The organism is Nonomuraea sp. NPDC051191 (assembly GCF_044455665.1).
Taxonomy (GTDB): domain Bacteria; phylum Actinomycetota; class Actinomycetes; order Streptosporangiales; family Streptosporangiaceae; genus Nonomuraea.
In genome coordinates, this window is sequence record NZ_JBITEZ010000024.1 from 1 (window position 1) to 113,781 (window position 113,781).

Sequence of the window (113,781 nt, forward strand, 5' to 3'; positions counted from 1 at the left end):
GCCGGGCCGGGCTCGCCCAGCCGGTCGCCGACCCGGATCTCCGGCACCCCCCGGACCGTGGCGATGTCCCCCCCCCCCCCCCCCCCCCCCCCCGACCCCCCCCCCGCCCCCCCCCCCGGCCCCCCCCCCGAGGCCGGGGCCCCCCCCCCCCCCGCCCCCCCGGCGCGCGCCCCCCCCCCCCCCCCCGGCCGGGGGGGGGGGGGGGGGGGGGGGGCCGGGGGGGGGGGGGGGGGCGGGGGGCCCCCCCCCCCCACCTCCCGTGGAGTCGCCGAAGTCTCGGCGCTCTCCCTCACACACGCAGCTGCTCGAACCTCTCGTTCGCGGCGAGCTCCGCGGTGAACCATTCGATCGTGCGCCGCAGCCCCTCCTTCGCGGGCACCTCCGCCCGCCAGCCCAGCCGCTCGGCGGCCAGCGTGGTGTCGGGCCGGCGCACCTTCGGGTCGTCGGCGGGCCGGTCGATGAACTCGATCTCCGAGCTGGACCCGGTCAGGTCGCGGACGAGGGCGGCCAGCTCCAGCATGGTCAGCTCGTCCGGGTTGCCGATGTTGACCGGGCCGGGGAAGTCGCTGCGGGCCATGGCCAGGATGCCCGCGACGGTGTCGTCCACGTAGCAGATCGACCTGGTCTGGGAGCCGTCGCCGGTGATGGTCAGCGGCTCGCCCTTCAGCGACTGCCGGATGAACGTCGGGATCGCCCGGCCGTCGAACGGGCGCATGCGCGGGCCGTAGGTGTTGAAGATGCGCACGATCCCGGTGTCGGTGCCGCGCGACTGCCGGTAGGCGGTGGTCAGCGACTCGGCGAAGCGTTTCGCCTCGTCGTACACGCTGCGCGGGCCGACCGGGTTGACGTTGCCCCAGTACGTCTCCCTCTGCGGGTGTTCCAGCGGGTCGCCGTACACCTCGCTGGTGGACGCCAGGACGAACCGGGCGCCCTTCTCCCTGGCCAGCCCGAGCGCGTGCAGGGTGCCCACGCTGCCCACCCGCAACGTCTCGATCGGGTAGCGCAGGTAGTCGGCCGGCGAGGCGGCCGAGGCGAAGTGCAGCACGAGGTTCACCTGGCCCGGGACGTGCACGTACCCGGTCAGGTCGCTCTCGATGAGCCGGAAGGCCGGATTGTCCAGCAGGTGCTCGACGTTGCGCGGGCCGCCGGTCAGGAAGCTGTCCATGCAGATGACCTCGGCGCCCTCGGCCAGCAGGCGTTCGCACAGATAGGAACCGAGAAAGCCGGCTCCGCCGGTGACCAGAGCCCTCATGACGTGACCTCCAGAGCTGCGTCGACGACTTCGGACACCTCGATCTTCAGCAGACCGGGGTCCGGGCGCTGGCCGTGCGGGTCGCCCTTGCGGCCGGCCCACAGGGCCACGTGTCGCCAGCCGGGCGGTGGCCCCCACTCCGACGGCGGGACCGGGCCGAACAGCACCACCGACGGCACGCAGAACGCCGTCGCCAGGTGCGCGACCCCGGTGTCGCCGCAGACCACCAGCCTGGCCCGGCTGACCAGGTCGATCAGGTCGGCCAGCCGGGTACGGCCGGCCAGCATGCGCTCCTCCGGCAACCCGGCCAGCTCGGCGACCCTCCTGGCGATCGGCACCTCGTCGGCGTTGCCGGTGACGACCACGTCGTCCAGCGCGGCCGCGACCTCGCCGAACCGCTCGGGCGGCCAGCGCCGCGCCGGGTAGGCGGCGCCCGGATGCACGATCACGGGCCCCGTCCGGTCGGAGACGCCGAGCGTCAGATCCTGCGGGTCGGCGGGGATGCCGTGCCATTCCAGCAGGCCGCACCACCGCCGCACCTCGTGCACGCCGTCCTGCCACTGCGGGCCGACGCCGAAGCTGATCAGCCGGGCCGGGTCGGTGGCACGCAGCGCCTCGATGCTCTGCGGCCCCTTGCCGTGCAGGTTGACCGCGATGTCGGGCCGCTCGAAAGGCACCGGGCCCGGCCCGGCGACGTCCACCTGGGCGTCCACCGCGCCGATCAGCGGCAGCAGGGCCTCCAGGGACCTCGGCGCGGCCAGCGTGATCCGGTGCCGGGGAAAGGACTGCCGCAGCGCCCGCAGCGCGGGGACGGCCGTGAGCAGGTCGCCCAGGCCGAGCCCGCGCAGCGCCAGCAGCTCTAGGGCCATGACGTCTCCGTCGAGGGGCAGACGACCAGCTCTCTGACCTCGCACCCGGCCGGCTGCCGGAGCGCGAACACGACGGTCTGGGCGACGTCGGCGGGGTCGTTCAGGCCCGCCTCGGGGCCCGGCTTGTACTGCTCGGGACGCCCGTCGAAGAAGCCCGTCCGCATGCCGCCCGGGATCAGCAGGGTCACCCCCACCTCGCCGCGCAGCTCGACCGCCAGCCCCCTGGTGAAGCCGACGACGCCGAACTTCGAGGCCGAGTACGCCGAGGCGTCGCTCAGCGGGCGCAGCCCGAGCGTCGAGGCGCAGGTCACCACCTTGCCGCGGGTCCGCTTCAGGTACGGCAGCGCCGCCCGTACGACGGCGGCCGTCCCGAGCAGGTTGACCTGGATCACCCGCTCCCAGTCGTCGGCGGGCACGTCCTCCAGGCGCCCGCAGGCGTCGATGCCGGCCGCGGTCACCACGCCGTCCAGGCCGCCGGCCCGCTCGGCCAGCTCGTGCACGGCCCGCTCGGCCTGCCCGCGGTCGGCCAGGTCGGCGGTGACGTGGTCGAAGCGCTGGTCCGGCTCGCGCACGTCGACGACGAGCGCCCGCCAGCCCTCCTTCTCGACCGCTTCGGCGGTGGCCAGGCCGAGCCCGGAGGCGCCCCCGGTGATCAAAATATTCACTGGATCTCCCTGATCAGATTGCTGGTCGAACGTCCCGGCAGCGTGCTCAGCGCGACGAACTCGGCGCCGAGCCGCTCCAGGACCTTTGACTCGGGCAGGACCTCCCCCTCGTAGTCCCCGCCCTTCACCCACACGTCGGGCCGCAGCAGCTCGATGGACTCGGCCGGGGTGTCCTCCTCGAACACCAGGACCGCGTCCACGCAGCTCAGCGCCCGCAGCACCTCGACCCGGTCACGCGCGCCGACGATGGGCCTGGACGGGCCCTTCAGCCGGCGCACCGAGTCGTCGGAGTTGACGCAGACGACGAGAGCGTCGCCCAGCGCCCTGGCCCGCCGCAGGAGGCTCACGTGCCCCGCGTGCAACAGGTCGAAGCAGCCGCCCGTGGCGATCAGCCGGCCGCCCTGCGCGCGGGTGAGCCTGGCCACCTCCAGTGCGGTGCGCGGCCGGTCGCCGAGCCGTTGCTCATGCGTCCGGACGGTGGCGGCCCCGCCGCGCTCGACGAAGCGCGAGGCCTCGCCGACGCCGATGGTGACCGCCTCCACGACGTCCGCGCCGTCGCGCAGCGCGAGCGCCGCGGCGCCGGCCAGCCGGTCGCCGGCGCCGCACGCGTCCCGCCCGGACGCCGTCACCGGCGCCGGCACGCGCGTCAGCGGACCGCCCTGGACGGCCAGCGTGGCCCCGTCGCCGCCGGTGGTGACCGCCACGGCCCCGGCGCGCAGCTCCCGCACCAGGCGGCGGGCCGCGTGGTCGGGGCCGCGGTAGCCGTCCGGGCACAACATCCTGGCCTCGGCCTCGCTCGGCGTCAGCAGCGCGCAGCCCGGCATCGGCGGCCCGCTCCGGGGATGCGGGTCCCACACGACCGGTACGCGCACCTCGCGCAGCAGCTCCCCGGCCGACGCGGCCACGCCCCTGCCGTAGTCGGAGACCAGCACGGCGCCCGCGCGGGCCACCGCGGCCGTGATCTCCTCGGGGATCTCGCCGAGCGGGTCGGACCGGGCGACGCCGTCGCCGGTGTCGAGCCTGAGCATGGTCTGGCCCCTCGACCTGACCCTGGTCTTGCGCACGGTCCCGCCGTTCAGCGGCAGGCGTACCAGCTCGACCTCCTCCGACAGCAGGGCGCACAGGCGGTGCCCGTCGGGGTCGTCGCCGATCGCGGTGATCAGGACCACGTCCGCGCCGTCCCGCGCGGCCAGCAGCGCGGCCAGGCCCGCGCCGCCGGGGCGGGCGTGCTCGGCCGAGATGTCGACCACCGGGACCGGCGCGTCCGGGCACAGCCGCTCGCTGTCGCCCTCGACGTCCACGTCGAGCAGTGTGTCGCCGACGACGACAAGGGGGCCCATCAGACGGCCTCCTCGATGGCGTCGCAGAGCAGGTGGATCATGGCGAGGTGCACCTCCTGGACGGTGGCCGTCTCCTCGGCGGGCACGGCCACCGCCTCGTCGCACAGCTCGGCCAGCGGGTTCGGCGCGGGTCCGGTCAGGGCCCAGGCGGCGATGCCGACCTCCTGCGCCGCCCTGGCCGCGGCCAGCACGTTCGGGCTGCCGCCGCTGGTCGACAGGCACACCAGCACGTCCCCGGGACGGCCGTGCGCCCGCACCTGGCGGGCGTAGACCTCCTCGTGGCCGAAGTCGTTGGCGATCGCGGTCATCGAGGAGCTGTCGCCGTGCAGCGGGATCGCCGCGTACGGCGGCCGGTCGGCCCTGAAGCGGCCCACCAGCTCGGCCGTCAGGTGCTGGGCCTCGGCCGCCGACCCCCCGTTGCCGCAGGCCAGCAGCCGGCCGCCGGCCGACAGCACGCCGGCCAGCTTCCCGCCCCACGCGCGGATGGTGACCGCGTGGCCGTCGACCTGCTCCAGCGTGTTCCAGAGCTTTTCCAGATGTCTGTCCATGATCAACCCCCCAGAGCCGCGAGGCGGCCGAGCTTGCCGTCGATGACCTGCGTGTACACCGCCTCCGTCTGCTCGGCGATGCGGGACCAGCCGTACCGTTCGCGGGCCCGCCGGGCTCCGGCGGCGCCCAGCGCCTCGCGCCTGCGCCCGTCGGCGAGCACGTCGCGCAGCGCCCTGGCCAGCGCCCGGGGGCGGCGCGGCGGGACCAGCACGCCGCAGCCGGCGACCGTGTCCAGGTGGCCGCCGACCGCCGAGGCCACGACGGGCACGCCGCAGGCCATCGCCTCGATCGGGACCATCCCGAAGGGCTCGTACCAGGGGACGGTCACCACGACGTCGGCCGAGCGCATCAGCGCGGGCACGTGCGTGCGCGGGACACTGCCGATCAGGTGCACCCGCTCCCGCAGCCCGTAGGCCGCGGCCAGGTCGCGCAGCCGCTCGGTCTCCCCGCCGTCGTCCGGGCCGCCGCCGGCGATCACCAGGTCGGCGTCCGGGATCTGGCGCAGTGCGGCGATCATGGTGTCCACGCCCTTGCGCGGCACCATCCGGCCGATGCTGAGCACCACCTTGGCGCCCGCGCGCGGCGCGACCGGCCCGTCCGGGCAGAACGCCGTCAGGTCCACCCCGCAGGGCACCACCGTGACGCGCCGCTCGGGGACGCCCATCGCGCACAGCTCGCTCACCTCGTCGCTGCAGGTGGCCAGCACCGCGTCGGCCCGCTTGCCGATCTCGCGCTCGGTGTCGATCCGGTGCGCCGGGCTGGTGTCGGCCTCGCCCTGCCAGCGCCGCTTCACGGTCCCGAGCGCGTGGAAGGTCTGCACCACCGGCACGCCATGGGCGGCCCGCAGGGCCGCCTGGCCGCTCATCCAGAAGTGCGCGTGGGCCACGTCCGGCGGGTTCGCCGCCCACCGCTCGGCCAGGCGTTCGGTGAACTCCGGCATGTACGGCGGCAGCTCGTCCTTCGGCACGACCGCGGCCGGGCCGGCCGTGACGTACTCGACCGTGACGCCGGGCGCCATGGCCACCGCGCCGGGCTGCGACCGCGACGAGCGTCTGGTGTGGACGACGACCGTGTGACCGCGCTCGGCCAGCGCGACCGCCAGGTGCGCGACGTAGACGTTCTGGCCGCCCGCGTCCACGCCACCGATGGCCGCCAGCGGATCGGCGTGCTCGGAGATGAGATCGACCTTCACTGCATCAACTCCCTCACTGCCTTGACCACCTGCTCACTTGTCACCATGGACAGGCACGGGTGCCCGGCCACCGGACAGGTGCGCGCCCTGCTTCCCGAGCAGGGCGCCTGCTGGTCGCCGAGCAGCACCGTGGGCACCCCGTACGGGGCCCATCTGGCGGCGGGGACGACAGGGGCGAACAGGCTCACGACCGGCGTGCCCACCGCAGCGGCCAGGTGCGCGGGACCGGTGTTGCCGGCCACGAGCACGCCGGCACGTTCGATCACGGCGGCCAGCTCGGCGAGCGTGGTCCTGCCCCCGAGGTCGACTGCCGCGTCGCAGGCCACGTAGGCGGTGAGGTCACGTTCCGTGCCGGTCACGACGACCCGGTGCCCGTCGTCCACCAGCTCCCTGACAGCCTGCCGGTGCCTGTCGGCCGGCCACGTTCTGGCAGGGGCTGACGTCCCTGGATGCACCACGACGTACGAGCGTTCATCGGCAGCGGCGCCGACGCCTAGGAGATGCCCTGTTTCTCGGCCTATATCCGGCAATGGCCGCCGAACTGCGAGTTCGCCGTCGTCGCCGGGCGGCAGATCGAACCCGGCCGCCCGCGCGAGGGCCAGCATGCGCTCGGCCTCGGGCACGTCGATCGACTCGTCCACGACGTGCCGGACGTCCAGGAGCGAGCCGGGGTAGTCGTTGCTGATCGCGGAGACGCGCCGCACGCCGGCCATCCGCAGCAGCAGGGCCAGCGGCAGCGCCGACTGGTGGAAGGAGGTCAGGAGCACCGCCTCGTCCACGCCCTTGACCCGGGCGATGAGGTCGGCCACCTGGGCGCTGGAGACGGGGGCGGGGGAGTGGTCGATCCACGGCGCCCGCCACTCGATCACCCGGTCCACACCGGGCAGCAGCTCGGCGGCGGCCCGGCCGTTCGGGCCGGCCAGGAAGACCAGCTCGTCGGCGAGCGTGCGGACGGCGCGGGTGGCGGGGCCGGCCAGCAGGACGTCACCGGCGTCGTCCAGCCGCGCCACCAGGACGCGACCCCGGCCGCCGCCGTGCTCTCCGGCCGTCCGGCACGCCACCGCCTCCGGCGTGCCGGGCTCCGCGGTGGTGGCTTCCATGGGCGCGGCCTCCGCGGCCGCGGGCTTGCGGGCGCGGGCGGCCCGTCCGGCCTTCCCCCGGCACCGCGTGGCGTTCGTACGGCCGCGGTCGCACCGAGCCGCCGGATCGCGACGTCTCATCGCCGCCACCTCCATTCCCCCCGAAGCCGGTGCACGCAGGCGACCGGCGGGATCAGCACGCTGGTGACGGCCATGCGCCACACCTCGCGCGGGGTACGCGGCCCGGGGGCGATGCGCCGCCAGGCGAACTCGGCGGTCATCGCGGCCCACAGGGCTCCGGCGACCGCGGCCAGCACCGGCAACGCCCGCCACCCGCCGGTCGCGCGCCGCCTGCCCGCCCGTCTGTGGGGCCGTCTGTGGGGCTGTCCGTGGGGCCGCACGCCCGCGAGTCCGCTCCCGGAGCGGCGGGGCAGGGTGGCGGCCAGGCCGAGGGCGGCGGCGGTCAGGGCGGCGGCGGTGGTGGCGGCGTGGCGGCGCAGCCTGCCCCCGGAGCCGCCGATGGCCTGACGCCAGCGCGGCCCGTGCAGCCGCCGCATCAGCGCGTCGTCGGCGTTGCCGCGCTGGAAGCGCACGCTCGCCCAGAACCCGTCCTCGCGCACCGGATGCGTGGTCACCCGCTCGCCCATGACCAGCCGGTGCCCCGCCCGCGCCACCCGCAGCGCGATGTCGGCGTCCTCCCGGTAGGCCCGGGGGAAACGTTCGTCGAACCCGCCCGTCTGCTCAAGCACCGAACGCCGGTAGGCCATGTCGGCCGTCACCCACAGCGCCTCCGACAGTCCCGCCGTGTTCCGCTCGGCGTCGGTGGGACGCCGGCCGGCCGGCAGCGGCACCTCGATCCGGCCCTGGCTGGCGGCCACGTCCTCGGGCAGGTCCACCAGGTCCTTCCAGACCGCCTCGGCCCACCCAGGACGGGGGATCACGTCGTCGTCCAGGAACACCACCCACGGCGTCCCGGCGGCCCGCCAGCCGGCGTTGCGCGCCGCGGCCGGCCCCCGCCCGCCCGAGCGCACCACCCGTACGTGATCGGGCAGCTCCAGCGCGGCGGACCGCGCCCGCCGGTCGTCCACCACGATCACGGGCGTCGCCCGGCCCACCGCCGCCAGCGTCCGCCGCAGCGTGGCGCGGCCGACGGTGGGGATCACGACGGTGATCACGAGGCGAACACCTCCCCGCGCCGCACCAGGTACGGCCCCAGCGCCAGCACGTCCACCGGCGAGGAGCCGAAGCACTCCAGCGCGTCCCGGGGATCGTCGACCATCGGCCGGCCGGCGGTGTTCAGGCTCGTGTTGACCACCACCGGCAGCCCCGTACGCGCCTCGAACTCCGTCAGCACCCGCGCCATCAGCGGGTCGTCGGCCGGCGAGATCGTCTGGATGCGCGCGGTGCCGTCCACGTGCACGACCGCCGGGATGCGCTCCCGCCAGGGCTCGCGCACGTCGTGCACGAACAGCATGTACGGCGAGGGCACCGGCCCCCGCCCGAAGATCTCCCGCGCCCTGGACTCCAGGACCATGGGCGCGATCGGCCGGAACTGCTCCCGGCCCTTGACGTCGTTGAGCCGCTCGGTGTTGCGCGCGTGCCCCGGATGGGCCAGCAGCGACCGGCGTCCGAGCGCGCGCGGCCCGTACTCGGCGCGGCCCTGGAACCAGGCCACGATCTTGTCGGCGGCCAGCTCGGCGGCCACCGCCGCGCCCAGGTCGGCCGGCCGTGTGTACGGCACCCGCGCCACGTCCAGCCAGGCGCCCAGCTCCTCGTCGGTGAACCCGCGCCCGAGCGCGGCGCCCGGCATCGGACCGGCCGGCTCGCCGTAGGCCTGCGCCAGGTGCAGCGCGCCGCCCAGCGCCGTGCCGGAGTCGCCGGCGGCCGGCTGGGCCCACACCTCCTCGAACGGCCCCTCGTCCAGCAGCCGGGTGTTGGCCACGCAGTTCAGCGCCACCCCGCCGGCCAGTGCGAGCCGCCGTTCGCCGGTACGCTCGTGCAGCCAGCGGGCCAGCTCCAGCAGCACCTCCTCCAGCCGGGCCTGCACGCTGGCGGCCAGGTCGGCGTGGTCGGAGGTCCAGGGCTCGCCCTGGTCCAGGGCCTTGACGTAGACGTTCCAGTCGACCGGTTCGACGCGGAAGCCGCCGTCGCCGGTCGTGTGGACGATCTCGCGCAGCGACTCCAGGTGGCGCGGCCGGCCGTAGGAGGCCATGGCCATGACCTTGTACTCGTCGCTGGACCGCAGGAATCCCAGGTGCTGGGTGACGTCCTCGTACATCAGGCCGAGGGAGTGCGGCAGCTCCTGGGCGGCCAGCACCTCCAGCTCGCCGTCGCGGTAGCGGCCGGCGAGGTGGGAGACGTTCTCGCCGCGTCCGTCGCACACCAGCACCGCGCAGTCCCGCCAGGGGGAGGCCAGGCCCGCCGAGGCGGCGTGCGCCACGTGGTGCGGGACGTAGGAGACCTGCCCGGGGTCCAGGCCCGGCAGCGCGGTCGCCAGGAAGGCGGGGGCCCTGACGGCGTACTTCGTGCGCAGGTCCTCCCAGTCGCCCTCGGGCCGCTGGACGACCAGGCCCGGGTCGTAGGAGTAGGCCACGGCGTCCAGGTCCTCGGGGGACAGGCCCGCCTCCTCCAGGCACCACGCGGCGGCCTGCTCGGGCAGCTCCCACGCGGAGAACGCCAGCGGCCGCTTGCCGTGCTTGCGGCGGCTGAAGCGCTCCTCCTCCGCCGCGGCCACGATCCTCCCGTCGACGACCAGGGCCGCGGCCGGATCGTGGAAGATCGCGTTGATGCCGAGAAACTTCATCGTTTCCTCCCCCGCAGATGTCGAGAACCGCTACCGAGAGAAGCGCCTCTCAAACCTTCGGTCACCTCAGACGATGCGAAAACGGACATAACTGCCTGAGATTGGTCACCCTTTGTAGTTGTTTGCCGGTTTCTGGTCCGGGTAGCTGCCGGTCATGCGACGGAGGTGAGAGGTGTTCGAAAAGCGACGTCCCGGGGCCGTCCTCTTCGACCGGGACGGAACCTTGATCAGAGACGTGCCGTACAACGGCGACCCGCGCCTCGTCGAGCCCATGCCGGGAGCGGTCGAGGCGCTCGGCAGGCTCCGCCGGGCCGACGTGCCCGTCGCGGTGGTCACCAACCAGTCCGGCGTGGCCAAGGGCCTGCTCTCGCCGGACGAGATGGACCAGGTGAACGCCAGGGTGGAGGAGCTGCTCGGGCCGTTCGACGCGTGGGCCATCTGCGTGCACGACGACGCCGACGGCTGCACCTGCCGCAAACCGGCGCCGGGGCTGGTCATCAGGGCGGCCGCCGTCCTCGACGTCAGCCCGCGCGACTGCGTGGTGGTCGGCGACATCGGCAGGGACATGGAGGCTGCCAGGGCCGCGGGGGCCCGGGGCATCCTCGTGCCGACGCTGCAGACGCTGGAGGAGGAGATCGAACAGGCGGCCGAGGTCGCCGAGGATCTGACCGACGTCGTGGAACGGGTGCTGAGCGCGTCCGAGGCGCCCGTCGCGGCGGTCTCGGCCGCGCCCTGGGCCCGGGCCATGGGCTGGAGCCGCTGGTGAGGATCCTCGTCTGGCACGTCCACGGGGCGTGGACCAGCGCCTTCGTCAGCGGCGGCCACGACTACGTGCTGCCGCTCGTGCCCGGCCGCGGTCCCGACGGCCGGGGGCGCGCCGCCACCTACGACTGGCCCGCCAACGCCCGCGAGGTGCCGTACGACCGCATCCGCGACGAGCCGATCGACGTCGTCGTCTACCAGCGGCCGTACGAGATCGACCTGGCCCGCGACTGGCTCGGCCGCGCGGTGCCCGGCGTGTACGTCGAGCACAACACCCCGGCCGGCGACGTCCCGCGTACCAGGCATCCGCTGTCCGGCCAGGACGACATCACGCTCGTGCACGTCACCCACTTCAACGAGCTGTTCTGGGACAACGGCCGGGCCCGCACCCGCGTGATCGAGCACGGCGTCCCCGACCCCGGTCACCTCTACACCGGCGAGCTGGCCAGGGCAGGCGTCGTGGTCAACGAGCCGGTACGCCGTACCAGGGTCGCCGGCACCGACCTGCTGCCGCGCTTCGCCGAGCGCGTGCCGCTGGACGTGTTCGGCATGAAGGTGGACGGCCTGCCGTACGGCACCTACGAGGACCTGCCGCAGCACGTCATGCACGCCGCCCTCGCCCGCAGACGCGCCTACCTGCACCCCTACCGCTGGACGTCGCTGGGCCTGGCCCTCATCGAGGCCATGACCCTCGGCCTGCCGGTCGTGGCGCTGGCCACGACCGAGGCCGTCGAGGCGGTGCCGCAGGAGGCCGGGGTGATCTCCACCAAGGTTGACGTGCTGGCCGACGCCCTGCACGCGTTCGTCGCCGACCCCGAGCGGGCCGCCCAGGCGGGCAAGGCCGCGCGGGCCGCCGCCCTGGCCCGGTACGGCCTGCCCCGGTTCCTGGAGGACTGGGACCGGTTGCTGGCCGAGGTATGACGCCGGAAGGCATGGGTAGGCGCGATGAGCATGATGATGCTCAACTGGTCACGCCGGGCGGCCTGCCTGGAACTGGACCCCGAACTGTTCTTCCCGATCTCGCTCGAAGGGCCCGGCCGCTCGCAGGTCGAGAAGGCCAAGACGATCTGCGGCCGGTGCCCCGTGCGCAGACCCTGCCTGGAGTACGCGCTGGACACCAGGCAGGCGCACGGCGTGTGGGGCGGCACCGACCCCGAGCAGCGGCGGGAGCTCAGCTCGCCGGCAGCGCCTCGGCCAGGAAACGTTCCCGCTCCGCAGCTTCGAGGTGGTCGCTGAACAGCACGCCGTCGAGATGGTCGGTCTCGTGCTGCAGCACCCTCGCCAGCACGCCCAGCGCCCGTAGCGTCACGGGCTTGCCGAACATGTCGCGGCCGCGCGCCGTGACCATGTAGGAGCGTTCCAGTGGACGCCAGAGGCCCGGCGCGGACAGGCACGCCTCGTCGGCGGTGATCCGCCGCTCCGACAGCTCCAGCCGCGGGTTGACCAGATGACCGGAACGTCCGTCGTAGGAGTAGACGACCACCCGAACCGGCTCGCCGATCTGCGGGGCCGACAGGCCCGCCCGGCCGGCTCCCGCCCGCAGGGTGAGCGTCAGGGACTTCACCAGGCGCCGCAGCTCCCGGTCGAAGTCGTGCACCGGTTCCGCGACCGCGCGGAGCACCGGATCGTCGAACACGCGAATAGGCCGGACCGTCACCCGCAACTCCCCGAAACGCCGTGATCGTCATGCGGAACGGTTCCCGCCGCCGGCTGCCCTCAACCCTGAAGGCCGTGCCTTGTAGCACAGCGGTAACAGAGGAGACCCAGGGGTGAAACCACCCGAAAGCAGGATCGGAGGGTGATCTCACTTGCGTCACCCGCGTCTGTGATCCCCGGCCCCCCGCCCGGACCCCTCCCAGGCCGGCCCACCCGCCTGAGCCGGCCCGCCCGCCCGGGTCGGACGGCTCACCTGGGGTGGATCGCCCGCCCGGAGGTGACGGCATGACCGCCGCCGAAGGCCCACGGGACCGCGCGTACGCGCCTCCGACGGACCTCGCGCCCGCCGGGTCGTCCCCCGAGCCGTTGGGCCTCGCGCCCGATGGATCGTCCCCCGCGACGGCGGGTCTCGCGGCCGCCGGGTCGTCTCCCGAGACGGCGCCCGACGCGCTGGCCGGGTTCACCGTCGGGGTGACCGCCACGCGGCGGCGCGAGGAGTTCGGCGCGCTGCTGGAGCGGCGCGGCGCCCGCGTCGTCAGCGCCCCGGCCATCCGCCTGGTGCCCCTGGCCGAGGACGCCGACCTGCTCGCCGCCACCCGCCACACCCTCCAGGCCCCTCTGGACGACCTGGTCGTCACCACCGGCGTCGGCTTCCGCGGCTGGATGGCCGCCGCCGAAGGATGGGGCCTGTCCGCCGACCTCGGCGACCACCTCGCCGGCGCGCGCCTGCTCACCCGCGGCCCCAAGGCCAGAGGAGCCGTACGGGCCGCCGGCCTGACCGACCACTGGACGCCCGCCACCGAGTCCTGCGACGAGATCAAGGAGTACCTCCTCGCCCAGGACCTGCGCGGCCGCCGCATCGCGGTGCAGCAGCACGGCGAGCCGCTCACCGCCTTCGTCGCCGACCTGCGCCGGGCCGGGGCCGAGGTGATCGAGATCCCGGTCTACCGATGGCTGCCCTACCGCGACATCTCGCCCCTGCGCCGCCTGATCAGCCAGACCGTCTCCGGCGCGGTGGACGCGGTGGCCTTCACCAGCGCGCCCGCCGTCCACGCGATGCTCGGCGCGGCCCGGTCCGACGGGCTGGAGGAGGCGTTGCTGGCCGCGTTCGGCGGGCCCGTCGTGGCCGCGTGCGTGGGCCCGGTGACGGCCGAGCCGCTGACCTCGCGCGGCGTACGCGCCCTGCTGCCCGACCGCGCCCGGCTGGGGGCCCTGGCCCGCGTCCTGGCCAGGCATCTGCCCGAGCACGGCGTCTCCCGGCTGGTGGCGGGCGGGCACCGGCTGGAGATCCGCGGCCACGCCGTCGTCGTGGACGGCGACCTGCGTCCCCTGCCGCCCGCGCCGATGGCGGTGCTCAAACGCCTGGCCGACAAGCCGGGCCACGTGGTCTCCCGCGCCGACCTGCGTAAGGTCCTGCCGGGCAGCACCGCCCGCGACTCGGCCGAGCACGCGGTGGAGATGGCCGTCACCCGCCTGCGCCGCGCCCTGGGCCCGCATGGCATCGTCGAGACGGTCGTCAAACGCGGTTACCGCCTGGCCTGCTCCCACGAGCCGACCCCGTGACCCCCCACCGGCCCGCCCAGCCCGCCCCCGTGCCGGCGGCCGGACCGTTGCCCACGCTGGTGCTGGCCGCGCACGGTACGCGGAGCGCGGCGGGGGAGCGGACCCTGGCCGCGCTGGCCGGCTCGGTCCGCCGGGCCCGTCCGGGGCACCGGGTCGAGCCGGCCTTCCTGGAGATCAGCGGCCCGCTGCTCAAGGACGTGCTGCCCGCCGTGCCGGGGCCGGTGGTCGTCGTGCCGTTGCTGCTGGCCGGCGGCTATCACGTGCACATCGACCTGCCCGAGGTGATCGCCGCCCGCCGCCCGGACGCGCTGGTCGCCGACCGGCTGGGGCCGCACCGCCTGCTGACCTCGGCACTCGTCCGCACGCTGGACCGAGCCGGGCTGCGCGCCGCCGACACGGTGATCCTGGGCGCCGCGGGCTCCTCGGACCCCGCCGGGCTCGCCGACGTGCGCGCCGTGGCCCATCGGCTCTCGGTACGTCTGTCGCGCCCGGTCACGGCGGCCTTCGCCGCGTCGGGCACGCCGTCCCTGCGCGAGGCGGTGGATCAGGCGCGGACGACGTCCGGTGGCCGGGTGGTGGTCGCCTCGTACGTGCTGGCCCCCGGCTTCTTCCACGACCGGCTGACCGGCGCGGGCGCCGACCTGGTCACCGCCCCGCTGGCCCCGGACCCCGCCGTGACCGCCCTGATCTGGCACCGCTTCGACCAGGCACTCGAAAGCCGTCAGCCCATCCCGGCACCCGCCCGGACGTAGGCGGTCAGAGGTCGGCCGACAAGGCGGTCAGAGGTCGGTCGATAGCGGCATCAGAACGGTCAGAGGCCGGCCGGCAGCGGCGTTGAAGCAGTCGGCCGCCGGTCCCGACGCCTGCCCCGACAGGCGCGGTCGGAGGTCAGCCGTCGGTGTCGCGGTCGCGTCGCCGCAGGTAGCGCTCGAACTCGGCGGCGATCGCGTCTCCGCTGGCCTCGGGCAGCTCGGCGGCGTCCTTGCGCTCTTCCAGCTCCTTGACGTATTCGGCCACCTCGCTGTCCTGCGAGGCCAGCTCGTCGACGCCGCGCTCCCAGGCCCGCGCCTCCTCGTCGAGGTCGCCGAGCGGCATCGGGATCTCCAGCACGTCCTCCATGCGGCGCAGCAGCGCGAGGGTGGCCTTCGGGTTGGGCGGCTGGGCGACGTAGTGGGGCACCGAGGCCCACAGGGAGATCGCGTCGAGCCCGGCCTCGCCGAAGGCGTGCTGGAGCACGCCGACGATGCCGGTGGGGCCCTCGTAGCGGCTGAGCTCAAGGTTGGTCGAGCGGGCCAGCGCCTCGTCGGTGGCCCCGCCCAGGATCGGCACGGGACGGGTGTGCGGTGAGTCGTTGAGCAGCGCGCCCAGCATCACCGCCAGCTCGACGCCCAGCTCGTGGCAGACCTTGACGATGTCGGCGCAGAAGGAACGCCAGCGCATGTTGGGCTCGATGCCGCGCAGCAGCACGACGTCGCGCTCGCTGCCCGGAGGACGGGCGTGGAACAGCCGCGTCGTCGGCCACACGATGGACCGGGTGAGCCCGTCGCCCATCTCCACCACGGGACGGGTGACCTGGAAGTCGTAGTAGTCGTCGGGGTCGAGCGCGATCAGGGGCTCGGCCTTCCAGGACGACTCGAGATGGGCGATCACACCGCTGGAAGCCTCGCCCGCGTCGTTCCAGCCCTCGAACGCGGCAATGAGCACCGGGTCGACGAGCTCGGGCAGCCCTTCGAGCTCGATCACGTGTCGCCTCCTCTCTCCGTCATCGCGCTAAGCCTATGCGGTAAGCAGGCGTCGGCGTCACCGATCTCCCCGCGAACGCTCCGAGCCACCGGCCCACCCCTTTCGCCCAGCCCACCACGCGACTATCCCCCGTCCCGCAGCTCTCACCCCTCCCTTTCGTTCGCCCCTAGCGGATCATCCCAAAAGGGGCAGAACGGTCATGGGTGTCAGGGCCTTGTTGGACGCCACGTCAATTGACAGGCGGAAGAATAAGCGGTCGGGACGCACCCGATAAGCTCTACGGCATGAGCATCTCCCCGTCCTTCCGAGAAGTGTTGTCCCAGCGCGTGATCGTGGCCGACGGGGCTATGGGCACGATGCTCCAGGCGCAGGACCCGACGCTCGACGACTTCGAGGGTCACGAGGGGTGCAACGAGGTACTCAACGTCACCCGTCCCGACATCGTCCAGGGCGTGCACGACGCCTACTTCGCCGTCGGCGTCGACTGCGTCGAGACCAACACCTTCGGCGCCAACCTGGCCGCGCTCGGCGAGTACGACATCGGCGAGCGCGTCTTCGAGTACTCCGAGGCCGGCGCCCGCATCGCCCGCGAGCGGGCCGACCACTGGTCCACGCCCGACCAGCCGCGCTTCGTCCTCGGCTCGATGGGGCCCGGCACCAAGCTGCCGACCCTGGGCCACCTGCCCTACCGGAACCTGCGCGACGCCTACCGCGACAACGCGGCCGGCCTGATCGCGGGCGGCGCCGACGCGCTCATCATCGAGACCTGCCAGGACCTGCTCCAGGTCAAGGCCGCCGTCATCGGCGCCAAGCGGGCCGTCGAGGCCGCCGGCCGCGACGTCCCGATCATCGCCCAGGTGACGATCGAGACCAACGGCGCGATGCTGCTCGGCTCCGAGATCGGCGCCGCGCTCACCGCGATCGAGCCGCTCGGCGTCGACATCGTCGGGCTCAACTGCGCCACCGGCCCGGCCGAGATGAGCGAGCACCTGCGCTATCTCGCCCGCCACTCCCGGCTCAAGCTGTCGTGCATGCCCAACGCCGGCCTGCCGGTGCTCACCTCCGACGGCGCGTACTACCCGCTGTCGGCGCAGGAGCTGGCCGACGCGCACGAGACCTTCGCCCGCGACTACGGCCTGTCGCTGGTCGGCGGCTGCTGCGGCACCACCCCCGAGCACCTGCGCCAGGTGGTCGAGCGGGTGCGCGGCAAGGAGGTCGCCGCGCGCCGCCCCCACCCCGAGCCCGGCGCCTCCTCCCTCTACCAGACGGTCCCCTTCCGCCAGGACACCTCCTACCTGGCCATCGGCGAGCGCTGCAACACCAACGGCTCCAAGGCCTTCCGCGAGGCGATGCTGGAGGGCCGCTGGGACGACTGCGTGGAGACCGCCCGCGACCAGGCCCGCGACGGCGCCCACATGCTCGACCTGTGCGTCGACTACGTCGGCCGCGACGGCGTGGCCGACATGAAGGAGCTGGCGTTCCGCTTCGCCACCGCCTCCACGCTGCCGATCATGCTCGACTCCACCGAGCCCGCCGTGCTCCAGGCCGGCCTGGAGATGCTCGGCGGCCGCGCGGCCGTCAACTCCGTCAACTACGAGGACGGCGACGGCCCCGACTCCCGCTTCCAGAAGATCATGCGCCTGGTGCGCGAGCACGGCGCGGCGGTCGTCGCGCTGACCATCGACGAGGAGGGCCAGGCCCGCACCGCCGACTGGAAGGTGCGCGTGGCCAGCCGCCTCATCGAGGACCTGACCGGCAACTGGGGCATGCGCGTCGAGGACATCATCGTCGACTGCCTGACCTTCCCCATCGCCACCGGCCAGGAGGAGACCAGGCGCGACGGCCTGGAGACGATCGAGGCCATCCGCGAGCTCAAGCGCCGCTACCCGGGCGTGCAGACCACGCTGGGGCTGTCCAACATCAGCTTCGGCCTCAACCCGGCCGCCCGCATGGTGCTCAACTCGGTGTTCCTCAACGAGTGCGTCAACGCCGGCCTCGACTCGGCCATCGTGCACGCGTCCAAGATCCTGCCGATGGCCCGCATCCCCGACGAGCAGCGCCAGGTCGCGCTCGACATGGTCTACGACCGCCGCCGCGAGGGCTACGACCCGCTGCAGCGCTTCATGGACCTGTTCGAGGGCGTCGACGCCGCGGCCATGCGCGCCGGCAAGGCCGAGGAACTGGCCGCGCTGCCGCTGTGGGAGCGCCTCAAGCGGCGCATCATCGACGGCGAGCGCAAGGGCCTGGAGGCCGACCTCGACGACGCGCTCAGCCAGCGGCCCGCGCTGGAGATCATCAACGAGGTGCTGCTCGACGGCATGAAGACGGTCGGCGAGCTGTTCGGCTCCGGCCAGATGCAGCTGCCGTTCGTGCTGCAGTCGGCCGAGGTGATGAAGGCCGCCGTGGCCTACCTCGAGCCGCACATGGACCGCGTCGACGGCGAGACCAAGGGCCGCATCGTGCTGGCCACGGTCAAGGGCGACGTGCACGACATCGGCAAGAACCTCGTGGACATCATCCTGTCCAACAACGGGTACCAGGTGGTCAACCTCGGCATCAAGCAGCCGGTCTCGGCCATCCTGGAGGCCGCCGACGAGCAGAAGGCCGACGTGATCGGCATGTCCGGCCTGCTGGTGAAGTCGACGGTCATCATGAAGGAGAACCTGGAGGAGATGAACTCCAGGGGCCTGTCGGAGAGGTACCCGGTGCTGCTCGGCGGCGCCGCCCTCACCCGCGCCTACGTCGAGCAGGACCTCGCCGAGTTGTTCGAGGGCGAGGTGCGCTACGCCCGCGACGCGTTCGAGGGGCTGCGGCTGATGGACTCGTTCATGGCCGTCAAGCGGGGCGTCGTGGGCGCCACGCTGCCGCCGCTGCGCGAGCGGCGCGTCAAGACCGGCGCGGTGCTGCAGCGCACCCCGGTCGAGGCGCTGCCCGCCCGCTCCGACGTGGCCGCCGACAACCCGGTGCCCGCGGCGCCCTTCCACGGCGACCGCGTGGTGAAGGGCATCTCGCTGGCCGAGTACGCGGCCTTCCTCGACGAGCGCGCCCTGTTCCTGGGCCAGTGGGGCCTCAAGCCCACCAGGGGCGGCGACGGGCCCGGCTACGAAGAGCTGGTCGAGACCGAGGGCCGGCCCAGGCTGCGCATGTGGCTGGAGCGCATGCAGACCGAGGGCCTGCTGGAGGCGGCCGTCGTCTACGGCTACTTCCCGTGCGTCAGCGACGGCGACTCGCTGATCATCCTGGGCGACGACGGCAACGAGCGCACCCGCTTCACCTTCCCGCGCCAGCGCCGCGACCGGCACCTGTGCCTGGCCGACTTCTTCCGGGGCAAGGACTCCGGCGAGGTCGACGTGGTCGGCTTCCAGGTGGCCACCATGGGCGCCAAGATCTCCCAGGCCACCGCCGAGCTGTTCGCGAAGGACGCCTACCGCGACTACCTGGAGCTCCACGGCCTGTCGGTGCAGCTCACCGAGGCGCTGGCCGAATACTGGCACGCCCGGGTGCGCGCGGAGTGGGGCATCGGCGGTCAGGAGACGCTCGACGACATGCTAAAGGTCAACATCCAGGGCTGCCGCTACTCCTTCGGCTACCCCGCCTGCCCCAACCTGGAGGACCAGCGGCAGCTGTTCGAGCTGCTCGAGCCCGGGCGCATCGGCGTCAGCCTGTCGGAGGAGTTCCAGCTCCACCCCGAGCAGGCCACCTCGGCGCTGGTCGCCCATCACCCCGAGGCCAAGTACTTCAACGTCTAGATCCGGGGGGAACAACCCGTGGAAGCGGTCTTCTTCGACATGGACGGCCTGCTCGTCGACAGCGAGAAGGTCTGGCTGGAGATCGAGACCAGGGTCATGGCCCGGCTCGGCGCCGAATGGACGCCACAGCACCAGGCCCACCTGGTGGGCGGTTCCATGGAGCGCACGCTCGACTACATGCTGGGCGTCTCCGGCGCCGACGTGCCGGCGTCGACGGTGCAGGAGTGGATGGTCTCCGGCATGGTCGAGCGCCTGGCGGAGGGCGTCGGGGTCATGCCGGGGGCCGCGGAGCTGCTGGAGGCCCTGCGTGACGAGGGGGTGCCGGTCGGCCTGGTCACCTCCTCGATGAAGGAGATCGCCGAGGCCGTGCTCAAGGGCTTCGGCAGAGACCGCTTCGACGTCGTCGTCACCGCCGCCGACGTCGAGCGGACCAAGCCCGACCCCGAGCCGTACCTCAAGGCCGCCCGGCTGCTCGGCGTCGAGCCGGTGCGCTGCGTCGTGCTGGAGGACTCACCCAACGGCGTGGCGGCCGCCACGGCGGCGGGCTGCGCCGTCGTGGCCGTCCCGAACCTGCTGCCCGTCGAGCCGGCCCCCGGCCGCCTGGTGGTCTCCTCGCTGGCCGAGGTCGGGGTCGCCGATCTGCGCGCGTTGATCCCCTAGGGGGCGTCTGGTCCTCGCGGAGGAGGGGCCGCCCGTGTTTCGCGTGCCAGGATGGAAGGCGTAGTCGAGACGAGGGGCGGCCTCAATGTTCAATCAGATCGCCTGGTTGCCGCTGTGCGCCGGGGTGACGGCGGTAGGGCTGGTGCTGAGCTTCCTGGCCTTCAGGCGCAGGGGAGCGGCCGCGGGGATGCGGCTGGCGGCCTGGTCGCTGCTGCCGGTGGCGGCCTACCTGACCGGCGCGCTCAGCGCGCTGTGGACGATCGGGGCGACCGCGGTGGGGTTCGTCACCGGGCTGGTGCTCAACCCGATGGTGTGGGCCGGCGTGGCCGTGGCGGGTCTGGCCGCCGTGCTGTTCGTCGTCTCCGGGTTCATGCGCGGCCGCAGGCTGTCCGTGGGCCGGAAGAAGAAGGCGGCCCCCGAGCCGGACGGGAAGCCGGACGGGAAGCCGTCGGTTCAGCCCGTAGCGAACAAGTCGCAGCCGTCGGTGACCCCCAAGACGCCCAAGAGCGACGATGACTTCTCCGATATCGAGGCCCTGCTGAAGCGCCGCGGCATCAGCTGATTTCGGACGGAATCGGTCGTGGATCGGCACTGTCACAGTTCCGAGACCCAACCGGGACGGGCTGTAGACATTCTCATCAAGATCGATACGAATAAGTTTCGCGTCAATCACAGTTGAGCCACATCGAGCGCTGAGGGACTGGTCATACCAGCTCAGGCCATAGATTCTGCCTCCTGGGGCCGCGACTGCGCGGACTCGCCTTGCACGGGCGCACTACCCTGACCGGGTCGCGCCGACACGGACGACGTCGTCTGGAATCCAGGGGGCCACTGGCATGACCGCACCGCTCGATGTTCCTGGCTCGGCCGTCGAGGCCGGGCCGGAGACCGTTCTTGAGGGGGCGGAGTCTTCAGTCATCCGGGGGCGTTCCCTCGGGCAGATCGCCTGGATGCGCCTCAAGCGCGACCGCATCGCGATGATCGGCGGCATCGTCATCGTCCTGCTGATCCTCGTGGCGATCTTCGCGCCGCTGCTGGTGTCGTGGCTCGGTCACGACCCGGCCGAATGGCACCGGGAGAAGATCGACCCGGCGATCCAGGCTCCGATCGGCGCCTTCGGCGGCATGAGCTGGGACTTCCTGTTCGGTGTCGAGCCCACCACGGGCCGCGACCTGTTCAGCCGGATCCTGTACGGCGCCCGCATCTCCCTGCTGATCGCGTTCTTCGCGACTCTGCTGTGCGTGGTGCTCGGCACGGTGATGGGGATGATCGCCGGCTTCTTCGGCGGCTGGGTCGACACCGTCATCTCCCGTCTCATGGACATCTTCCTCGCCTTCCCGCTGCTGGTGTTCGCGCTGGCGCTGGCGGGCGTCATTCCCGACAAGGCGTTCGGCATGTCGGGCGACACCCTCAGGATCAGCCTGCTGGTCTTCATCATCGGCTTCTTCAACTGGCCCTACATCGGGCGCATCATCCGGGGCCAGACGCTCTCCCTGCGCGAGCGGGAGTTCGTCGACGCCTCAAGAAGCCTGGGCGCGCGCAGCCACACGATCCTGTTCAAGGAGATCCTGCCCAACCTGCTCGCGCCGATCCTCGTGTACTCGACGCTGCTGATCCCGTCGAACATCCTGTTCGAGGCCGCACTCTCCTTCCTCGGCGTGGGCGTGCGGCCGCCGACCCCCACGTGGGGAGGCATGCTGGCTGAGGCGGTCCACAACTACGACGTGGCGCCCAACTTCATGATCTTCCCCGGCCTCGCGATCTTCATCACCGTGCTGGCGTTCAACCTGCTCGGTGACGGCCTCAGGGACGCGTTCGATCCCAAGGCCCGATAAGGCCTCGTGAGTAGTTATCCGCAAGTTCTCTCAACTCCTAGATTCAAGGGGTGTGTCAGGTCGATGAAGATGAGATCTAAGGCGTCGGCGATCGCGGTGACCGCCGCTCTCGCCGTGGTCGTCTCCGCGTGTGGCGGCGGCGGTGGCGGCAGCAAGAACACCAGCGGTTCGGGCAGCGACGACAAGCCGTCCAGCAAGTACAACGCGGGCGTGACGGCGGTCATCAACCCGTCGGAGAAGGCCGGCGGCACGCTCCACATGGGCATGCCCGGCGACTTCGACTCGGTCGACCCGGGCGACATGTACTACGGCTACGCCTGGAACTTCGCCCGCCTCTACACGCGCGCGCTGACCATGTTCAAGCCGGTCCCCGGCGAGGAGGGCCTGCAGCTCGTCGGCGACCTGGCCGAGGGCCTGGGCACGCCGAGCGACGGCGGCAAGACCTGGACGTACAAGCTGCGCAAGGGCGTCAAGTTCGAGGACGGCACCCCGGTGACCGCCAAGGACGTCAAGTACGGCGTGGCGCGCTCGCTGGACAAGGACATCCTGCCCAGCGGCCCGACGTACTTCAACGACTGGCTCGACCTCGGCGGCTACACCGGCCCGTACAAGATGAAGGGCAAGCTCGACGACCTCAAGGCGATCGAGACGCCCGACGACCAGACGATCGTCTTCCACCTGAAGAAGGCGTACGGCGGTTTCGACTACTTCGCCATGCTCCCGCAGACGGCCCCCGTGCCCGAGGCCAAGGACACCGGCTCGAAGTACAAGGAGCACCCGGTCGCGACCGGCCCGTACATGTTCAAGGCGCACGAGCTCACCAAGCGCATCGAGCTCGTCAAGAACCCGAACTGGGACGCGGCGACCGACCCCAACCGCAAGCAGCTCAACGACTCCATCGAGGTGCTGCTCGGCCAGAACGAGGACGACCTCGACCAGCGCCTGCTCTCCGGCAAGATCGACGTCAAGGTCAACAGCACCGGTGTGGCGGCCAACGCCCGCAAGACGGTCCTGACGGACGAGAAGGTCAAGCAGTACGCCGACTCGGCCCCGATCGACCGCACCTGGTTCACCAACATCAACGGTGACGTGCCGCCGTTCGACAACATCCACTGCCGCAAGGCCGTGCAGTACGCGACCGACCGCTCGGCCATCCAGGGCGCCTACGGCGGTCCGGACGCCGGTGGCGACGTGGCACTCAGCCTCATGCCGGCCAAGATGACCGGCTACCAGAAGATCGACCCCTACGGCGTCGAGGCCAACCCGACCGGTGACGTCGCCAAGGCCAAGGAGGAGCTGGCGGCCTGTGGCCAGCCCAACGGCTTCAGCACCACCATCTCCTTCCGCAACGAGCGCTCCGCCGAGAAGCAGACCGCCGAGGCGCTGCAGCAGTCGCTCGGCCGCGTGGGCATCAAGCTGGAGCTCAAGGGCTTCCCGCAGGGTGACTACTTCAAGCTCTACGCCGGCAAGCCCGACTTCGCCAAGAAGAACGGCCTGGGCCTCATGGTCTACGGCTGGGGCGCCGACTACCCCGAGGGCTTCGGCTTCTTCCAGCAGATCGTCGACAGCCGGGTCATCCGTCCCGCCGGTAACACCAACCTCGGCGTGAAGGACCCCAAGATCGACGAGCTGATCGACCAGGCCGCGGGCGAGACCGACGCGACCAAGCGCAACGCCATCTGGGCCGCGGTCGACAAGGAAGTCATGGAGTCGTCGTACATCCTTCCCTACGTCTGGGCGCACGGCCTGTTCTACCGGCCGCCGCAGCTGAAGAACGTCTTCGTCTCCCAGAACTGGGGCATGTACGAGTTCCTCACGCTGAGCACCCAGTAGCAACGGCGCATACTGCCGGAACGTCACGTACCGAAAGCAGGTGAAGGCTTCGGCGGCCGGGCCCACAAGGCCCGGCCGCCATGGCCGAGATCAGTGTTCACATACATTCTCAGACGGTTGATAGCGGCCGTCATGCTGCTCTTCGTGGTGAGCATCGCGACGTTCGCCATCTTCTTCCTCGTGCCTCGGCTCGCTGGGATGTCCGCTGACGACCTGGCCTCCCGGTACGTGGGCAAGGCGGCCAACGCCGAGGTGATCCACGACACGGCTGTGCGCCTCGGCTTCTACGACCCGATCATGGTCCAGTACGGACGTTTCGTGCAGGGCATCTTCGTCGGCGTCGACCGCAACTACGGCCCCGGCATCGAGCACTGCCCGGCGCCCTGCTTCGGCTACAGCTACGTCAGCCAGAACCCGGTCCTGCCCGACCTGCTCAACCGCCTGCCGATCACGTTGTCGCTGGCGCTCGGCGCGGCCGTGGTGTGGGTCATCTTCGGCGTGGCCACCGGCGTGCTGTCGGCGCTGCGCCGCGGCAGCTTCTTCGACCGCCTGTCCATGGGCATCGCGCTGGCCGGCGTCTCGCTGCCGATCTTCTTCACCGGCATCGTCTCCCTGGCCATCTTCCGCGACCAGCTCGGACTGGTGGGCGACGTGGCCGACTGGGTGCCGATCAGCGAAGACCCGCTCACCTGGGCCAACAACCTCATGCTGCCCTGGGTGACGCTCGCCTTCCTGTACGCCGCCGGCTACGCCCGGCTCACCCGGGCGGGCATGCTGGAGACCATGTCGGAGGACTACATCCGCACGGCCAGGGCCAAGGGCCTGGCGGAGCGGAAGGTGGTGCTCAAACACGGGCTGCGGGCCACGCTCACCCCCGTGCTCACCATGTTCGGCCTCGACCTGGGGCTGCTGCTCGGCGGCGCCGTCCTGACCGAGAGCACCTTCTCGCTGCCCGGCATCGGCAAGTACGCCGTCGACGCCATCAGCAACAACGACCTTCCCCAGGTGATGGGCGTCACGATCGTCGCGGCGGCCTTCATCATCCTGGCCAACCTGATCGTCGACCTGCTCTACGCGGTCGTTGACCCGAGAGTGAGGCTGGCGTGAGTCCCTTTCTCGACGTCAAGGACCTGAAGATCCACTTCCCGACCGACGACGGCCTGGTCAGGTCCGTCGACGGTCTGACCTTCAGCCTCGAACGCGGCAAGACGCTCGGCATCGTCGGCGAGTCCGGCTCGGGCAAGTCGGTCACCAGCCTCGGCATCCTCGGTCTGCACAAGGGCAAGGGCGCCAACGTCTCCGGCGAGATCTGGCTCGACGGCGAGGAGCTCGTCGGCGCCTCGCAGGAGCACGTGCGCGGGCTGCGCGGCAAGAAGATGGCGATGATCTTCCAGGATCCGCTGTCGGCGATGCACCCGTTCTACACGGTCGGCGACCAGATCATCGAGGCGTACCGGATCCACCACAAGGTGTCCAAGGCCGTCGCCAAGAAGCACGCCGTCGACATGCTGGGCCGCGTGGGCATCCCCGAGCCGCACAGCCGGGTCGACTCCTACCCGCACGAGTTCTCCGGCGGCATGCGCCAGCGCGCCATGATTGCCATGGCGCTGTCGTGCGACCCCGAACTGCTCATCGCCGACGAGCCGACCACCGCGCTCGACGTGACCGTGCAGGCCCAGATCCTCGACCTCATGGTCGACCTGCAGCGCGAGTTCAACTCCGCGCTGATCATCATCACCCACGACCTGGGCGTGGTGGCCGAGCTGTCCGACGACATCCTGGTCATGTACGGCGGCAAGTGCATCGAGTACGGCACCGCCGACGACATCTTCTACCGTCCCGAGCACCCCTACACATGGGGTCTACTGGGATCGATGCCCCGCCTCGACCGCGAGCCCACCGAACGGCTGCTGCCGATCAAGGGGTCGCCGCCGTCCCTCATCAACGTGCCTCCGGGCTGCGCCTTCCACCCCCGCTGTCCCTACGCCGAGCGCACCGGGGACAAGGCCAGGAGCGAGGTGCCCGGCCTGATCGAGACCGAGGGCGGCCACCTGGTGCGCTGCCACATGAGCAGGACGGAGCGGCGGGAGCTGTGGGAGAACGAGATCAAGCCAGTGCTGGAGAGCCAGTGAGCGAGACGGTGACCGCGAACGAGCCGCTTCTTTCCGTCCAAGGGCTGGAGAAGCACTTCCCGGTGACGAAGGGCCTGCTCAAGCGGCAGGTCGGCGCCGTCAAGGCGGTCGACGGGGTCAGCTTCGACGTCTTCAAGGGCGAGACGCTCGGCCTGGTGGGGGAGTCCGGCTGCGGCAAGTCCACCACCGGCCGCCTGGTCACCAGGCTGCTGGAGCCGACCGGCGGCAAGATCGTCTTTGAGGGCCAGGACATCACGCACATGGGGCAGGGCAGGCTCAGGCCGCTCCGCCGCGACATGCAGATGATCTTCCAGGACCCGTTCTCGTCGCTGAACCCCCGCCACACCGTCGGCACGATCGTCGGTGCGCCGTTCCGCATCCAGGGCGTGCAGACCGAGAACGGCGTCAAGAAGGCGGTCCAGGACATCCTCGCCCTGGTCGGCCTCAACCCCGAGCACTACAACCGCTATCCGCACGAGTTCTCCGGCGGCCAGCGGCAGCGCATCGGCATCGCCCGCACGCTCGCGCTCAAGCCCAAGCTCATCATCGCCGACGAGCCGGTCTCCGCGCTCGACGTGTCCATCCAGGCCCAGGTCGTCAACCTGCTGGAGGACCTGCAGAACGAGCTCGACCTGACCTACGTCGTGATCGCCCACGACCTGTCGGTGGTGCGCCACATCAGCGACCGGGTCGCGGTCATGTACCTGGGCAAGATCGTCGAGATCGCCGACCGCAAGAGCCTCTACAGCTCGCCGATGCACCCCTACACCAACGCCCTGCTGTCGGCCGTGCCGGTGCCCGACCCCAAGGCGCGCAAGGAACGCGAGCGCATCAGGCTCACCGGCGACGTGCCCAGCCCGCTCAACCCGCCGCCCGCCTGCCGCTTCCACACCCGCTGCTGGAAGGCGCAGGAGATCTGCAAGACGGTCGAGCCGCCCCTGGAGACCATGGCCGGCGGCCACCGCGTGGCCTGCCACTTCCCGGAGAACGCGCCCGCCGCCGCGACCGCCGCGGCGACCCAGGCCTGACCGCCTGACGGGGGCCTACCGCCCCTGGCCGCCGCCCTCCAGCCGGGGCGGCGGCCTCAGGACAGCGTGCCGGGCGTGATCAGCCCGGTCTCGTACGCCAGCACCACGGCCTGCACCCGGTCGCGCAGCCCCAGCTTGGTCAGCACGTTGCCCACGTGCGTCTTGACCGTCGTCTCGCTCACCACGAGCTTGGCCGCGATCTCCGCGTTGGACATGCCCTTGGCGATCAGCCGCAGCACCTCCAGCTCCCGCTCGGTCAGCCGGTCGAGCCGGGCCGGCGTGGCCTGCTCGTAGGCCGAGGGCAACCGCCTGGAGAACCGGTCGAGCAGCCGCCTGGTCACGCTCGGCGCCACGATCGCGTCGCCGGCCGCCACCACCCGGATCGCCTGCACCAGCTCGTCGGGCGGCACGTCCTTCAGCAGGAACCCCGACGCCCCCGACCGCAGCGCCTCCACGATGTACTCGTCGAGGTCGAACGTGGTCAGCACCAGCACCTTCGGCACGTGCGCCGTCGGCGCGGCCTCCCGCACGATCCTGCGGGTGGCCTCGATGCCGTCGACGCCCGGCATGCGGATGTCCATGAGCACCACGTCGGGCAGCAGCGCCCTGGTCTGCTCCATCGCGGCCTTGCCGTCGCCGGCCTGGCCGACCACGGTGATGTCGGACTCGGCCTCCAAGATCAGCCGGAATCCCGTGCGCAGCAGCGGCTGGTCGTCCACCAGCAGCACTCTGATCGTCATTGGCCGTCCTTCAACGGGAAGCTCGCCCGCACCTCGAAACCGCCCCCCGGTCGCGGACCGATGTTCAGAATTCCACCATAGAGTGCGACCCGCTCGCGAATGCCGACCAGTCCGTGGCCCGGCCGGTCGGTCGCCGGCGCGGTGCCCATGCCGTCGTCCTCGACGCGTACGTCCAGGCCGGTGGGGGCGTGGCGGACGGTGACCACCGCCTCGGCCCCGGCCCCCGCGTGCCGCAGGCTGTTCGTCAGCCCCTCCTGGACCAGCCGGTAGGCGGCCAGGTCGACCCCGGCGGGCAGCGGCCGCGGCTCGCCCTCCACGCGCAGCAGCGTGGGCAGCCCCGCCTCGCGCATCTGCTCCACCAGCCCGGGCAGGTCGCCCACGCCCGGCTGCGGCCCCAGCTCGGCCCGCGCGTCGGTACGCAGCACGCCCACGATGTTGCGCATCTCCGTCATCGCCAGCCGCCCGGTGTTCTCGATCGCCGACAGCGCCTCCCGCGCCAGGTCGGGATCGGCGGAAAGCACCCGCCGCGCCGCGGCCGCCTGCACCGTCATCACGCTCACGTGGTGGGCCACCACGTCGTGCAGCTCGCGGGCGATGCGCGAACGCTCCTCGGCCCGCGCGGCCCGCGTGTCGGCCGCGTGGGCCCGCTCCAGCCTGGACGCCCGGTCGCGCAGCTCCTCCAGGTACGCCCGCCGCAGCCGCAGGCTCCTGCCCGCCCCCCAGACCGCCAGCAGCACCACGATCGCCACCACATGCTCACTCGGGCCCGGCAGCGTGACCGGCCCGGCCAGCGCCCCCACCGTGTACGTCAGCAGCGAGACCAGCAGACCGCCCAGCGCCACCGCCAGCCCCCGGTTGGAGGCCACCGAGTACAGCAGCACCAGCCCGGACACCCCCGACGCACCGGCGCCGTAACCCAGGGAGGTCAGCAGCGTCTCGGGCACCAGGCCCGCGCACAGCGCCGCCAGCGGCCAGCGCCTGCGCACCGCGATCGGCGCGGCGGCCAGCACCAGCAGCGCCGCCCCGAGCCCGTCGGGCGCGCGCATGCCCTCGGGCGCCAGCTCCGGCGGCTGCAGGCGCTCGGGCCCGTAGAGGAGGAAGAGCGTCACCGAGGCCGCGGCCACCACCACGGCCAGGGCCGTGTCGTGGAACAGGGGTCGGTCGATCCGCACCGCTTCACTGTAGGCCCAGGTGAGAGCCTGGAACTCCTCCCTCGGGAGGATAAGGGGCGGCCTGTCGGAGGGCTACAGCTCGTCGGTGGCCGCGCGCCGGTTGCTGCGCACGGTGTCGCCGGGCTGACGGTCGGGCACCGGCGGAGGGGTGCCGCCGAACTCGGGGCACAGCGCCTGATGGTCGCACCAGTCGCACAACTTGCTGCGGCGCGCCCGCCACTCGCCGGTCTCCAGGGCCCGCTCGATCGCCGTCCACAGCGCCATGACCTTGCGCTCGGTGGCCAGCAGGTCGGCCTCGTCGGGGGCGTAGCGCAGCACCTCGCCGCGCCCGCCCAGGTAGACCAGCTGCAGCAGCCGGGGCACCTCCCCGCGCAGCCGCCACAGCACCAGCGCGTAGAACTTCATCTGGAACAGCGCCTTGGCCTCGAAGTCGGGGCCGGGCGCGCTGCCCGTCTTGTAGTCGACCACCCGGACCTCGCCGGTGGGCGCCACGTCGAGCCGGTCGACGTAGCCCCGCAGCATCAGGCCGCCCTCCAGCACCGCCTGCACGTAGAGCTCGCGCTCGGCCGGCTCCAGCCGGGTCGGGTCCTCCAGGGTGAAGTAGCGCTCCAGCATCGCCCGCGCCTGCGCCAGCCACTCGGCCTGCTCGGCGTCGTCGGCGAACATGCGCGCATATTGCTCGTCGTCCTCCAGCAGCCGCTGCCACTGCGGCTCCAGCAGCTCCAGTGCCGCCTGTACCGAGCGGCGCGGCGCCGGCAGGTCGTAGAGCCGCTCCAGCACGGCGTGCACCACGGTGCCGCGCACGGCCGCGGGGGAGGGTTTCTCGGGCAGCTGGTCGATGACCCGGAACCGGTAGAGCAGGGGACAGGTCATGAAATCGCCTGCCCGGGACGGGGAGAGAGCTCCGATGATCACCGGTTCGGTCAACGTCATGCACCGCACTCTAGGTCAAGAGCCCGACAGAATAACCCTCGCCGGGACGAGGAACACGTGATCGGGCGCGTAGCATCGAGGCAGCAACAGCACGTAATGGACGTACGAGGAGTGCGGTGAGCGAGCAGAGCCCGCGTCAGGAGTTCCCCGGCCTTCGGATGGGGCGTCCCTTCGGCATCCCGGTGTACGTCTCCTGGACGTGGTTCATCGTCGCCGGCTTCATCACCGTCATGTTCGGCCCCCGCATGCGCGACATGCTGCCCGAGCTGGACAGCACCGTCGCCTACGCGGTGGCCTTCGTCTTCGCCGTGCTGCTCTACGTCTCGGTGCTGCTGCACGAGCTGGCCCACAGCGTGCTGGCCAAGATGTTCGGCCTGCCGGTGCGCCGGATCACCCTCTACTTCCTCGGCGGCGTGTCCGAGATCGAGAAGGAGCCGCCCACGCCGGGCAAGGAGTTCCTGGTCGCCGCCGCCGGGCCTGGGCTGTCGCTGGGCCTGGCGGGCCTGGGCCTGCTCGCCGACACGTACCTGATCAACGACGGCGGCATCGCCGAGGTGCTCATCTGGCAGTTGTGGGTGGCCAACCTCATCGTCGGCGTGTTCAACCTGCTGCCCGGCCTGCCTCTCGACGGCGGCCGCATGCTGCGCGCGGGCGTCTGGAAGCTGACGAAGAACCCCGGCTCCGGCACGGTCGTGGCCGCCTGGGGCGGGCGCGTGCTGGCCGTGCTCCTGGTCGTCCTGCCGTTCGCGACGTCGATGACGAGCGGGCAGGGGTTCGACCCGGTCGAGCTGCTGTGGCCGGTGGTGCTGGCCTCCTTCATCTGGATGGGCGCCACCCAGTCGCTGCGCGTGGCCCGCATCCGCGCCCGCATCCCGCAGGTCAACGCGCGGGCGCTGGCCCGCAGGGCGATCCCGGTGGCGGGCGAGACGCCGCTGGCCGAGGCGCTGCGGCAGGCCACCGAGCAGCGCGCGGGCGCCCTGGTCGTGGTCGACCACGACGGACGGCCGGTCGCCATCGTCAACGAGGCGGCCGTCCAGGCCACCCCCGAGCACCGGCGGCCGTGGGTCGACGTGGCCTCGCTGGCCAAGGCGATCGAACCCACCATGGTGCTCGCCGCCGACCTGACCGGCGAACCGCTCATCGACGCCATGCGCTCGGCCCCCGCCGGCGAGTACCTGCTGGTGGAGCACGGTGGCGAGATCTACGGCGTGCTCGCCACCGCCGACGTCAACCGCGTCTTCACCGGGGTCTGACATGCCCCGCGTGTTTGCGGCTAAGGTCTTGTCCGGCCACTTCCCGTAGCCCGGCGATTTCGATGCCAGGACGGCAGGCCGATAGTCTTCTGTTTGGCCGAACTTGCACAGTTGACGGGTTGGTCGTGGTCCACCGGTTCACCGAATCGAGACGCCTGGGCCGCGACACGGGCACGTCGCCTGGGTATGCGTATGGCTGGTGGCCGGCACGGCAGTGCGGGTGCCGTAATATCGCCGGCTTCCGGGGAGGAGAGTTGAGTGACCGAGCGCAGCGAGGGCACCGATGAGCGCAGCACGGTCGTCATGAGGGAGGGCGCATGAGCGGCCAGGGCTTCGGAGTGGTGCGTCCCCTTCCCGGTGACGGGCTCGTCGCCTACGTCGGCGGGTTGTTGCTGGTGTGCGACGCGGGCGAGACGGCCGCCGACGGCCTGATCGAGGCGCTGCGCGACACCGCCGCCTCCGGCGGCGACGGCCGGGCGCTGGCCCGCCGCGCGGCGCAGGTGCTGGCCGCCAACATGGCGGGCGACCCGGTCACGTGCGCGGTCGCCGGTCCCGTCGGCGGCGGCGTGGCGGTGCTGGTCAGCGGCTCCGCGTCCGCCTCGGTCAGCACCTCGGGCGGCGAGACGCGCCTGGCCGGCAGCGACTCGCTGACCTGGGCCGACCGGCTGATCAGCGGCCCGGTCGAGCGCGTCGAGCTCACCCTGCCCGGTGCCGGCGCCGCGCATCCCGCGGTCGGCTTCGAGGGCGGCGTCGTCCACGGCGGCGGCCTGATCGGCGACCTCACCGACCAGCCGGTGCACGTACGTCCCCAGGCGCAGGCGCCCGACCGGTCCAGGCCGCTCACCAGCGAGCTGCCCAACACGGGCCTGCACATGGAGCCCGACCTGGCCCCGCCGGTCGAGCCGCCGGTCGAGCGACCGGTCGAGCGGCCTCCCTACCCGCTGGCCGACCAGCCGCCGCTCGTCCAGCAGGGCCCGCCCTCGGGCGCGCAGGCCGGCGTCCCGCACCCCGGCCCCCCGTCCGGCCCCCACTCCGGCCCTCCGTCGCTGGACCAGCCGCCGTTCGGGCACGACCAGCCGCCCTTCGGTCAGGACCAGTCGCCCTTCGGTCAGGACCAGTCGCCGTTCGGCCACGAGCAGCCTCCCTACCTCCCGCCCCAGGACCAGCCTCCCTACCTGCCCCCGCAGGAGCAGTCCCACCCCGAGCCCCCGCAGCAGTTCCCCTCCTACGACGACCTGCCGCCGGCCGGCAGCGGCATGGCCGACCACCAGCAGCAGCACCTGGGCCCGCCCGACCACTTCGACCAGCCGGCCCCGCCCGTGCTGGGCCCGCCGGAGCACTTCGACCACCCGGGGCCGCCGCCGCAGGAGCAGCAGGGCGACCACGGTGACCGTCCGCTGGTCTACGGGGTCGACTGCAAGAACGACCACTTCAACGACCCCAGGGTGCCCTACTGCGCCGTCTGCGGCATCGCCCTGGTGCAGCGGACGCTGGTGCCGTACAAGGGGCCGCGGCCCTCGCTCGGGGTGCTCATCCTCGACGACGGCACGGCGCTGCCGCTGGAGAGCGACTACCTGCTGGGCCGTGATCCCGAGCGCGCGCCCGAGGTGGCGGGCGGCTCGGCCAGGCCGGCCAAGGTCACCAGCCCCGACGGCTCGGTCTCGCGCCGCCACCTGCGGGTGGCCCTCGACGGCTGGGACGTCAACCTGGTCGACCTGGGCTCGGTCAACGGCACCCAGATCCAGCCGCCCGGCGACCCCAACTTCTACGACATCCCGCCCAACGAGCCGGTCACGATCGCGCCCGGCACGACGGTCCGGGTGGGCGTCTCCCGCACCCTGCGTTTCGAGGCCCACCGGGGCTGACCGAAGGGCTGATCGAGGGGCTGATCGAGGTCCCGTCCGCCCGCATTCCCTCGCCGGGAGTGCGGGCGTTCGTGTGCCGGGAAGCCGTTGCTGGAATTGCTTGGATAATGCCTGATATTTCCCGTCTGAATGCGAAATATCGGGACCGGAGAACGCATTTCCTGCGAACGCTGCGTGACGTTTCCGGAAAAGTCCGGACTTGATCGGCGGCCCTCTCGGAAAGCGGGATCCGGGCCGTCCAAAGGGTCAGCCGGGCCGGAAGGTCCGTACGCCGCGGAACAGCCGCACGGCCGTCTCCAGCCCGCGCGCGCCCTCCACCGCCCGCCCCGCCGCCGTCGCGAACCGGCCCAGCAGGTGCTCGTCCCCCTCCTGGAACCCCCGTCCCGCCACCCACACGAACGTGTGGTCGCGCACCTGCGCCGGCACCGGGACGGCCAGGAACCCCGGCTCGCCCATCGTCTCGTCCCGGGCCAGCCGCAGGGCCTCCTCCACGACGGCCAGCTCCTTCAGCACCCCCGACTCCGTCAGCCACCGCCGCACCCGCAGCGGGTCACCCGGCGGCGCGTGGACGTGCACCGGACGGGCCTCCCGCCGCAGCACGTCCACGTGGACGAACCCCGCGTACGCGGTGCCCGCCACGACGGCCGCGGCGCGCGCGAGCCGATCGATCACGTCGGCGACCTCCAGGCAGGAGAACGCGGAGATGAGGTCACGCATGGCGATATCGACACGGTTGTTTGGCATCGCGGTGATTCCCTCGGGTAGAGGGGGAAGAGATCGCGCGGCCCGGTCACGCGAAACTCCGAACGGTGCCCCGGAGTATCACCCTCGACGCGGCTCTTGACTACCCCTCAACAGGAAATTGCGATTTTTCCGCATTTAGGAGGTCAGGCCGGCCGAGCCCTTCACGACGACCGCAGCCGCACCCACTCCACGTCGTCCGCCCGCGTGCCGTCCGGCTTCGGGAACAGCTCCCGGTGCAGGCTCTCCCTGCTGAAACCGGCGCGCTCCAGCACCGCGTGCGAGGCCGTGTTCACCACGTCGGTGCCCGCCACGATCCGGTGCAGGGACGTGCGCGCGAACGCCCAGTCGACCAGCAGCCGCACCGCGCGGGTCATGAACCCCCTGCCGCGGAAGGCCGGCACCAGCGAGTAGCCGATCATGGCCTGCCCGAGCACGGGGGCGACCTGCATGAGCTGGAGGTGCCCGGCGAAGGCGCCGGTGGCCGCGTCCCTGATCGCCAGCTCGATCCGCTGGCCGGTGGCCCACCAGTAGCCGGTGCAGCGGCAGCGCTGCTCGTCCTCCGCCAGGGAGGCCGGCGGGGTCAGGGAGTAGGCCGTCACGCTCGGGTCGCACATCATCCGGTGGTACTCGGCGGCGTCGTCCACCGAGAGCGGCACGAGCCGCACCACGCCGTCGTTCAGCTCGCCGCCGTCGAAGAAGGGCAGGTACGGCTCGTCGGCCGGCGCCGGCTCCCCGGCGATCCTGGCGAAGGACACCAGGTCGGCCCACCGCCCGTCGCGCAGCCGCCTGGCCCTGCGCCGGCGGCCCTCCTCGCGGAACCCGGCCCTGAGCGCGACCTTGAGGCTCGCCACGTTCTCCACCTCGGCCTGCAGCTCGACCCGGTGCACCCCCTGGTCGGCCAGCCAGTCGGCGACCGCCCTGGCGGCCCGGGCGGCCACGCCCCTGCCACGCGCCCAGGGCGCCACCACGTAGCCGATCTCGGCCGTGCCCCAGCGGTCGGGCGGGCGGACCCCGATCGCGCCGCAGTAGCGGCCGTCCTCGGTGACGGCCCACTCCGCGCCGCCCGACTCCCACTTGTCCTCGGCGTACTTCAGGTAGGCGAGGGCGTCCTCGGCCCGGTACGGCGAGGGCAGCAGCGGCAGATGCCGGGCGGTGACGGGATCGTCCATCGTGCGCGCGACGGCCTCGGCGTCGGGCTCGGCGGGCATTCGCAGGATCAGGGGGCCGGTGGAGATCACGTCGCGCGGGAGCATCCCCCATAGATACCGTGCGTCCGGACGCGGGAGAAACCCATATAACCTTGCCACCATGGGTTTCCGCAGGCATGGGCCGTTCCAGGCAGGGGATCAGGTGCAGCTCACCGACCCCAAGAACAAGCGCCACACGATCACGCTCAAGCAGGACGGCGTCTTCCACACGCACAAGGGCGCCATCCCGCACAGCGACCTGATCGGGCAGCCTGAAGGCTCCGTCGTGCGGTCCTCCGGCGGCACCGCCTACCTCGCCTTCCGCCACCTCCTGCAGGACTACACGCTCGCGATGCCGCGCGGCGCGGCCGTCATCTACCCCAAGGACGCCTCGATGATCGTCGGCATGGCCGACGTCTTCCCCGGCGCCCGGGTGATCGAGGCCGGCGTCGGCTCCGGCGCCCTGACCTGCTTCCTGCTGCGCGCCGTCGGCCCCGAGGGCCACGTGACCTCCTACGAGCGCCGCGAGGAGTTCGCCGAGGTGGCCCGCAAGAACGTGGAGAAGTTCTTCGGCGGCCCCATGGACGACAACTGGCGCCTGGCCCTCGGCGACCTGGTCTCCTCGATCGACGAGACCGACGTCGACCGCGTCATCCTCGACATGCTCGCCCCCTGGGAGTGCGTCGACGCCGCCGCCAAGGCCCTCACCCCCGGCGGGGTCATCTGCTGCTACGTCGCCACGACGACCCAGATGTCCAAGACCGTGGAGGCCATTCGCGATCACGGGTGTTTCACCGAGCCTCATGCGTGGGAGACCCTGGTTCGCGACTGGCATGTCGAAGGGCTCGCGGTTCGTCCCGATCATCGGATGATCGGCCACACCGGCTTCCTCGTCAGCGCCCGTCGCATGGCAGACGGAGTGACGCCGCCACCGCGACGCCGCCGACCGAAGGGAACCACCGAGGAACTATGACAATTTGGCCACGAGGGTGCGTTGGTGCGTGACACGGGAACAGATCGCCGTGTTCATATGCTGGGAGTATTAAACGCACCATTGGGGATTATTCACCGAATACTGCATGTCACTCGACGAACACTGCCCGGCCAGGTTACGGAGGGGCCCGAGATAGGTAAGGTCCTTAGTAGTCGCCCTCGACTGGGAAGGAGGTGACGGGGCGTGGCAGCTCGCGATGATGCTGAGGCTCGAGCCGCGCAGCGCGAACGGGAGGTCGCTGATCTTTCAACACAGGTCTCCTTCCTGCAGGAGGAGATCACCGCGCTGAGGCGGAAGCTGGCCGAGTCACCCCGTCAGGCCAGAGTCCTCGAAGAGCGTCTCCATGAGGCACAGGCGAATCTCGCGGCCGTGACCGGCCAGAACGAGCGCCTGGTGGCCACACTCAAGGAGGCCAGGGACCAGATCGTCGCTCTCAAGGAGGAGGTCGACCGGCTGGCGCAGCCGCCGTCCGGCTTCGGCACCTTCCTTGAAGCCCGAGAAGACGGCACGATCGAGGTGTTCACCGGAGGGCGCAAGCTCCGGGTGAACGTCAGCCCCGCCGTCGACGTCGACTCGCTGAGGCGTGGCCAGGAGGTCATGCTCAACGAAGCGCTCAACGTGGTCGAGGCACTCGGCTACGAAGAGGTCGGCGAGATCGTCATGCTCAAGGAACTGCTGGACGAGGGCAAGCGGGCCCTGGTCATCTCGCACGCCGACGAGGAGCGCGTCGTACGACTGGCCGACTCGCTGGTCGGCCAGCCCATCAGGGCCGGTGACTCGCTCCTGCTCGAACCCCGCTCCGGCTACGTCTACGAGCGCATACCCAAGTCCGAAGTCGAAGAGCTCGTCCTCGAGGAGGTCCCCGACATCTCCTACGAGGAGATCGGCGGGCTCATGCGGCAGATCGAGCAGATCAGGGACGCCATCGAGCTGCCCTACCTGCACGCCGACCTGTTCCGCGAGCACAAGCTCCGTCCCCCGAAGGGCGTGCTGCTCTACGGCCCGCCCGGCTGCGGCAAGACGCTCATCGCCAAGGCGGTCGCCAACTCGCTGGCCAAGCAGGTCGCCGAGAAGACCGGCCAGTCGGGCAAGAGCTTCTTCCTCAACATCAAGGGCCCGGAGCTGCTCAACAAGTACGTCGGCGAGACCGAGCGGCACATCCGCCTCGTCTTCCAGCGGGCTCGTGAGAAGGCCTCCGAGGGCACCCCGGTGATCGTGTTCTTCGACGAGATGGACTCGATCTTCCGCACCCGAGGCTCCGGCGTCTCCTCCGACGTGGAGAACACCATCGTCCCTCAGCTGCTGTCGGAGATCGACGGCGTCGAGGGCCTGGAGAACGTCATCGTGATCGGCGCCTCCAACCGCGAGGACATGATCGACCCCGCGATCCTGCGGCCCGGCCGCCTGGACGTGAAGATCAAGATCGAGCGGCCCGACGCCGAGGCGGCCAAGGACATCTTCTCCAAGTACCTGCTGGCCGAGCTTCCCCTGCACCCCGACGATCTGTCCGAGCACGGCGACTCTCGCGAGGCGACCATCCACGGCATGATCCAGAGTGTGGTCGAGCGCATGTACACCGAGAGCGAGGAGAACCGCTTCCTCGAGGTGACCTACGCCAACGGTGACAAGGAAGTCCTCTACTTCAAGGACTTCAACTCGGGCGCGATGATCCAGAACATCGTCGACCGGGGCAAGAAGATGGCCATCAAGCAGTTCCTGGAGAGCGGCCAGAAGGGTCTGCGGGTGCAGCACCTGCTCACCGCCTGCGTCGACGAGTTCTCCGAGAACGAAGACCTGCCCAACACCACCAACCCCGACGACTGGGCCCGCATCTCCGGCAAGAAGGGCGAGCGGATCGTCTACATCCGCACGCTGGTCTCCGGCAAGCAGGGCACCGAGGCCGGCCGTTCGATCGACACGGTCGCCAACACCGGCCAGTACCTGTAGGGAAGCAGCTGGAAAGGGCCGCGCGGCCGACCGCGCGGCCCTTTCCATGTCCGCTGTGCGCCCACTGGGGGCTCGCCGGGGCCCGACGTGGGGCGCCTGCCGTCAGAAGGGGCGCGCGACACGCGTCATCCGCCGTACAAGCAGGCTCGATGAGGCGCACACTGGGGCCTGTGACAGTCCGCAAACGGGTGGACGTCCGCGTCGAAGGCGTCGTCCAGGGCGTGGGCTTCCGCCCCTTCGTGTATTCGCTGGCCAGCAGACTCGGCCTGGCCGGGCGTGTGCGCAACGACGTCGAGGGGGTGTTCATCGAGGTCGAGGGCGCCTTGGCGGGGGTCGAGGAGTTCCTGACCGCGCTGGAGCGCGACGCGCCGGCCCTGTCGGAGATCGAGAGCGTCACCGTCGTCAGCGGCGCGCCCGCGGGCCACCGGGGCTTCACCATCACCGCCGGCGACCCGGCCGGCCCGCGCCGCGCCCTCGTCCCGGCCGACCTCGCCACCTGCGACGACTGCCTGCGTGAGCTGGCCGACCCGGCCGGTCGCCGCCACCGCTACCCGTTCGTCGCCTGCGCCAACTGCGGGCCGCGCTTCACCGTCGTGCGCGGCGTGCCCTTCGACCGGCTGCTGACCACCATGGCCGGGTTCGCGATGTGCGCCGACTGCTCGGCCGAGTACCACGACCCCGGCGACCGCCACTTCCGCGCCGAGCCCACCTGCTGCCCGGCCTGCGGCCCGTCCCTGCGCCTGCTGGACGCGCGCGGCGCCGACCTGTGCGGCGACCCGATCGCCGCCTGCGCGAGCCTGCTGCGGGCCGGCCGCGTCGTCGCCGTCAAGGGCCTGGGCGGCTTCCACCTGGCCGTGCCCGCCGCCCACCAGGAGGCCGCCGCGGCCCTGCGGGCCCGCAAGCACCGCGCGGAGAAGCCGTTCGCCGTCATGGTCGCCGACCTCGACCAGGCCCGCCGCCTGTGCGCGGTCGACGGGCAGGCCGCCGAACTGCTCACCGGCCGCGCCCGCCCGGTCGTGCTGCTGCCCCGGCTGCCCGGCGCGCCGGTCGCCGACGCGGTCGCGCCCGGCAGGCGCGACCTCGGCCTGATGCTGCCCTACACGCCGCTGCACCACCTGCTGCTCCGGGAGCTGGCCGAGCCCATGGTGCTGACCGGCGGCAACGTCTGCGACGAGCCCATCGCCCACGAGGACGCCGACGCCGTCACCCGGCTCGGCGGCATCGCCGACGCCTTCCTCGTGCACGACCGGGCCATCCACGTGCGCGCCGACGACTCCGTGCTGCGCCCGTGGTCCGGCGGGCACACCGTGCTGCGCCGCGCCCGCGGCCACGCGCCCGAGCCGCTCACGCTGCGCCGTCCCGCGCCCCGCCCGGTGCTGGCCTGCGGCGCCGAGCTGGGCAGCACCTTCTGCCTGGTACGCGGCCGGCGCGCGTTCCTGTCCCAGCACCTCGGCGACCTGGACGACCAGGAGACCCTGCGCTCCTTCGTCGAGGGCATCGACCACTTCTGCGGCCTGTTCGACATCCGCCCCGAGGTCGTCGCCCACGACCTCGACCCCGGCTACCTGTCCACCAGGCACGCCTTGGAGCTGACCGGCGTCGAGCTCGTCGGCGTCCAGCATCACCACGCCCACATCGCCTCCTGCCTGGCCGACAACGGCGAGACGGGCCCGGTGATCGGGGTGGCGCTCGACGGGCCCGCCCACGGCCTCGACGGCACGCTGTGGGGCGGCGAGTTCCTACGCGCCGACCTGGCCTCCTGCACCCGGCTCGGCCACCTGGCCCTGGTCCCGATGCCCGGCGGCGCGGCCGCGGTCCGCCAGCCGTGGCGCATGGCCGCCGCCTACCTGCGCGACGAGCACCCGGGCCTGGACGTCGTCCGCCGCAACGCCGCCCACTGGCCCGACGTGCTCGCCCGGACCCGTACCGGGGTGGGCGCGCCCATGACCTCCAGCGCCGGCCCGCTGTTCGACGCCGTCTCGGCGCTGCTCGGCATCCGCGACACCGTCACCTACGAGGGGCAGGCGGCCGCCGAGCTCGAACAGCGCGCCGACCCCGCCGAGACCGGCTCGTACGCGGCCACCATCACCGAGGGCGACCTGCTCGTCGTGCACGCCGCCGACCTCGTACGGGCCGCCGCCGCCGACGTCGCCGCCGGGATCGGCCCCGGCACGATCGCGGGCCGCTTCCACAACGGCGTGGCCGACGCCGTCGTACGCTGCTGCGTCATGCTGAGGGACGGCACGGGCCTGAACACCACGGCGCTGTCGGGCGCCGTCCTGCAGAACGCGCTGCTGCTCGAACGGACCGTCGAGCGCCTGCGCGCGGCCGGGTTCCGGGTGCTCACCCACACCCGGGTGCCGCCCGGCGACGGCGGGCTCAGCCTCGGCCAGGCCGCCGTGGCCGCCGCCCGCGACCGCTCCACGTGACACCCGCCCAGGTGCCGGGGAACGACGCCCGGCCCGTCCTAGCATGGCGATCATGCACTTCTTCAACCCCGGCCGCACGCCCTCCACCGAACGCGACCGCGAGCTGATCGGCGTCGGGCACGCCCGGCAGGCCCGCGCGCACTTCGCCCGGCACCCGGCCTACCGGCCCACGCCCGTGCACACCCTGACCGACCTGGCCGGGGCGGGCACCGTGCACGTCAAGGACGAGAGCGGCCGCATGGGCCTGGGCAGCTTCAAGGCGCTCGGCGGGGCCTACGCCGTGCACCGGCTGTCCGAACGCGACGGCGGCGGCACCACGTACGTCTGCGCCAGCGCCGGCAACCACGGCATCTCGGTCGCGGCCGGGGCCAGGGAGCTCGGCGCGCGCTGCGTCGTCTACCTCAGCCACCAGGTCCCCGAGCCGTTCGCGCACCGGCTGCGCGCCCTGGACGCCGACGTCGTCCGCGAGGGCGACGACTACGACGCGAGCCTGGCCGCCGCCCTGCACGCCTCCCAGGAGCACGGCTGGCGCCTGGTCGCCGACACCTCCTGGGAGGGCTACCACGACATCCCGCTGGACGTCATGCGCGGCTACACCGTCCTGTTCGACGAGATCGAGATCCCGCCGACGCACGTGTTCGTGCAGGCCGGGGTCGGCGGGCTGGCAGCCGCCGCGGCCGGGTACACGCGCGACCGGTGGGGCGAGCTGCCCAGGATCGTCGTGGTCGAGCCCGACGGCGCGCCCTGCCTGCTGGAGAGCGCCCGCGCGGGCGAGCCGGTGCACTCGGCCGGCACGCCGACCCGGCTGGGCAGGCTCGACTGCCTCGAACCGTCCCTGATCGCCTTCGACCTGCTGCGCCGTCAGGCCGACCTGTTCGTCACCGTGGCCGACGAGCAGGCCGCCGAGGCCGCCGCCCTGCTGGCCGGGCGCGGGGTGGCGCTGTCCGAGTGCGGCGCGGCGGGGGCCGCCGGGCTGCTCGCCCTCGACCCGGGCACCCGCGAGGCGATCGCTCTGGGCCCCGCCTCACGCGTGTTGCTGGTGGGAACAGAGGGACCTGTGGAACCAAAGTGATCACAGGGTCGTCAAAAGGGCGTGCACCAACCTAACCGGCCAAAGCATGCTCGGGGAGACGGCCGGTTGGCCGAACTCGACCTCCTGCGCTTCATCGCCGCCCTGGCGGTCGTCGCCTTCCACTATCTGGTGGCCTTCGCCTCGGTCTGGGGGGCCAGGCCCGCCGCGCTGTTCCCCCCGCTCGCGCCCTTCGCCGGGCTGGGCATCCTGGGCGTGGAGCTGTTCTTCGTCATCAGCGGGTTCGTCATCCTCATGACGGTCTGGGGGCGGGGGCTCGGGGCGTTCGCCCGGTCGCGGCTGGTGCGCCTGTATCCGGCGTACTGGCTGAGCCTCGGCGCCGTGGCGGCCCTGTACGGGCTGACCGGCGCCACCGCGCTGGACCCAAAACTTTCACCAGGCCAGTACCTGGTGAACGCCACCATGTTCCAGCGGCTGTTCAAGGTGGCCGACGCCAGTGGCGTCTACTGGTCGCTGTGGGCCGAGCTGCGCTTCTACCTGCTGATCGCAATCCTGGTGATCGTGGGCGTCACGTACGGGCGGGTGCTGGTCTTCTCGGGCGTCTGGCTGGCCGCCGCGCTGGCCGCCAGGATGATCGAGAACGACCTGCTGAACGAGATCCTCATGCCCGACTACGCCCCTTATTTCGTCGCCGGCATGGCCCTGTATCTCATCCACCGCAACCGCAAGGCCCTGCTCCCGTGGCTGTACGTCGCCGCCGGGTACGCCATGGCCATCCCCGCCGCGCTGGGCCGCGTGCACCGCCGGATCGACGCCGCCGGGTTCAAGAACATGCCCGTCACCGACACCAGCGTGATCGTCACCATCACCCTGATCTTCATCGCCATGGCCCTGGTCGCCCTCGGCCTGATCCGGCTCAAACCCTCGAAGACGCTCACCGCGCTCGGGGCCACCACTTACCCGCTTTACCTCTTCCATGGGGTCACCGCGGCGGCGCTCATCCCGTTGCTCACCGGCGACCTGCCCCCCTGGACGGTGGCCCTGGTCACGACCGTGGCCGCCGTCGTGCTGTCGTATCTGATCTACTCCTTTGCCGAACGGCCGATCCAGCGACTACTCAAGCCCCGCAGATCCCCGCAAATCACAACAAGCTCCGCCGTACAGATTGAAAAGGCGTCGGTGCCATAACTCTGTGGCCTCGGGGCACTGTGAAGGGCATAGGCTCGGGCATATAAACGGCGGATAGGCAGATCCGGACGAACAGAGGGTGTTGCATGACGGTGCGTCGGGTGATGGGCATCGAGACCGAATACGGCATCTCCGTACCAGGTCAGCCAGGCGCCAACGCGATGGTGACCTCCTCCCAGGTCGTGAACGCCTACCTGGCCGCCTCGGCGGCCCGCGCGCGCAGAGCGCGCTGGGACTTCGAGGAGGAGAACCCGCTCCGCGACGCGCGCGGCTTCGACCTGGCCCGCGAGGTCGCCGATCCCAGCCAGCTCACCGACGAGGACCTCGGGCTGGCCAACGTCATCCTCACCAACGGGGCCAGGCTCTACGTCGACCACGCCCACCCGGAGTACTCCTCGCCGGAGTGCACCAACCCGCGGGCGGCGGTCATCTGGGACAAGGCCGGCGAGCGCGTCATGTACGACGCGGCCACCCGCGCCTCGGCGGTCCCGTCCAACGCGCCGATCCAGCTCTACAAGAACAACACCGACGCCAAGGGCGCCTCCTACGGCTGCCACGAGAACTACCTGATGCGGCGCGCCACGCCGTTCGCCGACATCGTCCGGCACCTGACGCCGTTCTTCGTCTCCCGGCAGGTCGTCACCGGCGCGGGCAAGGTCGGCATCGGCCAGGACTCCCGCGGCGAGGGCTTCCAGATCAGCCAGCGCGCCGACTTCTTCGAGGTCGAGGTCGGCCTGGAGACCACGCTCAAGCGGCCCATCATCAACACCCGCGACGAGCCGCACGCCGACCCCGAGAAGTACCGCCGGCTGCACGTGATCATCGGCGACGCCAACATGTCGGAGATCTCCACCTACCTCAAGCTGGGCTCCACCGCGCTCGTCCTGGCCATGATCGAGGAGGGCTTCCTCACCCGCGACCTGGCCGTGGAGAACCCGGTCCAGTCGCTGCGGGCGGTCAGCCACGACCCGAGCTGCCGCTACGAGATCCCGATGCGCGACGGCCGCAGGCTCACCGCCGTGCAGCTCCAGATGGAGTACCTGGAGCAGGCCCGCAAGTACGTCGAGGAACGCGGCACCGCCCAGGACGAGATGAACAAGGACGTCCTCGACCGCTGGGAGTCGGTGCTCACCCGCCTGGCCGAGGACCCGATGCAGCTCTCGCGCGAGCTGGACTGGGTCGCCAAGCTGGAGCTCCTGGAGGGCTACCGCACCCGCGACAGCCTGCCCTGGTCCCACCCGAGGCTGCAGCTCGTCGATCTCCAGTACTCCGACATCCGCCCCGACCGCGGCCTGTACAACCGGCTCGTGGCGCGCGGGCGCATGCAGCGCCTGATCAGCGAGGAAGAGGTCGAGCGCGCGATCGAGCTGCCGCCGACCGACACCCGCGCCTATTTCCGGGGGCGCTGCCTGAGCCAGTACAGCGAGTCGGTGGCCGCCGCCTCCTGGGACTCGGTGATCTTCGACATCCCGGGCCGGGAGTCGTTGCAGCGCGTGCCCACGCTCGAACCGCTGCGTGGCACCAAGGCCCACGTCGGCGAGCTCTTCGACCGCTGCCGCACCGCGGCCGACCTGGTCGCCGCGCTGACGGGCACCGGGGAGTAGAGCGGCCCCGGGCCGCCCCCCGGGCTCACAGCAGGCCGATCCCCAGCGTCAGCGTGCCCACGGCCAGCGACGCGCCGCCCACCGCGGTCAGCCAGATCAGCCGGTTGGGCTTGGTGTCGCGCGGCCGCACCACCGACAGGAAGAAGCCCAGCGGCATCAGGATGGGCGCGGCGACGATGAGCGTCCGCGTCAACGCCTTCACGCCGTCCGGAAGGCTCGCCTGGTCCACGTACAGCATCGCGACCAGGCTGAACAGCACCAGGACGCCCGCGTGCGCGTGCCCGGCCCGCCACAGCCCCCTGCGGACGGGGTTGTCCAGATAGCCCGGTTCGTTGCGCATGAGGAAACGCAGCAGGGTCACGCCGCCGAACGCGACGCCGGGGACTGTGATGAGGAGCACACCTGCCGTGCTCAGCGAAGAAGGTGACATGTCGGGATCTCCTTGTGTATAGGTGCATCCATTATTGGATAGGAGTGCTATCCAGTCAAGCCGCCAAGATCGCAGGCTGTTCGACGCGAAATGTCGTCAGGTTCGGGGAAGATATGCCTTAGAGGCAGTCCCCCAAGCGGAGGTAGGACATGGCAACCAAGGACACCGGCGGGCAGAAGCAGACCGGCCGGCGTGAGGCCGAAGTTGAGGAGACCGAGGCCTCGGCGGCGCCGGACGTGCAGGAGCGACAGGAGAAGCTCACTGACGATGTCGACGCGATCCTGGACGAAATCGACGAAGTGCTCGAAGAGAACGCAGAGGAATTCGTGCGTTCCTATGTGCAAAAGGGTGGCGAGTAGGGCTGACGAAGCCTTGTCCTCACCGCTCTGACCATGGGGAAGGATGAGCCCCGGCCGTCCCGGCCGGGGCTCACTCCTCGGGGGCGGTGTACTCGACCGCCACGCCGAGCAGCCTGACCGGGCGGTCGAGGTCGAAGCGGCCCAGCACGGCGAGCGCCGCCCGGGTCAGCGTGCCGGGATCGGCCGTCGGCGCCGGGAGCGTGGACTGCCGGGTGCGCGTCAGGAACGGGGCGAAGCGCACCTTGACCGTCACCCGCGCGCAGAGCCGCCCCTCCGCGGCCGCGTCGCGGGCGACCTGCCCGGCGAGATCGGCCACGTGGCCGGCGATGGCGTCGCGATCGGTGAGGTCACGGGGGAACGTGGTCTCGCGGCTGTGACCGCGGGCCACCCAGGGAGTGGTGACCACCTCCGCCTCGCCCCTGCCGAGGGCCAGGTAGTGGTACCAGGGGCCGTTGACCGGCCCGAAGACGCCGGCCAGCGCGGCCGGGTCGGCGGCGGCCAGGTCGGCGACCGTGCGCAGGCCGAGCCCGGCGAGCTTCTTCGCGGTCCGGGCGCCGATGCCCCACAGCGCGTCCGTCGGGCGGTCGTTCATCACCTCCGCCCAGTTCTCGCCGGTCAGGCGGTAGATCCCGGCGGGTTTGGCGAACGCCGAGGCGAGCTTGGCCTGGTGCTTGTTGTCGCCGATGCCGACCGAGCAGCTCAGCGTGGTGCGGTCGAGCACGACCCGCCGCAGGTCGGCCGCCAGCGCCTCGGGGTCGTCGGTCGTGGCTCCGACGAACGCCTCGTCCCAGCCCCAGACCTCCACGAGCACCGGCAGCTCGCGCAGGGCGGCCATGACCCGCTCGGAGGCGGCCTCGTAGGCGGGCGGGTCGCTGGGCAGGAAGACGGCCTCGGGGCAGCGCCGCAGCGCGGTGCGCAGCGGCATGCCGGAGTGCACGCCGTGCTCGCGGGCCTCGTAGGTGGCGGTCGCGGCGACCGTGCGGGGCTGGGTGGGGTCGCCGGAACCGCCCACCACGACGGGCCTGCCGCGCAGCTCGGGATGGCGCAGCAGCTCCACGGCGGCGATGAACTGGTCGAGGTCGACGTGCAGGATCCAGGACCTGGCCATGGGTCCAGTATGCGGGCCGGGCTCACAGCAGCCGGTCGTCGCGGTAGACCAGGGCGCGGCGCGGCACGGCCCAGCGCGAGGCGCCGAGCGGCGGCTCCTCGCCCTCGGGCACGACGGCCTGGATGAGCCCGCCCGGGGACTCCAGGGTGATGAGGGTGTGGGTGCCCATGTTCTCCAGGACGGAGACCACGCCGGGGAAGGCGTCGGGGCGCTCGGCGGGGGACAGGTCCATGTACTCCGGGCGTACGCCGTACGTCACCGGGACGTCGTCGTCCGGGGCCAGGCCCTCGGGCAGCGGGCGAAGGGCGCCGGCCACCTTGAGCCCGGAGTCGGTGACCTGGGCGGGCAGCAGGTTCATCGGGGTGGAGCCGATGAAGGAGGCCACGAACGTGGTGGCCGGCCGGTGGAAGATCTCCGACGGGGTGCCGACCTGGACCATCGAGCCCTTGGACATGACGGCGATGCGGTCGGCGAGCGCGAGCGCTTCGGCCTGGTCGTGGGTGACGAACACGGTGGTGACGGCCAGCTCCCGCTGCAGCCGCTTGAGGAAGGTGCGGGCCTCCAGGCGCAGCCGGGCGTCGAGGTTGGACAGCGGCTCGTCGAACAGGAACGCGGCCGGATGGCAGGCGATCGCGCGGGCCAGCGCCACCCGCTGCTGCTGTCCGCCCGACAGCTCGGCCGGACGCCGCAGCAGCAGCTCGGTGAGGCTGAGCCGGGCCGCGACCTCGGCCGCCTTCTCCACCCGCCGGGCGCGGGGCACCTTCTTGATGCGCAGCGGGTAGGCGATGTTGGCGGTGACGTCCATGTGGGGGAAGATCGCGTAGTCCTGGAAGACCATGGCGACGTCGCGCTCGCCCGGCGGCAGCGCGGTGACGTCCCTGTCGTTGATGGCGATGGTCCCGGAGGTGGGGGTCTCCAGGCCGGCGATGCTGCGCAGGAGGGTGGTCTTCCCGCAGCCGGAGGGGCCGAGCAGGGCGAAGAACTCACCGTCGGCGACGGTGAGCGCGAGGTCGTCGAGCGCGCGTACGCCGCCGGGGAACACCTTGGTCAGGCCGTGCAGGGAGATCAACGCTTGATTCCTCCGTGGAAGCGGAAGCCGTACCGCTGGGAGACGAACAGGTACATCAACACCACCGGCAGGGAGTACAGCAGGGAGAAGGCGGAGATGAGGTCGAGCCTGGGCGCGCCGCCCTCGGTGTAGAGCGTGTAGAGGATGATCGAGCCGGGCGCCTTGTCGGGGTCGCGCAGCAGGATGAACTGGAACAGGAACCCGCCCCACACGCTGGCCAGCGCCCACACGGCGATGGTGGCCAGGCCGGGCCGGACGAGCGGGACCACGATATGCCGCAGGATCTGCAGCGAGGAGGCGCCGAAGACGCGGGCCGACTCCTCGTAGGAGGTGGGCGTCTCGTCCATGAAGTCCTTCAGGATGAAGATCGCGGCGGGCAGCAGCCCGGCCGAGACCACGAGGATGACGCCGAGATGGGTGTCGATGAGGCCGAGCCGGGTGGCCAGCTCGAAGATCGGCACCATCGCCGCCGTGCCGGTCACCACGGACGACAGCAGCAGGAGCAGGTAGAGCAGGACGTCGCGGCCGGGCAGCCGCACCCGCGACAGCGCGTACGCGGCCAGCGCCGACAGGACGACGACCAGCAGCGCGGCCCCGCCGCCCTGGATGAGGGAGTTGCGGATCGAGCCCAGCGCGTACGGGTTGTCCAGGACGGCGGCGAAGTTGCGCAACGTGAACTCGGGGATCGACGTGGTGATCGTGGGCGTGTCGTCGAAGGGCGCGCTGGCCAGCCAGAGCATGGGCAGCGCGAAGAAGGCCAGGACGACGGCGACGAAGACGGTGGCGGCCAGCCGCCCGACGGTGTGACGGATCATGCGGGCGGTCCTCCGGCGGCGGCGGCCTCCGGCGTGCGGCGACGGCCGCGCAGCAGCCGCAGGTAGGCCAGGGCGAAGACGAGGTTGATCAGCAGGATGAGGAAGGAGATGGCGGCCCCGACGCCGAGCTGCCCGTCCTGGAGGGCGACGCGGTAGACGTACACGGGGAGGATCTCCGAGCGGCCCTCGGGCCCGCCGCCGGTCAGCACGAACGGCGTGAAGTCGTTGAACGTCCACAGGCTGATCAGCAGCAGGTTCGTCAGGACGTGCCGCCTGATCGTGGGCAGCACCACGTCGCGCAGCTGCTGCGGCACGCTCGCGCCCGCCAGCCGGGCGGTCTCCAGGTGCGAGGGCGGCACGTTCTCCAGGGCGGCCGAGTAGAGCATCATCGAGAACGCGGTGCCGCGCCACACGTTGAAGACGATGATCGACAGCAGCGGGTAGTCCAGCAGCCAGGCGAACCCGGGCGTGTGCAGCAGGGCGTTGAGCGTGCCGTCGTCGCGGTCGAGCAGCGCGAACCACAACATGCCGACCACGGTGCTGGGCAGGATCCACGACAGCAGCACCGCGCCCTCGACGATCCTGCGCAGCGGGCCGGTCCGGGAGCGCAGGATCCAGGCCAGGGCGAACCCCAGCCCGGCCTGCCCGACGACGGCCGAGCCGCCGACGTACAGCAGGGTGAGCCACAGCGAGGACAGGAAACGCGGGTCGGCCAGCGCGGTGGTGTAGTTGTCGAGCCCGACGACCTGGGGGTCGGCGGCGGCCAGGCCGGTCAGCCGGTAGTCGGTCAGGCCGAGGTAGACGGTCCACAGGGCGGGGAAGAGCAGGAAGACGCCGATCAGGACCAGGGCGGGCAGGACGAACGCGACCGCCCTGCCCCGGCCCAGCCCCGCGGCGTCAGCCGCCGACGTTGGCCGCGCCACCGACCAGTCCCTCCAGCCTGCCCTGGTACGCCGCGGCCGCCTCGTCCGCGCTCTTGCCGCCGACCACGGCCGCCGTGGCCTCCTGCAACGCGGTCGAGACCTGCGGGTAGACGGCCAGTCCCGGACGGTAGGCGGTGACCGGCAGCACCTCGTCGGCCACGTACTTGAGCATGGGGTCGGCGGTCAGCACCTCCTCGTTGACATCGGTACGGGAGCTGATGCGGGCCTGCCCGGCCAGCTGCGACTTGGTCGCGGCCGCAGAGTGCATGAAGGCCAGCAGCTCCCAGGCCAGCTTGGGGTTCTTGGAGAAGGGGTTGAGCACGCGGACGGCCCCGCCCGACATGCTCACGAAGTCCTGGCCGCGGATTCCGCCGCCGGGCTGCCTGGCCGGGATCTTGGCGTAGCCGACGACCTGGTCGCGGTCGGGCATGGGGGCGACCCCGGCCTTGGGCTCGATGACCGAGCGCCAGAAGTAGTCGCTCTCGGCCAGGATGGCGATCTTCCCGGCGGCGAACTGGGCGAAGGACTTGTCGCGGCCCTTGGCCTCCTGCTGGAGCTTGGGGTCGCCGAGCCCGCTGCCGCCGTAGATCTGCTGGTAGAAGCCCAGGACGTCCTTGACGGCCTGGGAGGCGCCGGCCCACTTGCCCGAGGCGTAGATCTCCGACCCGGCGCCGGCCAGCAGGGGGAGCACGCCCTGCATGGTGGTGGCCTCGCCCATGGCGGTACCGGCGTCGATCTGGACGGGCGTGGGCACCCCGGCGGCCTTGAGCTTGACGCCGGCGTCGATGATCTGCTGCCAGCTGGTCGGCTGCCAGTTCTCGGGCAGCCCGGCCTTCCTGAACAGCGCCTTGTTGTAGAACAGCACCCGGCCGTCGGTGCCCTGGGGCAGGCCGTACTTCTTGCCGTCGAAGATGCCGAGGCCCTGGACGGCCTGCGGGATCTGCGACCAGCCCTCCCACTGCTCGACGCCGGCGCCGCCGACCTCGGTGAGCGGCTTGATGTATCCGGCCTGGGCGAACTCGCCGACCCAGATGCCGTCCAGGTCGATGACGTCGGCCCCGGTCCTGGACTTGAGGTCGAGAGCGATCTTGGTCTTGTACTGCTCGTCGTCCACGCCGTTGCCCTGGAAGAGCACCTTGACGTTCTGGTGGGTCTTCTCGAACTCGGGGATGACCCACTTCTTGATCCAGGCGGCGGACTCGGAGTTCTTGCCGCCCTCGATGGAGTTGGCGGTGATGGTGAGGGTGATGCTGCCCCCGGACTGGGTGCCGGAGCCGCAGGAGGTGAGGGCCAGGACGGCGGCTGCCGCGACGAGCGCGGGCCGGCTGGGGAGTCGCAAGTCGGCCTCCTGTTCAGGACGTGCAGACATACCGACAATTGCACGGGGTGTGGCGGGCGTAAAGAAACGATCTGATGAACGGTTCGCCGTGAGCTGATCGTGGGAAGTGCAGACAGCAACGCAACATGAGTAGGGTCGGCCTAGAGACACTGATGTTGGGAGGGAGTCGCGTGGCACCTAACAGGGATCTGCCCGTCGGCCTGGTGGACCAGCTTTTCCGAAACTCAGGGAACTCCTCGTTCACCGAGTTCGTCGGCTCGTACGCGCCCGAGTTGCTGCCACAGCGTCACCAGGCGCTGGCCACTCCGATCGGCGACCAGGTCCCGCACGCGACCACGATCGTGGCGGCCACCTTCGCGGGCGGCGTGGTGATGGCGGGCGACCGGCGGGCCACCTCGGGGAACATCATCTCGCAGCGTGACATCGAGAAGGTGTTCCGCGCCGACGACTACTCGTGCATGGGCATCGCGGGCACGGCCAGCACGGGCATCGAGATGGCCCGGCTCTACCGTGTCGAGCTGGAGCACTACGAGAAGATGGAAGGCCGCACGCTGTCGGTGGCGGGCAAGGCCAACCGGCTGGCCACCATGATCCGCGGCAACCTCGGCATGGCGATGCAGGGCCTGGTGGTGGTGCCGCTGTTCGCGGCCTACGACCCCGACCGCGACCAGGGCCGCATCTTCAGCTACGACGTGGCGGGCGGCCCCTACGAGCGTGACAGGTTCGACGCCATCGGCTCCGGTTCGATCTTCGCGCGCGGCTCGCTGAAGAAGCTCTACCGCGACGGCGCCTCGGCCGACGACATGGTGATGACGGTGATCCAGGCCCTCTACGACGCGGCCGACGACGACTCGGCGACCGGCGGGCCCGACGTGTCCAGGAAGATCTGGCCGATCGTGTCGGTGATCGACGCCGACGGCTTCCGCAGGCTGAGCGATCAGCAGGTGGCCGACCACGTCGAACAGATGCTGGAGGCCCGGATGATCTCGCCCGACGGCCCCATCGCCCCGCTGCGCTAGAAAGGACCACTGCCCGTGTCCATGCCTTTTGGATATGCGTCCCCTGAGCAGATCATGCGGGACAAGGCCGACTACGCGCGCAAGGGCATCGCGCGGGGCCGGTCCGTCGTCGTGCTGCAGTACGTCGACGGCATCCTGTTCGTGGCGCCCAACCCGTCGCGGGCGCTGCACAAGATCAGCGAGATCTACGACCGCATCGGGTTCGCCGCCGTCGGCCGCTACAACGAGTTCGAGGAGCTGCGTCTCGGCGGCATCCGCTACGCCGACATCAACGGCTACACCTACGACCGCTCCGACGTCACCGGCCGCGGCCTGGCCAACCTCTACGCCTCCAACCTGGGCCGCATCTTCACCGAGTCGATCAAGTCGCTGGAGGTGGAGGTCGTCGTCGCCGAGGTCGGCGACACCCCCGACGGCGACGCCATCTACCGGCTGACCTTCGACGGCTCGGTGTTCGACGAGCACGGCTTCGCGGCCATGGGCGGCCAGGCCGACGCCGTGGCCGGGCGGCTGAAGGAGCGCTACCGCGAGTCGATGTCGCTGGCCGACGCCCTGGAGGTGGCGCTGGCGGCGCTCACCGAGCCGGGCGGCGAGCGGCCGCCGGTCGGGCAGCTGGAGGTCGCGGTGCTCGACCGCAACCGTGAGCACCGCAAGTTCGTGCGGCTGACGGGTGCGCGGCTGGAGCGCCTGCTCGCCCGGACCACGTCGTCCGCGACGCCACCCGCCACTCCGCCCGCCACTCCGCCCGCGACCCCGCCGGCCGAGTCCGACTCGGAGCCGCCCGCCACTCCGCCCGCCACTCCGCCCACGACGCCGCCTGCCGCGCCCCCGACCGGCCCGCCCACGGGCCCTGAGGGCGACGTGGACGACGGGTCAGGGCCGCTGTAAGGCCCGAAGACCACCGGCAGAGGGCGAGGGCCGCCACGGCGGCCCTCGCCCTCTGCCGTGCGGCGGCCCCTCGCGAGAGTGGCGCGTGCTGTGTGACCTGTATCACTGACGCGACGGTGAACCCTGGGGCGCGAGGTGGGATCTCAGCAAGCGTGAACACTTCGATGCGCACCCTCCTCGCCGGCGGCACCGCCGCCGCCGCGCTGCTGGCCTCCGTCGTCGCCGCCAACGCGGCCACTGCGGCCACCGCAACGACCGCAACGACCTCGACCGCCACGGCCTACCCGGCGTACAAGAAGCCCGCGATCTTCGGCACGAGCTTCCAGGCCGACCCCGGCCACGACTTCACCAAGGGCATCCACTCCCGCCACAACGGCATCCTGCGCGGCTGGATCACCGACGTGCGCGGCGGCGTCGCCGAGTACGAGCCCATCAAGTGGAAGCGGTCCAAGCAGACCGAGGGGTACTTCGTCGGCCCGCCCGAGGGCGACGTGACGGCCTACGCCTCCCCGATCGCCAAGGACGTCGTCTTCCTGTCGGCCTACGGCTGCAAGCCGGAGATGGCGGCCATGACCGTCGACCGCAACACCGGCCTGGGGGCCAAGCGCTGTCCCTCGTCCGTCCTGGTCAAGCGGCACAGCAAGCAGCGGCAGCCGTCGCTCGTCACGGTGTACCAGGGCAAGATCGTCAAGGTGCAGGAGATCTACACCCCGTGAACCGGCTCCGCGCTTCGCGGGGGCGGGCGCGGACCTGGTAAAGCCCATCCAACAAACCTGGCAAATGGGACGTCCGCCGGAAAACACCTGTGAAGATCTCTCCCGATCGCCGATCCATGGGCATAGTGTGAGGTGATGGATCGTCGCATCTTCGGGCTGGAGAACGAGTACGGCGTGACCTGCACGTTCAGGGGACAGCGCAGGCTGTCCCCCGACGAGGTCGCGCGCTACCTGTTCCGGCGGGTCGTGTCCTGGGGCCGATCGAGCAACGTCTTCCTCCGCAACGGCGCACGTCTCTACCTCGACGTGGGCAGCCATCCTGAGTACGCAACACCCGAGTGTGACAACGTCATCGAACTCGTCACGCACGACAAGGCGGGCGAGCGCATCCTTGAGGGCCTTCTCGTCGACGCCGAGAAACGCCTGCGCGAAGAGGGCATCGCGGGTGACATCTATCTCTTCAAGAACAACACCGACTCGGCCGGCAACTCCTACGGCTGCCACGAGAACTACCTGGTGGGCCGGCACGGCGAGTTCGGCCGCCTGGCCGACGTGCTGATCCCGTTCCTGGTGACCCGGCAGATCGTGTGCGGTGCGGGCAAGGTGCTCCAGACGCCGCGCGGCGCCGTCTACTGCGTCTCGCAGCGGGCCGAGCACATCTGGGAAGGCGTCTCCAGCGCCACCACCCGGTCCCGGCCGATCATCAACACCCGTGACGAGCCGCACGCCGACGCCGAGCGCTTCCGCCGCCTGCACGTCATCGTCGGCGACTCCAACATGAGCGAGACCACGATGCTGCTCAAGGTCGGCGCGACCGACCTGGTGCTGCGCATGATCGAGGCCGGCACGGTGATGCGCGACCTGTCCCTGGAGAATCCGATCAGGGCCATCCGCGAGGTCTCCCACGACATGACCGGCCGCCGCCGGGTGCGCCTGGCCAACGGGCGCGAGGCCTCCAGCCTGGAGATCCAGCAGGAGTACCTGTCCAAGGCCCAGGACTTCGTCGACCGGCGCGGCGGCGACGCCATCACCCGCCGGGTGCTGGAGCTGTGGGAGCGCACGCTGCGCGCGGTCGAGACCGGCGACCTCGACCTGGTCTCGCGCGAGATCGACTGGGTGACCAAATACCAGCTCATCGAGCGCTACCGCAAGAAGTACGACCTGCCGCTGTCCTCGCCCAGGGTGGCCCAGCTCGACCTGGCCTACCACGACGTCCACCGCAAGCGCGGCCTGTTCTACCTGCTGCAGAAGCGTGGCTCGGTCGAGCGGGTGGCCTCCGACCTGAAGATCTTCGAGGCCAAGTCGGTGCCGCCGCAGACGACCAGGGCGCGCCTGCGCGGCGAGTTCATCCGCAAGGCGCAGGAGAAGCGGCGCGACTTCACCGTCGACTGGGTTCACCTGAAGCTGAACGACCAGGCCCAGCGCACGGTGTTGTGCAAGGACCCCTTCCGCAGCGTGGACGAACGGGTCGACAAGCTCATCGCGGGCATGTGAGGAACGGGCCGGGGCGTGGTGTTTACCTCGGCCCTACCTCGATGTCGGGTAGGGTGACGCGAATCTGACGTCTTTTCCGAGGGAAATCCATGCGCCGCGCTCTGGCCGTACTGGCAGCCGTGCCTCTGATCTTCTTCGCCGCCGCGTGCGGCGACACCGACGCCGGGGCGAACGGAGGCGCCGCCACCAGCACCGGCTCGGCCGGGCTCAAGGTCACCGGCGACGTGGGCGCCAAGCCCACGGTGACCTTCCCCGCCGGCTCGCCGGCGACGAAGTCCTCCTACCAGGTGATCCAGCCGGGCACCGGCCCCGAGGTCAAGACCGGCGACAAGCTGATCGTCAACCTGACCGTCTACAACTGGGACGGCAAGGGCAACGCGATCCAGGGCTCCTCCTACGACACCAAGCAGCCCGAGACCGTCCCGGTCAACGAGCAGCTGCCGCAGGTGCTGCGCGATGGCTTCACCAAGGTCAAGCACGGCGGCCGGCTGCTGGCGGTGCTGGCCAACGACTCGGCGCCGCAGGGGCAGGCCACGGCCGGCGCCGAGCCGACGAAGGTGTTCGTGCTCGACGTGGTCGGCGCCCGGCCCGCCGCGCTGAAGGCGGCCACGGGCAAGGAGACCGGCCAGAGCCTCGACGGCGTCAAGGTGGTCAACCCGGGTGGGGACAAGGCCCCCACGCTGACCACCAAGACGGACAAGAAGCCGTCCAAGGAGCTGGTGGTCAAGACCGTCATCGAGGGCACGGGCGCCAAGGTGCTGCCCACCCAGACGCTGACCGTCCACTACACGGGCAAGATCTGGGGCACCGACAGCCAGTTCGACTCCAGCTGGGAGCGCGGCGAGCCGGCCGAGTTCCCGCTCGCGAACGTGATCCAGGGCTGGCAGAAGGGCCTGGCCGGAGTGCCGGTCGGCAGCCGGGTCGTCATGAGCATCCCGCCGGACCTCGGCTACGGCGACCAGGCCCAGGACAAGATCCCCGCCAAGAGCACGCTGGTGTTCGTGGTGGACGTGCTGGCGGCCTCCTGACGGGCGATCTCCTGACGGGCGTTCCGACGACGCGGTAGCATCTCGTGGCCCGGTGGCTTCCCGCCGCCGGGCCGCTTCGTCGTGGGAGGACCGATGCGCCGCCGTACGATCGTGCCGTCGCTGGCGCCGCTGCTCCTGCTGGCCGCCGGATGCACGGGCGCGACGGCCGGCGACCTCGACCTGAAGGTGGGCGGCGCGTTCGGCGCCAGGCCCACGATCGTCTTCCCCGACGGCAGGCCCGCCGCCGGCCTGCGGGTCGAGGAGCTGAGCACGGGCGGCGGCGACCGGCTCGGCGACGACGACGTCGCGGTCGTCCAGTACACCGCGCACGTCTGGGACGGCCGCGACAACCGCCTGGTCGACTCCAGCTTCAACCGGGGCACCCCGGCGGCCTTCCCGGTGGGTTCGCTGCTGCCGGGGCTGGACCGGGCGTTGCGCGGCCGTACGGTGGGCAGCAGGGTGATCGCGGCGATCCCGCCGGGGGAGGGCTTCGGCACGAGTCCGCCGCGCGGCGTCGGCCCGGCCGACGACCTGTTCTACGTCGTGGACATCCTGGGCGCCCACCACAAGGGCGCCTCGGTCAAGAGCGCCGGCGGGTCGCTGGCCGGGGTGCGGGTGACCGGTGACGACCGTCCTGAGCTGTCGATCCCGTCCGCCGCGCCGCCGCGCGCTTTCGCCTCGAAGGTGCTCAGGCGGGGGAGCGGGCGTCCGGCGCAGGCCGGGCAGCTCCTGGTCACCCAGTACGAGGGCGCGGTCTGGGACCGGCGGCGGGTCTTCGACGGCACCTGGCCGACCGGCCTGCCGAAGGCGTTCAAGATCGGCGACGGCACCGTGATCAAGGGGTGGGACAAGGCGCTGGTCGGGGTGCCGGTCGGCAGCCGGGTGCTGATGATCGTGCCGCCCGCCTACGGCTACGGCGCGCCCGGCCACGCCGCGTACGGGATCAAGGGCTCCGACACCCTCGTCTTCGTCGTGGACGTCCTGGCCGCCTACTGAGGCTCCGTAGACTCCGGCTGTGAGCAGTGACGACGACCTGCAGGCGCTCGGCCTGCTGCACGACCCCGTGCGCCGCAGCCTGTACGAGGCCGTGACGGCCGGCGGCGGCGACGTCGGCCGGGGTGAGGCCGCCGAGGCCGCCGGCGTGTCCCGCACGCTGGCCGGCCACCACCTCGACAAGCTCGTCGAGGCCGGGCTGCTGGAGAGCGGCTTCCGCCCCCAGGACAGGAAGGGGCCCGGTAGCGGCCGCCCGGCCAAGGTCTACCGCCGGGCCAAGGGCGAGCGCACGGTCAGCCTGCCTCCGCGCGACTACGCGACGCCCGCCTCGGTGCTGGCCGACGTGGTGGAGCTGCTGGGCGCCGAGGAGCAGGCCGAGCAGGCGGCCCGCCGGGCGGGCGCGCGCCTCGCCAGGGGGCGGTCCGGTGAGCCCGTCGACCGTGTGCTGCGTGAGCGCGGCTACGAGCCCTACGACGAGGGCGGCGCGCTGCGGCTGCGCAACTGCCCCTTCCACCTGCTGTCCCAGGAGCAGCCGCTGCTGGTGTGCTCGATGAACCTGGCGCTGTGCCAGGGGCTGCTGGAGGGCATGGGTGAGGATCCGGGCAGGGCGCGGCTGGATCCGCGGCCAGGGGAGTGCTGCGTCTCCCTTTCTAAAACAAATGAAGATTGACATAGAAGCCGCGGTGATGATGTGCTGAGCCCCATGCATCTGGCCCAGCTCAACGTCGCGCACCTGCGCGCGCCCATCGACGCCCCCGAACTCGCCGAGTTCGTCGCCCTGCTCGAACCCGTCAACGCCGTCGCCGACGAGGCCCCCGGCTTCGTGTGGCGGATGAAGGAGAGCGAGAGCGACCCCACCGCCACCGTCGTGCACGACTTCGGCGACCACCTGCTGATCAACTTCTCGGTGTGGGAGTCCCTGCAGACCCTGTGGGACTTCACCTACCGCAGCGTCCACCTGGGCGTGCTGCGCCGGCGCAGGGAGTGGTTCCTGCGCGTGGCCGAGCCGTACATGGTGATGTGGTGGGTGCCCGAGGGGCACATCCCCTCGCTGGCCGAGGGCATGCGGCGGCTGGAACGCCTCAGGACCGAGGGGCCGAGCCCCGAGGCGTTCACGTACAAGGACTCCTACGACAGCAGCGAGGCCGCCAGCCTGCCCGCGGCCGCCGAGGCCAGGAAGTAGGCCAGGTCCTCCTCCAGGCCCCTGCCCATGGTGGACAGCTTCACGGGCGCGGCGCGCAGCGCCTCGTGCAGGCCGTCCACCGGCACCGGCACCAGCCGGTGCCGCGCCGCCAGCGGCCCGGCCTGGTCGCGCACCCGCTCGCCGAACGCGCCGGGCAGCTCCGGCACCGCCACGTCGGCCGGCGACAGCGCGACCCGCCCGTAGGCGGTCAGCGAGTGGTGGGAGAGGCCGACGTGCCGCTCGCGGGCGTCGCCCTCGCTGACCCGCAGCGCCGCCACCGGACGGCCGCGCAGCACCCCGGCGGCGTTGACCGCCTCGCCCGCCGACACGCCCGAGAAGCCCCACCGGGTGCCCGTCCCCAGGTTGCCCGGCCCCTGCGCGACGACCGCCACGTCGGCCGCCAGCACGTGCCGGGCCGCCAGCAGCCCGGTGTGCACGGTGACCGTCTCGACGTCGCCGCCGAACGCCTGGCCCGTCGTGACCACCCCGGCCAGCCAGCCGACCTCGCGCAGGCGGGCCGCCGACATCGAGAACCAGGCGGGCAGCGCGCCGCCGTCCTGCATCACGTACGCCACCCGCAGGCCGGGGGCGCCGTCGTACAGGCCGGCCAGGATCGGGGCCAGCGCGGAATGCAGATCGGCCACGATCACCGGCATCCCGGCCAGGTCGTCGGCCTCGCTCAGGACGTCGTGGAACTCCGAATCCTGCTCGTCGGCGCCCAGCACCGTGGCCTGCAGCGGGGTGTAGCGGGCCTTCACCAGGTGCCCCGGACCCTCCGGATCTTGCGGCAAACGGTTCGGGACGGCCACCACCATGGCGTAACCTCCCGTACCGAGACCCATCGCGAGTGCGGTCGTGTTGAGCAGCACCTCGTCGCCGGGTTCCGGGCGGCCCACCAATGGGGGGTAGGCCAGTGCCCGGCACTCACCTTCGGGTACGGCGACGTCCAGCTCCACCGCTCCCGGCCACTCGCGTCGGATCCGGACAACCTCGCCCTTGCGCCATCTGATCACGGGGGCAGGGTAGCGTCGATGAAGGAGGAGTGAGGCAGATGTCGCGCCGTAAGACCGAGCGGTTGCTGAATCTGGTGATCTGCCTGCTCGCCACCCGGCGCCCGCTGTCGGCCGAGCAGATCCGCCAGGCGGTTCCCGGCTACGACCGCGATGGCGACGAGGCGTTCCAGCGCATGTTCGAACGCGACAAGAACGAGTTGCGCGAGATCGGCATCCCCATCGACGTCGTACGCGACCCGTGGGAGGACGAGCCGGGCTACCGCATCGATCCCCAGTCGTACGAGCTGCCGGAGATCACCCTGGAGGCCGACGAGGCCGCCGTGCTCGGCCTGGCGGCGCAGGTGTGGCAGCGGGCCAGCCTGGCCGAGGCCGCCTCGGGGGCGCTGCTGAAGCTGCGCGCCGCCGGCGTGGCCACCGACGAGCCGGTCGGCGGCCCGATCGGCGGCGGCGCCCTTGAGCTGCGCGTCGACACCCGCGACCCGGCCTTCCCCGCCCTGTGGGACGCCGTGCGCGACCGCCGCGTGGTGCGCTTCGACTACCGCGCCTCCGGCAGCGAGACCGTGCGCGCCCGCACCGTCGAGCCCTGGGGCGTGGTCAGCCGGCGCGGGCGCTGGTACCTGGCCGGGTTCGACCGCGACCGCGCCGCGCCGCGCGCCTTCCGCCTCAGCCGCATCACCGGCCCGGTCGGCGCCGTCGGCCGCCCCGGCGTCGTCGAGGTGCCCCACGGCGTCGACCTGCGGGCCATGGTCGGCTTCCCCGAGGAGCCGGTGGACGAGCGCGTCGCCGTCATCCGGGTGCGCCGGGGCTGCTGCGAGGGCCTGCGCCAGCTGGCCAGGGCCGTGCGTCCGCGCGAGGACGGCTGGGACGAGGCCGAGCTGGCCTTCACCGACCCCGAACGCCTCGCGGGCTGGATGGCCAGCCTCGGCGCCGACGTCCAGGTGGTCGGGCCGCCGGACGCCCGCGAGGCCGTCATCCGCCGACTGAAGGGAACCCTGGCATGAGCGGTTCGGCCGACCGGCTGCCCCGGCTGCTGGCGCTGGTGCCGTACCTGATGTCCCATCCGGGGGCGCAGGTAGGCGAGGTCGCCGAGGTGTTCGGGCTGAGCGAGAAGCAGCTCATCGACGACCTGCAACTGGTGTGGATGTGCGGCCTGCCCGGCCACACCCCCGGTGACCTCATCGACGTCTCCTGGGACGGCGGCGAGATCATCATCGACAACGCCGAGACCATCGCCAGGCCGCTGCGGCTCGGCATCGACGAGGCCAGCGCGCTGCTGGTCGCGCTGCGCATGATGGCCGCCACCCCCGAGCTGGCCGACGTGGCCGCCGGCGACGCGCTGCCGCGCGTGGTGGCCAAGCTGGAGCGCGCCGCGGGCGAGGGCGCGGCCACCGTCAGCAGCCAGGTCGCCTTCGACGTCGAGGCCGCCCCCGACGCCCTCGGCCGGGTGCGCGAAGGGCTCACCGGCCGGCGCCGGCTGTCGCTGCGCTACTACGTGCCCGGGCGCGACGAGGTCACCCCGCGCGAGGTCGACCCGACCCGCGTCGTGGTCGTCGACGGCCGCACCTACCTGGAGGGCTGGTGCTACCGGGCCGAGGCGATGCGGCTGTTCCGGCTCGACCGGGTGCTCGGCGTCGACGTGCTCGACGTGCCGGCCGACCCGCCGGCGGAGGCCGAGCCGATCGACGTCACCCGGGGCGTCTTCCGTCCCTCGCCGACCGACGAGCTGGTCGAGCTGGAGGTCAGCGCGGCCGGGCGGTGGGTGGCCGAGTACTACCCGTGCGAGGAGGTCGCCGAGCTCGGTGAAGGACGGCTGAAGATCACGTTGCGGGCGCGTGACGAGGACTGGATCGTCAAGCTGGCGCTGCGGCTGGGCGACACCGGCCGGGTCGTCTCCCCGCCCCGGATGGCCGAGACCGTGCGCGAGGAGGCCGAGCGGGCCCTGGCCCTGTACGCTCAGCAGTCATGACGTGGATCTTCTGGGCCGCCGGGCTGGTCCTGGCCGGGCTGGCCGTGCTCGGCGTCGCGGGCGCGAGGGCCGCGGCCGCGGCACGTTCCCTGAAACGGGAGGTCGCCGCGGCGAAGGCGCGTCTGGAGCCCATGCAGGCCAGATTGACGCCCCGGGGAGATGAGACCACGGCCCCTGGGGGCGTACCATCGGGGCTGAAGACCGGCACTCGCTGATAAAGGACGTTTCATGTCGAACCTTGGAGTTCCCGAGCTCCTGATCATCGCAGGCGTGCTCGTCCTGCTGTTCGGTGCCAAGAAGCTGCCCGATGTGGCCAGAGGCGTCGGCAGGTCGCTGCGCATCTTCAAGTCGGAGACCGCCAAGCTCCGCGATGACGACGACGACACGCCCCACACCACGGTCCAGGCCCAGGCGGCTCCGGCTCCGGCTCCGGCGCAGCAGCCCGCGCCGCAGCCGATCACGCCCGCCCCGGCCCCCGCTCCCGCCCCGGCCCCCGCGCTGTCGGCCGAGGAGCAGGCCCGCCAGCTAGAGGAGCAGGCCGCCCGGCTGCGCGCCAGCGCCGCCGCCCAGGCCGACAAGCAAGGCTGACCCCCCTTCCTCCTCCCTCACCCCTGGACTGCGAATGGCGCTGCTCAAACGGTCGAGCGATTCCGGATCGGCCCCCGACCCCGAGGGCCGGATGCCGCTCATGGAGCACCTGCGCGAACTGCGCAACAGGTTGCTCATCGCGGTTCTCGCGGTGGTCGTGGGGATCGTCGTCGGCTGGATCCTGTTCGACCCGGTGTGGGAGGCGCTGCGCGCCCCCTACTGCGAGACGGTGCAGTCGCGCCAGCTCAACGGTCACTGCAGCCTGGTCTACAACGGCATCTTCCAGTCCTTCTTCATCACGCTGAAGGTCTCGGCGATGGTGGGCGTCGTGGTGGCCTCACCGGTCTGGCTCTACCAGATCTGGGCCTTCGTCACCCCTGCCCTCTACCGCAACGAGAAGCGCTACTCGATCGCCTTCCTCGGGCTGGCGGTCCCGCTGTTCGTGTTCGGCGCGGGCCTGGCCTACGTCATCATGGACACCAGCCTCGGCATCCTGCTGAGCTTCTCCCTTGAGGACACCGTCGCGACGATCTCGATCGACGAGTACCTCGACTACGTCCTGATCATGTTGTTGATCTTCGGCGTGTCGTTCGAGCTGCCGCTGCTGCTGGTCTTCCTCAACGTCATCGGCGTCCTGTCCCACGCGGCCGTCAAGAAGCACCGGCGTACGGTGATTTTCGCGATGTTCGTGTTCGGGGCGGTCATCACCCCCGGTGGCGACCCGCTCACCATGATGGCGCTGGCCGCGCCGATGATCATCCTGTACTTCCTCGCCGAGCTCTTCATGTACGCGCGGGAGCGCCGCAGACCCGCGGGCGAGGACTTCTCGCACCTGTCCGACGACGAGGCCTCCCCGCTGGCGGACGTCCCGCCGGAGGCCGAGGATTCCGATGGCGCCCGATAGGCGATAGGTTCCGGGCGTGGCCCCCCAAATCGCCCTGCTCGTCAACCCCGCCGCGCGCGGCGGGCGCACCCTGCGACTGCTCGAACCCGTCGCCCGCCGGTTGCGGGCCGGCGGCGCCGAGCTGTCGGTGATCGTCGGCTCCGACGCCGCCGACGCGCTCGAACGTGCCTGCACCGCCGTCGCCGAGCGTCCCGACGCGCTGGTCGCCTTCGGCGGCGACGGGCTGGTCCATCTGGCCGTCCAGGCCGTGGCGGGCACCGACGTGCCGCTCGGCATCATCCCGGCCGGCACCGGCAACGACTTCGCCGCCGCCCTGGGCCTGGCCCACCGCGACCCGCTGGCCGCGGCCAGGACCGTGCTGCGGATGCGGGCCCGGCCGGTCGACGCGGCCCGCGTCCGGGCGGGGGAGTCGGAGGAGTTGTTCGCCGGGGTGCTGTGCTGCGGCTTCGACTCGCGCGTCAACGAGCGCGCCAACCGGCGCACCTGGCCGCCGGGCAAGGGCCGCTACCTGGTGGCGGTGGCCGAGGAGCTGCGCGCTTTCCGGCCGATCCCGTTCCGGGTCACGCTCGACGACGGCGAGGTGGTCGAGCAGGAGGCGATGATGGTGGCCGTGGCCAACACCCGCTCGTACGGGGCGGGCATGCGCGTGTGCCCCGACGCCTCGCCCGACGACGGCCTGCTCGACGTGATGATGGTCGGCGCGGTGTCCAAGGGCGAGTTCCTGCGCGTCTTCCCCGGCGTCTACCGGGGCACGCATGTGGGCCATCCTGCGGTGTCGGTGCGGCGGGCCCGCCGGGTCACGCTGGAGGCGTCCGACGTGGTGGCCTACGCCGACGGCGAGCGCGTGGGGCCGGTGCCGGTCACCTGCGAGATCCAGCCCGGCGCGCTCCGCGTGATCACTTGATCTACAACGTAAAGGCCGTTCGCCGTGGGCCGAGTCCGCCGGGACGGACCGGAATGGCGATTTCGGTAGGGTGACGGGTATGACAACGCCAGCGGAACGCTACGCGGCCTTCCGTCAGAAGCACGGGGACGACGGAGGGGCGCTGAGAACGTTCCGCGGCCTCTACGACTTCGAGCTCGACGACTTCCAGCTCGACGCCTGCCGGGCCCTGGAGGCCGGCGACGGCGTCCTGGTGGCCGCGCCCACCGGGTCGGGCAAGACGGTCGTCGGTGAGTTCGCCGTCCACCTGGCCCTGGAGCAGGGCCGCAAGTGCTTCTACACCACCCCCATCAAGGCGCTGTCCAACCAGAAGTACAACGACCTGGTCAAGCGCTACGGCACGGCCAAGGTCGGCCTGCTCACCGGCGACAACAGCGTCAACGGCGAGGCCCCGATCGTGGTCATGACCACCGAGGTGCTGCGCAACATGCTCTACGCCGGCTCGGCCACCCTGGCCGGGCTCGGCTTCGCCGTCATGGACGAGGTCCACTACCTGGCCGACCGCTTCCGCGGCGCGGTGTGGGAAGAGGTCATCATCCACCTGCCGGAGTCGGTGCGCCTGGTGGCGTTGTCGGCGACCGTCAGCAACGCCGAGGAGTTCGGCGAGTGGCTGGGCGAGGTGCGCGGCGACACCACGGTCATCGTCGACGAGCACCGGCCGGTGCCGCTGTGGCAGCACATGATGGTCGGCAACCGCATCTACGACATGTTCATGACCGACGACCTGACGCTGCGCATCAACCCCACGCTGATGCGGGTGACGCGCGACGCCGAGCGGCTCATGGCCGGGCGGCGCGGGCGCGGCGGCTACGGCAAGGTCCACCGCTCGCGGCCGCCCGACCGGGCCCAGGTGATCGAGAAGCTCGACTCCGAGGGGCTGCTCCCGGCGATCACGTTCATCTTCTCGCGCGCCGGCTGCCAGGCGGCCGTCCAGCAGTGCCTGCACGCCGGGATCCGGCTGACCACCGACCGTGAGCGCCACGAGATCAGGCAGCTCGTCGACGAGCGCACCGCGCACCTGCCCGACGAGGACCTGGCCGTGCTGGGCTACCTGGAGTGGCGCGACTGCCTGGAGCGCGGCCTGGCGGCCCACCACGCGGGCATGCTGCCGGCGTTCAAGGAGGTCGTCGAGGAGCTGTTCACCCGCGGCCTGGTCAAGGCCGTCTTCGCCACCGAGACGCTGGCGCTCGGCATCAACATGCCCGCCCGCAGCGTGGTGATCGAGAAGCTCGACAAGTGGAACGGCGAGACCCACGCCGACCTCACCCCGGGCGAGTACACCCAGCTCACCGGGCGGGCCGGGCGGCGCGGCATCGACGTCGAGGGCCACGCGGTCGTGCTGTGGCAGGTGGGCATGGACCCGCTGTCGGTGGCCGGGCTGGCCGGCACCCGCACCTACCCGCTGCGCTCCAGCTTCCAGCCGTCCTACAACATGGCCGTCAACCTGGTGGGCCAGTTCGGTCGCGAGCGCGCCCGCACGCTGCTGGAGGAGTCGTTCGCGCAGTTCCAGGCCGACCGGGCGGTCGTGGGCCTGGCCAAGCAGCTGCGCAAGCACGAGGAGGCCCTGGAGGGCTACCAGGAGGCCATGACGTGCCACCTGGGCGACTTCCCCGAGTACGCCGCGCTGCGCCGGCGCCTGTCGGACCGGGAGGCCGAGCTGTCCAAGCAGCGCGGCGCGGCGCGGCGCGCTGCCGCCGCGCGCTCGCTGGAGGCGCTCCAGCCCGGCGACGTGATCCGGGTGCCGGGCGGGCGCAGGGCGGGCCTGGCGATCGTGCTCGACCCCGGCCGCAACCCGCGCGGCCAGGGCCCCAACCCGCTGGTGCTGACGATCGGCAAGCAGATCAAGAAGCTCGACCCGGCCGACTTCCCGGTGCCGGTCGAGCCGCTGGAGAAGCTGCGCATCCCCAAGAACTTCAACGGCCGTTCGCCGAAGGAACGCGCCAACCTGGTCTCCACCCTGCTGGCCAAGATCGGCGACCGCGACCTCGGCAAGCCGGCCAGGGCGCGCGACCACTCGATCGAGGACGACGAGGTCAACGAGCTGCGCCGGCTCATCCGCCAGCACCCCTGCCACGGCTGCGACGAGCGGGAGGACCACGCCCGCTGGGCCGAGCGCTACTACAAGCTGCAGCGTGAGACCGAGGGGCTGCGCCGCCGCGTCGAGGGCCGCTCCCACGTCATCTCGCGCACCTTCGACCGCATCTGCTCGGTGCTGGAGCAGCTCGGCTACCTCGACGGCGAGACCGTCACCGACGAGGGCCGCCGCCTGGGCCGCCTCTACACCGAGCTCGACCTGCTGACCGCCGAGTGCCTGCGCGGCGGCCTGTGGGAGGAGCTCGAACCGGCCGAGCTGGCCGCCTGCGTGTCGGCGCTGGTGTTCGAGTCACGGCAGTCCGACGACGCGCGCCGTCCCAAGGTGCCCGCCGGGCGGGCCCAGGACGCGCTGTCGTCGATGATCCGGCTCTGGGGCGAGCTGGAGGGCATCGAGTCCGACCACGGGCTGTCCACGATCCGTGAGCCCGATCTGGGGTTCGCGTGGGCGGCTTTCCGGTGGACCAAGGGCCACAGCCTCGACGCGGTGCTGATGGAGGGCGTGGCCGGCAACGAGCTGGCGGCCGGCGACTTCGTACGGTGGATCAAGCAGCTGATGGACCTGCTCGGTCAGCTCGGGAACGCGGCCCCCGAGGGCAGCAAGATCAAGCAGACCGCGGGCAAGGCGATGGACGCCATGCGGCGCGGCGTGGTGGCCTACTCCTCGCTCACCTGAGCCTCTGCGCTCACCTGAATCCCCTCGCATCACCTGGGTGTGCGGGAATGTCCGCGAAGGGCGGGCGGATCCGGCCGGATCCGCCCGCCCTTCGGGTTTTCCGATTAGGTGAGAACCAGTTCTGAGTAGCATCTTTGAGCGTTCCGTGACCGCTATTAGCGGATTTGGCGATTTACGGCTCATTTAACGGGCCTTCGGAAGCGCCTTTGTGGCCGGGATTCACCGGTCAAGTCTCGTATTAACAGCCGAACTTCTGGTGATTTGCCGTGAATTCGTGGGTATCGTCCCATTTGTCGAATGGAACAGCCATACGGGGGAGGAAGATATGGCTAGCAACCAGCTGACCCAGGCCGGCTTCCAGGAGTCCTGGCGCTGCCGTAGGCGCCGGTGGGCCCGCCGCCGCTGCTGCAACTTCCGCAGGTGGTGGGGCTGGGGGTGGTAGAGCAACCCCGTGAGAGCCGGCGGCCCAGCCGCCGGCTCTCCCTTGCGCTCTCCGGCCGTGAACTCGCTCCCGCAGTGTCTATTCGCCGAACCTTTCGCGAGTTCTGGCCGGACACGAAAGGCCTGCGCCGGTTTTTCGCGTGTGGCGTGGTGTTCGCCGTCCTTGCAGCACTCTGTGAGGTCGCCGCGATCCGCCTGTTCGGGCACATCACCGACGACGTGCTCGCCACACGGGATCTGGACGCCTTCTGGGCGCCCGCCTTCACCTGGCTCGGGCTCGCCGCCTTCGCCGGGGTGACGTCCTTCGTCGGGACGTACGCCACGGCGTACGGCGCGGAAAGATTCCTGCTGGCCCTGCGCGACCGCGTGTTCGCGCACATCCAGACCCTGTCGCCGGACTTCTCGGAGAACCGGCGGCTCGGCGACCTGATGGCCCGGCTGACCGACGACATCCAGGCCATCGAGGAACTGATCGGCTCCGGCCTGGTCAAGCTGTTCACCACGGCGGCCAGCGCGATCTTCTTCGCCGGCGCCGCCTTCTTGATCCGCTGGGACCTCGCCCTCGTCACGGTGGCGCTGATCCCGGCGTTCCTGGTCGTCTCGAAGCTGTTCGCGGCCAGGTTCAGGACGGCGGCGGCCCGCGAGCGGCTCAGCAACGGCGCCATGAACAGCGTGCTGGAGGAGGGCCTGGCCAACCAGGCGCTCGTCCAGGCCTACAACCGGCAGGGGGCCGAGTCCGGGCGCCTGCACGGCGAGGGCCGGCGCTGGCTGCGCGCCAACCTGTCCCAGGCCTGGCTGTCGGGGCTCTACCAGCCCGTCGTCCAGGTCATCGAGACGGTCTGCCTGATCGTCGTCATCGGATTCGGCGCCTGGGAGATCGTCTCCGGACGGCTCACCCTGGGCGGCCTGCTCGCCTTCGCCGCCTACCTGGCGATGCTCTACCCGGCCGTGCAGAGCCTGGGGGAGCTCGCGCTGACGGTGTCGGAGGCGGCGGCGGGGTCCGACCGCGTGATCGAGGTCCTGCGCGCCAGGCCCCTCGTCACCGACCCCGAGGGGGCGGTGGCGTTGCCCGGCCGGGCCGAGGGACGGGTGGAGTTCGACGGCGTCGGCTTCACCTATCCGGGACGCACGCGGCCCGCCCTGCGCGACGTGTCGTTCACCGCCGGGCCCGGCGAGCTGATCGTCTGCACCGGGCCCAGCGGGAGCGGCAAGTCGACGATGGCCAAGCTGCTGCTGCGCTTCTACGACCCGGGACAGGGACGCGTCCTGCTCGACGGCCGCGACATCCGGGGCCTGACGCGGGAGTCGCTGCGTGACAGCGTGGCGATCCTGCACCAGGAGACGCTGCTGTTCTCGGGGTCCGTACGCGACAACATCGCCTACGGCCGGCCGGGCGCCTCGCTCGACGAGGTGATCAGGGCGGCCGAGGCGGCCGGCGTGCACGACTTCGTCAAGCTGCTGCCCCAGGGGTACGACACCCCGGTCGGGCAGCGGGGCCGGCTGCTGTCGGGCGGCCAGCGGCAGCGGATCGGGATCGCCAGGGCCATCCTGCGCGACGCGCCCGTCCTGGTGCTCGACGAGCCCATGACCGGGCTGGACGACGCCACGGTCGCCCAGATCATGAAGCCGCTGCGGCGGCTGATGGCCGGGCGCACCACCATCCTCATCACGCACGACCTGCGTCACGTGCCGGAGGGCGCGCGGATCGTGGAGGTGGAGCCGGTGCCTCGCGAGGAGCGGATCCGGCTCAAGCGCGTCGGCTCGTTCGGCCTCCGGCCGCGCCTGAGCACGCCGCCCTGACGGCCCGGTCCTGTCGGCCCGGTCCTGTCGGCCCGGTCCTGTCGGCCCGGTCCTGTCGGCCCGGTCCTGTCGGCCCGGTCCTGACGGCCCGGTCCTGACGGCCCGGTCCTGACGGCGACGTCCTTGTGGCACGGTCCGACGGCACCGCGCCGAAGGTCCGCGCGGGGTCCCAAGCGGCCGCCCCTCCTGGCTCCGGCCAGGGCGGGCGGCCGCGCCACGCCGGGCTACCGCCCGGTAGAATCGGAGCCCTCCCTCCGCTTGCCGAAGGCAGGTTCCCCGTGGGCGACGACCACCGCTCCGCCCGGCCGTTACGCGCCGACGCCCGCCGCAACCGCGAGCGGGTCCTGCAGATCGCGCAGGAGGCGCTGGCCGCCGACGGGCTGACCATCTCCCTCGACGAGATCGCCCGCCGCGCCGGGTTCGGGGTCGGTACCGTCCACCGGCACTTCCCCACCAAGGAGGCGCTGCTGGAGGCGGTGCTGCTGGGCCGGGCCGAACGCTTCGTGGCCGACGCCCGCGCGCTGGCCACCGCCGAGGACGCCGGGCGGGCCTTCTTCGGCTGGTTCCGCCGGGTCGCCGAGCAGGCGGCGGCCAACCGGGCGCTGTGCGACCTGCTGGAAGGCGGCGCGGGGCTCGGTTCGGTCCTGGAGGCCGACTTCGCCGACGCGCTCGGCCGGCTGCTGGCCCGCGCGCAGCGCGCCGGGGCCGTACGCCGGGAGCTGTCCGCCGACGACGTGCGCGACCTGCTGCGCGGAGCCCTGGCGGCCGAACGCCACGCGCGGGCCAGGGGCGCGGCCGGGCGGATGGCCGCGGTGGTCTGCGACGGCATGCGCGCCGGGACCGACTGACCGGCCGGTCAAGCTGGTGTCGTCATATGGCTACAGATCGTCACCCTCGGGGCAGTTTCCCAGCTGAACCCGGCGGACATCCCCAAGGCGTAGGAAAGGGATTCCCGCGCGTCGCGCCGGGGTCCGGTCAGCTCGGGAGGTAGCCCGTGTTCGCTCTCATCGCCGCCCTGTTCTTCCTGCTCGCCCTGATCTTCGACATCGCCGGCACGGCCGTCGGCAACGTGCTCACCGCGGGCACGCTCACCACCGCCGGGCTGCTGTGCGTCGCCCTCCACCTGCTGGGGGTCGGCGCGGGATGGTCGCCGCTCAAGCGGTGAGCACAGGGCCACCGGGGCCGCGCGCGAGGTCGTCCGCGCGCGGCCCTCACCATGCCCGTGGGGTAGGCGGGCGGTCTCAGGCCAGGGTGAAGCGGACCTCGCGGGTGGCCGGGTCGGCCTGCGTCAGGCGTACGGTGACCCGCTCGCCCAGGGGCAGGACGCCGTCGCAGCGGGCGATCACGGCCGGGTCGACGAGCTGCACCTGGCCGCCGCCGCGGCGCTCGTCCACGTCGATCACCATCGCCTCGAACGACTGCCCGATCCGCTCCCGCAGCAGGAACGCCTCCACCAGGTCCACGCAGGCCCGGTCGACCGCCCCGGCGCGGCGGCCGGTCACCGACATGATGTCGGGCAGCAGCGGCAGCGCGGCCCGTACGTCGGAGGGCACCGGCTCGCCCGCCGCGACCGCCAGGCACACCTCGGTCGCGTACCGGTCCACCAGACGCCGCAGCGGAGCCGTGACGTGCGCGTACGGCGCCGCCACCGCCGCGTGCTCGGCCAGCTTGGGCGGCGCGCCGTCGAAGGCCGCGTACCCGGCGCCGCGCAGCAGCACCTTCGACTCCTGCAGGAACGCCGCCTGCTGCGGGTTCTTCGGGTCGAGGTCGTGCACGACCGCCCCGTAACCGGCGCCCTCGGGCCACGGCACGCCGAGCGCCTGCGCGACCCTGCGCACCTTGGCCAGGTCGTCCGGCTGCGGCGCGGGCAGCACGCGCAGGATGCCGACCTCGGCGTCCAGCATCATCGAGGCGGCGGCCATGCCGGTCAGCAGCGAGATCTGGGCGTTCCACGCCTCGGCGGGCAGCGGCACGCGGAACTCCAGCCGGTAGCCGCCGTCGCCGTCCCGGACGACCTCCTGCTCGGGCGTGGGCAGGGTGACGCCGCCACGCGCCCGCTCCAGCCCCAGCCGCAGCGCGCCGATCTCGGCCAGCAGGCCCAGCGTGCCGTCGGCGGTGGCGGTGTCCACGGCCGCCTGCACGTAGGCGTAGTCGAGCCGCTCGCGGCTGCGCACCCGGGCGCGCTGCACGTCCGCGCCGATGATGCGGGCGTCGGCGTCGAGGTCGATCCGCCAGACCGCGGCCGGCCGGGTCGCGCCGGGCAGCAGGCTCGCCGCGCCCTCCGACAGCACCTTGGGATGGAGCGGCACCCTGCCCACCGGCAGGTAGACCGTCTCGCCCCTGGTGCGGGCCTCGGCGTCGATCGGGCCGCCGGGCCGGACGAAGGCCCCGACGTCGGCGATGGCGTACCAGACGCGGTAGCCGTCGCGCAGCCGTTCCAGGTGCAGGGCCTGGTCCAGGTCCATCGAGCCCGGCGGGTCGATGGTCACGAACGGCACGTCGGTCAGGTCTTTGGCGTCCAGCCTGGGCACCTGAGCCACCCAGTCGGCCTCGTCGAGCACGTCCTGGGGGAACCCGGCGGGCAGCCGCTGCTCGCGCAGCACGCGGTCGAACCCGTCCTCCAGCCTGGCGGGGATCGGGCCAGGAACCTGAATCATCGACACGCCCACAACCTACTCAAGGCGGGCCTACCGTTACGACTGGGGCGTCAGGTGCGCGTCGAGGCCGGTGATGCGCAGCAGGCGCTTCATGTTGGGCGGGACGTTGGCCAGCCGCACCCTGGTGTGCCCGCGGGCGGCCTGGTTGTGCACGGAGACCAGGATGCCGAGCCCGGCCGCGTCGATGAAGGACAGGCCACTCACCTCGATGACCACGGACATGTCCGGCCGGCGCGCCCGCCCGGCCTCCTCCAGCACGCCGAGCAGGTGGCCGCGGACGGCCTCGGTGGTGGCGATGTCGAGCTCTCCGGACAGGGAGACGGTCACGGTCGTGTCGTGGCGGCTGGTGGTCAGGTGAAGAGAATCCATGTCGGCTCCCCGCTGTTGGTCCGGGCGGGGGAAAGTGCTGCTGACTACGGGGACCCGCCCCTGGCCGAAGACGCCGGATGCCATGATGCGTCACGCAGCGCTACGGTCTGTTTCCGAAGAGGAGTGTACATGCCCTCCTGTCCGGGCTCGCGGAGCAGGCCCCCTTTCTCTCCTCCGCCGCCCAGGGGCCGGAAAGGCCGGGCAGCCCGTCACGGCGGGCCCTTGCCGCGCCAGCCGGGTAACGTCTCGTCTCACGTGATATTTCATGTGTTTTCTCGACCTAGAGGAGCGTGACGTGCCCCCCGTCATCCTTTCCGCGGCCGGCTCGGCCCTGGTGCTCGACGACTCCGGCCCCGGGCTGCCGCGGGTGCGGCATTTCGGCGCCGACCTCGGGGCGGTCACCGGCGCCGACCTGCTGCCCGCCCTGCTGTCGCTGACCCCTGCCCTGTCGCTGCTGCCCGGCCAGGACGAGTCCTGGTTCGGCCGGCCGGGGCTGTCCGGCGACCGGGCCGGCGAGCACTGGCCGGTGCGCTGGACCGCCGAGAACGTCGAGACGGCGGCCGAGCCGGGCGCCGGCGGCCGCGTCACCGTCGCCGCCGTGGACGCCGAGGCGGGGTTGCGGCTGCTCAGCGAGCTGGTCATGGACGCCTCCGGCGTCGTGACGATGCGGCACACGGTGACCAACACCGCCGCCTCGCCGTACCGGCTGCAGGGGTTGGTCTGCGCGTTGCCGCTGCCCGCGCGGGCGGGGGAGCTGCTGGACTTCACCGGACGGTGGGCGCTGGAGAAGGTGCCGCAGCGCCGGGAGTTCGGGCAGGGAGTGTGGTCGCGGGAGAACCACCGCGGACGTACCGGCCACGACGCGACCGGCCTGCTCGTCGCCGGCACGCCCGGCTTCGGCTTCCGCGCCGGCGAGGTGTGGGCCGTGCACGCCGGGTGGAGCGGCGGCCACGTCCACTACGCCGAACGGCTCGTCGAGGGCCAGGCCGTGCTGGCGGCCGGCGAACTGCTCGAACCCGGCGAGATCACCCTCACCCAGGACGAGAGCCACACCACCCCGTGGGTCTACTTCACCTGGTCCGGCAGCGGCCTGGACGAGGCGAGCGGCCGCCTGCACGACCACCTGCGCGCCGCCCGCCCGCTCCCGGTACGCCCGGTCACCCTCAACAACTGGGAGGCCACCTACTTCGACCACGGCCTCGACCGGCTGCGCGACCTGGCCGACAAGGCGGCCGCCGCGGGCGTCGAGCGGTTCGTGCTCGACGACGGCTGGTTCCGCCACCGCCGCCACGACCGCGCCGGCCTCGGCGACTGGTACGTCGACGAGGACGTGTGGCCCGACGGCCTGCACCCGCTGGCCGAGCACGTACGCAAGCTGGGCCTGCAGTTCGGCCTGTGGTTCGAGCCCGAGATGGTCAACCCCGACTCCGACCTGGCCCGCGCCCACCCCGACTGGATGCTCGCCCGCGCCGCCCGGCCGCCCGTGCTCTGGCGCAACCAGCAGGTGCTCGACCTGGCCCGGCCCGAGGTCTACGACCACCTCCTCGACCGCCTCGACACGCTGACCCGCGAGTACGCGCTCGACTACATCAAGTGGGACCACAACCGCGACCTGGCCGAGCCCGTCCACGACGGGACGCCCGGCGTGCACGCGCAGACGGCGGCGGCCTACCGGCTGATCGACGAGCTGCGCCGCCGCCACCCCGGGCTGGAGATCGAGTCGTGCTCGTCGGGCGGCGCCCGCATCGACTACGGCGTCCTGGCCCGCACCGACCGCGTCTGGGCCTCCGACTGCAACGACGCCCTCGACCGGCAGGCCATCCAGCGCTGGACCGGGCTGCTGGTGCCGCCGGACCGCATGGGCTGCCACGTCGGCGCGCCCCACGACCACATCACCGGCCGCGCGCTGCCGCTGGCGTTCAGGGCGGCGACCGCGATGTTCGGCCACATGGGCGTGGAGTGGGACCTGACCTCGGCGAGCCCGGAGGAGCTGGCGGAGCTGGGCGTCTGGATCGCGCTGCACAAGCGGCTGCGGCCGGTGCTGCACGCGGGCCGGGTCGTGCGGGCCGACCACCCCGACCCGTCGGCGCTGCTGCACGGGGTCGTGCTGCCCGAGCGGGCCGTGTTCGCCTGCGTCCAGCTCACCAGCCGCGTCGCCGTCAGCCCCGAGCCGCTGCGGCTGCCCGGGCTCGACCCGGACGCGCTCTACGAGGTGCGCGCCGCGGGCCCGCTGCCGGAGGGCGCCGGGCTGCCGCAGTGGGTGTTCGCGCCGGCCCGGCTGCCGGGCGCGGCGCTGGCCGAGCTGGGCCTTCCCGGCCCCGCCCTGCGCCCGGCGTCCGCGCTGGTCTTCGAGCTCGAACGGGTGACCCCGGGAGCGCAGGACTAGGACAGGGCCCGGGGCAGAGGTCAGTCCAGGTCCAGGTCCGAGCCGCCGAACCGGTCGCGCAGGAAGCGGCCCTGGTCGCGCAGCGCCTGCTCGTCACCCCGGTGGACGGCGTCGGCGACCTCCCGCAGGCGGGCGTCCAGGAGGGCGAGCTGGGACAGCAGCTCCTCATGGGCGCTGCGCTCCCGGCCGGCCCGCCGGGTCAGGGCGTACCCGCGCGGCAGGTTCGCGTACGCCTCCAGGCCGGCCGGCAGGTAGCCGCGGATCGTCCGGGACACCACGTGCAGCTCGTCGGGGGAGGCGGCCAGCTGCTCGGCCCGGCCCAGCACGCCCCTGACCACCTCGGCGATGCCCTCCACGGCCAGGTGCACGTCGGCGGGGAAGCGGCCCTCGATCCGGCGCAGCAGCGCGTCGAGGTCCGCCCGCAGTGCCGACGTCTCCATCTCGGCGTGCGAGACCCTCAGCCGCAGGCGCTCGGGCGGGGCCAGCAGGGCGCCCGCGCCGTACAGGGCCGCCACGACCACCGGCCAGAACGCGCCCGCCAGCCCTAGCAGGTGCGCGGCCAGGCCGAGCAGCGCCAGCAGGCAGCCCGCGATGTTCCTGGTCGAGCCCAGGTAGCGCAGGACGCGCTCACTGATAGCCACGGATCTCCTTGAAGGCGCCGCTCAGCGACGTCGAGCGGGCGTCGAACACGGCCCCGCCCGTCAGCGCCGCGATCCGGCGCATCTCCCCGTCGTCGCTCTCGCCGAACAGCACCACGAACGTGGGCGTGCGCCGCCGATCCTCCGGCAGCGCGCGGTAGCGGGACTCGAAGGCGGCGTAGTCCGAGCCGTCGGTGTTCTCGCCGTCGGTCATCAGCACGATCGAGCCGTAGTGGCCCGGCGGGACGGGACGGTCGTAGGCCGCGGCGAGGCTGTCGTAGATCGCGGTGCCCCCGTTGGCCTGCAAGCCCTCGGCGAACTCCTTGATGCGCGCCAGGGCGTCCGCCGGGTCGCGCTCGGGGACGGTGAACGGCACCGGCGTCCCCGGCCGGTCGTTGAACGGGATCATCGTCACCGACTCCCGGCCGCGAAAGCGCGAGAACGTGCCCGAGGCCGAGGTGTCGGCGCCGGTCAGCGCCACCAGCGCCTGCCGCAGCGCGTCGATCCGGTCGCCCCTCATCGAGCCGGAGGTGTCCAGCACGAACCGCGCCTCGGCGGGGACGCGCACCCGGTCGAGGTAGGTGGCGATCAGCTCGTCGGCCGTGCCGCGCCGGTTGGGGAAGGGCAGCTCGATGAGCTGGGCCGCGCCGGAGCGCGGATCGGGGGCCACGCCGGGCGTGATCGGCCGCCGGTGCGTGCCGGTCACGATCTCCCGCTGCACGGCCGGGGTGCGCAGCCAGGCCGCCAGCTTCCCGTACAGCCGCCGTTTGGGCTCGGCGGCCGAGGCGAGCAGCGTCAGCGGGTAGTCGGCGCTGACCACGCCGTCGTCGGGGTAGACCAGCGTGACCGGGTCGCGCAGGCCGAGCAGGACCGACTCGTAGTTGACCATGCCGTCCACGTCCGGGTCGCGGGCGTAGGCGTCGGCCAGCCAGCCCGACGAGCCGGCCGTCAGCCGCTGCGCCGAGAAGAAGTCCTTGAGCCGGGGCGTCACCGCGCGGGCCTGCTCGGCGCTGAGCGCGCCGTCGGCGCCGGAGAGCGCGGCGGCCACCCCGACCAGGGCCGAGAACCCCGAGTTGGACGAGGCCGGGTTCGTCATCCCGAAGCTGAACCGGCCCTGCCTGGCCGCCGCCGCGATGTCCGACCACGACACCCGGCCCTTGTCCCAGCCCAGCTCCCGCGCCTTGGCGGGCTTGAGGCCGAGCACCACCGGGGACACCATGATCTTGGTCTGCGTGGACAGCCTGGCCGGGGCGCCGTCGATGAGCGACAGGTAGCGGTTGGAGGAGAACCAGGTCGCGTCCAGCTCGCCGTCGGCCCGCCCGCCCGCGACCCGTTCGGCGCCGTCCAACGTGCCGGTGTACGTCAGCCGCACCCGCACCCCGACCTCCGCGGCGGCCTTGCCGAGCAGCGGTTCGAGGTCCTTGATCTCGCTGCCGGCCAGCACCCGCAGCACCTCGGGGCCGTCGGCGGGCGGCCCGCCGTCGCCGGACCCACAGGCGGTGGCAAGGAGCAGGACGGCCGCGAGTGCGCACCCGGCGCCGCGCCTCACGCCGACTCCCGCGAACGCTCCAGGTACGTGCGGGCGTGCTCCAGCTCGGCGCCCAGGCTGTCCACCGTCGCCGCCATGTTGTCCACGGCCTTGGCGCGGAAGGCGTCGATCGTGTCCATCGTGGCGTACACGTTGTCGAACGCCTGCCGCAGCGTGTCCAGGTCCACGGTCGTCGAGGCGGCCTGGTTCTGGATCGCGCCCGCCTGCGTGCGCAACATCTCGCTGGTGGCCAGGATGAGGTCGCTCGTGGTGGCGTTCAGCGCGGTGATCTGGTCGAGCACCAGCTTCTGGTTCGCCAGCGCCTGCGCGACCGTCACCGCCGTGCGCAGCGCCGCCACCGTGGTCGTGGCCGCCCGGTCCACGCCCTTGCTGAGCTCCAGGTTGTTCTTGCGGACCAGGTCGAGCGCCAGGTAGCCCTGCGCGGAGACGGCGAGCTGGGTGAGGAGGTCCTGGTGCTTCTGGCGCACCGCGAACAGCGCGTCGGAGCGCAGCGCCGTGGCCCGCTCCTCGTCGGCCAGGGCGATGCGCTCCTCCAGGGCCGCGTCGATGGCCTTGGCCATGACCACGTACTCCTGGAGGCGGGTCATCGTCTCCCACAGGTTCGCCTTCTCGCCCTCGATGGCGGCGTTGTCGCGCAGCAGCTCGTCCTGGCCGGACCTCAGCGCCCGGATGATGTCGTCCAGGTGCCGCTGCGCCGAGTGGTACTTGGCGAAGTAGTCGCGCAGCCGGTCACCGAACGGGATCAGCCCGAGCAGCCTGCGCGTCCCGCCGGACGCCTGCTTGGGGTCCAGGTCCACCACCGTGCGGCGCAGCGCCACCAGGTCGGCGGCCACCCTGGCCTGGGCGTCGGCGCCCTCGCCGCGGGCCGCGTCCAGGGCCGCCACCGGACGCTTGAGCATGCGGTTGGCCGCCTGCGAGGCGGACCTGATCTCGGTGTCGCCCATCGAGGCGATGTCGTGCACCTTGCGGCCGAACTCCGGCGAGCGCGGGTCGAGGCCGCTCAGCTCGCCGGCGAAGTCCTGCGCCCTGGCGGCCAGCTCGGCCGCGCGCCCGTCGGGCAGGGGCAGCATGCCGGCCGCCGTCTCGACCGGCACCGGCTGGACCGGCGCGGGCGGCGTGAGCACCAGATCGGACACGTCGGAGTTCTCCTTGCTGAAAGGGGCCGGAAGGGGCGCGTTCACGGGCGGGAGGCGTCGATCGTGGTGATCAGCTTGTCCAGGCGCTCGTAGACGGGCGGCTCGACCACGTCCACCAGGTCGGCGACCGGCGCGCCCGCCGCGGCGGCCCGGTCGGCGAACGCCCGCGGGTCGGCGGTGCGGAAGCCGTGCGCCGCGGCCAGCGAACGCAGCTCGGGGTCGCCGGTCAGCAGCTCGCCGACACGGGCGCCGGGCGCCGACAGCGGGACCAGGGTGTGCTTGCTGAGCACCGTGGGAGAGGGGTAGACGAGCCGCATGTCGGGCCTGATCGCGCCGTCGCGGGCGAAGACGTGGGAGAGGTACTGCGCCTCGTACACCACGAGCATCGGCGTCTTGCCCGCGCCCAGGGCCAGATAGTCGTCGAAGGAGGCTTCGCTCGTGGTCTCGGAGAAGCCCTGGTCGAGGACGACGGGGGTGAGAACCGGGGCGATCCGGGCGATCTGCGCGTCGGAGGTGATCACGTTCTCGCCGTTGGCGACGTAGCCGAGAGCCGCCAGGTACATGGCCGCACTGTTGGACGTACGGATGTCGGTGGTGGTGAGCAGCACCCGCTTGCGAGCCCGGTAGACATCGTTCCCCGGAATTTGATCCCAGCGCGTGCCTTTAGCCGTTAATTCCAGATATTTCTTTATATCGAGTAGTTGGGGGCCTTTGCTGGAATTGTTGAGCAGGCCCGCCTTGGCCAGCAGCTTCGTGATGGGCTCGAACGTGGCGACCGCCATCGGCGAGTAGAACGGCGAGAACGTCGTCGTCGCGCCCCGGGCGCGCTTGATCTTCTCGGCGGCGGGGGCGCTGGAGGGGAAGGCGAAGGCATACCGGCCGAGGTCCACGTCCGTGGCGATCTGGCGGGAGCCGGCGGTGTCCACCTCGACCCGCAGGCCGTGCCGGGCGAAGGCGGCCCTGACCGCCGGGTCGTCGAAGAACGGCTTCTTCTCCGAGCCGATGACGCCGCGTACCACGGACGGTTCCGGCGCTTCGGGCCCGCGGTTCCCCAGGACGACCGCGACCACCGCCACCCCGGCCAGAACGGCGGCCAGGACGACGCCGATCCACCGCTTCATCGCACCCCATTTCGCGAGATATCCCCCATGAGAGGGATTATGGGAGTGCGGTTGTCGGGCGAGCGTCCCGGAAAGGCGACCTTACGGCAGAATTCACCCGCCGTTCACGAGAGCCCGCGCGGCGGTCCTGCCGTGACCGCCCGGCGGTGTTCCAGGCGGATGTTCACGGCGGTTTCCTCGGTGACGTTCTCGATGGTGTTCACGGCGGCGTACGCGACGGTGGTCGCGGTGGCGTGCTCAGTGAGTGGCCGGGCGCCAGGGGGCGTCGGCGGGGGAGGGGCGCCAGGCGGCCCAGTCGATGCGCACGCGGTCGGGCCGGGCCGGGTCCACCTTCACCGGCAGCACCGCGCCCGGGACCACCAGGCCCATGGGGACGCGCGGCAGCGTCTGACGGTGGGCGACCCGGTAGGCGGGGCCCTCGTCCGGCTGCACCACCAGGCCGAAGCTGACGACGGGCTGGTCGTTGACCGTCATGTGGGTGTCGGCCATCGACTCGACCACGGCCAGCGCGGGAATCCCGGTCGCCAGGAGCCGCTGCCCGTTCCTCGCCATGATCAGGAACGGCACGCCGACCGCGGCCGTGATCAGCGTCGTCCCGGCGATGATCGCCACAGCCAGCAGGGTTCCCGTGGTCACTGTGCTTCCCCAGTTCTGTCCTCCGCCCGGTGCGCGGGCGGCTCGTTCCGTCGGATTCCGAAGGAGTTTCTAGCCGGGACGGCTTGACCGCCGCTTGATCACCGGTTGCAGGATCCGCCATCCACCTGGTTTATTTCACAGGTAAAACACCTGGTAAACTTTTAGGGATGTCCAGTGCCCTCCGATCCCCAGCCCTGCCGTCCCCGTCCCCGCCGTACGGGCGTCGTGCGCGCCTGCCCGTGCGCGCCGCGCTGCGCCTGGGGCCCGTCGGCGACATCTGGCACAAACCCGCTCTCAGTGCCGTCGCCGCCCTCGCCGTCCCGTTGGTCGCCCTCCTCTGGGCCGGGCGGCTCGACCTGGTGCCGTACGCCGCCGCGGGCTCGATGTGCGCCCTGTACGGGCACGGCCTGCCGTACGCGGCCCGTGCCAGGGCGCTGGCCTGGGTGGTGCTGGGCATGCTGTCCGGCACGGCGGTCGCGCTGGTCACCTCGTCACTCACCGACTCGGTCGCCGTCCGGGTGGCGGTGGCCGCCCTGCTGGCCGGGCTGCACAAGGCGGTCTGCGACGCCACCCGGATCGGGCCGCCGGGGAACGTGGTGCTCACCTTCGTCGCCGCCGGTGCGGTCTTCGTACCGCAGCAGCTGGGCGACGTACCCGCGCACGTGGGCCTCGGCGCGCTCGGCGGGCTCCTGGCCTGGACGGTCGGCATGGCCCCCGGCCTCCTGCGTCCCGACGGACCCGAACGCGTCGCCGTCGCCCGCGCCCTCGAATCCACCGCCCGCCTGCTCCGGACCGTCCCCGAAACGGGTGACCTCCCCCGGGAGCGCGAGACCCACGAACGGCACCAGGCGCGCCATGCCGCCGCGGCGGCGGTCAACGCCGCCTGGCAGACGCTCCTGAGCTCCGGCGTCCCCGCCCGGCGGCGCGAGACGCTGTCCCGGCTGCTGATCCGCGCGGAGTCGGCGGGCGCGGGCGCCGCCGGGGAACCGATCGGCTGCGCCGACAAGCTGACCGGCTGGGCCCGCGACCTGCGTGAAGGCCGCCCGCTGCCGTCCCTGCGCGAGGTCGCGCCGCCCGCGGCCGAGCGGGCCGAACTCGCCGGCATTGCCGCCGAGCAGGGCGGCCGGGCCGGTGCCGCGCGGGTGGCCGCCGAGGTGGGAGGGCGGCGGCGTGCCGTGGCGATGGTCTTCGCCGAGGTGGGAAGGCGGTGGCGGGTGGTGGCGATGGTGTTCGCCGGGGCCGCCGCGGCCGGGTGGGGCTCGATGGCCCTGGGGGTGGGCAGGCCGTACTGGGCGGTGGTGACGGCGGCCGCCGTGTTCGCGGCCAACACGACACTCTCCTGGAGCCGCGCGCTCCAGCGCGTCGTCGGCAACCTGCTCGGGGTCGGGCTGTTCACCCTGGTGGCCCCCGTGACCCGGCTGGGGGCGGTGGCGCTCGTCGTGGCCGTCCTGGGGCTGCAGTTCGCCACGGAGGCGGCGATCACGCGCAACTACTGGCTGGGAAGCGTGTTCGTCACGCCGATGGCCATCCTCATGAGCGAGTTCGCCGGGACCCGGCCGGTGGCCGAGCTGGTGGCCGACCGGTGGCTGGACACGTGTGTCGGCGCGGCGGCCGGCCTGCTGGCGTGCGTGCTGGTTCCGGACAGGCGGGCGGCCCGGCGCGTACGGGCTGGGCTCCTGCGCCTGGAGCGCATCCTGGAGGAGCCGCCGGAACCGGACGAACGGGACCGGCTCCGCGCGGCGCTGGTGGAGGTCCGCGAGGCCGCCGACGTCGCGGCGGGCGAGTGGTGGAGCGGGGCGCTGCCCCACGAGCGCGTCGCCGCCGCCGAGCGCGCGGGCCACCGCAGGCTCGCCACCCTGTACGCGTGACCGCCCCGGCCGCGCCCGCCCGGCGGCCCCGGCGCGTACGATCGGAGCCACCGGAAGATCGTCACGAGGAGAGGAACGACCACGTGGAGGACGCCGTCGCGAAGGCGTTGCGGCAATGGCGGCAGGTCCTTCCCGACGCCGACCTGGACACGATCGCCGTCATCGGCAGGCTCAACCGGTGCGCCGCGCTCCTGCAGCAGGCCGCCGACGCCCCGCTCGGACGCGCCGGCGTGAGCCGCCCGGAGTACGACCTCCTGTGCGCCCTGCTCCGGGTCGGCGGCGAGCTGACGCCGGGCAGGCTGGCCCGCGAGACGTTCGCCTCGGGAGCCGCGGTGACCAAGCGGGTCAGGCGGCTGGAGGAGATCGGGCTCGTCGCCCGGCGGGTGGACGAACGCGACCGCCGCGTCGCCCACCTCTCACTGACCGAGCGCGGCAGGGAGCTGATCCTGCGCCTGCTGCCCGAGCAGCTCGACTACGAGACCGAGCTGCTGGCCGGGCTTCCCCGCGACCGCGAACGCCAGCTCGCCGACCTGCTGGCCGACCTGCTGCTCGTCCTGGAGGGCCGCCTCGGCGGCCTGCTCGGCTGACAGTGATGATGGAGGTGAGCGCTTCCCGCCGGCCAAACCTAGGGCCTCGCCCCGGACAGGCCGAGCGCCTCGTCCCGGACGCCCATCCCGCCCGCCTGCCGCCTCCCAAGGGCCGGAGGTGGCGCGGGCGTGCGTTCCGGGTGGCGGACGGACGGAGGAGGCGGGGCGCGGGGTTAGGGTGGCCGCGTGCATATCGACGAATGGCTGCAAGCGATCCCCGCCGCCTGGTTGTGCGCGATGGTCGCGCTCGTGATCGGCCTGGAGAGCCTCGGCATCCCGCTGCCCGGCGAGATCGTGCTCGTCAGTGCCGCCATTCTGTCCGCCAAGGGCGTGGTGAGCCCGGTCGCGGTGGGCCTGTGCGCGAGCGCCGGGGCCATCGTGGGCGACTCGGCCGGTTACGCCATCGGGCGCAAGGGCGGCCGCCGGCTGTTCGACCGGCTGGGCCGGCGTTTCCCCCGCCACTTCGGCCCCCGCCACGTCGCGAAGGCCGAGAACTACTTCCACCGGTACGGCGTCTGGGCCGTGTTCGTCGGCCGTTTCATCGCGCTGCTGCGCATCCTCGCCGGGCCGCTGGCGGGGGCGCTGCGCATGCCGTACTGGCGGTTCGCGGTGGCGAACGTGCTGGGCGGCATCGTGTGGGCGGGCGGCACCACCGCGGTGATCTACTATCTCGGGATGGTGGCCGAGAAGTGGCTGAAGGGCTTCTCGTGGGTCGGGCTCGGGGTGGCCGTGCTGTTCGGCATCGGCACCACGCTCTACCTCAAGCGCCGCGCGGCCTCAGCGCTCGATGAGGGTGACCTCAAGGGAGTAGTGCGAGGCCCGATAGACGTGTGAGCCGTGCTCGACGGCCCGGCCCTGGTCGTCGTACGTCGTCCGGACCATGGTGAGCAGCGGCGCGCCGCGGCGCTCGTCGAGCAGCTTGGCCTCGACCTGGCCGGCGGCGCGGGCTCCGATGCGCTGGTTGGCCACCCGCATGCGCACGCCCGCGCCGCGCAGCAGCTCGTACAGGCCGCGGCCCTCCAGGTCGGCGGAGGAGAGCGGCGCCAGCCCCAGCGGGAGCCAGTTGTGCAGGACGGCGAGCGGCTCGCCGGCGGCGAAGCGCAGGCGTTCGAGGTAGAGGATCTCGGTGCCGGGCTCGACGCCCAGGATGGCCGCCTTGTCCTCCTCGACCGGCCGCGGCTCCAGCGCGAGCACCTGCGTGGCCGGCTCCTGGCCCGCGCGGCGCAGGTCGTCGTAGAGGCTGGTCAGCTCGACCGAGCGCTTGACCTGGCCGTGGACCACCTGCGTGCCGACGCCGCGCTTGCGCACCAGCAGGCCCTTGTCGACGAGGTATTGGATCGCCTGGCGGATCGTCGGCCTGGACAGGCCGAGCTTGTCGGCGAGCAGGATCTCGTTGTCCAGCCGGGAGCCGGGCGTCAGGTCGCCACGCCGGATCGCCTCGGCGATCTGCTCGGCCACCTGGAAGTAGAGCGGCACGGGGCTGGACCGGTCCAGGTCGATGGCCAGGTTCGGGGTCATGCCGATCAGCCTAACCGAGGTCAGAATGTCCAGACAAATGGCGGGAGGCGAGCAGCGCGGGCAGCTCGGTGAGCGAGGTGAGGCGGGGGAACCCCTCCGGCGCGGCCTCGGCGCCCAGCCGGTCGATCCACACCGAGGGCATGCCGGCCGCCGCCGGGCCGCGTACGTCGTTGTCGAGGTCGTCGCCCACCAGCAGCACCTCCTCGGGCGGCAGCCCGAGGGCCCGCGCCGCCGCGGCGTAGCAGGCGGGGGAAGGCTTGAAGTGCCCGCCCAGGCCCTCGCCGGTCAGCACCGGGCCGACGTCGAGGCCGATCGCCCGCACCTTCGCCTCCTGCACGCCCCGCGACCCGTTGGTCAGGACGCCGAGCGTGTAGCCCCGCAGCTCGGCCAGCGCCGGAGCCGCGTCGGGGTAGGCGGCCCAGCCGCGCCGGTAGTGCTCGGCGTAGGAGGCGAAGGCCGCCGCAAGATCGGCGGGCGCCTCGACGGCCAGCTCCCGGCACAGGGCGCGCACGCGACGGCGGCGCTGCTCCTCCCACGAGCACTCGCCCGCCTGCCAGGCGGTCAGGTGGGGGATCTCCAGCGCGGCCCACAGCGCCGCGACCTCGGGCAGGCGCGGATGGCCGGGGGCCAGCGCCGACGCCCACGCGGTGATCGCGGCGTCGGCCGCGCCGCGATGGTCGAGCAGGGTGCCGTCGAGGTCGAACAGAATGCCCTTGATGGTCACCCGGCTAGCATATCGGCGGCGACGCGGGCGGCCGTCTCGCGCGGGGGGTAGCCCAGGGTCAGGCCGCGCACCGAGCGCGGCGCGCCGGCGAAGCGCGCCTCGGCGTCCTCGCCCAGCACGTAGGCCAGGGCGGGGGACAGGCCGCGGTGCGACTCCAGCGCCGCCACCTCGGCCTCGGCGCGTTCGGCGGGCAGGGCCTCGCGGTAGTCGGCGATCAGGGAGTCGAGGTCGAAGAGCCGTTCGTAGGGCTCGGTGGTGCCCGCCACGACCCTGACGCCCGCGCCTTCGGCGCGCGCCCGGTAGACCAGGCCGGTGCCGCCGCTCTTGGCGAACCAGCGCAGCGCGTCCTCGGCGGGCAGGGTGAAGGTGCCGTACGGCTTGCGCCCGTACAGCAGGGCCTCGGCGACCCAGCGGTCGCACCAGCGCTCGTCGCGGTACGGCGTCGGCGCCCCGGGCTCGCAGCTCAGCCCCTGGGCCAGCACCGGGTTCCAGGCCGAGACCAGCGGGCTGCTGAAGCGCGGCATGCGAGGGCCCAGGCAGCGGCTCAGCGCGTAGCCGTACCAGACGGTGACGACCTCGGTGCGCCGCCTGGGACGCCTGCGCTCGTAGGCGCCGTTCATCACCTGGCCGTCGGGGTGGCGCCAGGGGCCGGGCTCGGTGCAGTCGTCCGCGGGGACGGAGGGGGTGCGGTAGTCGGGATTGAGCGTCCACGCGTCCGCCACAGCGTCGGCTCCTTCGGCGTCGGGGTCGCGGCAAGACCATCAGAGTGACTCATCGTGCAACACCCGTCACGGTGAATCAATGAACCGGGTGTGAACGATGATGTTTGTCATCAGTGGTCCTTGCGGTACTCCCCGGCCTGCCGGATGTGGTCGATCATGACGCGTTCGGCGGCGTCGGCGTCGCCCGCCTCCAGGGCGGCCAGCAGCTCCTCGTGGGCCCGCAGCTGCCGCCCGGCCCGCGCCGGGTCCAGCCACAACGACGCCTCGGCGGGCACCGGGACGCCGTTGCGCACCGACCTGGCGTGCGCGCCGAGGAAGGCCGGGCCGCCGATGTCCACGATGCTCAGGTGGAATTGGCTGCTGCGCTCGGCCAGCCGGTCGTACCTGCCCTGCTCGGCGTCGGTGACCATCTCGCGGTGCAGGTCGCGCAGCCGGACGAGGTCGTCGGCGGTGATCCTGGCCGCCGCCAGCCGCGCGCCCAGGCCCTCGACGACCGCGCGCAGGCCGTAGTACTCGGCGAGGGCGTCGTCGCCCAGGTCGATGACGGTCGCGCCGTGGTGGGCCTCGTAGCTGATCAGGCGGTCCTTCTCCAGGCGGCGCAGCGCCTCGCGCACCGGCGTGACCGAGACGCCGAGCCGTCGGGCGACGGCTCCGGCGCGCAGGGCGGTGCCGCCGGGGATGCGGCCGCCGCGGATCTCGTCGAGCAGCACGCTGTAGACGTAGTCGGCCTTGCTCATGGGCGGCGTGGGCTCGCTGGCTGTCATGTCCCCAGTCTCTCGCACGGGCCGGTCGCGGCTATGACTTATTTCTTATAACTTACAAACTATGACAAGTCTCGCCGACCTGCGGGTCATCGACGCGGCGACGCTGTTCGCCGGTCCCTCCGCTGCGATGATGCTGGGCGACTTCGGCGCCGACGTCGTCAAGATCGAGCACCCGCGGCGCGGCGACCCCTCGCGCGGCCACGGCGCCTCGGTGGACGGCGTGGGCCTGTGGTGGAAGTCGTTGTCGCGCAACAAGCGCACCGCCGCCGTCGACCTCTCCCGCGCCGAGGGCCAGGAGATCCTGCGCCGCCTGGCCGAGCGCTCCGACGTGCTGATCGAGAACTTCCGTCCCGGCACGCTCGAACGCTGGAATCTGGCCCCCGAGGACCTGCTCAAGGCCAACCCCCGGCTGATCGTGGCCCGGATGACCGGGTTCGGGCAGGTCGGCCCGATGTCCGGGCAACCGGGGTTCGGGACGCTGGCCGAGGCCATGAGCGGGTTCGCGGCCATGACCGGCGAACCGGACGGCCCCCCGACCCTGCCGCCGCTGGCCCTGGCCGACGGCATCGCGGGCCTGGCCATGTCGTACGCGATCATGGTGGCCCTGCACGCCCGCGCGGCGACCGGCCGCGGGCAGGTCATCGACCTGGCCATCATCGAGCCCATCCTGGGCCTGCTCGGGCCGCAGATGACCGCGTACAAGGCGCTGGGGGTCGTGCCGCGGCGCACCGGCAACCGGTCCAGCAGCAACGCGCCGCGCAACACCTACCGCACCCGCGACGGCCGCTGGCTGGCGATCTCCACCAGCGCCCAGCCCATCGCCGAGCGCGTCGTCACCCTCGTCGGGCGGGCCGACCTGGTCGAGCAGCCCTGGTTCGCCAGCGGCCACGGCCGCGTCCAGCACGTGGACGAGCTGGACGAGGCGGTCGCCACCTGGATCGCCGCCCGCGACGCCGACGAGGTCATCGCCCGCTTCGAGGAGGCCCAGGCCGCCGTCGCCCCCATCTACGACGTCACCGACCTGGCGAGCGACCCGCAGTACGCCGCGCTCGGCACGTTCGTCGAGCTGCCGGACGAGGAGCTGGGCACGGTCACCCTGCAGAACGTGCTGTTCCGCCTGTCGGAGACGCCCGGCGAGATCCGCTGGCCCGGCCGCCCGCTCGGCCACGACACCGACGAGGTGCTGGGCGAGCTGGACTACCCGGCCGAGACCGTCGCGGCCCTGCGCGAGGCCGGGGTGATCGCGTGAACGCCCCCGTCACCTGGCTGTACGTGCCCGGCGACCGCCCCGGACGTTTCGCCAAGGCCGCCGCCTCGGGCGCCGACGTGATCATCATCGACCTGGAGGACGCGGTCGCGCCCGAGGCCAAGGACGCCGCCCGCGCCCACGCCGTCGCCTACCTGCGCGAGCCCAGGGAGGCCGGGCCGGCGGTGCACGTCCGGGTCAACGACGTGACGACCGCGCGCGGCCTGGACGACCTGGCGGCCGTGGGCGAGCTGGCCGACGCCGTACGGCTGCCCAAGGTCGAGTCGCCCGCCGCGCTGGACGCCCTCCCCGGCACGGCCCCCCTGTACGCGCTGCTGGAGTCGGCGGCCGGGATCGTCGAGGCCCGCGCCGTGGCCGCCCACCCGCGCGTGGCCGGCGTGGCGCTGGGCGAGCAGGACCTGGCCGCCGAGCTGTCCGTCACGGACGAGAACGCCATGAACCACCTCAGGCTGCAGGTCGTGCTCGCCGCCGCCGCCGCGGGCCTGCCGCCGGTGCCCATGTCGGTCTACCCCGACATCAAGGACGAGGACGGGCTGGTCGCCTCCTGCCGGGCCGGCCGCGCGCTCGGCCTGTTCGGCAGGACCGCCATCCATCCCGCCCAGCTCCCGGGGATCCGGCGGGCCTTCCGGCCCACCGAGGAGGAGACGGCCAGGGCCGCCGAGATCGTCGAGGCGGCCGAGCGGGCGGGCGCGGGGGCCGTCGCCCTGCCCGACGGCCGCTTCGTGGACGCCCCGATCGTCGCCAGGGCCCGCCGCGTGCTGGACCTCGCCCTCCGGCTGGGCTAGCGGCTGGGTCAGCGGTTCGGGTACCAGCGGACCGACAGCTCCTCGTCCTCCGGGGCCGGGCCGGGCAGATCGCGGTGGGCGGGCGGCACCCGCAGCGAGTCCATCATCAGCGTCAGGTAGCGGTGGCGGAGCTGGGAGGTGCGCTCGCCGTCGCCGAGCTTGATCGAGGCGATCTGCTCGAACAGCAGCGCGATGTCGGCCACCGTGACGTCGGCCCGCAGCACGCCCGCCTCGACCGCCCGGTGGTGCAGCCGGGTGGCCAGGTCGCCGGCGTGGACGGCGTCGTGGTAGAGCTCCTCCGTCGGCTGGAAGGTGCCGGCCAGCTTGATCGTCAAGGAGTTGGTGTCGGCGTCCACGATGCCGCGCAGGTAGGCGGCGAACGCCTCCCAGGGGTCGCCCTGGTCGTCCATCGCCTGCTGGGCCACGGCGGCGTAGAGCTTCAGCCCGTCGCCGCACAGCTTCTGCAGCAACGCCTCCTTGCTGGGGTAGCGGCGGTAGAGCGCGCTGATCCCGACGCCCGCCTTCTCGGCCACGGCGGCTATGGGGGCGCCGGGGTCGGCGGTGAAGACCGCCCGGGCCGCCTGGAGGATCAGTTCGTCGTTGCGGGCGGCCTGAGCCTTGCGGCCGCTCATGGGTGCGCTGGTCATGCCTTCAGCATACGGGAACGAATGATTCCGTTCTACTACTTGGGTAGATCGAGCCCTGGTCCGTATGTCTATACAAATAGATCGCGGTGCGGTAGAACCAGGCTAGCCCGTTGGTCTTGGAGGTATCCGATGAGACGTACCCCGATCGTGCTGGCGCTGGCAGGCGTACTCGCCCTGACCGGCTGTTCCTCCTCCGGAGGGCAGGGCGCGCAGAGCGCCGCACCCGCCGCCGGCTCCGCCCCTGCGGCCGGCGGTGGCAACTTCGCCGTCATCACCCACGGCGGCGCCGGCGACGCCTTCTGGGACGTCGTCAAGAACGGCGCCGAGGCCGCCGGCAAGCAGTACGGCGTCAAGGTCACCTACCAGGGCGACGGCGACCCCGCCAAGCAGTCGCAGCTCATCGACCAGGCTGTCTCGGAGAAGGTGGACGGGCTCGTCGTGTCCATGGCCAACCCCGACGCGCTCAAGGAGGCGATCGGCAAGGCCGTCGCGGCCAGGATCCCGGTCGTGACCATCAACTCCGGGGCCGACTCCTCCAAGGCGTTCGGCGCCATCACCCACGTCGGCCAGTCCGAGGACGTCGCCGGGCGCGGCGCGGGCGAGCAGCTCAAGGCCGCGGGCGTCACCAAGCTGCTGTGCGTCGTGCACGAGGCCGGCAACGTCGGCCTCGACCAGCGCTGCAAGGGCGCCGAGCAGACCCTCGGCGGCACGGTCGAGCGCCTTCAGGTGGACGTCGCCAACCTGGCCGACGTCACCTCCAAGGTCACCGCCAAGCTGCAGTCGGACAAGCAGGTCAACGGCGTGCTCGCGCTCAACCCCGCGGTCGCCGTGGCGGCCAGGGACGCGATCAAGGACTCGGGGTCGCAGGCCAAGCTCGCCACCTTCGACCTGTCGGGCGACGTGGTCGCCGCGATCAAGGACGGCGAGATCCTGTTCGCCGTCGACCAGCAGCAGTACCTCCAGGGCTACCTGCCGATCACGTTCCTGAAGCTCTACAAGGACAACCTCAACACCGTCGGCGGCGGGCTGCCGGTCAACACCGGGCCCGGCTTCGTGACCAAGGACAACGCCGAGCAGGTGGCCAAGCTGGCCGAGGCGGGCACCCGATGAGTGCCCGCGAGGATGGGGAGGGTCGCCGATGACGGCCGCTCCCGCGCGGGCCGACGAGCGGGTCGCCCGGGTCGGCCTGGCCCGCCGCCTGATCGTCCGGCCCGAGCTCGGGGCCGTGGTGGGGCTGGTCGCGGTGTTCGCGTTCTTCGCCGCGCAGTCGGAGGTGTTCCGCTCGCCGGCCGGCATCGCCAACTGGCTCGACCCGGCCGCCACGCTCGGCATCATGGCGGTCGCGGTGGCGCTGCTCATGATCGGCGGCGAGTTCGACCTGTCGGCGGGCGTGCTGACCGGCACCAGCGGGCTGATCCTGGTCACGCTGGCCACCCGCTACGGGTTCGGCGTGTGGCCCGCCATGCTGGCCGGGCTGGTCGTGGCGCTGGCCGTCGGGTTCGCCAACGGCCTGGTGGTGACCCGGACGAAGCTGCCCAGCTTCATCGTCACGCTGGGCACGTTCCTCATGCTGCAGGGCGTCAACCTCGGCGTCACCAAGGCCATCACCGGGACCGTGCAGGTCGGCGGGCTGCGCCGGGCGCCGGGGTTCGACGGCGCCAGCGCGGTGCTCGCGGGCACGATCCAGATCGGCGGCACGTCGTTCCGGGTGGCGATCCTGTGGTGGATCGCGATCACCGCGCTGGCCACCTGGGTGCTCATGCGTTCCAGGCCGGGCAACTGGATCTTCGCGGTGGGCGGCGACGAGCAGGCCGCGCGGGCGGTCGGGGTGCCGGCGGCCCGGACGAAGATCGCGCTGTTCATGACGACGGCGGTCGCCGCCTGGCTGGTCGGCTCGATCCTGGCCCTGCGGTACACCTCCGTCCAGGCCAACATCGGCATCGGGCAGGAGTTCATCTACATCATCGCGGCCGTCATCGGCGGCTGCCTGCTGACCGGCGGGTACGGCTCCGCCGTCGGCGCCTCCATCGGCGCGGTGATCTTCGGCATGGCCGACAAGGGCATCGTGTTCCTGGGCTGGGACGCCGACTGGTTCAAGTTCTTCCTCGGGGCCATGCTGCTGCTGGCGACGCTGGCCAACCGCATGGTCCGGCGCTATGCGGAGGAGGTGCGGCGTTGATCCTGCAGACCCGGGACATCGGCAAGACGTTCGGCTCGGTGCTGGCCCTGCGCGGGGTGTCGATGGGCGTGGCGGAGGGCACGGTCACCTGCGTGCTGGGCGACAACGGCGCCGGCAAGTCCACGCTCATCAAGATCCTGTCCGGGGTGCACCAGCACGACACGGGGTCGTACCTGGTGGACGGGGCCGAGGTGCGCTTCTCCAGCCCGCGCGAGGCGCTCGACCGGGGCATCGCCACCGTCTACCAGGACCTGGCGATGATCCCGCTCATGTCGGTCTGGCGGAACTTCTTCCTCGGCTCCGAGCCCCGCAAGGGCCCGGCCTTCGACGTGGCCAGGGCCCGCCGGGTCGCGGCCGAGGAGCTGCGCGCGATGGGCATCGACATCCGGGACGTGGACCAGCCCGTCGGCACGCTGTCGGGCGGCGAGCGGCAGTCGGTGGCCATCGCCAGGGCCGTGCACTTCGGCGCGCGCGTCCTCATCCTGGACGAGCCCACCTCGGCGCTGGGCGTCAAGCAGGCCGGTGTGGTGCTGCGGTACATCGCCCGCGCCCGCGACCGGGGGCTCGGCGTGGTGTTCATCACCCACAACCCGCACCACGCCTACCCGGTCGGCGACCGGTTCCTGCTGCTCAACCGCGGGACCAGCATGGGCGAGTACGCCAAGGCCGACCTCGGCAAGGACGAGCTGACCGCGCTGATGGCCGGCGGCGCGGAGCTGGAGGAGCTGGCCCACGAGCTACGGCGCGAATGAGAGCCGCTTGGGCGGAATTTGACGCAACTGGGCGATCGGATCGAGGTAGGCGCAGGCAGGAACCGGGTGGATGACACTGACAACCGGGGGCGGCCACCGTGACGACGATGATCAGCAAGCAGATCGTGCTGGAGAAGGCGGCGCAGGAGTTCGCCGACGCCAACGCCAAGCGTCCCTTCATCTACGAGCTGCCGCCCGAGCAGGGCCGCGAGGTGCTGGAGAAGCTGCAGTCCGACCCGGCCGTGCCCAGGCCGGAGGTGGACGAGGAGTGGATCCAGGTCCAGGGCGGCCCGACGGGCATCGTGCCGGTGCGCATCGTCAGGCCCAAGGGGGCCACGGGCACGCTGCCGGTCATCTTCTACATCCACGGCGCGGGCTGGGTGTTCGGCTCGGCGCACACGCATGACCGGCTCGTCCGCGAGCTGGCCGTACGGACCGGCGCCGCCGTCGTCTTCCCCGAGTACGACCGCGCGCCCGAGGCGAAGTACCCCACGCAGATCGAACAGAACTACGCCGCCGCCCAGTGGGTGGCCCAGCACGGCGCGGAGAAGGGCCTCGACCCCTCCCGCATGGCCGTGGCCGGGGACTCGGTGGGCGGCAACATGTCGATCGTGCTGACGCTGATGGCCAAGGAACGCGGTGACGTGCGGCTGCTCGGCCAGGTGCTGTTCTACCCGGTCACGGACGCGAACTTCGACACCGAGTCCTACAAGCAGTTCGCCACGGGCTACTACCTCAACCGGGACGGCATGAAGTGGTTCTGGGACCAGTACACGACAGATCCGGCGCAGCGCGCGGAGAGCCACGCCTCGCCGCTGCGCGCGAGCGACCGGGAGCTGCGCGGCCTGCCGCCGGCCCTGGTGCTGAACGGCGAGGCCGACGTCCTGCGGGACGAGGGCGAGGCGTACGCGGCCCGGCTGCGGGAGGCGGGCAACGACGTCACCGCGGTCCAGCTGGCGGGGATGGTGCACGACTTCGCCATGGTGGACCTGCTGCGCGACACCAATGCCAACAAGGCCGCCATGGGCCTGGCGGTGGCCAAGCTGCGCGAGTGGCTCAATCCCTGATCTACAGCGTAAAGACGCCGGCGTTCCGCGCTACCCATACGGTGAGAAAGAACCATATTTCACCAAGACGAGGGAGTACGGAAGCGTGGCACGCGACGCTGTCTGGGCCGTTATTACCGGCATGTACGACGCCTACGCACAAGGCGACAGGCAGGGCATCGACCGGCTCCTCCACCCGGAGGCCACGATCTGGGACTCCGCCGAGCCCGGCCTGATCACCAGCAGGCGGCAGCTCGACAGAGTGCGCGACGCGCGCCCGTCGGACGGCCCGGCGGAGACCTCCGTCCGGGCCATCGACGAGATCGTGGACGTGTGGGGCGACACCGCCCTGGCCAGGTACCTGCTGCAGGTGGACTTCGAGCACGGCGACCCCGAGCTCGTCCGGACGACGTGCGTGCTGCGCCTGGTGGACGGCGAGTGGAAGATCGTCCACGTGCACGAGAACACGCTCTGACACAGGGGGTGGCCGCCGTCCGGCGGGCCTGGAAGTGCGCGGCGCACAGCCGGACCGGCCCCGGCCGGGCGTCGCGCACACCGAGGCGGAAGGGGGACGGCCCTATGGTGCGGCAATACTTCGCGCCCCCCTCCGAGGAGCCTTGCATGACCGCCACCGAAGCACCGACGCTCCCCATCGGGGCGGCGTTCGACCGGATGCCGTTCTCCCGCCGGCACGTGCTCATCGCGCTCGCGCTGTTCATCGCCTTCGTCATCGAGTCGTGGGAGCAGCTCGCGCTGGTCTACGTCTCCGGCGACCTCGGCCCGGCGTTCGGCATCGACGAGGCCGGGATCGGCGTCGTGCTGTCGGCGGTGGCGTTCGGCATGATCCCCGGCGTGCTGGTCTGGGGGCCGCTCGCCGACCGCATCGGGCGCAAGCCGACCGCGTTCTGGTCGCTGCTGGCCTACGGCGTGATCGCGTTCGCCTCGGCGTTCGCGCCGAACCTGGCGACGCTGGTCGCGCTGCGCGTCGGCTCCGGGCTCGCGCTTGCCGGCGTCTACACGATCACCTTCCCGCTCTTCCTGGAGCTGCTGCCCACCAGGCACCGGGGGCGGGCGGCGGTGTACCTGTCGATCGGCTGGCCCATCGGCATGCTGGCGGCCATCGCCGCCTCGGTGACGCTCGGCGGCCTCGGCTGGCACGTCGTGGTGATCGCCAGCGCGGCGGCCGGGCTGTGGGCGTTCGCGATCAGGGCGTGGGTGCCGGAGTCGCCGTACTGGCTGGCCGCGCGCGGGCGGCAGGAGGAGGCGCGGGCCGTGCTGCGCACCCTGGGCAGCCCCGACGCCGAGGCGACGTTCACCATGGCGGGCACGGCGGCGAGCGGCCGCGTGGGCAATCCGATGGACCTGCTGCGCGGCCGGCTGGCCCGGATCACCGTGCTCATGCTGGCGCTCAACTTCGTCTTCAACTGGGGCTACTGGGGGCTGCAGACCTGGCTGCCGACGTTGCTCCAGGCCAAGGGCCTGTCGTTGTCGGCCTCGCTGGGCTTCGCCGCGCTCAGCGCGCTGATGATGATCCCCGGTTACGTGAGCGCGTCGCTGCTGACCGGGCGGTTCGGCCGCAAGAAGGTCTTCCTGTTCTACGTCGTCGCGGCCGTGCTGGGCGGCCTGTGGTTCGCCACCGCGAGCAGCCTGCCCGGCCTGTACGTGGGCAACTTCGTCCTGTCGTTCTTCAGCCTGGGCGCGTGGGGCGTCTGGAACACCTGGAACGGCGAGTTCTACCCGACCGCCCTGCGCGGCACCGGCTACTCCTGGGCCACGGCGTCCCAGCTCGTGGCCACCACGGTCGCGCCGTCGGCCGTGGGCGCGCTGCTCGCCCACGCCACCGGCTTCACCGCGACGATGCTGGTGATCAACGCGTTCATGGTGGTCACGGCGCTGCTGGCGGTGCCGCTGCCCGAGACCGAAGGGCGCGAGCTGGAGTGATCCTCGGCGTCGCGCTGGACGGGCCGTCGCCGGCGGTGGTGGCCGTCGGCGACGGCGCGCCGCCGTCGGAGGCGGTACGCGCCTGCGTGGCGGTCGACCTCGACGGGATGCCGCGCGCGCCGGTGGCCGCGATCCGCGTCGGCGGCCCGTGCCCGCCGGTGTTGCGGCCGGTGGCCGAGCCGGGGGTGGCGACGATCGTGCGCGGCGGGCACAGCCTGACCGGCCGCCCGCTGGCGCCGCTGGACACCGGCGCGGTACGCGAGTTCGCCGCCGGCTGCGGCCTGATCGACTTCGCCGTGACGGCGACCGGGTCGCCCATGCTGGCCGACCACGAGCTGGCGGTGGCCGCGATCATCGCGGCGGAGGTGCCCGCGGCCCGGATCACGCTGTCGTACGAGTTCGGCCGCCCCGGCCTGCGGGAACGCGAGGCGCACGCGATCAGGAACGCGGCGCTCGGCCCCGAGGCCGGCCGGATCGCCGACCGGGTGGCGCGGGAGCTGCCCGGGGTGCCGCTGTTCTTCGCCCGCTCGGGCAGCGGCCTGGTGTCGGCGCACTACTTCCGCCGCTACCCGCGGGCCTGCGACCGCGGCGGGACGACCAGCCTGCGCCGCGGCCGGGCCGCCCTGGCCACGGCGGACCGCCCGGCGCCGTTCGAGGTGATCGAGCCCGGCGGCGGGGGCGAGGACCTGCTGGCCGCCGCCTACGGGGCCGCGCTCGCCCGGCCCGAGGCCCAGGTGGAGCGCATCGTGCAGGCGCGCGGCCGGGCCGAGCTGGACCGGGCGCTGCAGGACGCCAGGGACGAGGCGCTGACCCGCGTGGTCAGCGCCGGCGCCGCCCCCGGCTTCGCCCGCATCGCCGAGACCATCGTCAACCCCCTGTCCTACCTGCCCGACGGCTTCTACCGGGTGCGCGTCACGGCGGAAGGCGCGACGCCGTGACCCGGCTCATCGGCCCCGACGAGCTGCGCCGCTTCTCGGCGGGGTCGCGGCTGTTCGCCACGGGCGCCGGCGAGTCCTCCTACAGCCTCACCTTCGCCTGGGCGGAGTCGGTGCTCGGCGACGGCGTCGAGCTGGCCGCCGCCGGCGAGCTGGACCCGGGGACGTTGTGCATGGTGGTCAGCCTGGCCGGGTCCACCACGGCGCTCGGCGAGCAACTGCCCGCGGGCGACGAGCCCGTACGGGCGGTGCGGGCGCTGGAGCGGCGGCTGGGGGAGCGGGCCGGGGCCGTGGTGGCGCTCAACCTGGCGGCCGAGAACGCGCTGATCCCGCTGGTCGCCGCGGCGGCCCTGGGCGTGCCGCTGGTCGACGGCGACGGGACGGGACGGGTGTTCCCGCTGGTGGAGCAGACGACGTACACGCTGGGCGGGCTCAGCGCGACCCCGCTGGCGCTGGCCGGGGCGTCGGGGGAGCTGGTGCTGCTGGAGACGGCGGGCGGCCGGGTGGAGGAGCTGCTGCGTCCGGTCGTGCTGGCGGTGGGCGGGTGGGCGGTGGCCGCCTGCTACCCGATGGCGGCGCGGGACCTGGCCCGGGTGCTGGTGCCGGGCACGGTCAGCCTGCTGCTGGCGGCCGGGGCGCCCGGCGCGCCGCGCTCGGCGGCCGCTCCGTACGGGGTGCGCACGCTGTGCGCGGGCCGCATCCTGGCCGTCGAGGGCAGCACGGGGCACGGCGCCGACGTGGCCATGCCCTCGCTGCCCTCCAGCATCGTGGTGCAGGAGTCGGCCGGGCTGCGCAGGCTCGTCCGGCTGGAGGCGCACAACGAGATCGTGCTCGCGCTGGCCGACGGGGCCCCGGTGGCGATGGCGCCGGACCAGATCTGCATGATCGCGTCCGCCGACGGCCTGGTCGTGGACGTCGACAAGGCGGCGCCCGGCATGGAGGTGGAGGTCATGGTGGTCAAGGCCGCGCCGGTGTGGCACACGGGCCGGGGGCTCGCGCTGGGCGGGTTGCGGGCCTTCGGGATCCCGTTCGAGCAGCGGGCGGAGTCGCCGTGAGCGGGTTGCGCGAGCCGGGCTGGGAGGCGCCGGTCACGGTGGCGGAGCTGGTCAACACCGGCCCGCTGGCCGGGGCCCGGATGTACGGCAGCGGCGACAACCCCGTGCACCAGGTCCGCATCGTGGACGACCTGTCGGTGTTCGGCGCGGTGACGCCGCACACGGCGGTCGTGCTGATCGGGGCGGCGGCCGGCGGCGGCTGGGCGGTCGAGATGGCCATGCGCCGGGCCTGGGAGCAGGCGGCGGCCTGCGTGATCGCGCCGTCGGGCGGCCTGAGCGCCGGGTCGGGCGAGGTGCTGGCCGAACGGCTCGGCGTCACCCTGATCTTCGTGGACGAGGACCCGCTGATCGTCGCCGTCCGGGTCGCCTCGGCGGCCTCCCGCCCCGAGGCGGCGCGCACCCAGCTCGTGGCCCGCTGCGCGACCCGGCTGGCCGACGCGGGCCCGTCGGCGCGGCGGGTGCTCGGGGTGCTCAACGCCGAGCTGCCCGGCACGTCGGTGGCCTTCCTCGACCGGTACGGCCTGCACGTCGCCGGCCGCCAGAGTGCCGCCCGCGCGCCGGGCGACCACGAGCAGCCCCGGCCGTCGGGCTCCCGGTGGGCGGCCGAGGTCGAGGTGCCCGGCCAGGACAGCCCCGCGCTCGGCACGCTGGTGGCCGCGGGGACGTCGCGCTCGCCCGGCTGGCCCGCGGTGGTGCGGACCGTGCTGGGCCTGGCGGTGGCGCCGCTGGCGGCGTGGGCGGCCCAGGAACGCCTGCGCGCCTCACGCGACTTCGCCCTGCAGTCGGCGCTGGCCCGGCGGCTGCTCGCCGAAGGACGGCCCGCCCACGAGCCGGCCGGGGACGGCGGCATCTGGCTGGAAGGGGCCCCGGCGGAGGCGGTGGCGCTGGGATGGGCGGTGCGCGGGGCGCTGACGGCCTACCACGTCCGGCCGGTGGGGGCGCTGGCCGACGACGGGCCGCTCGTCCAGGCGCTGGTCACCGCGGCGCTGGGCCAGGTGCCGGTGCTGCGGCGCGGCGAGGGGTGGGCCGGCTGGTCGCCGGAGCCGCCCGGCGGGCTCGCCGAGCATCTGCGGCGCTGCGTGGAGAGCATGCCGTGGCCGTGCGCGGCCGGGGTGGGCGCCGCGGTGGAGGGGCTGGACGCGGTGGGGGAGTCGCTGCTCGGCGCCGAGGCGGCGGCGTTCGTGGCCGGCGCGGGCACGGTGGCCCGCGCCGACCGGATGGGACCGGCCGAGCTGCTCGGCGCGCTCCCGGCGGGGGTGCTGCGGGCGCCCGCGGCCGTCGTGCTCCAGCCGCTGCTGGCCGTCGACAAGGACGGCACGCTGCTGGTGACGCTGGCCGCCGTCCTGGACGAGGGCGGCGCTCTCAAGGCCGCCGAACGCCTGGGCGTGCACCGCAACACGGTCACCACCCGCCTGGAACGCATCAAGGCCGCCGGCTTCGACCTGGACGACGCCGCCACCCGGCTGGCGCTCCAGCTCGCCTGCCACGTGCTGCTGCGCTGAACCGGGGGGCGGCGCTTCGGGTCAGTAGCCCCTGGTGAGGTGCACGCCCGCGCCGACCTTGCGCCGCTTCCCGACGCCGTCGAGGAGGTTGCCCGAGGAGGCGATCGACATCGACTCGCCCTCACCCTTGGCCAGCAGGATGCCGGTCTCGCGCTTGGTGCCGTGGCCGACGACGGTGTTGCCGGTGATCGCGGCGTGGCCCGCGCCGTAGTTGACCTCGTTCAGCGCCAGGTAGACGAAGTCCACGCCGTCGGGGAGCGGGCCGGTCGCGGCGATCTTGCGCTCGGGCGGCGCCGCACCGCTCTGGCGGGCCTTGCGCAGCTCGGCCAGCGCGTTCGGGGGCGGCAGGAACTTGTGCACGCGGTTGCCGGTGATCGTGGTCGCGGCATCGCCCTGCAGGTCGCAGCGGATGCCGTAGTACGTCTGGCCCGCCGTGCCCTCGGAGCCGAAGTCCTCGATGTAGTTGTCCTGGATCGAGGTGCCGAAGCAGCGGTGGGCGTCGATGGCGTTCTTCGGCGTCCCGTACAGGTGCAGGCCGCTCATCGTCCAGCCGGCCGCGTTGTCGCTCTGGATGGCATTGGTGCCGCTGAAGCCGATCCAGGAGCGCTGCAGCGTCCAGTCGGTGACGGAGTTGCCCGGGTCGACGACGCGGATGCCGGCCTCGGCGGCGCCCTCGATGTAGACGTCGCTGATGACGCTGTTGACCATGGTGTTGCGCAGCGTCGTGCCGTTCCTGGACGGGTTGCTGATGCGGATGCCGTCGGACGGCGTGCCGTAGATGTCCACGTCGTAGACCCGGGTGTTCCACGAGCGCAGCAGCAGGCCGACCGTGCCGGTGTTGTGGTCGCGGTTGCCGTCGATGGTCAGCCGCTCGACGCGCACGCTCTCGCCGCTGAACTCGGTGTCCTCCAGCCAGCCCTTGGAGGCCAGCACCGCGGGCAGGTTGGCGCCGTCGGCCTGCTTGAGCACCGTGCCGGCCTTGGCGTCGCCCCGGTAGGTGCGCCGGTCGGCCAGGCTGATCGTGGCGTCGATCAGGCACGGCCCCTTGATGACGATCTCGTCGCCGTCCTTGGAGGAGTCGATGGCCGCCTGGATCGCCGCGGCGTCGCCGGCGGCGTCGGAGCAGGCGGCCTCCACCCTGGCGGCCGAGGCGGGCGCGGCCGGCGTCAGCACGGCGACGCCGGCCAGGCCCGCGGCGAGCGCGGCGGAGCCGGCCAGAAGGCGCGTTCGTAACATGGTCATGGAAGTCCCCTCGTGAAGATGGTCATGGCGGGGACACAGCCTCCCCAGGCCGCGCGTGCCCCCGCGTTGTCGATCATCTTCACAGACCGGGGAACAATCCGTGCGATTTTCGGGCGGACGCGGATCAGTTCGTGATCATGCCCTCGGCCAGGTCGGCGGCCCGCGCCTGCGGGGAACGGCGATCGGCGGGGCCGTAGCCGCCGCCTCCGCCCGACTCGCAGCGCAGCACGTCACCGGCCGACACCGGCAGCGCGTTGACCTTGAGCATCTCGCGCTCGCCCGCCGTGCCCGGGTTGAGCGTCACCCGTGGGGGAGCGCCCGCCGCGCCGCCGGCCAGGCCCCACGCGGGCGTGACCGAGCGCTCGAACCACAGCGACAGCGAGGTGTCGCCGCAGAACTCGTACTCGCGCACCACGCCGTCGCCGCCGCGCCACTGCCCGGCGCCGCCGGTGCCCGGACGCAGCTCGTAGCGGCGCACCCGGACCGGGAACAGCGTCTCCAGCACCTCGATGGGCATGTCCCGCAGCGAGCCGTTGACGTTGTTGATCAGGCAGGACTCGCCGTCGCCGCCCTCCCACGCCCCCCAGCCGCCGACCGTGGCCTCCTGGGAGACGTACAGCTTGCCGGTACGCGGGTCCGTCCCGGTGAACTGCACGATCATCGAGTCCCCGTACGAGGCCGCCGCCGCCTTGCCCGGCAGCACCGGGGCCAGCGCCTTGACCACCAGGTCGATGAGCAGCCCGAGATGGGAGTAGTAGTACTGGCAGGCCGCCGGGGCGCGCGCGGCCAGCATCGAACCCGGCCGGGTCTCGACGCTCAGCGGACGGAACGAGCCCCCGTTCAGCGGCACGTCCCCCGACACCAGCAGCTTGTACCCCACCCGCACCGCCGCCACGGCCTGCGCGGCGCCGCAGTTGACCGGGCCGAGCGCCTGGTCGGCGCAGTCGGTCAGGTCCACGTGCATCGACTCGCCCGACACCGTGACCGTCACGTTCACCGGCAGCGGCGTGTCCAGGTCGATGCCGTCGTTGTCGAGGAAGCCGGACGCCTCGTACACGCCGTCGGGGATGGCGGCGATGGCCTGGCGTTCCATGCGCTCGGTCTGGGCGAAGATCTCGTCCCGGGCGGCCATGACCGTCTCCAGGCCCCAGCGCGAGACGATCTCCCGCAGCCGCCGCTGCCCGGTCATCGCGCAGCTCACCTGGGCCCGCATGTCGCCGAGCGTGGCGTGCGGGAAGCGCACGTTCCTGGCGATCACCTCGTGCAGGTCGCGGCACGGCAGCCCGCCCGCGTACACCTTGACCGGGCCCAGCCGCAGGCCCTCCTGGAAGATCGACGTGGAGTTCATCGAGCCGCCGGGGTCCTTGGAGCCGACGTCCAGCCAGTGCGCCCGCGAGGCGGCGAACCCGGCCAGCTCGCCGTCGGCGAAGATCGGGCCGTAGACGGTGACGTCGTTGAGGTGGGTGCCGCCGACGTAGGAGTCGTTCAGCACCCACACGTCGCCCTCCTGCCACACCTCGCGGCCGTACAGGCGCTCGGTCTCGCGGGTGCACACCTCCAGGTTGCCCAGGAAGATCGGCAGCCCGGACGACTGCCCGAGCACGTTGTGGTCGCGGTCGAGCAGCGCCACCGCGCAGTCCTTGGCCTCGTAGATCACGGGCGTGTACGAGCTGCGGATCAGGGTGGTGTTCATGTCCTCGGCGGCCTGCAACAGGGCACACCGGATGATCTCGGTCGTCACTGGGTCGATCACTGGACGTCCACCTTCACGATGAGGAAGCCGTTGTCGTCGATGGCCGCCAGGCAGCCGGGCGGGATGACCGTGGTCGCGGTCTCCTCGACCACGATCGCGGGCCCGGCGAACGAGCCGGACAGGCCCGCCCGCCGCAGCACGGGCGCGCGGTGCGGCACGCCGTCGAAGATCACGTCCCGGACGCCCGCCGCCGTCTCCTCCGGCGCCTCGGCGGCCGTGGCGGCGGCGCGCGGGAACGAGCCGAACCCGGTGCTGCGCAGCATGACGAACTCGACCGGCGCCTCGGGGGTCGCGTGGCCGTACCGGCTGGTGTGGGCCTCGGCGTAGCGGGCCGCGATCGTGTCGAGGAAGCCCGGCTCGCCGGGTTCGGCGGCGTCGCGCAGCGGGATGGTGAGCGTGTAGTCCTGGCCCTCGTAGCGCAGGTCCACGGAGTGCTCGACCCTGCGCCGCTCCTCCGGGACGCCCTGCCCGGCCAGCGCGTCCAGCGCCTCCCGCTCCAAGGCGACCAGGTGCCGGGACATGCCGGGGCCGTCGAGCGCGTCCTGCGGCCGGAAGTAGGGCCGCGTCAGGTCCCGGCGCACGTCCGCCTCCAGCATCCCCCAGGCCGAGAACGCGCCCGGGAAGCGCGGGACGACGACCTCGGAGATGCCCAGCTCGCGGGCGATGAACACCGCGTGCATCGCCCCCGCGCCGCCGAAGGCGACCAGCGCGAACTCCCGCGGCTCGACCCCGTGCTCGACCGTCAGCGTGCGGATCGCCTGGGCCATCTTGGCGTTGGCCACGTCGCACACGCCCTCGGCCAGCCGCAGGGGGTCCAGGCCCAGTTCCTCGGCCAGCGTGACCACGGCCGCGCCGGCCGCCTCCTCGTCCAGCGTCATCAGCCCGCCCGCGAACCAGGCCGGGTCCACCCGGCCGAGCACCACGTTCGCGTCGGTCACGGTGGGCCGCGTGCCGCCCCGGCCGTAGCAGGCCGGGCCGGGCACGGCCCCGGCCGACTCGGGGCCGACGCGCAGCGCGCCCGCCTCGGCGTAGGCGATCGAGCCGCCGCCCGCGCCGATGGTGTGCAGGTTCACGACGGGCATGAGCACCGGGTAGCCCTCGATGCGGGCCTCGGCGCTGACGTCGGGACGCCCGTTCACCACGAGCGAGACGTCGAAGGAGGTGCCGCCCATGTCCACGCAGATCGCGTTCTCCCGGCCCAGCATGCGGGCCGCGGCGACCCCGCCCATCGTGCCGCCGACCGGCCCCGACAGCAGGGTCTGCAACGGCCGCCGCATCGCGTACGAGGCGTTGACCAGGCCGCCCGACGACTGCATCACGTGCACCGGCACCGGCAGGCCGCGCTCGGCGAAACGCCGCTCGATCCTGGCCAGGTACCGGCGCACGACCGGCCCGGTGTAGGCCTCCAGCACCGCCGAGGAGGTGCGCTCGTACTCGCGCCACTCCCGCGCGACCTCGTGCGAGAGCACCACGAGCACGTCCTCGCCCAGCTCGGCCCGCAGGATCTCACCGGTCCGCAGCTCGTGCGCCGGGTCGGCGAAGGAGAACAGCAGGCACACGGCGACGGCGTCGAAGCCCTCCTCGCGGGCCCGCCGGGCGGCCAGCCGCACCGCCTCCTCGTCGAGGGGTTCGAGCTCGCGGCCCCGGAAGTCCAGGCGGCCGCCGGCCTCCATGACGTCCCGGGGCGGCACGAGCGGCGACGGCTTGCGGTAGCGCAGGTCGAACATGCGGTCGCGGTTGCCGCGGGCGATCCGGTAGACGTCCCCGGCGCCCCGGCTCGCCAGCAGCAGCACCCGCGCGCCCTTGCGCTCCAGCAGCGCGTTGAGGCCCTGGGTGGTGCCGTGCACGAAGAACGAGATGGCCGCGGGGTCGTCCACGACCCGGCCGAGCGCGGCGAACACGCCCTCGGCCAGGTCCCCCGGTGTGGTGGGCGCCTTCGAGGCGTTGACGGCCCCCGTGCGCTCGTCGTAGCAGACGACGTCGGTGAAGGTGCCGCCGATGTCCATGGCGACGCGATAGGTCATGCGCCGCACCGTATGCGCCGGACGGCGCATCGGTCGTGTGCGTCCCGCACAGCGGAGGGGCGCCTCCCGTGCATCCCGCTCAAACCCTGTCCAGTGAATCTACAACGTAAAGGAGGTAGCCTGGCGAACGTGTCCCAGCCGTACCTCACCCTCGCGGCCGGCGTCGAGCACGAGACCGAGGTGCGCCGCTCCCGGTTCGTCTGCGCGCTGGCCCCCGCCCGTACCGTCGAGGAGGCCGCCGCCTTCATCGCCGGCCGCCGCCGCGAGCACGCCGGCGCCACCCACAACTGCACGGCGTACGTGATCGGGCAGCGGCTGCAGAAGGGCGACGACGACGGCGAACCCGGCGGCACGGCGGGCACGCCGATGGTCCAGGCGCTGGTCGGCCGGGGGTTCAACGACGTGGTCGCGGTGGTCACGCGCTATTTCGGCGGCGTGCTGCTGGGCGCGGGCGGGCTGGTGCGCGCCTACGGCGGAGCGGTGACCGAGACGCTCGACCTGGTGCAGCCGGTGCGGATGGTCCCGGCCAGGCTGGTCAGCGTCTCGGTGGCCCACGACCAGGCGGGCCGGGTGGAGAACGACCTGCGCGCCTCCCGCTACGCGCTGCGCGAGGTGACCTACGCGGCCGGGGTGACGTTCGCGGTGGCGGTGGGGGAGGACGAGGTGGCGGCGTTCGCCGAGTGGGTGGCCGCGCTGACGGCCGGCCGGGCACGCGTCGAGGTGGGCGAGGGCGTGCACGTGCCGGGCTGAGGTCGTTCAGCCCTCCAGCGCGTACTGCATGACGCGGAACTTGGCCTGGGCCTCGGCCAGTTCGGCGGCGGGGTCGGAGTCGCCCATGATGCCGCCGCCGGCGAACAGCCGGGCGCGGTTGCCCTCGATCAGCCCCGAGCGCAGGGCGATGCCCCATTCGCCGTCGCCGTGGGCGTCGATCCAGCCGACGGGGCCCGCGTAGCCGGCGCGGTCCATGCCCTCCAGCTCGCGGATGACCTTGATGGCGGTGTCGGTCGGGGTGCCGCCGACGGCGGCGGTGGGGTGCATGGCGGCCACCACGTCGAGCACGGACGCGCCGTCGGCCAGCCGCCCGGTGACGTGGCTGGCCAGGTGCTGGACGTTGGGCAGCACGAGGAGCTCGGGCTCGTCGGGGGTGTCGAGCGAGGCGCAGAGCGGGGCGAGGGTCTGGCGCACGGAGGCGATGGCGCACTCGTGCTCGTGGCGGTCCTTCGGGGAGGCGAACAGCGCGGCGCCGCGGGCGACGTCGTCGGCCGGGCCGGTGCCGCGGGCGGTGGTGCCGGCCAGGACGAGGGATTCGATCTCCTGTCCGGTGCGGCGGATGAGCAGCTCGGGGGTGGCGCCGACGAGCCCGGCCACGGAGAAGGTGTAGCACTCGGGGTAGCGCCGGGCCAGCCGGGTCAGCAGCAGGCGCACGTCGATGGGGTGCTCGGCGGTGGCGAGCAGGTCGCGGGCGAGCACGACCTTCTCCAGCTCGCCGTCGCGGATGCGGCGGGCGGCCCGGGCGACGACGTGCTCCCATTGGGGCGCGGTGAGGCTGCCGTCGCCGTAGCTGATGCGGCCCGGTTCGCGGATGGGGCTGAACGTCTCCAGCGGGGCCTCGCCGACGGTGGTGAGCCAGGCCCGGCCGCCGCGGCGGGCCAGCACGGCGCGGGGGACGACGAGCACCGACCCGGGGGCGTCCTCGTCGAAGGTGAAGCTGCCGAAGGCCACGGGACCGGAGCCGGAGCCGGGGGAGCGCCCGGCGTCGTCGGCGGGCGCGTCGCCGAGGACGGTGCGCAGCCACTCGCGGGCCCAGGCGAAGCGGCCGGGGCCCGGCGGCACGGCGACGCGGGCGGCCTGACCCCATCCCACCAGGCCCTCGCCGTTCCTGATCCAGGCGTAGGGCGCCGTCTTCGGGAGGGATGCCAGCAGGTCACCGGGGTCGCCGACGGGGGTGGTGCGAACCGGTAGCGGGCGGGTTGTTCCGAGCGCGACACTCACTCAACACACTCTATGCGGGAACTGAACACGTTCGACTCGGACCCCCGTGAATGCGGTGTTACTACCCGCGAACCAGGAAAAAACCGGATCTTGACCTGGGATGTGGGCAACCTGCCCGCGTACAGGGTGTCAAGCGGTGATAGGAAGACGGTCCTGAAATGGCAGACCTCGCCTTGAGGACATGGTGCCGCCTTGATCGACTCCCTACCTTGGGGCCATGATCGGTCGCCTTTCCCCCGTCGTCACCGCCCTCCTCGTCCTGGCCGCCGCAGGGCCCGCGCAGGCCGTCGCCGCAGCTCAGCCCGTCCCTGAGACGATGGCGGCGCTGGGCGACTCGATCTCCACGGGCTTCAACTCCTGCGGCTGGTACGTCTCCTGCGCGGCCCGTTCGTGGGCGGCGGGCGACAACGCGGCGGTGGACAGCCATTACCTGCGGCTGCGGAGTCTGGCTGGAACGCTCCATCGCGAGAACTTCGCCGTGCCGGGTTCGACGAGCGCCGATCTGCTCGGCCAGGTGAACAAGGCGATCGAGGCGAAGGCCGATTATGTGACGATCCTCATAGGTGCCCAGGACGCCTGCAAGCGCACCGAGCGGGAGATGACGCCGGTCGCGCTCTACCGCCGGCGGATGGACGCCGCGTTGTCGGCCTTGCGCGCCGGCATGCCGCAGGCCAGGGTGTTCATCGCCAGCGTCCCCGACCTGCGGCGGTTGTGGCAGGTCGGCAAGGGCAACCCGCTGGCCCGTACGTTCTGGACCATCGGGAAGGTCTGCCAGACCATGCTGGCCGACCCGGCCTCGATGAGGAAGGCCGACGTGGAGCGCCGGGCGCGGGTGCGGGCGCGGGTGATGGCCTACAACCAGGAGGCCGCGCAGGCGTGCCAGGCCATGGGGCCGGCCTGCGACACCGACGAGGGCGCGATCTTCTCCTTCCCGTTCACGCTCGGCCACGTCAGCAAGTGGGACTTCTTCCACCCCAACCTCGCCGGTCAGAAGGCGCTGGCCGAGCAGACGTTCGAGCACGGGTTCACCTGGGAGGACCCCCGCTAGCCACAGCCGTGGGTCGGCGGTCGGGAAGAAAGGCCGCGTGCGCCGCGAAGGGTGGGTGAATGTAATGATCACCCACCGGAAGGCACACTCATGACAAAGACCGGCACATGACCGCCCACGTGGGCGAGCAGGTGGCCGACGCCGACCTCGTCGCCGGCTACCGGCGCAACCCTGAGCTGTTCACCGCCGTGTACGACCGGTATTTCCATGACGTCTACCGGTACGTGGCGGGACGCCTGGGCAGCCAGGTGGCCGAGGACATCGCGGCGGAGACGTTCCTGCTGGCGTTCGACCGGCGTGACCGGTTCAACCCGGAAATAGGTGGTTTGCGGCCCTGGCTGCTCGGCTTCGCCACCAATCTGGTGGCCAGGCACCGCCACAAGGAGGCCCGCCGCTACAAGGCGCTGGCCCGGCTGGACCCCGCGCCGGTCGTGGAGGGGCACGAGAACCGGGTCGTCACGTCCGCGACCGCGCAGCCGTACCTGGCGAAGGCGCTCGCCTCGCTGAACGGCGGCGAGCGTGACGTGCTGCTGCTCCTGGCGCTGGGCCAGCTCAGCTACAACGAGATCGCCCAGGCGCTCGGCATTTCCCTCGGCACCGTGGGGTCGCGGCTCAGCCGGGCCCGCGCCAAGATCCAGGCCCTCACCGACAAGGAGACCACCCATGGATGACCTGGAAGAGATCGCCACCTTGCTGGACGAGCCGGAGCCGTCCGCCGGGGCGGTCGCGCGCGGCAGGGAGCGCCTGGAGCGAAGAGTGCTGGCGGGCCGGGCACGCCGGCGTGCCGGCTGGTTCGTCCCGGGTGTCGCCCTGGCCGCCGCCGGTGCCGTCGCGACGGTCGTGTTCGCCACGGGGGCGCCCACGAACGGCGGCGCACCGGTCACGGGCAAGGAGGTCCTGCTCATGGCCGCCGTCCACGCGGAACGTACGCCCCAGGGCTCCGGGACGTACTGGCACGTCACGCGCCGGTGGCTCGCGTCGGACGCCCCACCGATAGAGAGCTGGACCAGGCGCGACGGCAAGCGCTGGACCAGGGCCGTGCCGGGGGATCACGCCGGCGCCGTCATCCAGGCGCCGGACTCGAAGACGCTCAGGCTCAAGGGCGCCAAGGTGAGCTTCGAGGAGCTCGAAGCGCTGCCGACGGACCCGGAGGCGCTGAAGGCGTGGATCGTCGCGCGCAAAGGCAAAGAGACGGACATGTCCGCGTCCGAGATCCGCGGCGAGCCCACCCTCACCCTGCTCGCGCTGATCACCGACCTGCCGACGCCCGCGGCGGTCCGCTCGGCCGCGTTCCGCGCGCTCGCCGCGACACCGGGGGTGGAGAACGCGGGCGCGGTCGAAGGCGGCCAGCGTCTGAGCCTTCCGGACCCCGACGGCGGCATGGACATCGAGGTGGTCATCGATCCCGAGAAGGCCCGGGTGGTCCGCGCCACCCTCATCCTCGTCGACGACGGCGACATGGCGTTCAGCGCCGGGTTCATCTCCGTGACCACCGAGTGGACGGACCAGCTTCCCGCGGTGAAGAGCTGAAGCGGGATGACGTAAGCCCCGCGGGTGATCGCGACCGCTGACGGGCCTGCTCACCCGCACTCGTCCGCCCCCGGGCTGGAAGGCCCGGGGGCGGACGAGTCGTGATTCGCCGGGAGCCTCAGCTCACCGGCCGTACGGGTCAGCCCACGGCGTAGGCGCGGGTCACGGTCTGGGTGACGCCGTCGCCCGCCTTGTCGGTGACGGTCGCGCGCAGCGAGACGTACCCCGCGGTGGCGGGGTTGTCCAGCCGTGCCGTCCAGCCCGATCGGGTCGCCCGGACGGGCACCGGTCGCCACGTCCTGCCGTCGTCGGCGGACGCCTCCAGCTTGATCGAGGAGACCGCCGCCCGGCCGGCGCCGGGAGCGCGCTCGACCCGGATCGGGATGGTGGTCCGTGATCCCGGCTTGGCGCGGTTGTCGTCATCGAGGTCCTGCGGCGTGTAGCGCACGGCCATCAGCGGCAGGGGCTCGGGCTTCGCCGTACGGGCGGAGCGGAAGGTCCAGACGGCGTCGACCGCCGTGGACAGCTTCGCCTCCGGCCGCCGGGAGGAGGCGGTCAGCGTGTAGGCGGTGTCGGCCTGCGGCAACGTGGCGGTGAGCGTGCACTCCTCGCTGCGGTAGGGGAGGCAGCCGGCGATGCCGGTCGTGGCGATCTCCTTTCCGTTCCCGGTCAGGGTGAGGGTGCCGGTCGCGGCCGCGTCCATGCCGGTACGTCCGGCGGTTCCGCTGCTGTACAGCCCGTCGGCGGGGAAGGCCAGGGTGTCGCCGGCCCGGCTGCCGCCGGAGACGGCGAACGAGGGGCCGGTCACCGCGGCGTTCCAGAGCTGGGTGAAGTTCCTGTCGCGCACCGGGCCGGTGCCCTGCTCGATCAGGCCGCCCGTGCTGAACTCGTCGTTCCACGCGAAACCCGGGGTGAGGTAGCGCGTCAGGCGGCTCGGCAGCGGCATGTCCTCCCACGTGCTCAATCCAGGCGAGAGGACGCCGCCGGGCAGCACCGGCCCCGTGTTCAGCGTGCCGGTGGCGCCCGGGACGGTCGAGCGGTAGGTCTCGGTCGCCTTGACCATGTCCCGGGTCCGCGCGGCGTACCCGGGGTTGTCGGGGAAGCCGTCCGTACGCTGGTCGACGAGGTCGTAGCGGTACGGGCTGGGCGTCGTGTCCTTCTTGGTCCAGGCGGTCTGGGCCAGGTAGGTGAGCCCCGGCTGCCGCACCGGGACGAGGTAGTAGCCGCCGGAGTAGCCGAACGCGATCATCGCGGTTCTCCAGGGCCCGTTGACCACGGAGAGGGAGAGCGCGGGATCGGGGACGGCCGTGGGGTCGTCGACCGTGAACGTGATCCGCTTCGCCTTGCTCCCGTCGACCGTCAGCGACACGTCGGCGTCGTCGATCTCGAACGGCTGGTGCGCGAGCGTCAAGCTGCGTTCCGCCTTCCCCCAGATCTCGGTGTAGAGGTTCCAGCGTCCCTTCGGCAGCCGGATCGTGGCCGTGTCGCCGTGGAAGACGAGGCCGCGCTGCGCGCCGGTCGCCTGGTCGTAGACGAGGCCCTGTACCCCGTCGGCGGTCCCCCCGTCCCTGCCCTTGACGGTCACCGTGACGTCATGGGACTCCGGCTCCACGTAGGCCCCGGCCGGGGTGCGGACCACCGTGTCACCGGCCGTGGCGGTGACGATGCCCGGATAGTCGCCGGGGCCCTTGCCCTCGGCGTCGATGGTCACCGTGACCGACGCCTGCCCGCCCGCGGGCACCTCCAGCCGCTGCGGCGACAGCGTGAGCACGTCGGAGCCGTCCGCGAGGTCCAGGGTGACGGGCGCGGCCCCGGTGTTGCTGTAGGTGATCTTCCCGGTGGCCCGCCGCTCGCCGGGCCGGCCCCAGGGGAAGGCGGCCCACACGCCGGTGGGAGTGGCGATCACCTCCTGGGCCAGCGAGCGGAGCACGTCCACCCGCCCGGCGCCCTGCTGGTACGGCGTGGCGCCGTCGGTCGGCCTGGCGCTGCCGACGAGCGCCGCCTTGAGCTGCTGCCCGGTCCAGTCGGGATGGCGCTGGGCGAGGATGGCCGCCGCTCCCGCCACGTGCGGGCTGGCCATCGACGTGCCGCTCATCGCCACGTGGGTTCCGTCGGCGGTGCCCGCCGCGGCGGCGGCCACGATGTCCACGCCGGGGGCGGTGAGGTCCGGCTTGACCGCATGGTCGCCGATGCGCGGGCCCGTGCTGGAGAAGTCGGCCACCTGGTCGGAGCGGTCCACCGCGCCGACGGTCAGCGCGGCGTCGGCGCTGCCGGGGCTGCTCACGCTGCCCCCGCTCTGCTCGCCCTCGTTGCCCGCGGCCGCCACGAACAGGGTGCCCGTGGCTTGCGACAGGGTGTTGACCGCCTGCTCGATCGGGTCGAGGCCGGGTTCGTCGGGGCCGCCGAAACTCATGTTGACGATCTTGGCTTTGACCTCCGTGGCGGCCCACTCCATCCCGGCCAGGATCGCGGAGTCGCTGATGCGCTCGCCCAGCTTGCCGAAGGCGATGCGGGCTCCCGGCGCCACGCCGCGGTACTTCTCGCCGGCGCCGGCGATGATCGAGGTGACGTGCGTGCCGTGTCCGACTCGATCGGTGATGTCAGGCTCGTCGGAGAAGTTCCGCGACTGGGTGACCACGTCCTTCAGGTCGGGATGCGTGGGGTCGTACCCGCTGTCGAGCACCGCGACCGTGACGCCCTGTCCGGTGAGACCCCGCTGCCACGCCTCGGTCGCGCCGATCTGCTTGGTGCTGCGATCCAGGGTGTACGAACGCCGGCCGTCCAGCCAGATCCTGCCCTTGCCCGCGGCCAGCGTGGACGCCCCGCCGAGCAGGCTCCGCCACGTCTCGCCGGCGCTCTTCTTGGCCACCCGCTGGGCCGTCATGTTCAGGCTGGTCAGTTGCCGGGTGGCCGCCGCGCCTCGCAGCGCGGGGGCCCTTCCCTGCGGCGACTGTGTGATCAGCGGGATGTCGGGCGTGTCCGCGTCGCCGTAGCGCCAGGCGAGCAACTGGGTGACATCGAACAGCCGCTCGTCCAGCACCCCCTGGGCGACCAGGGGCGCGGCGTCGGACGGGACGACGTACAGGTGCCCGTCGCGGTACCCGGAGGAGAAGTGCACCTCCCGGTCCGCGCCCGGCTCCACCTGGAAGCTCCTGCCCGTGACCACGACCCGGTCGCCGGTCAGCAGCGTCACACTGCCCGCCGTGCCGGAGCGCGGCTGCCCGGGCCCTTCCCGGCCCGCGTCGGCCGTGCCGGTTCCCGTTGTCGCGCCCACAGTCAGCGTGCCTGCCAGGACCGCTGCCAGCAGTCCCTTGCCTAACGTCATTGATCCTCGCAAGAAGAGAAAACGATCGCTTTCTCCTCCTCTTCCGAGAAAGGCGGATTCTTCTTCCCTGGGCCCTGAGACGGAGGACCGGGGCTAGCGGCACTGGGCGAGCATGGCGTTCTTGTCGGCCCTGGTCACGGGCAGGTCGTACTTGAGCGCGACCTGGGCGAATCGGGTGACGTACGCGCAGCGGACGCTGCGCTGGGGAGGCAGCCAGCCCGACGGGCCCGAGGCGTCCTTCTCCTCGTTGGCGCGGCCGTCCACGGGTAACAGGTTGAGCGGGTCGTTGGCGAAGTCGAGGCGTTTGGCCATCGGCCAGCGCGGCGCGCCCATGCGCCAGCCGTAGTTGAGCGGCACGACGTGGTCCACCTGCACCTCGTCGGCCTGGGCCTTGCGCCAGGAGATGAGCCGGCCGGTGTAGGGGTCGGTCAGCTTCATGGCGACGACCTCGCACCTCGACCCGGCCCGGTACTCGACGCCGGTGCCGTCGCGGGCGAGCAGGTCGTCGCGGGTGCGGCAGCCGTTGCGCGCGTAGGGGACGCCGGTGGCGGAGTCGGCCCAGTTCTCGCCGTACCGGCTGCGGGCGTAGCCGGTGTTGGGGCCCCGGCTCTTGACGCGTAAACGGGCGATCAGGGCGCGCGCCCTGGCCCTGTCGCCGTCGGACAGGACGGGGGCGAGGCCGGGCAGCGTGCCGCTGGCGTTGCTGAGGGGGCTGGCGGCGGTGGCGGCGGGGCTCTTGGCGCTGCCGACGAAGGAGACGACGATGACCGCCCCGGCGAGCAACGCGATGACGTCCTTCGTGCCCAAGCAGCCCTCCGTGGATCCCGTGGGCGAAGTTGTCTAGAGAATTCCCGGCATTCCCGGATTTGACACGGGAAGGCTTCCCTCACTGATCGCCCCCGCGCCCGGGGCCACGTCCCGGCGGACGTCGCGGCCGAGCCGGTGGAGGTCACCGGCTCGGAGCTGTGGCGTTCGCCCCGCTAGATCCGGGGCTCGGCCGGTTCGGCGGCTTCGTCGGCCGTGGCGACCTCGGCGGGTTCGGGCCGGGGCGGGCGCACGTACGTGCCGTTGCGGCGGGCCACCAGTTCGGCCAGCAGCGCGTCCCACTTCTGGCCCACGGCGTCCACGTCGTAGGTCCGCGCCGTCTCCAGCGCCCCCGCCGCCAGCGACCGGCGCAGCGGCTCGTCCTCGATGACCCGGATGATCGAGGTCGCCAGGTTGGCGTTGGTGCGGGGCTTGACCAGCAGCCCGTCCACCTCGTCAGTGATCATCTCCTTGGGCCCGTGCGGGCTGTTGAAGCTGACGATGGCCAGCCCCTTGGCCATGGCCTCCAGGATCGTCATCGGGAAGCCCTCGTGCCGCGAGCTGAGCACGAAGATCGACGCCTTCTCCAGCTCGGCCCCCACGTCGCTGGTCGGCCCCGGCAGCTCCACCTTGCCCTCAAGCCCGGCCTCGACGATCTGCGCGGCCAGGTTCTCCTGCTGCGGCCCGGCGCCGAAGATGCGCAGCGTCCAGTCCGGATGCGCGGCGGCGACGGTCTCCCACGCGGTGATCAGCCGGTGGAAGCCCTTGAGCCTGGTCATCCGGCCCACGGCGACGACGACCTTGGCGTCCAGACGGGACACCCCGCCGGTCATCGGCGGGACGGCGTTGGGGATGCGGGCCAGCTTCTTCGGCTTCTTCGGCAGCGTGCTGCGGTAGTCGCGCAGGTCGGCCTTGGTGAGGGTGACCAGCGCGTCCATGCGGCGGTAACGCCACTTGATCAGCTTCTGGATCGGCTCGGCCTGGGTGCGCAGGGCCACGTGCTCCTGCCCGACGGTGATCACGCCCGGCTGCGCTAACTGCGCCATGGCCAGGTTGAGCCCGGGACGGGTGGCCATGAGCACGCCGCTGTCGAGCGAGCGGATGTAGCGGGCCAGCCGGTAGTCGGTCCACAGGGTGAAACGGTGGTAGGCCGTCTCCTCCGGAGGCATCAGCTTGCTCGGGAACTTCGACAACATCGCCCGCAGCGGGTCGGCGCTCGGCTTGAGCCGGTCGTCGAGGAAGCGCAGGCGCACCCGCGGGTCGAGCGGGAAGAACGGCTCCTCGGCCTCCTTCAGGATGCTGACGATCTCGACGTCGTGCTTGTCGGCCAGGTAGCCGGCCAGGTTGAACACCGTCCTGATCGTGCCGCCCATGCCGTTGGCGTGCAGGAGCAGGATCCGGATGCGGTCGGTCGACGGAGGTGGCGCGTTGCGTGCCTTGCGGCGGTTGTACCCCCGGTACAACCGGACCATCGCCGACTTCCCCCTGCGTGCCAGTGCGCGCACCTGGACGATCCCCCTTGTGCTCGGTTGCATTCGCGAACACGCGGTCCCGGTCGTCGGGCCGCGCGCGAGCGGAGTGCACACGTCATCCCCTGTGCGCTTTCCCCGCCTATGATCTTTAGACGCCGAACAGGTTCCTAAGGTTGCATCCCCGGCCGATGCGACGGATCGGGCGTATGCGGCGAATGCTCGGCCAGCAGGCTCAGGGCGACGTCGATGGCCCGTTCGAGCTGCGTGTCTACGCCCCTGGCATAGTCCTGCGGGGTGATGTCCACCTCGATGTCGGGGTCCGTGCCGTAGTTCTCCACCTGCCAGCCGACGTCGTCGAAGGCGAAGGAGAACTCCGGCTGCGTGGTGACGGTCCCGTCGGCGAGCCGGTGGCGCGGCCAGATGCCGATCACGCCGCCCCAGGTGCGCCTGCCGACCAGCGGGCCCAGCTTGAGCAGCTTGAAGGTGTGGCTGAAGATGTCGCCGTCCGAGCCCGCCCACTCGTTGGTGATGGCCACCAGCGGCCCGCGCGGCGACTCCGGCGGGTACGGCTCCGGATCGCCCCAGCGCGGGTAGTCGTAGCCGAGCCGCCGCCTGGCCAGCTTCTCCAGCAGCAGCGCCGAGACGTGCCCGCCGCCGTTGAAGCGCACGTCCACGATGAGGGCGTGCCGGTCGTACTCGGCCAGGAAGCCGCGGTGGAACTCGCCGAACCCCTCGGTGCCCATGTCGGGGACGTGCAGATAGCCGATGCGGCCGCCGGAACGCGCGTGGCACTCGGCGCGGTTGAGGTTGACCCAGTCGCGGTAGCGGGCCGGCTGCTCGTCGGCCAGCGCGCGCACGGTCACGGTGAAGACCCGCTCCTCGCGCCGCAGGGTCAGCTCGACCTCCTCGCCCGCCTGGTTGACCAGCCGTTCGTTCGGGGTGGCCGCGCGGCCGATGGGCGCGCCGTTGATGGCCAGCACCGCGTCCCCCGGCCGTACGTCGAGCCCCATCCGGTTCAGCGGCGAGGTGGCCTCGGGGTCCCACCGGTCGCCGGTGACGATCGCGTGGATGTGGTAGACGCCGTCGCGGAAGTCCCAGTCGACGCCCAGCTTGCCCTGGCTGTAGTCGGGCCCCGGGCGATACTCGCCGCCGCTCTCGTAGGCGTGGCTGGTGGCCAGCTCGCCGTGCAGCTCCCACAGCAGGTCGGAGAACTCGCCCCGGGTGGTGACCCGGTCCACCAGCGGCTCGTACCGCCGGAAGACGGCCGGCCAGTCGACGCCGGCCATGTCCTCGGTCCAGAAGTTCTCCCGCTGCAGCCGCCACGCCTCGCGGAACATCTGCCGCCACTCCGACTCCGGCGCCACCGACACCTTGATGCGCGACAGGTCGATCCAGCCGCTCTCGCGTCCCGGCGGGTCGTCGTCGTGCTCGGGCACCTCGCCGGCCTTGACCACGCGCAGTCGGCTCCCGGCCCGGTACAGCAACGTCTTGTGGTCGCGGCCCAGCTCGAACGCGGTGACCCCGTCGGCGAACGTCTCGTTCCTGCCCTTGGCGAAGTCGTACAGGTGCAGGGTGTTCTCGCCCTCCAGCGGGCTGGTCAGCAGCAGCGCCTTGCCCTTGAGACCGGCCACGCCCTCGTAGCGGCCCTCCGGCAGCGGGAACGCGGTGACGCGGGCGGCCAGCCCGTCCAGGTCCACCCGGACGGCCTCCTCCGGCTCGTCCTCGTCGTCGTCCTTGCCGTTGAGCGGGCGCTGTCCGGGTACGAACGGGTCCGGCGCGTCGGCCCGCAACGCGATCGCGTACGGCCGGGTGCCCAGCGGGAAGCCCAGGTCGAACTGCAACTGGTCGTAGACGGGCGAGAAGACCCGCTGGCCGATGAAGTACAGGTAGCGGCCCTGCGGGTCGAAGGCCGGCATCGAGTCCTTGAGCACCGGCTCGGAGGCGGCCACCGTCCGGCCGGTCTCCGGATGGTGCAGCTTGATCGCGGTGGTCTGGGCGTTGAGCGGCCCGGCGTAGGCCAGCCACTGCCCGTCGTGCGACCAGGCCGGGTCCTCGGGCGGCCCGTGCGGGTTGCGTTCCACCAGGGTGGCCGCGCCCGTGGCCAGGTCCAGCAGGTGCAGCTCGTGGCGGTGGTTGACGACGGCCACGCGGTCGTGCGCGGGATCGGGGACCAGCTCGTTGATCCGGCCCAGCCTGGCCACCTCGACGCCGCAGCCGCCCTCGCT

Annotated in this window: 102 protein-coding genes (1 of these 102 only partly in view); 59 read left to right on the forward strand and 43 right to left on the reverse strand. The window is 72.3% G+C overall.

Annotated elements, in window-relative coordinates; all coding sequences use genetic code 11:
- Positions 1-289: 289 nt before the first annotated feature.
- From ACIA8R_RS46280 to ACIA8R_RS46320, 9 genes are read right to left on the reverse strand one after another with little or no spacing between them, the layout of a single operon-like run.
- Complete coding sequence (locus tag ACIA8R_RS46280; protein ID WP_397044246.1) at positions 290-1,252, reverse strand: UDP-glucuronic acid decarboxylase family protein; 963 nt, start codon at positions 1,250-1,252, stop codon at positions 290-292.
- Entirely contained in the window at positions 1,249-2,121 is an 873-nt protein-coding gene (locus ACIA8R_RS46285; protein ID WP_357707006.1) for a glycosyltransferase family 9 protein, read from the reverse strand. The genes ACIA8R_RS46280 and ACIA8R_RS46285 overlap by 4 nt, the downstream gene beginning before the upstream one ends.
- Positions 2,112-2,786 carry an SDR family oxidoreductase gene (locus ACIA8R_RS46290; RefSeq protein ID WP_397044247.1) on the reverse strand — a complete coding sequence of 225 codons (675 nt, stop codon included), beginning with the start codon at positions 2,784-2,786 and terminating at the stop codon, positions 2,112-2,114. Before ACIA8R_RS46290 ends, ACIA8R_RS46285 begins: the two co-directional genes overlap by 10 nt.
- On the reverse strand, positions 2,783-4,126 hold the full coding sequence (locus tag ACIA8R_RS46295; protein ID WP_357707003.1) for a PfkB family carbohydrate kinase: 1,344 nt from the start codon (positions 4,124-4,126) through the stop codon (positions 2,783-2,785). Before ACIA8R_RS46295 ends, ACIA8R_RS46290 begins: the two co-directional genes overlap by 4 nt.
- The gene (locus ACIA8R_RS46300; RefSeq protein WP_357707002.1) at positions 4,126-4,674 is read right to left on the reverse strand and encodes an SIS domain-containing protein; all 549 of its coding nucleotides are present in this window, start codon (positions 4,672-4,674) and stop codon (positions 4,126-4,128) included. The genes ACIA8R_RS46295 and ACIA8R_RS46300 overlap by 1 nt, the downstream gene beginning before the upstream one ends.
- 2 nt (positions 4,675-4,676) lie before the next feature.
- Positions 4,677-5,867 carry a glycosyltransferase gene (locus ACIA8R_RS46305; RefSeq protein ID WP_397044248.1) on the reverse strand — a complete coding sequence of 397 codons (1,191 nt, stop codon included), beginning with the start codon at positions 5,865-5,867 and terminating at the stop codon, positions 4,677-4,679.
- Positions 5,864-7,087 carry a glycosyltransferase family 9 protein gene (locus ACIA8R_RS46310; protein ID WP_397044249.1) on the reverse strand — a complete coding sequence of 408 codons (1,224 nt, stop codon included), beginning with the start codon at positions 7,085-7,087 and terminating at the stop codon, positions 5,864-5,866. The genes ACIA8R_RS46305 and ACIA8R_RS46310 overlap by 4 nt, the downstream gene beginning before the upstream one ends.
- Positions 7,084-8,121 (reverse strand): glycosyltransferase family 2 protein, encoded by a 1,038-nt coding sequence (locus ACIA8R_RS46315; protein WP_397044253.1) that lies wholly within the window; start codon positions 8,119-8,121, stop codon positions 7,084-7,086. Before ACIA8R_RS46315 ends, ACIA8R_RS46310 begins: the two co-directional genes overlap by 4 nt.
- Positions 8,118-9,749 carry a carbamoyltransferase C-terminal domain-containing protein gene (locus tag ACIA8R_RS46320; RefSeq protein ID WP_364095560.1) on the reverse strand — a complete coding sequence of 544 codons (1,632 nt, stop codon included), beginning with the start codon at positions 9,747-9,749 and terminating at the stop codon, positions 8,118-8,120. The genes ACIA8R_RS46315 and ACIA8R_RS46320 overlap by 4 nt, the downstream gene beginning before the upstream one ends.
- A gap of 172 nt (positions 9,750-9,921) precedes the next feature.
- On the opposite strand from ACIA8R_RS46320, the gene ACIA8R_RS46325 reads away from it, so the two are divergent.
- Genes ACIA8R_RS46325 through ACIA8R_RS46335 form a run of 3 tightly spaced genes read left to right on the forward strand, consistent with a single transcriptional unit; the run spans position 9,922 to position 11,747 of the window.
- On the forward strand, positions 9,922-10,515 hold the full coding sequence (locus ACIA8R_RS46325; RefSeq protein WP_397044255.1) for a D-glycero-alpha-D-manno-heptose-1,7-bisphosphate 7-phosphatase: 594 nt from the start codon (positions 9,922-9,924) through the stop codon (positions 10,513-10,515).
- Entirely contained in the window at positions 10,512-11,432 is a 921-nt protein-coding gene (locus ACIA8R_RS46330) for a glycosyltransferase (RefSeq protein ID WP_357706994.1), read from the forward strand. The genes ACIA8R_RS46325 and ACIA8R_RS46330 overlap by 4 nt, the downstream gene beginning before the upstream one ends.
- A gap of 24 nt (positions 11,433-11,456) precedes the next feature.
- Positions 11,457-11,747, forward strand: a complete 291-nt coding sequence (locus ACIA8R_RS46335; RefSeq protein ID WP_357706993.1) for a WhiB family transcriptional regulator — start codon at positions 11,457-11,459, stop codon at positions 11,745-11,747.
- Here the strand turns inward: ACIA8R_RS46335 and ACIA8R_RS46340 are convergent.
- Positions 11,683-12,147, reverse strand: coding sequence for a peptide deformylase (locus ACIA8R_RS46340; protein WP_357706991.1), 465 nt, complete (start codon positions 12,145-12,147; stop codon positions 11,683-11,685). The two genes, ACIA8R_RS46335 and ACIA8R_RS46340, sit on opposite strands and share 65 nt — an antisense overlap.
- 305 nt (positions 12,148-12,452) lie before the next feature.
- On the opposite strand from ACIA8R_RS46340, the gene ACIA8R_RS46345 reads away from it, so the two are divergent.
- Together ACIA8R_RS46345 and ACIA8R_RS46350 are read left to right on the forward strand one after the other, a co-directional pair.
- Entirely contained in the window at positions 12,453-13,730 is a 1,278-nt protein-coding gene (locus ACIA8R_RS46345) for a uroporphyrinogen-III synthase (protein WP_397044258.1), read from the forward strand.
- Positions 13,727-14,482, forward strand: a complete 756-nt coding sequence (locus ACIA8R_RS46350; protein WP_397044260.1) for a sirohydrochlorin chelatase — start codon at positions 13,727-13,729, stop codon at positions 14,480-14,482. Before ACIA8R_RS46345 ends, ACIA8R_RS46350 begins: the two co-directional genes overlap by 4 nt.
- 136 nt (positions 14,483-14,618) lie before the next feature.
- On the opposite strand, the gene ACIA8R_RS46355 is transcribed toward ACIA8R_RS46350, so the two are convergent.
- The gene (locus tag ACIA8R_RS46355) at positions 14,619-15,473 is read right to left on the reverse strand and encodes a PAC2 family protein (RefSeq protein ID WP_357706987.1); all 855 of its coding nucleotides are present in this window, start codon (positions 15,471-15,473) and stop codon (positions 14,619-14,621) included.
- 284 nt (positions 15,474-15,757) lie between these two features.
- Between ACIA8R_RS46355 and metH the strand changes: the two genes are divergently transcribed.
- The 8 genes from metH (at position 15,758) to ACIA8R_RS46395 (ending at position 26,710) form a co-directional block, all read left to right on the forward strand.
- Positions 15,758-19,222 carry a methionine synthase gene (metH, locus tag ACIA8R_RS46360; RefSeq protein WP_364095575.1) on the forward strand — a complete coding sequence of 1,155 codons (3,465 nt, stop codon included), beginning with the start codon at positions 15,758-15,760 and terminating at the stop codon, positions 19,220-19,222.
- A gap of 18 nt (positions 19,223-19,240) precedes the next feature.
- Positions 19,241-19,882, forward strand: coding sequence for an HAD family phosphatase (locus tag ACIA8R_RS46365; RefSeq protein ID WP_364095578.1), 642 nt, complete (start codon positions 19,241-19,243; stop codon positions 19,880-19,882).
- An 85-nt stretch (positions 19,883-19,967) separates the two neighbouring features.
- Positions 19,968-20,444 (forward strand): cellulose synthase, encoded by a 477-nt coding sequence (locus ACIA8R_RS46370; protein WP_364095581.1) that lies wholly within the window; start codon positions 19,968-19,970, stop codon positions 20,442-20,444.
- Positions 20,445-20,718: 274 nt separating this feature from the next.
- A complete protein-coding gene (locus ACIA8R_RS46375) occupies positions 20,719-21,717 on the forward strand; it encodes an ABC transporter permease (RefSeq protein ID WP_397044263.1) in 999 nt (332 codons plus the stop codon).
- A gap of 63 nt (positions 21,718-21,780) precedes the next feature.
- Positions 21,781-23,550, forward strand: a complete 1,770-nt coding sequence (locus tag ACIA8R_RS46380; protein WP_357706980.1) for an ABC transporter substrate-binding protein — start codon at positions 21,781-21,783, stop codon at positions 23,548-23,550.
- 93 nt (positions 23,551-23,643) lie between these two features.
- Complete coding sequence (locus tag ACIA8R_RS46385; RefSeq protein WP_357706979.1) at positions 23,644-24,657, forward strand: ABC transporter permease; 1,014 nt, start codon at positions 23,644-23,646, stop codon at positions 24,655-24,657.
- Positions 24,654-25,682: an ABC transporter ATP-binding protein gene (locus ACIA8R_RS46390; protein ID WP_357706978.1), complete on the forward strand. Its 1,029-nt coding sequence runs from the start codon at positions 24,654-24,656 to the stop codon at positions 25,680-25,682. The genes ACIA8R_RS46385 and ACIA8R_RS46390 overlap by 4 nt, the downstream gene beginning before the upstream one ends.
- Positions 25,679-26,710: a dipeptide ABC transporter ATP-binding protein gene (locus ACIA8R_RS46395; RefSeq protein WP_357706977.1), complete on the forward strand. Its 1,032-nt coding sequence runs from the start codon at positions 25,679-25,681 to the stop codon at positions 26,708-26,710. The genes ACIA8R_RS46390 and ACIA8R_RS46395 overlap by 4 nt, the downstream gene beginning before the upstream one ends.
- A gap of 56 nt (positions 26,711-26,766) precedes the next feature.
- Here ACIA8R_RS46395 and ACIA8R_RS46400 read toward each other — a convergent pair whose 3' ends face one another.
- The 3 genes from ACIA8R_RS46400 to ACIA8R_RS46410 form a co-directional block, all read right to left on the reverse strand.
- On the reverse strand, positions 26,767-27,450 hold the full coding sequence (locus tag ACIA8R_RS46400) for a response regulator transcription factor (protein WP_364095590.1): 684 nt from the start codon (positions 27,448-27,450) through the stop codon (positions 26,767-26,769).
- Complete coding sequence (locus ACIA8R_RS46405) at positions 27,447-28,622, reverse strand: sensor histidine kinase (protein ID WP_357706974.1); 1,176 nt, start codon at positions 28,620-28,622, stop codon at positions 27,447-27,449. Before ACIA8R_RS46405 ends, ACIA8R_RS46400 begins: the two co-directional genes overlap by 4 nt.
- Before the next feature lie 72 nt (positions 28,623-28,694).
- The gene (locus ACIA8R_RS46410; protein ID WP_357706972.1) at positions 28,695-29,555 is read right to left on the reverse strand and encodes a RecB family exonuclease; all 861 of its coding nucleotides are present in this window, start codon (positions 29,553-29,555) and stop codon (positions 28,695-28,697) included.
- Positions 29,556-29,671: 116 nt separating this feature from the next.
- On the opposite strand from ACIA8R_RS46410, the gene ACIA8R_RS46415 reads away from it, so the two are divergent.
- Both ACIA8R_RS46415 and ACIA8R_RS46420 read left to right on the forward strand, forming a co-directional pair.
- A complete protein-coding gene (locus tag ACIA8R_RS46415) occupies positions 29,672-30,808 on the forward strand; it encodes a site-2 protease family protein (protein ID WP_357706970.1) in 1,137 nt (378 codons plus the stop codon).
- Positions 30,809-31,125: 317 nt separating this feature from the next.
- Entirely contained in the window at positions 31,126-32,673 is a 1,548-nt protein-coding gene (locus ACIA8R_RS46420; protein ID WP_397044267.1) for an FHA domain-containing protein, read from the forward strand.
- A 246-nt stretch (positions 32,674-32,919) separates the two neighbouring features.
- Here ACIA8R_RS46420 and ACIA8R_RS46425 read toward each other — a convergent pair whose 3' ends face one another.
- The gene (locus tag ACIA8R_RS46425) at positions 32,920-33,417 is read right to left on the reverse strand and encodes a hypothetical protein (RefSeq protein ID WP_397044269.1); all 498 of its coding nucleotides are present in this window, start codon (positions 33,415-33,417) and stop codon (positions 32,920-32,922) included.
- A 161-nt stretch (positions 33,418-33,578) separates the two neighbouring features.
- Positions 33,579-34,670, reverse strand: a complete 1,092-nt coding sequence (locus ACIA8R_RS46430) for a GNAT family N-acetyltransferase (RefSeq protein WP_397044271.1) — start codon at positions 34,668-34,670, stop codon at positions 33,579-33,581.
- Positions 34,671-34,725: 55 nt separating this feature from the next.
- Here ACIA8R_RS46430 and ACIA8R_RS46435 point away from each other — a divergent pair, with 55 nt between their 5' ends.
- From ACIA8R_RS46435 to dop, 6 genes are all read left to right on the forward strand, one after another.
- The gene (locus ACIA8R_RS46435) at positions 34,726-35,577 is read left to right on the forward strand and encodes a tRNA (adenine-N1)-methyltransferase (protein ID WP_357706966.1); all 852 of its coding nucleotides are present in this window, start codon (positions 34,726-34,728) and stop codon (positions 35,575-35,577) included.
- A 204-nt stretch (positions 35,578-35,781) separates the two neighbouring features.
- Positions 35,782-37,545, forward strand: a complete 1,764-nt coding sequence (gene arc / locus ACIA8R_RS46440) for a proteasome ATPase (RefSeq protein WP_357706964.1) — start codon at positions 35,782-35,784, stop codon at positions 37,543-37,545.
- A 170-nt stretch (positions 37,546-37,715) separates the two neighbouring features.
- A complete protein-coding gene (gene hypF / locus ACIA8R_RS46445) occupies positions 37,716-39,974 on the forward strand; it encodes a carbamoyltransferase HypF (RefSeq protein ID WP_397044273.1) in 2,259 nt (752 codons plus the stop codon).
- 52 nt (positions 39,975-40,026) lie between these two features.
- Complete coding sequence (locus ACIA8R_RS46450) at positions 40,027-41,046, forward strand: pyridoxal-phosphate dependent enzyme (RefSeq protein WP_397044275.1); 1,020 nt, start codon at positions 40,027-40,029, stop codon at positions 41,044-41,046.
- A gap of 66 nt (positions 41,047-41,112) precedes the next feature.
- Positions 41,113-42,192, forward strand: a complete 1,080-nt coding sequence (locus ACIA8R_RS46455) for an acyltransferase (RefSeq protein WP_357706959.1) — start codon at positions 41,113-41,115, stop codon at positions 42,190-42,192.
- Between the two features lie 86 nt (positions 42,193-42,278).
- Complete coding sequence (gene dop / locus ACIA8R_RS46460; RefSeq protein WP_357706958.1) at positions 42,279-43,796, forward strand: depupylase/deamidase Dop; 1,518 nt, start codon at positions 42,279-42,281, stop codon at positions 43,794-43,796.
- 25 nt (positions 43,797-43,821) lie between these two features.
- Here dop and ACIA8R_RS46465 read toward each other — a convergent pair whose 3' ends face one another.
- Positions 43,822-44,226 (reverse strand): hypothetical protein, encoded by a 405-nt coding sequence (locus ACIA8R_RS46465; RefSeq protein ID WP_357706957.1) that lies wholly within the window; start codon positions 44,224-44,226, stop codon positions 43,822-43,824.
- Positions 44,227-44,375: 149 nt separating this feature from the next.
- Here ACIA8R_RS46465 and ACIA8R_RS46470 point away from each other — a divergent pair, with 149 nt between their 5' ends.
- Entirely contained in the window at positions 44,376-44,585 is a 210-nt protein-coding gene (locus ACIA8R_RS46470; RefSeq protein WP_132622197.1) for a ubiquitin-like protein Pup, read from the forward strand.
- A gap of 70 nt (positions 44,586-44,655) precedes the next feature.
- Here ACIA8R_RS46470 and ACIA8R_RS46475 read toward each other — a convergent pair whose 3' ends face one another.
- The 5 genes from ACIA8R_RS46475 to ACIA8R_RS46495 are packed head-to-tail and all read right to left on the reverse strand — an operon-like array spanning position 44,656 to position 49,839.
- Positions 44,656-45,693, reverse strand: coding sequence for a DNA polymerase IV (locus ACIA8R_RS46475; protein WP_397044278.1), 1,038 nt, complete (start codon positions 45,691-45,693; stop codon positions 44,656-44,658).
- A gap of 22 nt (positions 45,694-45,715) precedes the next feature.
- The gene (locus tag ACIA8R_RS46480) at positions 45,716-46,762 is read right to left on the reverse strand and encodes an ABC transporter ATP-binding protein (protein WP_364095621.1); all 1,047 of its coding nucleotides are present in this window, start codon (positions 46,760-46,762) and stop codon (positions 45,716-45,718) included.
- The gene (locus ACIA8R_RS46485; RefSeq protein WP_364095624.1) at positions 46,759-47,577 is read right to left on the reverse strand and encodes a carbohydrate ABC transporter permease; all 819 of its coding nucleotides are present in this window, start codon (positions 47,575-47,577) and stop codon (positions 46,759-46,761) included. The genes ACIA8R_RS46480 and ACIA8R_RS46485 overlap by 4 nt, the downstream gene beginning before the upstream one ends.
- Complete coding sequence (locus tag ACIA8R_RS46490) at positions 47,574-48,500, reverse strand: sugar ABC transporter permease (protein WP_364095628.1); 927 nt, start codon at positions 48,498-48,500, stop codon at positions 47,574-47,576. The genes ACIA8R_RS46485 and ACIA8R_RS46490 overlap by 4 nt, the downstream gene beginning before the upstream one ends.
- Positions 48,475-49,839: an extracellular solute-binding protein gene (locus tag ACIA8R_RS46495; protein ID WP_397044281.1), complete on the reverse strand. Its 1,365-nt coding sequence runs from the start codon at positions 49,837-49,839 to the stop codon at positions 48,475-48,477. The genes ACIA8R_RS46490 and ACIA8R_RS46495 overlap by 26 nt, the downstream gene beginning before the upstream one ends.
- 152 nt (positions 49,840-49,991) lie before the next feature.
- Between ACIA8R_RS46495 and prcB the strand changes: the two genes are divergently transcribed.
- The 8 genes from prcB (at position 49,992) to ACIA8R_RS46535 (ending at position 57,160) form a co-directional block, all read left to right on the forward strand.
- Positions 49,992-50,858: a proteasome subunit beta gene (gene prcB, locus ACIA8R_RS46500; protein ID WP_397044369.1), complete on the forward strand. Its 867-nt coding sequence runs from the start codon at positions 49,992-49,994 to the stop codon at positions 50,856-50,858.
- A 21-nt stretch (positions 50,859-50,879) separates the two neighbouring features.
- The gene (gene prcA, locus ACIA8R_RS46505) at positions 50,880-51,746 is read left to right on the forward strand and encodes a proteasome subunit alpha (RefSeq protein WP_397044283.1); all 867 of its coding nucleotides are present in this window, start codon (positions 50,880-50,882) and stop codon (positions 51,744-51,746) included.
- A 152-nt stretch (positions 51,747-51,898) separates the two neighbouring features.
- Positions 51,899-52,462 carry a hypothetical protein gene (locus tag ACIA8R_RS46510; protein WP_364095632.1) on the forward strand — a complete coding sequence of 188 codons (564 nt, stop codon included), beginning with the start codon at positions 51,899-51,901 and terminating at the stop codon, positions 52,460-52,462.
- 135 nt (positions 52,463-52,597) lie between these two features.
- Positions 52,598-53,956: a Pup--protein ligase gene (gene pafA, locus ACIA8R_RS46515; RefSeq protein WP_125642647.1), complete on the forward strand. Its 1,359-nt coding sequence runs from the start codon at positions 52,598-52,600 to the stop codon at positions 53,954-53,956.
- Between the two features lie 89 nt (positions 53,957-54,045).
- Entirely contained in the window at positions 54,046-54,984 is a 939-nt protein-coding gene (locus ACIA8R_RS46520) for an FKBP-type peptidyl-prolyl cis-trans isomerase (protein WP_397044285.1), read from the forward strand.
- A gap of 93 nt (positions 54,985-55,077) precedes the next feature.
- Entirely contained in the window at positions 55,078-55,980 is a 903-nt protein-coding gene (locus ACIA8R_RS46525; protein WP_357706947.1) for an FKBP-type peptidyl-prolyl cis-trans isomerase, read from the forward strand.
- Between the two features lie 19 nt (positions 55,981-55,999).
- Entirely contained in the window at positions 56,000-56,647 is a 648-nt protein-coding gene (locus tag ACIA8R_RS46530) for a helix-turn-helix domain-containing protein (protein ID WP_357706946.1), read from the forward strand.
- A 33-nt stretch (positions 56,648-56,680) separates the two neighbouring features.
- Positions 56,681-57,160, forward strand: a complete 480-nt coding sequence (locus tag ACIA8R_RS46535) for a DUF3291 domain-containing protein (RefSeq protein ID WP_364095642.1) — start codon at positions 56,681-56,683, stop codon at positions 57,158-57,160.
- Here the strand turns inward: ACIA8R_RS46535 and ACIA8R_RS46540 are convergent.
- On the reverse strand, positions 57,106-58,173 hold the full coding sequence (locus ACIA8R_RS46540; protein ID WP_364095645.1) for a DUF3866 family protein: 1,068 nt from the start codon (positions 58,171-58,173) through the stop codon (positions 57,106-57,108). The genes ACIA8R_RS46535 and ACIA8R_RS46540 overlap by 55 nt on opposite strands.
- Positions 58,174-58,211: 38 nt before the next feature.
- On the opposite strand from ACIA8R_RS46540, the gene ACIA8R_RS46545 reads away from it, so the two are divergent.
- The 10 genes from ACIA8R_RS46545 (at position 58,212) to ACIA8R_RS46590 (ending at position 68,747) form a co-directional block, all read left to right on the forward strand.
- Positions 58,212-59,174, forward strand: a complete 963-nt coding sequence (locus tag ACIA8R_RS46545) for a WYL domain-containing protein (RefSeq protein WP_357706943.1) — start codon at positions 58,212-58,214, stop codon at positions 59,172-59,174.
- A complete protein-coding gene (locus ACIA8R_RS46550) occupies positions 59,171-60,139 on the forward strand; it encodes a WYL domain-containing protein (RefSeq protein WP_357706942.1) in 969 nt (322 codons plus the stop codon). The genes ACIA8R_RS46545 and ACIA8R_RS46550 overlap by 4 nt, the downstream gene beginning before the upstream one ends.
- Positions 60,136-60,354, forward strand: a complete 219-nt coding sequence (locus tag ACIA8R_RS46555) for a hypothetical protein (protein ID WP_357706941.1) — start codon at positions 60,136-60,138, stop codon at positions 60,352-60,354. Before ACIA8R_RS46550 ends, ACIA8R_RS46555 begins: the two co-directional genes overlap by 4 nt.
- Positions 60,355-60,367: 13 nt before the next feature.
- Positions 60,368-60,727 (forward strand): Sec-independent protein translocase subunit TatA, encoded by a 360-nt coding sequence (gene tatA, locus ACIA8R_RS46560; RefSeq protein WP_357706940.1) that lies wholly within the window; start codon positions 60,368-60,370, stop codon positions 60,725-60,727.
- 34 nt (positions 60,728-60,761) lie between these two features.
- Positions 60,762-61,631 (forward strand): twin-arginine translocase subunit TatC, encoded by an 870-nt coding sequence (gene tatC, locus ACIA8R_RS46565; protein ID WP_357706939.1) that lies wholly within the window; start codon positions 60,762-60,764, stop codon positions 61,629-61,631.
- Positions 61,632-61,647: 16 nt separating this feature from the next.
- The gene (locus ACIA8R_RS46570; RefSeq protein WP_364095653.1) at positions 61,648-62,535 is read left to right on the forward strand and encodes a YegS/Rv2252/BmrU family lipid kinase; all 888 of its coding nucleotides are present in this window, start codon (positions 61,648-61,650) and stop codon (positions 62,533-62,535) included.
- Positions 62,536-62,614: 79 nt separating this feature from the next.
- A complete protein-coding gene (locus ACIA8R_RS46575) occupies positions 62,615-65,341 on the forward strand; it encodes a DEAD/DEAH box helicase (RefSeq protein WP_357706937.1) in 2,727 nt (908 codons plus the stop codon).
- 591 nt (positions 65,342-65,932) lie between these two features.
- On the forward strand, positions 65,933-67,582 hold the full coding sequence (locus tag ACIA8R_RS46580; protein ID WP_397044290.1) for an ABC transporter ATP-binding protein: 1,650 nt from the start codon (positions 65,933-65,935) through the stop codon (positions 67,580-67,582).
- A 278-nt stretch (positions 67,583-67,860) separates the two neighbouring features.
- A complete protein-coding gene (locus ACIA8R_RS46585; RefSeq protein ID WP_357706934.1) occupies positions 67,861-68,430 on the forward strand; it encodes a helix-turn-helix domain-containing protein in 570 nt (189 codons plus the stop codon).
- 146 nt (positions 68,431-68,576) lie between these two features.
- Positions 68,577-68,747, forward strand: coding sequence for a hypothetical protein (locus tag ACIA8R_RS46590; RefSeq protein ID WP_352331507.1), 171 nt, complete (start codon positions 68,577-68,579; stop codon positions 68,745-68,747).
- 76 nt (positions 68,748-68,823) lie between these two features.
- Here the strand turns inward: ACIA8R_RS46590 and ACIA8R_RS46595 are convergent, their stop codons facing one another.
- Together ACIA8R_RS46595 and ACIA8R_RS46600 are read right to left on the reverse strand one after the other, a co-directional pair.
- Positions 68,824-70,239: an RNB domain-containing ribonuclease gene (locus tag ACIA8R_RS46595; RefSeq protein WP_397044371.1), complete on the reverse strand. Its 1,416-nt coding sequence runs from the start codon at positions 70,237-70,239 to the stop codon at positions 68,824-68,826.
- A 36-nt stretch (positions 70,240-70,275) separates the two neighbouring features.
- Positions 70,276-70,608, reverse strand: a complete 333-nt coding sequence (locus tag ACIA8R_RS46600; protein ID WP_397044293.1) for an STAS domain-containing protein — start codon at positions 70,606-70,608, stop codon at positions 70,276-70,278.
- A 265-nt stretch (positions 70,609-70,873) separates the two neighbouring features.
- Here ACIA8R_RS46600 and ACIA8R_RS46605 point away from each other — a divergent pair, with 265 nt between their 5' ends.
- Positions 70,874-72,994, forward strand: coding sequence for an alpha-galactosidase (locus ACIA8R_RS46605; protein WP_397044295.1), 2,121 nt, complete (start codon positions 70,874-70,876; stop codon positions 72,992-72,994).
- A 20-nt stretch (positions 72,995-73,014) separates the two neighbouring features.
- Here the strand turns inward: ACIA8R_RS46605 and ACIA8R_RS46610 are convergent, their stop codons facing one another.
- The 5 genes from ACIA8R_RS46610 to ACIA8R_RS46630 form a co-directional block, all read right to left on the reverse strand.
- On the reverse strand, positions 73,015-73,635 hold the full coding sequence (locus ACIA8R_RS46610) for a hypothetical protein (RefSeq protein ID WP_364095668.1): 621 nt from the start codon (positions 73,633-73,635) through the stop codon (positions 73,015-73,017).
- Positions 73,622-75,181, reverse strand: a complete 1,560-nt coding sequence (locus ACIA8R_RS46615) for a substrate-binding domain-containing protein (RefSeq protein ID WP_397044297.1) — start codon at positions 75,179-75,181, stop codon at positions 73,622-73,624. The genes ACIA8R_RS46610 and ACIA8R_RS46615 overlap by 14 nt, the downstream gene beginning before the upstream one ends.
- Complete coding sequence (locus ACIA8R_RS46620; RefSeq protein WP_364095674.1) at positions 75,178-76,317, reverse strand: toxic anion resistance protein; 1,140 nt, start codon at positions 76,315-76,317, stop codon at positions 75,178-75,180. The genes ACIA8R_RS46615 and ACIA8R_RS46620 overlap by 4 nt, the downstream gene beginning before the upstream one ends.
- 41 nt (positions 76,318-76,358) lie before the next feature.
- Positions 76,359-77,438 carry a hypothetical protein gene (locus ACIA8R_RS46625; protein WP_397044299.1) on the reverse strand — a complete coding sequence of 360 codons (1,080 nt, stop codon included), beginning with the start codon at positions 77,436-77,438 and terminating at the stop codon, positions 76,359-76,361.
- A 237-nt stretch (positions 77,439-77,675) separates the two neighbouring features.
- Positions 77,676-78,074 carry a hypothetical protein gene (locus ACIA8R_RS46630; RefSeq protein WP_357706924.1) on the reverse strand — a complete coding sequence of 133 codons (399 nt, stop codon included), beginning with the start codon at positions 78,072-78,074 and terminating at the stop codon, positions 77,676-77,678.
- A 167-nt stretch (positions 78,075-78,241) separates the two neighbouring features.
- On the opposite strand from ACIA8R_RS46630, the gene ACIA8R_RS46635 reads away from it, so the two are divergent.
- The 3 genes from ACIA8R_RS46635 to ACIA8R_RS46645 all read left to right on the forward strand — a co-directional run bounded on the left by ACIA8R_RS46635 (position 78,242) and on the right by ACIA8R_RS46645 (position 81,363).
- A complete protein-coding gene (locus ACIA8R_RS46635; protein WP_397044301.1) occupies positions 78,242-79,942 on the forward strand; it encodes an FUSC family protein in 1,701 nt (566 codons plus the stop codon).
- Between the two features lie 83 nt (positions 79,943-80,025).
- Positions 80,026-80,529: a MarR family transcriptional regulator gene (locus ACIA8R_RS46640; protein WP_357706922.1), complete on the forward strand. Its 504-nt coding sequence runs from the start codon at positions 80,026-80,028 to the stop codon at positions 80,527-80,529.
- Positions 80,530-80,715: 186 nt separating this feature from the next.
- Positions 80,716-81,363: a DedA family protein gene (locus tag ACIA8R_RS46645; protein WP_364095685.1), complete on the forward strand. Its 648-nt coding sequence runs from the start codon at positions 80,716-80,718 to the stop codon at positions 81,361-81,363.
- Here ACIA8R_RS46645 and ACIA8R_RS46650 read toward each other — a convergent pair.
- The 4 genes from ACIA8R_RS46650 to ACIA8R_RS46665 form a co-directional block, all read right to left on the reverse strand.
- Entirely contained in the window at positions 81,307-82,047 is a 741-nt protein-coding gene (locus ACIA8R_RS46650) for a GntR family transcriptional regulator (protein ID WP_357706919.1), read from the reverse strand. The two genes, ACIA8R_RS46645 and ACIA8R_RS46650, sit on opposite strands and share 57 nt — an antisense overlap.
- A gap of 10 nt (positions 82,048-82,057) precedes the next feature.
- Positions 82,058-82,771: an HAD family hydrolase gene (locus ACIA8R_RS46655; protein ID WP_364095688.1), complete on the reverse strand. Its 714-nt coding sequence runs from the start codon at positions 82,769-82,771 to the stop codon at positions 82,058-82,060.
- Positions 82,768-83,493: a hypothetical protein gene (locus ACIA8R_RS46660; protein ID WP_357706917.1), complete on the reverse strand. Its 726-nt coding sequence runs from the start codon at positions 83,491-83,493 to the stop codon at positions 82,768-82,770. The genes ACIA8R_RS46655 and ACIA8R_RS46660 overlap by 4 nt, the downstream gene beginning before the upstream one ends.
- A 110-nt stretch (positions 83,494-83,603) precedes the next feature.
- Positions 83,604-84,257, reverse strand: coding sequence for a GntR family transcriptional regulator (locus tag ACIA8R_RS46665; RefSeq protein WP_397044305.1), 654 nt, complete (start codon positions 84,255-84,257; stop codon positions 83,604-83,606).
- 61 nt (positions 84,258-84,318) lie between these two features.
- On the opposite strand from ACIA8R_RS46665, the gene ACIA8R_RS46670 reads away from it, so the two are divergent.
- Both ACIA8R_RS46670 and ACIA8R_RS46675 read left to right on the forward strand, forming a co-directional pair.
- Positions 84,319-85,506 carry a CoA transferase gene (locus tag ACIA8R_RS46670; protein ID WP_364095695.1) on the forward strand — a complete coding sequence of 396 codons (1,188 nt, stop codon included), beginning with the start codon at positions 84,319-84,321 and terminating at the stop codon, positions 85,504-85,506.
- A complete protein-coding gene (locus tag ACIA8R_RS46675) occupies positions 85,503-86,309 on the forward strand; it encodes a CoA ester lyase (RefSeq protein ID WP_364095698.1) in 807 nt (268 codons plus the stop codon). The genes ACIA8R_RS46670 and ACIA8R_RS46675 overlap by 4 nt, the downstream gene beginning before the upstream one ends.
- Positions 86,310-86,317: 8 nt before the next feature.
- Here ACIA8R_RS46675 and ACIA8R_RS46680 read toward each other — a convergent pair whose 3' ends face one another.
- Entirely contained in the window at positions 86,318-86,956 is a 639-nt protein-coding gene (locus ACIA8R_RS46680; RefSeq protein ID WP_357706912.1) for a TetR/AcrR family transcriptional regulator, read from the reverse strand.
- A 129-nt stretch (positions 86,957-87,085) separates the two neighbouring features.
- Here ACIA8R_RS46680 and ACIA8R_RS46685 point away from each other — a divergent pair, with 129 nt between their 5' ends.
- From ACIA8R_RS46685 to ACIA8R_RS46725, 9 genes are all read left to right on the forward strand, one after another.
- A complete protein-coding gene (locus ACIA8R_RS46685; protein WP_357706910.1) occupies positions 87,086-88,066 on the forward strand; it encodes a sugar ABC transporter substrate-binding protein in 981 nt (326 codons plus the stop codon).
- 28 nt (positions 88,067-88,094) lie between these two features.
- Entirely contained in the window at positions 88,095-89,135 is a 1,041-nt protein-coding gene (locus tag ACIA8R_RS46690) for an ABC transporter permease (protein WP_364095702.1), read from the forward strand.
- A complete protein-coding gene (locus tag ACIA8R_RS46695; protein ID WP_364095705.1) occupies positions 89,132-89,887 on the forward strand; it encodes an ATP-binding cassette domain-containing protein in 756 nt (251 codons plus the stop codon). Before ACIA8R_RS46690 ends, ACIA8R_RS46695 begins: the two co-directional genes overlap by 4 nt.
- Before the next feature lie 107 nt (positions 89,888-89,994).
- Entirely contained in the window at positions 89,995-90,954 is a 960-nt protein-coding gene (locus ACIA8R_RS46700) for an alpha/beta hydrolase (RefSeq protein ID WP_357706906.1), read from the forward strand.
- 85 nt (positions 90,955-91,039) lie between these two features.
- Positions 91,040-91,408, forward strand: a complete 369-nt coding sequence (locus ACIA8R_RS46705) for a nuclear transport factor 2 family protein (protein ID WP_357706905.1) — start codon at positions 91,040-91,042, stop codon at positions 91,406-91,408.
- A gap of 146 nt (positions 91,409-91,554) precedes the next feature.
- On the forward strand, positions 91,555-92,874 hold the full coding sequence (locus ACIA8R_RS46710; RefSeq protein WP_364095710.1) for an MFS transporter: 1,320 nt from the start codon (positions 91,555-91,557) through the stop codon (positions 92,872-92,874).
- Positions 92,871-93,812, forward strand: a complete 942-nt coding sequence (locus ACIA8R_RS46715; protein ID WP_397044309.1) for a hypothetical protein — start codon at positions 92,871-92,873, stop codon at positions 93,810-93,812. Before ACIA8R_RS46710 ends, ACIA8R_RS46715 begins: the two co-directional genes overlap by 4 nt.
- Positions 93,809-94,864: a DUF917 domain-containing protein gene (locus ACIA8R_RS46720; protein WP_397044311.1), complete on the forward strand. Its 1,056-nt coding sequence runs from the start codon at positions 93,809-93,811 to the stop codon at positions 94,862-94,864. Before ACIA8R_RS46715 ends, ACIA8R_RS46720 begins: the two co-directional genes overlap by 4 nt.
- Positions 94,861-96,366, forward strand: coding sequence for a PucR family transcriptional regulator (locus tag ACIA8R_RS46725; protein WP_397044313.1), 1,506 nt, complete (start codon positions 94,861-94,863; stop codon positions 96,364-96,366). Before ACIA8R_RS46720 ends, ACIA8R_RS46725 begins: the two co-directional genes overlap by 4 nt.
- A gap of 21 nt (positions 96,367-96,387) precedes the next feature.
- Here ACIA8R_RS46725 and ACIA8R_RS46730 read toward each other — a convergent pair whose 3' ends face one another.
- From ACIA8R_RS46730 to ACIA8R_RS46740, 3 genes are all read right to left on the reverse strand, one after another.
- Positions 96,388-97,608, reverse strand: a complete 1,221-nt coding sequence (locus ACIA8R_RS46730; RefSeq protein ID WP_397044315.1) for a right-handed parallel beta-helix repeat-containing protein — start codon at positions 97,606-97,608, stop codon at positions 96,388-96,390.
- Positions 97,609-97,732: 124 nt separating this feature from the next.
- Entirely contained in the window at positions 97,733-99,361 is a 1,629-nt protein-coding gene (locus ACIA8R_RS46735) for a hydantoinase B/oxoprolinase family protein (protein WP_397044317.1), read from the reverse strand.
- Positions 99,358-101,385 (reverse strand): hydantoinase/oxoprolinase family protein, encoded by a 2,028-nt coding sequence (locus ACIA8R_RS46740; RefSeq protein WP_397044319.1) that lies wholly within the window; start codon positions 101,383-101,385, stop codon positions 99,358-99,360. Before ACIA8R_RS46740 ends, ACIA8R_RS46735 begins: the two co-directional genes overlap by 4 nt.
- Before the next feature lie 129 nt (positions 101,386-101,514).
- Between ACIA8R_RS46740 and ACIA8R_RS46745 the strand changes: the two genes are divergently transcribed.
- Positions 101,515-102,135, forward strand: a complete 621-nt coding sequence (locus tag ACIA8R_RS46745; RefSeq protein WP_397044320.1) for a YigZ family protein — start codon at positions 101,515-101,517, stop codon at positions 102,133-102,135.
- A 6-nt stretch (positions 102,136-102,141) separates the two neighbouring features.
- Here the strand turns inward: ACIA8R_RS46745 and ACIA8R_RS46750 are convergent, their stop codons facing one another.
- Complete coding sequence (locus ACIA8R_RS46750) at positions 102,142-103,377, reverse strand: isochorismate synthase (protein ID WP_357706895.1); 1,236 nt, start codon at positions 103,375-103,377, stop codon at positions 102,142-102,144.
- Positions 103,378-103,594: 217 nt separating this feature from the next.
- Between ACIA8R_RS46750 and ACIA8R_RS46755 the strand changes: the two genes are divergently transcribed.
- The 3 genes from ACIA8R_RS46755 (at position 103,595) to ACIA8R_RS46765 (ending at position 105,955) form a co-directional block, all read left to right on the forward strand.
- The gene (locus tag ACIA8R_RS46755) at positions 103,595-104,425 is read left to right on the forward strand and encodes an SGNH/GDSL hydrolase family protein (protein ID WP_364095730.1); all 831 of its coding nucleotides are present in this window, start codon (positions 103,595-103,597) and stop codon (positions 104,423-104,425) included.
- 107 nt (positions 104,426-104,532) lie between these two features.
- Entirely contained in the window at positions 104,533-105,096 is a 564-nt protein-coding gene (locus tag ACIA8R_RS46760; RefSeq protein WP_357706892.1) for an RNA polymerase sigma factor, read from the forward strand.
- Complete coding sequence (locus ACIA8R_RS46765; protein WP_397044323.1) at positions 105,089-105,955, forward strand: CU044_5270 family protein; 867 nt, start codon at positions 105,089-105,091, stop codon at positions 105,953-105,955. The genes ACIA8R_RS46760 and ACIA8R_RS46765 overlap by 8 nt, the downstream gene beginning before the upstream one ends.
- A 139-nt stretch (positions 105,956-106,094) precedes the next feature.
- On the opposite strand, the gene ACIA8R_RS46770 is transcribed toward ACIA8R_RS46765, so the two are convergent.
- From ACIA8R_RS46770 to ACIA8R_RS46785, 4 genes are all read right to left on the reverse strand, one after another.
- The gene (locus ACIA8R_RS46770) at positions 106,095-109,280 is read right to left on the reverse strand and encodes a S8 family serine peptidase (RefSeq protein ID WP_397044325.1); all 3,186 of its coding nucleotides are present in this window, start codon (positions 109,278-109,280) and stop codon (positions 106,095-106,097) included.
- A gap of 93 nt (positions 109,281-109,373) precedes the next feature.
- A complete protein-coding gene (locus tag ACIA8R_RS46775) occupies positions 109,374-110,087 on the reverse strand; it encodes an HNH endonuclease family protein (protein WP_397044327.1) in 714 nt (237 codons plus the stop codon).
- 173 nt (positions 110,088-110,260) lie between these two features.
- Entirely contained in the window at positions 110,261-111,589 is a 1,329-nt protein-coding gene (locus ACIA8R_RS46780; protein WP_364095744.1) for a glycosyltransferase family 4 protein, read from the reverse strand.
- Between the two features lie 134 nt (positions 111,590-111,723).
- Positions 111,724-113,781, reverse strand: the 3' portion of a protein-coding gene (locus tag ACIA8R_RS46785; protein WP_364095747.1) for a PDZ domain-containing protein. 1,053 nt of this gene lie beyond the right edge of the window; only the last 2,058 of its 3,111 coding nucleotides appear in the window; its start codon lies off the right edge, out of view; it ends in the stop codon at positions 111,724-111,726.

What these genes read in the sequence shown, in the direction of transcription:
- prcA (WP_397044283.1), top strand. Translation starts at nt 50,880, where the DNA reads ATGCCTTTTGGATATGCGTCCCCTGAGCAGATCATGCGGGACAAGGCC.
- ACIA8R_RS46635 (WP_397044301.1), top strand. Translation starts at nt 78,242, where the DNA reads ATGTCCAGTGCCCTCCGATCCCCAGCCCTGCCGTCCCCGTCCCCGCCG.
- ACIA8R_RS46450 (WP_397044275.1), top strand. Translation starts at nt 40,027, where the DNA reads ATGCACTTCTTCAACCCCGGCCGCACGCCCTCCACCGAACGCGACCGC.
- ACIA8R_RS46685 (WP_357706910.1), top strand. Translation starts at nt 87,086, where the DNA reads ATGAGACGTACCCCGATCGTGCTGGCGCTGGCAGGCGTACTCGCCCTG.
- ACIA8R_RS46730 (WP_397044315.1), bottom strand. Translation starts at nt 97,608, where the DNA reads ATGACCATGTTACGAACGCGCCTTCTGGCCGGCTCCGCCGCGCTCGCC.
- ACIA8R_RS46420 (WP_397044267.1), top strand. Translation starts at nt 31,126, where the DNA reads ATGAGCGGCCAGGGCTTCGGAGTGGTGCGTCCCCTTCCCGGTGACGGG.
- ACIA8R_RS46485 (WP_364095624.1), bottom strand. Translation starts at nt 47,577, where the DNA reads ATGATCCGTCACACCGTCGGGCGGCTGGCCGCCACCGTCTTCGTCGCC.
- ACIA8R_RS46295 (WP_357707003.1), bottom strand. Translation starts at nt 4,126, where the DNA reads ATGGGCCCCCTTGTCGTCGTCGGCGACACACTGCTCGACGTGGACGTC.
- ACIA8R_RS46690 (WP_364095702.1), top strand. Translation starts at nt 88,095, where the DNA reads ATGACGGCCGCTCCCGCGCGGGCCGACGAGCGGGTCGCCCGGGTCGGC.
- ACIA8R_RS46700 (WP_357706906.1), top strand. Translation starts at nt 89,995, where the DNA reads ATGATCAGCAAGCAGATCGTGCTGGAGAAGGCGGCGCAGGAGTTCGCC.
- ACIA8R_RS46470 (WP_132622197.1), top strand. Translation starts at nt 44,376, where the DNA reads ATGGCAACCAAGGACACCGGCGGGCAGAAGCAGACCGGCCGGCGTGAG.
- tatA (WP_357706940.1), top strand. Translation starts at nt 60,368, where the DNA reads ATGTCGAACCTTGGAGTTCCCGAGCTCCTGATCATCGCAGGCGTGCTC.
- ACIA8R_RS46300 (WP_357707002.1), bottom strand. Translation starts at nt 4,674, where the DNA reads ATGGACAGACATCTGGAAAAGCTCTGGAACACGCTGGAGCAGGTCGAC.
- ACIA8R_RS46770 (WP_397044325.1), bottom strand. Translation starts at nt 109,280, where the DNA reads ATGACGTTAGGCAAGGGACTGCTGGCAGCGGTCCTGGCAGGCACGCTG.
- prcB (WP_397044369.1), top strand. Translation starts at nt 49,992, where the DNA reads ATGTTGGGAGGGAGTCGCGTGGCACCTAACAGGGATCTGCCCGTCGGC.
- ACIA8R_RS46375 (WP_397044263.1), top strand. Translation starts at nt 20,719, where the DNA reads ATGACCGCACCGCTCGATGTTCCTGGCTCGGCCGTCGAGGCCGGGCCG.
- ACIA8R_RS46475 (WP_397044278.1), bottom strand. Translation starts at nt 45,693, where the DNA reads ATGGCCAGGTCCTGGATCCTGCACGTCGACCTCGACCAGTTCATCGCC.
- ACIA8R_RS46555 (WP_357706941.1), top strand. Translation starts at nt 60,136, where the DNA reads ATGACGTGGATCTTCTGGGCCGCCGGGCTGGTCCTGGCCGGGCTGGCC.
- ACIA8R_RS46670 (WP_364095695.1), top strand. Translation starts at nt 84,319, where the DNA reads ATGACAAGTCTCGCCGACCTGCGGGTCATCGACGCGGCGACGCTGTTC.
- ACIA8R_RS46345 (WP_397044258.1), top strand. Translation starts at nt 12,453, where the DNA reads ATGACCGCCGCCGAAGGCCCACGGGACCGCGCGTACGCGCCTCCGACG.
- ACIA8R_RS46535 (WP_364095642.1), top strand. Translation starts at nt 56,681, where the DNA reads ATGCATCTGGCCCAGCTCAACGTCGCGCACCTGCGCGCGCCCATCGAC.
- ACIA8R_RS46280 (WP_397044246.1), bottom strand. Translation starts at nt 1,252, where the DNA reads ATGAGGGCTCTGGTCACCGGCGGAGCCGGCTTTCTCGGTTCCTATCTG.
- ACIA8R_RS46425 (WP_397044269.1), bottom strand. Translation starts at nt 33,417, where the DNA reads ATGCCAAACAACCGTGTCGATATCGCCATGCGTGACCTCATCTCCGCG.
- ACIA8R_RS46435 (WP_357706966.1), top strand. Translation starts at nt 34,726, where the DNA reads ATGGGTTTCCGCAGGCATGGGCCGTTCCAGGCAGGGGATCAGGTGCAG.
- ACIA8R_RS46625 (WP_397044299.1), bottom strand. Translation starts at nt 77,438, where the DNA reads ATGAAGCGGTGGATCGGCGTCGTCCTGGCCGCCGTTCTGGCCGGGGTG.
- ACIA8R_RS46285 (WP_357707006.1), bottom strand. Translation starts at nt 2,121, where the DNA reads ATGGCCCTAGAGCTGCTGGCGCTGCGCGGGCTCGGCCTGGGCGACCTG.
- ACIA8R_RS46320 (WP_364095560.1), bottom strand. Translation starts at nt 9,749, where the DNA reads ATGAAGTTTCTCGGCATCAACGCGATCTTCCACGATCCGGCCGCGGCC.
- pafA (WP_125642647.1), top strand. Translation starts at nt 52,598, where the DNA reads ATGGATCGTCGCATCTTCGGGCTGGAGAACGAGTACGGCGTGACCTGC.
- ACIA8R_RS46380 (WP_357706980.1), top strand. Translation starts at nt 21,781, where the DNA reads ATGAAGATGAGATCTAAGGCGTCGGCGATCGCGGTGACCGCCGCTCTC.
- ACIA8R_RS46710 (WP_364095710.1), top strand. Translation starts at nt 91,555, where the DNA reads ATGACCGCCACCGAAGCACCGACGCTCCCCATCGGGGCGGCGTTCGAC.
- ACIA8R_RS46755 (WP_364095730.1), top strand. Translation starts at nt 103,595, where the DNA reads ATGATCGGTCGCCTTTCCCCCGTCGTCACCGCCCTCCTCGTCCTGGCC.
- metH (WP_364095575.1), top strand. Translation starts at nt 15,758, where the DNA reads ATGAGCATCTCCCCGTCCTTCCGAGAAGTGTTGTCCCAGCGCGTGATC.
- ACIA8R_RS46545 (WP_357706943.1), top strand. Translation starts at nt 58,212, where the DNA reads ATGTCGCGCCGTAAGACCGAGCGGTTGCTGAATCTGGTGATCTGCCTG.
- tatC (WP_357706939.1), top strand. Translation starts at nt 60,762, where the DNA reads ATGGCGCTGCTCAAACGGTCGAGCGATTCCGGATCGGCCCCCGACCCC.
- ACIA8R_RS46680 (WP_357706912.1), bottom strand. Translation starts at nt 86,956, where the DNA reads ATGACCAGCGCACCCATGAGCGGCCGCAAGGCTCAGGCCGCCCGCAAC.
- ACIA8R_RS46665 (WP_397044305.1), bottom strand. Translation starts at nt 84,257, where the DNA reads ATGACAGCCAGCGAGCCCACGCCGCCCATGAGCAAGGCCGACTACGTC.
- ACIA8R_RS46335 (WP_357706993.1), top strand. Translation starts at nt 11,457, where the DNA reads ATGAGCATGATGATGCTCAACTGGTCACGCCGGGCGGCCTGCCTGGAA.
- ACIA8R_RS46310 (WP_397044249.1), bottom strand. Translation starts at nt 7,087, where the DNA reads ATGAGACGTCGCGATCCGGCGGCTCGGTGCGACCGCGGCCGTACGAAC.
- ACIA8R_RS46520 (WP_397044285.1), top strand. Translation starts at nt 54,046, where the DNA reads ATGCGCCGCGCTCTGGCCGTACTGGCAGCCGTGCCTCTGATCTTCTTC.
- ACIA8R_RS46760 (WP_357706892.1), top strand. Translation starts at nt 104,533, where the DNA reads ATGACCGCCCACGTGGGCGAGCAGGTGGCCGACGCCGACCTCGTCGCC.
- ACIA8R_RS46410 (WP_357706972.1), bottom strand. Translation starts at nt 29,555, where the DNA reads ATGACGTTGACCGAACCGGTGATCATCGGAGCTCTCTCCCCGTCCCGG.
- ACIA8R_RS46400 (WP_364095590.1), bottom strand. Translation starts at nt 27,450, where the DNA reads ATGACGATCAGAGTGCTGCTGGTGGACGACCAGCCGCTGCTGCGCACG.
- ACIA8R_RS46605 (WP_397044295.1), top strand. Translation starts at nt 70,874, where the DNA reads ATGTGTTTTCTCGACCTAGAGGAGCGTGACGTGCCCCCCGTCATCCTT.
- ACIA8R_RS46525 (WP_357706947.1), top strand. Translation starts at nt 55,078, where the DNA reads ATGCGCCGCCGTACGATCGTGCCGTCGCTGGCGCCGCTGCTCCTGCTG.
- ACIA8R_RS46575 (WP_357706937.1), top strand. Translation starts at nt 62,615, where the DNA reads ATGACAACGCCAGCGGAACGCTACGCGGCCTTCCGTCAGAAGCACGGG.
- dop (WP_357706958.1), top strand. Translation starts at nt 42,279, where the DNA reads ATGACGGTGCGTCGGGTGATGGGCATCGAGACCGAATACGGCATCTCC.
- ACIA8R_RS46600 (WP_397044293.1), bottom strand. Translation starts at nt 70,608, where the DNA reads ATGGATTCTCTTCACCTGACCACCAGCCGCCACGACACGACCGTGACC.
- ACIA8R_RS46465 (WP_357706957.1), bottom strand. Translation starts at nt 44,226, where the DNA reads ATGTCACCTTCTTCGCTGAGCACGGCAGGTGTGCTCCTCATCACAGTC.
- ACIA8R_RS46595 (WP_397044371.1), bottom strand. Translation starts at nt 70,239, where the DNA reads ATGATTCAGGTTCCTGGCCCGATCCCCGCCAGGCTGGAGGACGGGTTC.
- ACIA8R_RS46650 (WP_357706919.1), bottom strand. Translation starts at nt 82,047, where the DNA reads ATGACCCCGAACCTGGCCATCGACCTGGACCGGTCCAGCCCCGTGCCG.
- ACIA8R_RS46765 (WP_397044323.1), top strand. Translation starts at nt 105,089, where the DNA reads ATGGATGACCTGGAAGAGATCGCCACCTTGCTGGACGAGCCGGAGCCG.
- ACIA8R_RS46430 (WP_397044271.1), bottom strand. Translation starts at nt 34,670, where the DNA reads ATGCTCCCGCGCGACGTGATCTCCACCGGCCCCCTGATCCTGCGAATG.
- ACIA8R_RS46740 (WP_397044319.1), bottom strand. Translation starts at nt 101,385, where the DNA reads ATGACCTATCGCGTCGCCATGGACATCGGCGGCACCTTCACCGACGTC.
- ACIA8R_RS46370 (WP_364095581.1), top strand. Translation starts at nt 19,968, where the DNA reads ATGTTCAATCAGATCGCCTGGTTGCCGCTGTGCGCCGGGGTGACGGCG.
- ACIA8R_RS46550 (WP_357706942.1), top strand. Translation starts at nt 59,171, where the DNA reads ATGAGCGGTTCGGCCGACCGGCTGCCCCGGCTGCTGGCGCTGGTGCCG.